Here is a 99,231-nt window from a genome sequence, read left to right as displayed (position 1 = left end):
GCCTTGCGATGCTCCCCCACAGCCTGAACGGCGTGGGAGGTACCCCCAGCACCGGACGCCGCGAGCTTCCCGGCAAACCTTTCCGGCCACAGCACCAGCGTGAGGGCGTGGACCTCAAACTGCGCCAGTGCTTCATCGCCGTCGACGACCACGACAAGGCGCTCACCTTGTACCGCGACGTGCTGGGGCTGGAAGTCCGCAACGACGTCGGTTTCGAGGGGATGCGGTGGGTCACCGTGGGGTCGCCGCTGCAACCGGACGTGGAGATCGTCCTGGAGCCGCCCGCGGCGAACCCGGACGCCTCCCCCGCCGACCGGGAGGCCATGGCCCGGCTGCTGGCCAAGGGCATGCTGCGCGGGGTCATCTTCACCACCGCCGACTGCGACGCCCTCTTCGCCCGCGTCCAGGAGTACGGCGCCGATGTCGTCCAGGAGCCGACGGACCAGCCGTACGGGGTGCGCGACTGCGCCTTCCGCGATCCGGCCCGGAACATGCTGCGCTTCCTGGAGCGGTCGCAGGACGAGCGGTCCTGAGCCCGGCGGGTCCGCGGGGTCAGGACCTGTCCCGGCCGGTGTCGGGTTCGCGCCACATCGGCCACATCCGGGGGCCGTCCGGGATGTCCAGGGTGCGGTCGGCGTAGGTGAAGCCCAGACGTTCGTAGAGCTTCGTGCTGCGCTCGCTGCTGGCCTCCAGATAGGCGGGCAGGCCCTCGCGGTCGCAGCGGTCGAGGACGTGCTGGACGAGTGCGCTGCCCAGGCCCTCCCCCTGGCGGGCCGGTGCGACGCCGATCATCCACAGGTACTCGTGGGCGCGGTCCGCCGGGTGCGACTCGGCCATCAGCCGGGCGATCTCCTCGACCCGCGCGTTCGCCGGGTCGACGCTCTCGCGCAGCCGCACGGCGTCGTCGGCCTCGTCCCCGCCGTCCCCGCCGTCCCCGCCGTCCGGACCGTCGCCGTCGGCCGCCGGCATCGACAGCCACAGCGCGCACGCCGTGCCGTCCTCGGTCACGTCGATCCGGCCCTCGGCGAGCACGATGTCGGTGAAGGCAGCCATCAGCCGGTGGTGGGTCGTCCGGCGGTACTCCCGCTCCGGGAAGACCCAGCCGCTGACCGGGTCGTCCTGGAAGGCCTCGTCCAGCAGCCGCACGACCAGTTCCCGGTCGTCTTCCCCCGCTGCCCGGATCCCCACGCCCATCTTCCGCCCTCTCATGTCAAGTGCCGCTCGGAATACGGGAGTTGAGCCTAAGCGAAAGAGGCGGTCCCCGCACGCCGTGGGGCAGTGCGGGGCCCGCCGCACCGGAGCGCCGGCGGCCGTACAGGGTCAGGAGCCGTACGGAGCCGGCGGCTCCGGGGTCTTCCCCGGGCCGGGTCAGCTGGTGCGTCTGGTCACGAACTCGGCCAGGGCCAGCAGGCCGCCCGCGTTCGCCGGATCCGGTACGGCGCGGGCCAGGTCGTCCACGGCCCGCGCCATCCGGTCGGCCGCCTGGGCCTGCGCCCAGTCCCGGCCGCCGGCCCGCTCCACCACCAGCGTCATACGCTCCTCCTCCCCCTGCTGGTGAGGCCGGGCGTACAGCTCGGCCAGTTCGGCCGCGGCCGGGGTGCCGGAGGTCAGCGCGGCGACCACCGGCAGGGACTTCTTGCGGGCGGCGAGGTCGGCTCCGGCCGGTTTCCCGGTGCGGGCCGGATCGCCCCATATGCCGATCACGTCGTCGATCAGCTGGAAGGCGAGCCCCGCCTGCCGGCCGAACGCGTCCAGCGCCCCGACCTCCTCCTCACGCGCTCCCGCGTACAGGGCCCCCACGGCGCAGGCGCAGCCGAGCAGCGCGCCCGTCTTGGCCTCGGCCATGGCGAGCACCTCGGCGAGCGTGACCTCGCCGGGGGCGCGCCGTTCCAGGGCGGTGTCCTCCCGCTGGCCCTCGCACAGTTCGACGACGCAGGCCGCGAGCCGGGCGGCGGCGGCCGGTGACGCCGGATGCGGGTTCTCGGCGAGCAGCCCCAGGGCCAGCGCCTGGAGCGCGTCTCCGGCGAGGATCGCGTCGTTCTCGCCGAACACCGTCCACGCCGTGGGCCGGTGCCGTCGGGTGGCGTCCCGGTCCATCACGTCGTCGTGCAGCAACGTGAAGTTGTGGACCAGCTCCACCGCCGCCGCGGCCCGCGCCGCCACCGCCCGCGCGGGCGGCCCGCCGAGCGCGGTGGCCGCCGTGAGGACCAGTGCCGGACGGATGGCCTTGCCCCCGTTGCCCGCGGCCGGGCTGCCGTCCGCGTGCTCCCAGCCGAAGTGGTAGCGCGCGATGCGGCGCATCGCGGCGGGCAGGGAGGCGACGGCCGCCCGCAGTTCGGGATCGACCGACGCCCGGGACCGTTCGAGGATCACTGCCGCGTCGTGCCCGTCATGCCCGTCGAAAGCCGCCGGTCCGCCCGTGCCGCCGCCGGCGGCGGGCCGGGGAAGGGTCTCGGCGGAGCCGGGTCCCGTCGGCCACTTGGCCCCGGCGGGGCGGGGCACGCCGGTCGGGCGCCGCGTCGTCTCCGTCATGAACTCAACCATCCGATCCACATCCGATCCCCCGCGAAGAGACCGCGGACGGCGGCGCTTCCGCAGCCGGAACTGGGCGCGTACCCCCCGGGTGTACCCGGCCCGGTGGGCCGGGACACCGGGAGCCGGCGCGCGTGCTCAGCGCCAACGGCCGACCTCGATGTTCTCCAGGACGCCCAGCGCGTCCGGCACCAGCACCGCCGCCGAGTAGTAGGCCGTCACCAGGTACTTGATGACCGCCTGCTCGTTGATGCCCATGAACCGCACGGACAGGCTCGGCTCGATCTCGTCGGGGATGCCCTTCGCGCGCAGCCCGATGACACCCTGGTCGTCCTCGCCGGTCCGCAGGGCGATGATCGAGCTGGTCCGCGCCTCGGTGACCGGGATCTTGTTGCACGGGAAGATCGGCACACCGCGCCAGGTGGGGATGCGGTTGCCGCCCATGTCGATGGTCTCCGGGACCAGGCCCCGCTTGTTCAGCTCGCGGCCGAACGCGGCGATCGCGCGCGGATGGGCGAGGAACAGCTTGGTACCGCGCCGCCGGCTGAGCAGCTCGTCCATGTCGTCGGGGCTCGGCACGCCGTCGTGCGGGTGGATCCGCTGGTCGTACTCGCAGTTGTGGAGCAGGCCGAAGTCGCGGTTGTTGATCAGCTCGTGCTCCTGGCGCTCCTTCAACGCCTCGACGGTCAGCCGGAGTTGCTGCTCCGTCTGGTTCATCGGCTGGTTGTAGAGGTCGGCCACGCGCGAGTGCATGCGCAGAACGGTCTGCGCGATGCTCAGTTCGTACTCGCGGGGGCTGGCCTCGTAGTCGACGAAGGTGTGCGGGATGTCCGGCTCACCGCTGTGTCCGGCGGCGAGTTCGACCGCCTTCTCCCCGTACTTGTTGGCGCCCTGCTCGGGGATCGAGACCTGCTGCCGGAGGTGGGTGCGCAGCGATTCGGCGCGGTCGGCGACCTGTTCGAAGTCGTGGCGGGACAGCACGAGGACGGTGCACGCGGTGTCCGCGCGGGCCGTGTACTCCCAGATGGCGTCCGGGTCGAGGAGCGACTGCTCACCGAAGTACGCGCCGTTGGCGAGGACGCCGAGGACCTGGTCGTCGCCGTAGGGGCCGGTGCCGACCTTCTGGACCCTGCCGTGCGCCAGCAGGTACACCTCCTCGGTCTGGTTGCCGAAGGAGGCGATCACCTGGCCCGCCTCGATCTCGCGCTGGCGGCAGCGCCGGGCGAGCTCCGAGAGCACGTCGTCGTCCTCGTAGCCCCGCAGCGCCGGCAGTTCGCCGAGTTCGGCCGGGATGACCTCGACGCGGTCGCCGGTCTTCACGAAGGTGATGCGGCCGTCGCCGACGGCGTAGGTGAGCCGCCGGTTCACCCGGTACGTGCCGCCCTGCACGTCGACCCAGGGCAGCATGCGCAGCAGCCAGCGCGAGCTGATCTCCTGCATCTGGGGAACGGACTTGGTGGTGGTGGCCAGGTTCCGCGCGGCCGCGGTGCCGAGACTCTGCTGCGGCCGGTCCTGCTCCGTGCGGACCTCTTCGCCTACCGACATAGAGAATTGCCTTCCCGCTCATGCCCGGCGCGCTCGGCGCCGTGCATCGATTTGCGTGCGCCAGCCTTCCATCACGGAGCGTGGTCGTGCTATTACCCGAAAGAGCGGGAATGGATCACCGTCGCCCCGGGCAGAAATGGCGGATCCCCCTTCCGTGACCAGCGGATTCGCGGCAGCTCGGCGGCCGTGCCACCGTCCGGGCCGGGCGGGGACAATGGCCGGGTGACCAGCTCCGCCGCCCCCGGCCTCGCCGCGCTGTCCCCCCGGCTGCCCTCGCCCCTCCAGGAGGTCGCCGACGACCGCTTCTCCCGTCACGGCCTGCGGCTGCTCCTCAAGCGCGACGACCTGATCCACCCGGAGCTGACCGGCAACAAGTGGCGCAAACTCGCCCCGAACCTGCGGGCCGCGGCCGGCCGGACGGTCGTGACCTTCGGCGGCGCCTACTCCAACCACCTGCGTGCGACGGCCGCCGCGGGCCGTCTGCTGGGCCTGCCGACGGTCGGCGTGGTCCGCGGCCAGGAGCTGGCCGGGCGCCCGCTGAACCCCTCCCTGGCGCGTTGCGTGGCCGACGGGATGCGGCTGCACTTCGCCGACCGGTCGACGTACCGCCGCAAGGCCGAGCCCGAGACGCTGGCGGCCCTGCTGCGCGCCGCGGGTGCCGAGGAGGCCCATGTGGTCCCCGAAGGCGGCAGCAACGCCCTGGCGGTACGCGGCTGCCGGGCCCTGGGCGAGGAACTGGGCGAGCAGGCGGACGTCGTCGCCCTGGCCTGCGGCACCGGCGGCACACTGGCCGGCCTTGCCGCCGGGCTCGCGCCCGGCCGGCGCGCCCTGGGCATACCGGTCCTCAGGGGCGGCTTCCTGGCGGCGGACATCGAGGCCCTCCAGGAGCGGGCCTTCGGCGCCCGGCGCGGCACGTGGTCGCTCGACGAGCGCTTCCACTGCGGCGGCTACGCCCGTGTCCCGGCCGAACTCGACGCCTTCGCCGAGGACTTCACCGCCCGGCACGGCGTCCCCGTCGAGCGCCTCTACGTCGCCAAGCTGCTGTACGGCTTGGTCACCCTGGCCGGCGAGGGCGCCTTCCCGCACGGGACGACGATCGCCGCGGTCGTCACGGGCAGGCCTTTCCCGGCGCCCGCCTGAGCCGCCCGTCGACCGGACGCCGCTACCCGGCCGTCACACTCGCACCCGTCCGAACCACCCCGCCATCACGCCGCACCCGGCACCCGCCTGAGCCGCCCGGGACCCTCACGCCCCGACCCGGCACCCGGACGCCACGACGCGGCCCCCGGGAGGCCCCGCCCGGCCCCTCGCCACACCACCCGGCCCGGCATCCGGACGCCCCCACGCGGCCCCCTCGGAGGCCCCGCCCGCCTCCTCACGCCGCTTCCCGGTAGGCGGCCGCCTCCTCCAGGTCCAGCCTGCGCAGCAGGGTGCGCAGCATCTCGTCGTCGATGTAGCGGCCGTCCCGCAGGCGTACGAAGACCGCGCGTTCGGCGCTGATCACGTCCCTGGACAGCCGGCGGTAGGTGTCGTCGACCGACTCGCCGGTGACCGGGTTGACCTGGCCGAGCCGCTCCCAGACGGAGTTGCGGCGGCGCTCCAGGACCGCGCGGAGCCGGTCGGCGAGCGGCGGGGGCAGGGCGTTGCGCTCGTCGGCCAGGAGTTCGTCCAGGCGCCGCTCGGCGGCCAGGGACGCCTGCGCCTGCGCGTTCGCCTCGGCCAGGGTCTCCGCCCGTACGTCGCGGCCGGGGAACTTCAGCACGCGGATCAGCGGCGGCAGCGTCAGTCCCTGCACCACCAGGGTCCCGATGACCGTCGTGAAGGTCAGGAAGAGCAGCAGGTTGCGCTTCGGGAAGGGTGCGCCGTCGTGCAGCGTGACCGGGATCGAGAAGGCGATGGCCAGGGACACCACGCCCCGCATCCCGGCCCACGCGGTGACCATCGCGCCCCTCCAGGTGGGGTTCTCCTCGCGCTCCCGTACGCGCCGGGACAGCAGCCGGGGAAGGAACGCCGCCGGGTACACCCACACGAACCGGGTGGCGACGACCACCAGGAAGACGGCGACCGCGTACCAGGCGGCCTCGGGCCCGGAGTACGCCCCGAGGCCCTTGAGGACGACCGGCAGCTGAAGTCCGATGAGGGCGAACACCGACGACTCCAGGACGAAGGCCACCATCCGCCACACCGCGTCCTCCTGGAGCCGGGTGGCGAAGTCGACCTCCCACGCGCGGTGGCCGAGGTAGAGGGCGACGGTGACGACGGCCAGGACGCCGGAGGCGTGCACCTGCTCGGCGACGCCGTACGCGACGAACGGGATCAGCAGGGAGAGCGTGTTCTGCAGCAGCGCCTCCTTCAGGTGGGTGCGCAGCCAGTGCAGCGGCGCCATCAGCACCAGCCCGATCCCGACGCCGCCGATCGCGGCGACCAGGAACTCGCTCACGCCGCCCGCCCAGGTCGCGCCCTCGCCGACCGCCGCGGCCAGCGCCACCCGGTAGGCGGTGATCGCGGTGGCGTCGTTGAGCAGGGACTCGCCCTGGAGGATCGTGGTGATCCGCGAGGGCAGCCCGACCCTGCGGGCCACCGCCGTCGCCGCGACCGCGTCCGGCGGCGCCACCACCGCGCCCAGCACCAGCGCCGCGGTCAGCGGCAGTCCCGGCACCAGCAGGTACACGGCCCAGCCGACCACGAAGGTCGCGAACAGCACGTACCCGACGGAGAGCAGCGCCACGGGCCGCAGTTGCGCACGCAGGTCGAGGTAGGAGCTGTCGATGGCGGAGGTGTACAACAGCGGCGGCAGCAGCAGGGGCAGGACCACGCCGGGGTCGAGGGCGTAGGCGGGGACGCCGGGGACGTAGGCGACCGCCAGTCCGACCGCGACCAGCAGCAGGGGCGCCGGCACGGGGGTGCGCCGGGCGGCCCCGGCCACCGCGGCGCTGCCCGCCACCAGGAACAGCAGCGGCACTACGTCCATGCTCCTCGCCCACCCATCGTTCGTCGCCCGTCCGCTTTCCGCGCGGTCACCCGCACGCCCGTCGTAATCTGGCAATCATGAAACAGTGCACGCACGCCGGCACGCTGCCGCATCCGGAGCCCGAGCCCGAGAGCGACACGTGTCCGGAGTGCCTGGCGGACGGCACGCATCCGGTGCAGTTGCGGCTGTGCCTGTCCTGTGGCCACGTCGGATGCTGCGACTCCTCGCCGGGACAGCATGCGACCAAGCATCACAAGGACACCGGACACCCGGTGATGCGGACCTTCGAGCCCGGCGAGGACTGGCGCTGGTGCTTCGTGGACCACGTGCTGGTGTGACCGAAATCGGGGACGGTTCGACCGTCTGACGTGTGGGTACGTCAACCCGGCGCCCGCCGTTCCCATTTGGGCCCGCAGAACCCCTAGCCACGGAGCGTATCCGTAGCTTTACTATGAGTGACAGCATGGGGTTGGGGCTCCGGGACAGAAAGGCCGGGCGCGCGGTAGCGTCACCGCTGAACCATGTATCGCGTTGTCCCGGGGGATGCCCCCGGCCCTGAGAGAGCTTGTACCACCTTGGAGGTGAGGGTGTCCCAGATCGCAGGCGAGCCCGTGGCGAACCAGGACTTCGTGGAGGTCCGGCTGCCGGCTGCGGGTGCCTACCTGTCGGTGCTGCGGACGGCCACGGCCGGTCTCGCGGCCCGTTTGGACTTCACCCTCGACGAGATCGAGGACCTGCGCATCGCGGTGGACGAGGCCTGCGCGATCCTGCTCCAGCAGGCCGTGCCCGGCTCGGTGCTCAGTTGTGTCTTCCGGCTGGTCGACGACTCGCTCGAGGTCACCGTCTCGGCCCCGACGACGGACGGTCACGCGCCTTCGCGGGACACGTTCGCCTGGACCGTCCTGTCCGCTCTCGCGGGCAAGGTCTCCTCCGCCGTGGACGACGACAAGACCGTGTCGATCAGCCTCTACAAACAGCGCGGCGCGGGACCCGGGCCGGCGTGAGGAACGGGGACGGGCCGGTGCGGGACGAAGAGCGCGGCACACGGGAGATGCGGGCCGAGGGCGGGACTCCCGCACGCGCGGACGGGGCCGGAGCCCCGGGCGGGGCCGCCCGGGGCGGTCCGGCCGCGGCCCGGCGCGCGGCGGACGGTATCGACGGCATCCCCGAGCAGGCCAGGCCGCACCCGGAGGACGAGCCGCTGGTCGCCGGCCACGACGGTCCTCCCCCTCACGGGGACTCCCCCCGTTCGAGCGAAGGCGAGAACAGCGAGAACGGCGAGGGCTCGGGGAAGGAGGCCAGGGCTCGGGGAAGGGCAGCGGGCGGGACGATGAGCGAGCACGAGCGAGACTCCGAGGCCGGGTCGCGGGCCGCACCGATCGTGCACAACGCGCGACACGACCCTCAGGACCGCAGTGGCGCGCGTGCCATGTTCGTCGAACTGCGCTCCCTGAAGGAGGGCAGCGCGCAGTACGCCGAGCTGCGCAACCAGCTGGTCCGCATGCACCTGCCGCTCGTCGAGCACCTCGCGCGCCGCTTCCGCAACCGCGGCGAGCCGCTGGACGACCTCACGCAGGTCGCCACCATCGGCCTGATCAAGTCGGTCGACCGCTTCGACCCGGACCGCGGCGTGGAGTTCTCCACGTACGCGACCCCGACGGTCGTCGGCGAGATCAAGCGGCACTTCCGGGACAAGGGCTGGGCGGTGCGTGTGCCGCGCCGGCTCCAGGAGCTGCGCCTGGCTCTGACCACCGCGACGGCCGAGCTGTCCCAGCTGCACGGCCGCTCCCCGACGGTGCACGAACTCGCCGAGAAGCTCGCCATCTCCGAGGAGGAGGTCCTGGAGGGCCTGGAGTCGGCCAACGCCTACTCCACGCTGTCCCTGGACGTGCCCGACACGGACGACGAGTCCCCGGCGGTCGCGGACACCCTGGGCGCCGAGGACGAGGCGCTGGAGGGCGTGGAGTACCGCGAGTCGCTCAAGCCGCTGCTGGAGGATCTCCCGCCGCGCGAGAAGCGGATCCTGCTGCTGCGCTTCTTCGGCAACATGACCCAGTCGCAGATCGCGCAGGAGGTCGGCATCTCGCAGATGCACGTCTCCCGGCTGCTGGCCCGCACACTGGCCCAGCTGCGGGAGAAGCTCCTGGTGGAGGAGTAGCGGAAGGGCCGCGAGGACCGCGGGGACCGGAACGGCCGGGGCGGGGGCCGGCCGCGGGGCTATCGCTGCCCGGTCTCCCCGGCCCGGCCCGGGCCCTTGATGCCGAGGGCCTGCGTCGTCTCCGGGTTCACGAGCAGCACCAGCGACGCCACGGCCACCACGGCGAGCGCGATGCCGGCCGGGATGGCCACGCCGTCGGCCCGCAGCAGGGTGTAGGCGACGGGCAGCGCCATGATCTGGGTGATGACCGCCGGTCCCCGGCTCCAGCTGCGGCGCAGCAGCAGTCCGCGGGCGGCGAGCAGCGGCAGCAGCGCGAGCACGATCACCGTGATGCCGCCGGTGACGCCGGTCTGCCGGTCGCCCTCGTGGCCGCTGATGCCCGCGACGAGCATCCAGATCCCGCCGGCCACCAGTACGAGCCCTTCCAGGGCGGCCAGCGCCGCCGCGTACGTCAGCCGCCGCGGGCGCGGACCCGCTGTGTCCGGGGCGTCCGTGCCGTCCGTGGTCCTGGGGGTGGGGTTGCGGTCACTGCTCACCCCAGCAGCGTAGCCCTCGCGGCACGGACCACCGTGTGCCGGCTCACGCCCCGATCTCTTACCCAGTCCCTACCTCGGGGTGGGACGGGTACTGTCCGGTAGGTACGCTGCACCTCATGCGTGCACTACTCGTGGTCAATCCGGCGGCAACCACCACAAGCGCACGTACGCGCGACGTCCTGATCCACGCGCTCGCCAGCGAGATGAAGCTGGACGCGGTCACCACCCAGTACCGCGGCCACGCCCGCGACCTCGGCCGGCAGGCCGCGGACAGCGACGACATCGACCTGGTGGTGGCCCTCGGCGGCGACGGCACGGTCAACGAGGTCGTCAACGGCCTGCTGCACCGCGGCCCGGACCCCGAGCGCCTGCCGCGCCTGGCGGTGGTGCCCGGCGGTTCCACCAACGTCTTCGCCCGCGCCCTGGGCCTGCCCAACGACGCCGTGGAGGCCACCGGCGCGATCCTGGACGCCCTGCGCCGGGGCGGCGAGCGCACGGTCGGCCTGGGGCTGGCCTCGGGCACGCCCGGTACCCACGACGCGGCGGTGCCGGAGCGCTGGTTCACCTTCAACGCCGGGCTCGGCTTCGACGCCGGCGTGGTCGGCCGCGTGGAGCAGCAGCGCGAGCGCGGCAAGAAGTCCACGCACGCCCTGTACGTACGGCAGGTGGTCCGCCAGTTCCTCGGGGAGCAGAGCCGCCGGCACGGGACGATCACCCTGGAGCGGCCCGGGGAGGACCCGCTCACCGAGCTGGTGGTGACGATAGTGTCGAACACCTCGCCGTGGACGTATCTCGGCAATCGCCCGATGTACACGTCGCCTAAGGCCTCGTTCGATACCGGGCTCGACGTGCTCGGTCTCAGCCGTCTGTCCACCGCCGCGGTTGCCCGGTATGCCACCCAGTTGCTCACTTCGTCCCCCGACCGCGGCCCCCATGGCAGGCATGCGGCCTCCCTGCACGATCTGAGCCGCTTCACCTTGCATTCGAAGGTGCCGCTCCCCCTCCAGATGGACGGTGACCACCTGGGGCTGCGTAGAAGCGTGACGTTCACAGGCGTACGCCGTGCACTGCGTGTGATTGTGTGAGTAGAAGGGCCCAAAGTCCTTTCACTCGAACGTTTAGGCCAGGATCCACCCCATGGAAGTACGGCTGTGACCTAGTCGACACCGAGGAATCAAAAAAAACTTTCCGGAAGGGGTTGTATCCGCCGCTGAGGTTTGCGAGTCTCTACGTGGCGATCGGGACGGCCCACCACACGGGCCCCAGAGATCACCGGAACCCCTCTCCAAATCACAGGACCACGCCAGGGAACCTGGCAGTCGGCCCTTCCCTTGTTGAGGGATTCGTGAAAGCGTTCACATTCACAAGCAACAGCACGTCACACCAAGAGAGGTAGCAGCCATGGACTGGCGTCACAACGCCGTTTGCCGCGAGGAAGACCCCGAGCTGTTCTTCCCCATCGGCAACACCGGTCCTGCGCTGCTGCAGATCGAGGAAGCCAAGGCCGTCTGCCGTCGCTGCCCGGTTATGGAGCAGTGCCTGCAGTGGGCGCTCGAGTCCGGTCAGGACTCCGGCGTCTGGGGTGGTCTCAGCGAGGACGAGCGCCGCGCGATGAAGCGCCGCGCCGCCCGCAACCGGGCTCGTCAGGCCTCCGCCTGACCACAGCCACCCCGCTGACAGCCTGAGCTTGGCGGCGCGTACAGCGAGTACGCATCTCCCGCCCCCGAGCCGCAGCGCGCAGTACCCCCGATGCGCACACAAGCCGCAACGAGCGACTGGCCTCGGACCGATTTCGGTCCGAGGCTCTTTGCTGTGCGGGGTCCGATGCTGTTGCCGTGCGGGCTACTTGTGCGCTTGCACGGGAATGTCGAGGACCACCCGGGTGCCGCGCTCCGGGGCCGGCACCATGTCGAAGGTGCCGCCCAACTCTCCCTCGACCAGGGTCCGTACGATCTGGAGGCCGAGGTTGCCGGAGCTGTGCGGGTCGAAGCCGTCGGGCAGACCCACGCCGTCGTCCTGGACGGTGACGAGCAGTCGGGCCTCGCGCGAGGTGCCGCCGCGGACCGCGGAGACCTCCACCGTCCCCGTATCGCCCTCGCCGAAGCCGTGTTCCAGGGCGTTCTGCAGAACCTCGGTCAGCACCATCGACAGCGGGGTGGCGACCTCGGCGTCCAGGATCCCGAAGCGGCCGCTGCGCCGCCCGGTCACCTTGCCCGGCGAGATCTCGGCGACCATCGCCAGCACCCGGTCGGCGATCTCGTCGAACTCCACGCGCTCGTCCAGGTTCTGGGACAGCGTCTCGTGCACGATGGCGATCGACCCGACCCGGCGGACCGCCTCCTCCAGGGCCTCCCGGCCGCGTGCGGACTCGATACGCCGAGCCTGGAGCCTGAGCAGGGCCGCCACCGTCTGGAGGTTGTTCTTGACCCGGTGGTGGATCTCCCGGATCGTCGCGTCCTTGGTGATCAACTCCCGCTCGCGTCGGCGCAGTTCGGTCACGTCCCGGAGCAGCACCAGCGAACCTATGCGGGTGCCCTTGGGCTTGAGCGGGATCGCCCGGAACTGGATCACCCCGTCGTGGGCCTCGATCTCGAACTCCCGGGGCGCCCAGCCGCTGGCCAGCTTCACCAGCGCCTCGTCCACCGGGGCCCGGGAGGGGGCGAGTTCGGCGGTGGTTTCACCCAGGTGGTGGCCGACGAGGTCGGCGGCGAGGCCGAGGCGGTGATAGGCGGAGAGCGCGTTGGGCGAGGCGTACTGGACGATGCCGTCCGCGTCCAGCCGGATCAGGCCGTCGCCGACGCGCGGCGAGGCGTCCATGTCGATCTGCTGGTCCGGGAACGGGAACGAACCCGCCGCGATCATCTGCGCCAGGTCCGAGGCGCTCTGCAGATACGTCAGCTCCAGCCGGCTCGGGGTGCGCACGGTCAGCAGGTTGGTGTTGCGCGCGATGACGCCGAGGACGCGCCCCTCCCGCCGCACCGGGATGGACTCGACGCGGACCGGGACCTCCTCGCGCCACTCGGGGTCGCCCTCCCGCACGATCCGGCCCTCGTCGAGCGCGGCGTCCAGCATCGGGCGGCGGCCGCGCGGGACGAGGTGGCCGACCATGTCGTTCTGGTAGGAGGTGGGTCCGGTGTTGGGCCGCATCTGGGCGACCGAGACGTACCGGGTGCCATCCAGGGTGGGGACCCACAGGACCAGGTCGGCGAAGGAGAGGTCGGAGAGCAGCTGCCACTCCGAGACCAGCATGTGCAGCCACTCGAGATCGGAGTCGTCGAGCGCGGTGTGCTGGCGTACGAGTTCGTTCATGGAGGGCACGTCTGCGAGCGTACCCGGGCGTTTGTACGGTCCTGAAATAAGCGCAGGCGCCGGGCCCCGGAGACACCCGCGGGCCGCGGCGCCTGAGAGGGACCCTCAACCCTCCCGGCACCGCAGCCCGGAGCAGTATCGGCCGCGGGCGTGCGGTCCCGGTCGGCCGAAGGATGAGGAACCGGGGCAGTCAGGGCAGAGAGCTCCGGATCCTCGGTCCGCCTTCCTGTGCGGGGAAGACGGAGGCTCGTGCGTTCACCTGTCGTACGCGGGCGGTGCCGCGCGCGCTCTTCTAGACGTCTCCCAGCATTCTGGACTAGACCACTTGCCCTGTCCATGTGCGGGACGGCGGTTGTTGTGTTTTCTTCACCGAACGACCGGTCGGGACGGAGCCGGGCCGACCTGCCGACCGGATCTCCCAGCACGCTCCCCGCAGCCTAGCCCGCCCGGCTCGGCGGCGGGGCCGGATGGCGCGGTGGATTTCCGTGACCGCCTCGACTTCCCCGGCTCACGCCGTCGCACGCCGGTCGCGATCCGCCCCGGGCGGCCGTCCCCGCCGCCTCGGGCACGCGGGCGGAGGAGCACGGCACGGACGGGCTCGACTCTGTTAGATTGGGCTTGGATTGGTCTAAACCACACGACCCCCGTTGTCGGGTCCGTCCCCTTCAGATCCTCCTCAGATCGGCAGGCCCAGCGTGGAAGTTGTCATCGTTCCGGATGCCAGAGCGGGCGGCGAACTCATCGCCGAGGCGATGGCGGGGCTGCTCCGGCGCAAGCCCGACGCCCTGCTCGGCGTGGCCACGGGCTCCACTCCCCTGCCCGTGTACGAGGCGCTGGCGGCCAAGGTGCGCTCCGGCGCCGCGGACATCTCGCGGGCGCGGATCGCCCAGCTCGACGAGTACGTGGGGCTGCCCGCCGACCACCCCGAGTCCTACCGCTCGGTGCTGCGCCGGGAGGTGCTGGAGCCCCTCGGCATCGGGATGGACGCCTTCCTCGGGCCCGACGGCACCGCCGAGGACGTCCTGTCGGCCTGCGCGGCCTACGACCGGGCCCTGGCCGAGGCCGGCGGTGTCGACCTGCAGCTGCTCGGGATCGGGACCGACGGGCACATCGGGTTCAACGAGCCGTGCTCGTCGCTCGCCTCGCGCACCCGGATCAAGACCCTGACCGAGCAGACCCGCGCCGACAACGCGCGCTTCTTCGACGGCGACGTCGACCAGGTGCCGCACCACGTCATCACGCAGGGCATCGGGACGATCCTGGAGGCGCGGCACCTGGTGCTGCTGGCCACGGGCGAGGGCAAGGCGGACGCGGTCGCGGCGACCGTCGAGGGCCCGCTGGCCGCCGTCTGCCCCGCCTCGGCCCTTCAGCTCCACCCGCACGCGACGGTCGTCGTCGACGAGGCCGCCGCGTCCAAGCTGAAGCTCGCCGACTACTTCCGCCACACGTACACCAACAAGCCTGACTGGCAGGGCATTTAGCCACTCGTATGGTTCTGGGCACGCAGACGCCGACCACCCCGCAGGGGGCGGCCGGCGTCGCCGCGTCGACAGCCGTAAGGCGTGGCCGGGGCGGCCTCACACGCATGGTGCCACCACGGCGGCGGGCATGGCGGGGTCACAACCGCGGCGGCGGGCAGTCCCAAGGCACGGGTGCGCCGGGCGACCGTCCCGCCGGCTCCGCCCAGAGGGGAGTGGCATCTGCCCCCGATCGACCGGGTGGCTGATGCCTGGGACCGGGCCCGCGAGGCCTTTCGCAGGGCCCGGAGCGGGGCAGTACTTCTCCCTGGCGACGCGGACGGTCGCGGCCCGGGATCAGGTCGGTGCGGTGGCCCGCAGGGCCGGGAGCGGGGAGGTGTTCTCTTCCGGCTGACCTGAGCAGTGGCAGCCTGGCACCCGTTCCGCGAGGCCTTTCGCAGGGCCGGGAGCCCGGCGTGCTGGCCGACCCGCGTCGGGATTCCTCCCCGGCCGACCCGGGCGTGCCGGCTCAGACTTCCGTGGCGAGATGGGGGCGGGGCGGCGCCAGCCCCGCTCGGCGCCCGGGCCCAGTCCCAGGCAGTAGCCGCCCGGTCGGCCGGGGCGAACGTCCCGCCCGGGCCCCGGGGGGCCACCATGCGGCGCCCACCCGGGCTCGCCGGGGCCAAAACCACCCCGCTCCCCACTCCGCGTAACGCCTCCCGGGCCGGGCCCAGGCAGCGTCCGCTCGGGTCCGCCCGGAGGAACACCTCCCGGCTCCCGGTCCTGCGGAAGGCCTCGCGGACCGGGTCCGCAGGGGCCAGTACCGCCCCCGCTCCTGGCCCACTGGGGCGCCGCTGTCTGCTGTGTGTCACCGGTGGTGCGCCGGGAGGTCACGGACCCGGGCGGTCGAGTGGCCGACAGCGGTGGTGCGGGCGCCGGCAGGCGGTTCACTCGCCCGTGATGGCCTCCGCCGCTGCTCGGCCGCAGACGCGGGCCGCGCCGTGGGTGGCGATGTGGAGGGCGCCTCGTGGGGGCGCCTGGGGGACACCCATCTCGACGATCACCGTGTCGGGGCGGGCCGCGAGCAGGGTGTCCAGGGCGGCCGCCATCCAGGGGTGGCGGTGCTCGTCGCGGACGACGGCCACCACCCGCCGGGTGCCGGCCTCCTGAAGGGCCGCGCGGCCCGCGTCCTCGCCGGCGAAGCTGCCCGTCCGGGTGCCCGGCAGGAGGCGGCAGAGCTCGGCGGCCACGCCCCACGGGGTCTCGTCGCCGACGGCGATGTTGGCGACGGGGGTGAGGGCGGCGACGTAGGGCGGATCCGTGAGCGGGGTGAAGTCCTCCGCGGCGGTGACGCGCAGCGCGCGCCGGGCCGCCCGCAGCCCGACCACCGGGTCGGCGTCGCCGCGCGTCCCGGCAGAGCCCGCGGCCGCGACGGTCCAGCGGGCGAGGGCGCGGACCCGGTCGGCCGCGTCCGCCAGCCGCTCCTCGGGCAGTTCGCCGGAGCGGACCGCGGCGACCAGGGCGTCGCGCAGACCGGTCACGGTCTCCTCGTCGGCCAGTCCGCCGCCCACGCAGATCGCGTCGGCCCCGGCGGCGATGGCCAGGACGCTGCCGCGCCGGAGGCCGTAGTTGTCCGCGATGGCCCGCATCTCCATGCCGTCGGTGACGATCAGGCCCTCGTAGCCGAGTTCGCCGCGCAGGAGGTCGGTCAGCACCCGGCGGGACAACGTTGCCGGAAGGTCGGGGTCCATGGCCGGCACCAGGATGTGGGCGCTCATCACGGCCTTGCTGCCGGCGGCGATCGCCGCGCGGAACGGGGCCAGTTCGCGTTCCTGGAGCACCTCGGCACCCACGTCGATGCGGGGCATCGCGTGGTGGGAGTCCACGGCGGTGTCGCCGTGCCCGGGGAAGTGCTTGGTGCAGGCGGCGACCCCCGCGGACTGGAGGCCGGTGACGTAGGCGGCGGTGTGCCGGGCGACCAGGTCGGTGGCGGCCCCGAAGGACCGTACGCCGATGACCGGGTTGCCGGGGTTGGAGTTGACGTCCGCGGAGGGCGCCCAGTTGAAGTTCACTCCGCAGTCGGCCAGCCGCCTGCCGAGTTCGCGCGCGACGGCCTGGGTCAGTTCCACGTCGTCCACCGCGCCCAGCGCGTGGTTGCCGGGGAAGCTGGAGCCGGTGCGGACCTCCAGACGGGTGACGTCGCCGCCCTCCTCGTCGATGGCGACCAGAACGTCCTCGCGTTCGGCGCGCAACTGGGCGGTCAGGGCGGCCAGCTGTTCGGGCGAGGCGATGTTCCGGCCGAACAGGCCGACCGAGGACAGGCCCTCGCCGAGGCGCCGGAGCAGCCAGTCGGGGGCCGTGGTCCCGGTGAAGCCGGGCTGGAGGACGGTCAGCGCGTCGCGGGTGAGTGTGTCGGTGCCGCTGGCGATTGTCGTCATCGGGTGGCGTTATCCCTTCACGGCGCCCGCGGTCAGGCCGCTGACAGCCTTGCGCTGGAGGTAGACGAAGAGGATCAGGATCGGGACGGCGAAGAGGGAGGAGGCCGCCATTGTCGCGCCCCAGTCGTCGCCGAACTGGGTCTGGAAGCTGGACAACCACAGCGGCAGCGTCTTGGCCTCGATGTCCTTGTTCAGCACCAGGACGAGGGCGAACTCGTTCCAGGCGGTGATGAAGCCGAACAGCGAGGTGGCCATCAGGCCCGGGGCGAGCAGCGGCAGGATGACCCGGCGGAAGGCCGTCATACGGGAGCAGCCGTCCACCATGGCCGCCTCCTCCAGTTCCTTCGGCACGGCGGCGACGAAGCCGCGCAGCGTCAGGATGGTGAAGGGCAGGATCATCATCGTGTAGAAGAGCGTCAGGGGCACGAGGCTGTTCAGCATCGACGCGTCCCGCACGATCATGTAGATGGCGATGATCATGACTTCCCAGGGCGCCATCTGGGCCAGCATGAAGCCGATGACGAAGCCGCGCCGCCCCTTGAACCGCATCCGCGCCAGGGCGAAGGAGCCGGCCAACGCGATGATCAGCGAGAAGACGACGGCGAGGACCGTGACGGTCACCGAGTTGGTGACGTACGTCCAGAAGTGGTCGACCTGTGTCGCCGTCCTGAAGTGTTCGAAGGTGAAGTCGACGGGGAACCAGACCGGGTCCTCGGAGATGATGTCGCCGGTCGGCTTGAACGCCGTGGAGAACATCCAGTACACGGGGAAGACGAAGCCGATGAACAGGACGACGGCCATGGCGTTGGGCCACAGGCGGCCGAAGAGCGAGCGCTTCACAGCTCGTCCTCCTCTTGCTTGAGCACGATCCTGAGGTAGTAGGCGGTCAGCCCGAGCAGCATCAGGATGGTCAGGACGGCGATCGCCGCACCCATGCCGTAGTGCTGGTTGCCGATGCCCTCGATGTAGGCGTAGACGGGAAAGATCTCGGTGAGCCGGTCCGGGCCGCCGTTGTTGATGAGAAGGACCTGTGCGAACGCCTTGAAGACCCAGATGATCTCCAGGAAGGTCGTCGCGTAGAGGAAGGGCCGCAGGTACGGCAGGGTGACCGTGGTGAAGCTCCGCCAGGCACCGGCGCCGTCGAGGGACGCCGCCTCGTACAGCTCGGCGGGGATGGTGGTGGTCGCCGCGTACAGGTTGATCGCGACGAACGGGATGGACCCCCACACGATCAGCGCGGTGATGACGAAGAACGTCGACATCTGGCTGCTGGTCCAGCTGTAGTCGGCCATCGAGTGCCAGCCGAGCTTGTCCAGCACCCAGTTGACGACGCCGAAGCGCTGGGCGAACAGCCACTGGTAGACGGTGCTGGCCGCCACGATGGGCATGGCCCAGGCCAGCACCAGGCCGATCAGCAACGTGAACCGCATGCGCTTGCCGAGGCGGGCGAGCAGCAGGCCGATCAACGTGCCCAGGACCATGATCAGGGCGACGTTGACCGCCGTGAACAGGACCGAGCGGAGGGTGACTCGCCAGAAGTCCTCGCTGGTGAGGGTCTCCTTGTAGTTGTCGACGCCGTTCCACTCGGTGACGTGCTGGATCAGCTGCGTCATGTTGAGGTTCTGGAACGACAGCAGGAAGTCCTTCAGCAGCGGCCAGCCGAGCAGCAGCACGGTGGCCGCGCAGGCGGGCAGCAGCAACAGATAGGGGGCCGCCCCGCCCCTGCGCGAGGCGGCTCGCGGTCTCGGACCGCCGGATGCCCGGCCGTCCGCCCTGCGGGCGTCCACCGGGCCTGAGGGCGGCCGTTCGGTCTGCACGGTCATGCTCGCGATCTCTCTTCTCGGCCGAGGGGCCCTAGGTACGTCGACCCGCGTACAGGTGCCGGGGCGGGACGGCCGTCCGTGGTACGGCCGCTCCGCCCCGGCTCACCCGGTGCTACTGCTTCTGCGCCAGGCGCTTGTTGAACTCGCCCTCGACCTGCTTGGCGGCCTCGGCCGGGGACTTCCCGTTCAGCACGGCGGTCATGTATGCCTTGACCGGGTTCGGATCGTTCTCCACCGCGGCCCACTCCGGGATCAGCGGCGTGGTGCCGCCGCCCGCGGCGGCCGGGGCGGCGGCCTCGGCGACGGCGTTGCCCTGGAGGTTGCTCTGCAGCGCCTCCTTGTTCGGGATGACGCCGTTCTCCTTGGCCAGCTGGCCCTCGAACTGGTCGGACAGGGCGACCTTCAGGAACTCCCTGGCGAGCTCCTGCTTCTTGCTGCCCGCGGCGACGGCGAGGTTGGAACCGCCGAGGAAGACGCCCTCGGGCTTGTCGGCCGTGGCGCCCGGGATGGTGAAGTAGCCGATCTCCTTCTCGATCTTCGGGTTGGCCTTGATCGCGATACCGGCCTCCCAGCCCATGCCGATGAACGCGCCGACCTTGCCCTTGGCGAAGACCTCGCCCTGCTGCGGGTGGGCCTCGTCCTTGTCCTTGGACGCCTTGGACAGGGCCTGGAACTTCTTGTAGGTCTCCATGGCGGCGGCGACCTTCGGGTCGGCCAGGTTGGAGACGTACTTGTCGCCCTCCTTCTTCACCAGCTCGCCGCCCTCGCCGACCACCAGGCCGACGAAGTGGTACCAGTTCTGGCCGGGCAGGTAGATCGGCTCGGCACCGGTCTTGTCACCGACCTTCTTGAGGTCGGCGTAGAACTCGTCGCGGGTCTTGGGGGTGTCCTTGATGCCGGCGTCGGCCCAGAGCTTCTTGTTGTAGAGGACGACGCGGTTGGCGAAGTACCACGGTGCCGCGTACTGCTTGCCGTCGAAGACGGACGAGTTGTTGAGGGACTCGGTCCAGTCGCCGCCGATCGAGGATTTCAGGTCCGCGAGGTCGGCGAGGCCGCCGGTCTTGGCGTAGGCGGGGGTCTGGGTGTTGCCGATCTCGAAGACGTCCGGCGGGTTCTCCTCGGACAGAGCGGTGGTCAGCTTCTGCTGGATGCCGTCCCACTGCTGGATCTCGAACTTGACCTTCGCCTTGGTCTTGGCCTCGAAGGCCGCGGCGACATCCTTCTGCCACTGGTCCGGAGAGGAACCGTCCATCACCCACACGGTGAGCGTCTGGCCGGCGTAGCCGTCCTTGCCGGTCTTGGCCTTGCCCCCGTCGTCGTCCTTGCCGCCCCCACACGCCGCGATGGAGACCATCATGCCCGCGATACCGATCGCGGCTACCAGCTTGCGCTTCACGCCACCCTCCTCAGGGATGCCACAAACCCCCCTGCCTCCCCGCGGTTGAGCGACATCCGAGCGTCGGCGCGTAACCGCCCGTGGGGCCGGGACCTGGACCAATGGTGTAGACCAGTACGGGGAGCTTGGCCCAGACCAATAGGGCTGTCAAGAGTGCGCCGACCCGCTCACGTGGTCCGTTATGCGACCGCGATATGCAGGGACCTTTCATTGTTCGTCCGGCAAAATGGACGCCCGCGTTCCACTGGACCAGCGGCGGCCGCACGCGGCCCGCCGGCCGCCCTGGCCAGGTGGACCACCCGCCCTGGCCGGGGCGATGGACTAGACCAGCCGGAGTCGCAACGGTATACAGAGGAGATCACGGAGCGTACGGGTGACCACCCGGCACGCGAAGCCGTGCCACGATGTGAGCCGGGGCCGACGGGACGTCGGCCGCATCGGCACTGGAGCCGGGAAGGCGGAGCATGAGCACCGACGTCAGCAGTGCGGAGAACGAGGGTGGGGCGACCGTCCGTACCGCGCGCGTGCCCAAGTACTACCGCCTGAAGAAGCACCTGCTCGACATCACGCAGACGCTGCCGCCGGGCACTCCGGTCCCGCCGGAGCGGACCCTGGCGGCCGAGTTCGACACCTCGCGCACCACGGTGCGGCAGGCGCTCCAGGAACTCGTCGTCGAGGGCCGGCTGGAGCGCATCCAGGGCAAGGGCACCTTCGTCGCCAAGCCGAAGGTCTCCCAGGCGCTGCAACTGACCTCCTACACCGAGGACATGCGCGCCCAGGGCCTGGAGCCGACCTCGCAGCTGCTGGACATCGGCTACGTGACCGCCGACGACCGCCTGGCCGAGCTGCTCGACATCACCGCCGGCGGGCGCGTGCTGCGTATCGAGCGGCTGCGCATGGCCAACGGCGAGCCGATGGCCATCGAGACCACCCACCTGTCGGCCAAGCGCTTCCCGGCGCTGCGGCGCAGCCTGGTGAAGTACACCTCCCTCTACACCGCCCTCGCCGAGGTCTACGACGTCCATCTCGCCGAGGCCGAGGAGACCATCGAGACCTCGCTGGCCACTCCGCGCGAGGCGGGCCTGCTCGGCACCGACGTGGGCCTGCCGATGCTGCTGCTCTCCCGGCACTCCCTGGACCGCGAGGGCCGGCCGGTGGAGTGGGTGCGGTCGGTGTACCGCGGGGACCGCTACAAGTTCGTGGCACGTCTCAAGCGGCCGCAGGAGTAAGGGTCTTGTGATGGCGTAAGAATCTCGTGGCGGTCCGCGGCGTCATGCGCACGAGGGATTCCGCACGTGTGACACCGTGACCTAGATTGCCTGCGCACTGCACGGACGCTCGCCGGTGATCAGCTAGGGGACGGAGTCGCCACATGTCGAATGCCCCGGAAGCCACCAGAGCGGTGGTGACACCCTTAAGGGTCGTCATCGCCCTCTGCCTCGTCGCCCCCTTCGTGGCGCTGCTGTGGGTGGGGTCGTACGCGAAGACGGATCCGGTGTTCATAGGGATCCCGTTCTTCTACTGGTACCAGATGCTGTGGGTGGTCCTCTCCGCGGCCCTGACCATGACCGCGTACCGGCTGTGGCTGCGTGATCAGCGTGCCGCCCGGGCCTCGCGGGCCGCCCGGACCGCCCCTGCCGCCACGGCCGAGGACGGGGGTGCGGTCAAGTGAAGGACGGTGTCAACGGCGTCGCGCTCGGCGTCTGCATCTTCTTCTTCCTGCTCGTCACCGTCATGGGCTTCCTGGCCGCGCGCTGGCGCCGTGCCGAGAACGAGCACAGCCTGGACGAATGGGGCCTGGGCGGCCGGTCGTTCGGCACCTGGGTGACCTGGTTCCTGCTCGGCGGCGACCTGTACACCGCCTACACCTTCGTGGCCGTGCCGGCCGCCGTCTACGCCACGGGCGCGGCCGGCTTCTTCGCGGTGCCGTACACGATCCTGGTCTACCCGCTGATCTTCACGTTCCTGCCGCGGCTGTGGTCGGTGTCCCACCGGCACGGATACGTGACCACCTCGGACTTCGTCCGCGGCCGGTTCGGCTCCAAGAGCCTGTCGCTGGCGGTGGCGCTCACCGGCATCCTCGCGACCATGCCGTACATCGCGCTCCAACTGGTCGGCATCCAGGCCGTCCTTGACGTGATGGGCGTCGGTGGCGGCGACAGCACCCACTGGTTCGTGAAGGACCTGCCGCTGCTGATCGCCTTCGGTGTGCTGGCGGCGTACACCTACTCGTCGGGACTGCGCGCGCCCGCGCTGATCGCGTTCGTGAAGGACACCCTGATCTACATCGTGATCGCGGTGGCCATCATCTACATCCCGATCAAGCTGGGCGGCTTCGGCGAGGTGTTCGCCAAGGCGGACCAGAAGTTCAGCGAGTCGGGGACGGGCGGCCTGGTGCCTGCGGCGGCCGGCCAGTGGACGTACGCCACGCTGGCCCTGGGCTCCGCGCTCGCGCTGTTCATGTACCCGCACTCGATCACCGCGACCCTGTCCTCGCGCAGCCGCGAGGTGATCCGCCGCAACACCACGATCCTGCCGCTGTACTCGCTGATGCTGGGCCTGCTCGCCCTGCTGGGCTTCATGGCGATCGCGGCGGGCGTGCAGGTGAAGAACGGCCAGCTCGCCATTCCGCAGTTGTTCGAGAACATGTTCCCGGACTGGTTCGCGGGGGTGGCGTTCGCGGCGATCGCCATCGGCGCGCTGGTGCCGGCGGCCATCATGTCGATCGCCGCCGCGAACCTGTTCACCCGCAACATCTACAAGGACTTCCTCCGCCCGCACGCGACGCCGAAGGAGGAGACCCGGGTCTCCAAGATCGTGTCGCTGCTGGTCAAGGTGGGCGCGCTGGTCTTCGTCCTGACCATGGACAAGACGGTCGCCATCAACTTCCAGCTGCTCGGCGGCATCTGGATCCTGCAGACCTTCCCGGCCCTGGTCGGCGGCCTGTTCACCCGCTGGTTCCACCGCTGGGCGCTGCTGGCGGGCTGGGCGGTCGGCATGGTCTACGGCACGGTCGCCGCCTACGGGGTCGCCTCGCCGACGCAGAAGCACTTCGGCGGCTCGGCGAAGGAGATCCCGGGCATCGGCGAGATCGGCTACATCGGTCTGACGGCGTTCGTGCTCAACGCGGTCGTCACGGTGGTCCTGACGTTCGTACTGAGGGCGGTCAAGGCGCCTCAGGGCGTGGACGAGACCCGGCCCGAGGACTACACGGCGGACGCCGGCGACCCGGGCGTCGAGGTGGAGCTCCCGCCGACCACGGCGGCGGCGCCCCACTGACACCCGGGAGGGGCATCCCACGGGCCGCCGGAGAAATCCGGCGGCCCGCTGCCGTGCCCGTGCGGCACACTCGGGCCATGGACATCGTGATCCGGCCGGTGGAACCCGGCGAGTACGGCACCCTCGGTGAGATCACCGCCCAGGCCTATCTCCGGGACGGGCTCCTCGACTTCGGTGAGAGCGACGGGTATCTCGGCGAGCTGCGGGACGTGGCCAAGCGGGCGGCCGCGGCCGAGGTGCTGGTGGCGGTGGCGGACGGGACGGTGCTCGGCGGCGTGACCTTCGTCCCCGGCACGGGCCCCATGGCCGACCTCGCCGGTCCCGGGGAGACCGAGATACGGATGCTCGCGGTCGCGCACACGGCGCGCGGCCGAGGCGTCGGCGAGGCCCTCGTACGGGCCTGCCTGGACCGGGCACGGGCCGTGGAGGGCTGTGTCCGCGTGGTGCTGTCCACCCAGGGCACCATGCACACCGCCCACCGCATCTACGAGCGTCTGGGCTTCGTCCGCACGCCGGGCCGGGACTGGAACCCCCTCCCGCACCTGGACGACATCATGCTGCTCACCTACGAGTTGACATTCTGACACGTTCCGGAGTCGACGCGGCACAACATATGGGGGTGCCCGACTCACTCAGCACAAGATGTATGCTCGTGCTCACTGTCGCCGCAGGGGAATCCGGTGCGAATCCGGAACTGTCCCGCAACGGTGTACTCGTGCGCGTATGCCCCCATGGGCCGCCACGAGCGTCAGTCCGAGGACCTGCCGACAGTGCGCCCGGCCGTCCGGTCCGGGTGCCCTGACGTCCGGGCCTCGTGGAATGGGCCGGTGGACGCGGCGCCGCGTGCGCTCGTGTGCCGCCCCCTGCCCTCGGCGAGGCCCCGTGCCGAGCGAGGGAGAGCTCCACGTGACCATCGCGCCAGCAGACCCGGTTTCAGTCACAGCTCCGGAAACCGACGGTCCAGGTGCCGTACTGCTGCGGACCCTGACCGAGCTGACCGCCGACCTCCCCGACGCCGACCCCGGCCGGGTCGCCGCCGCCGCGCTGCGCGGCCGGTCGGCGCGGGCCGACGAGGCCGAGTTGCGCGAGCTGGCCACGGAGGCGGCCGCCGGGCTCATCTCCGAGGACCCCGCCTACTCCCGGCTCGCGGCCAGGCTGCTGACCCTCGCCGTCCGCGCCGAGGCCGCCTCCCAGGGCGTCGCCTCCTTCACCGACTCGGTCGCCGTGGGCCACCGCGAGGGCCTCGTCGCCGACCGGACCGCCGAGTTCGTACGCGCCCATGCCGACCGCCTGGACGCGCTGATCGACCGGGCCGCCGACGACCGCTTCGGCTACTTCGGCCTGCGCACCCTGCACAGCCGGTACCTGCTGCGGCACCCGATCACCCGCAAGGTGATCGAGACGCCGCAGCACTTCATGCTGCGGGTCGCGGCGGGTCTCGCGCAGGACGACACCGCGCGGTCGGTCGACGAGGTCGAGGCGCTCTACGGGCTGATGAGCCGCCTCGACTACCTGCCCTCCTCCCCCACGCTCTTCAACTCCGGTACGCGTCACCCCCAGATGTCGTCCTGCTACCTGCTCGACTCCCCCAGGGACGAGCTGGACTCGATCTACGAGCGCTACCTCCAGGTCGCCCGTCTGTCCAAGCACGCCGGCGGCATCGGCATCGCCTACTCCCGCATCCGCTCCCGCGGTTCGCTGATCCGCGGCACCAACGGGCACTCCAACGGCATCGTGCCGTTCCTGAAGACCCTGGACGCCTCGGTGGCCGCCGTGAACCAGGGCGGCCGGCGCAAGGGCGCCGCCGCGGTCTACCTGGAGACCTGGCACTCGGACATCGAGGAGTTCCTGGAGCTGCGCGACAACACCGGCGAGGACGCCCGCCGGACGCACAACCTCAACCTCGCGCACTGGATCCCGGACGAGTTCATGCGCCGGGTGAACGCCGACGGGCAGTGGTCGCTGTTCTCCCCCGCGGACGTGCCGGAGCTGACCGACCTGTGGGGCGAGGAGTTCGACGCCGCGTACCGCGCCGCGGAGGCGCGGGGCCTGGCGAGGAAGACCATGCCGGCCCGCGACCTGTACGGCCGCATGATGCGCACCCTCGCGCAGACCGGCAACGGCTGGATGACCTTCAAGGACGCCGCCAACCGCACCGCCAACCAGACGGCACAGCCCGGCCACGTCGTCCACTCCTCCAACCTCTGCACGGAGATCCTGGAGGTCACCGACGACGGTGAGACGGCGGTGTGCAACCTGGGTTCGGTCAACCTCGGCGCGTTCGTGGCCGGCGGGGACATCGATTGGGAGCGGCTGGACGAGACCGTCCGCACCGCCGTCACCTTCCTCGACCGCGTGGTGGACATCAACTTCTACCCGACCGAGCAGGCGGGCCGCTCCAACGCCCGCTGGCGGCCGGTGGGCCTGGGCGCCATGGGCCTTCAGGACGTCTTCTTCAAGCTGCGGCTGCCCTTCGACTCCCCGGAGGCGAAGGCCCTGTCCACCCGTATCGCCGAGCGGATCATGCTCGCCGCGTACGAGGCGTCGGCCGACCTCGCCGAGCGCGAGGGCCCGCTGCCCGCGTGGGAGAAGACCCGTACGGCCCGGGGCGTGCTGCACCCCGACCACTACGACGTCGAGCTGACCTGGCCGGAGCGCTGGGCGGCCCTGCGCGAGCGGATCGCCGCCGTCGGCATGCGCAACTCGCTGCTGCTCGCCATCGCCCCGACCGCCACCATCGCCTCGATCGCGGGCGTGTACGAGTGCATCGAGCCGCAGGTCTCCAACCTCTTCAAGCGCGAGACGCTCTCCGGGGAGTTCCTTCAGGTCAACTCGTACCTGGTGAACGATCTGAAGGCGCTCGGCGTCTGGGACGCCCGGACCCGCGAGGCGCTGCGCGAGGCGAACGGCTCGGTGCAGGACTTCGCCTGGATCCCCGAGGACGTGCGGACGCTGTACCGCACGGCGTGGGAGATCCCGCAGCGCGGCCTGATCGACATGGCCGCGGCCCGCACCGCGTTCCTGGACCAGTCCCAGTCCCTGAACCTGTTCATGGAGACGCCGACCATCGGCAAGCTCTCCTCGATGTACGCCTACGCCTGGAAGCAGGGCCTGAAGACGACGTACTACCTGCGCTCCCGCCCCGCGACCCGGATCGCGCGGGCCGCTCGCGCCACCGTCCCCGTCCAGACGACGCCGGACCCCGAGGCGGTCGCCTGCTCCCTGGAAAACCCCGAGTCCTGCGAGGCCTGCCAGTAATGACCAGCGAGACCAAGAACCTGCTCGACCCCGGCTTCGAGCTGACGCTCCGTCCGATGCGCTACCCGGACTTCTACGAGCGCTACCGGGACGCCATCAAGAACACCTGGACCGTGGAGGAGGTCGACCTCCACTCGGACGTCGCCGATCTCGCCAAGCTGAGCCCGGCCGAGCAGCACCTGATCGGACGGCTGGTGGCCTTCTTCGCCACCGGTGACTCGATCGTGGCGAACAACCTGGTGCTCACGCTCTACAAGCACATCAACTCTCCCGAGGCGCGCCTGTACCTGAGCAGGCAGCTGTTCGAGGAGGCCGTGCACGTCCAGTTCTATCTGACGCTGCTGGACACCTACCTCCCCGACCCGGAGGACCGCGCCGCGGCCTTCGCCGCGGTGGAGAACATCCCCTCCATCCGGGAGAAGGCCGAGTTCTGCTTCAAGTGGATGGACTCGGTGGAGAAGCTGGACCAGTTGGAGACGAAGGCGGACCGCCGGCGCTTCCTGCTCAACCTCGTCTGCTTCGCCGCGTGCATCGAGGGCCTGTTCTTCTACGGTGCCTTCGCCTACGTCTACTGGTTCCGCAGCCGCGGCCTGCTGCACGGTCTGGCCACCGGCACCAACTGGGTGTTCCGCGACGAGACGATGCACATGTCCTTCGCCTTCGACGTGGTCGACACCGTGCGCAAGGAGGAGCCGGACCTCTTCGACGACGACCTCCAGCGGCAGGTCACCGACATGCTGCGGGAGGCCGTCGAGGCCGAGCTCCAGTTCGCGCGCGACCTGTGCGGTGACGGCCTCCCGGGGATGAACACCGACTCGATGCGGCAGTACCTGGAGTGCGTCGCCGACCAGCGCCTGACGCGCCTCGGCTTCGCTCCGGTGTACGGCTCCGAGAACCCCTTCTCCTTCATGGAGCTCCAGGGCGTTCAGGAGCTGACCAACTTCTTCGAGCGGCGCCCGTCGGCGTACCAGGTGGCGGTGGAGGGCACCGTCGACCTGGACGAGGACTTCTGAGCCTCGTCGCGGCTCTCGCGGGCCTCCCGGTCCTCGTGGGCCTGACGGATCCGGCGGTCGGCACGTCGGTCGTGGACGATGCCGACCACCGACGGCAGGACCATGAGGACCAGGAGTCCGAGGACGACGAGCATCGAGATCAGGCCTTGCGTCTGTGTCGTAGTCATGGACACCACTGTCGCGCCGGACGCTCCTTACCGTGAGTGGCAGGACTGCCGTACACCTTCAAAATCCTGCCACCGCGGGGGCACACTGGAGCCATGCTGAAGAACGTGGCCACCGTGCTGCTGGACGGAGTGCACCCCTTCGAACTCGGCGTGGTCTGCGAGGTGTTCGGACTCGACCGCAGTGACGAGGGGCTGCCGGTCTACGACTTCGCGGTGGTCTCCGCGGAGGGCCCGGCGCTGAGCACCCACGTCCCCGGCCTCACGGTCTCGACACCGCACGGCCTGGACCGGCTGGAGGAGGCCGACCTGATCACGGTGCCGGCCACGGACGCCATCACCTCGCGCGGCTACCCGCCCGAGTTGCTGGACGCGCTGCGCCGGGCGGTGGACCGGGGCGCGCGGGTGCTCAGCGTCTGCTCGGGCGTCTTCGTGCTGGGAGCCGCCGGCCTGCTGGACGGGCGGCGCTGCGCGGCGCACTGGAGGCACGCGGACGCACTGGCCCGGCGCTTCCCGCGAGCGATGGTCGAGCCGGACGTGCTGTACGTGGACGCGGACCCGGTGATCACCTCGGCCGGCACCGCCTCCGGCATCGACGCCTGTCTGCACATCGTGCGCAAGGAGCAGGGCCCGGAGGTCGCCAACAAGATCGCCCGGCGGATGGTGGTGCCCCCGCACCGCGACGGCGGGCAGGCCCAGTACATCGAGCGGCCACTGCCGAAGTCCTCCTGCGACACGGTCGGCCAGGTGCTGGTCTGGATGGAGGAGAACCTGGACCAGGAGGTCACCGTCGAACAGCTCGCCGCCCGCGCCCATATGTCGCCGCGGACCTTCGCCCGCCGCTTCCAGCAGGAGACGGGCACCACTCCGTACCGCTGGCTGCTGCGCCAACGCGTGCTGCTGGCACAGCGGTTGCTGGAGGCGACGGACGAGACCATGGACACGATCGCGGACCGTACGGGGTTCGGCACCGCGGCGGCGCTGCGGCACCAGTTCGTCCGCGCGCTGGGCACCACCCCGAACTCCTACCGGCGCGCGTTCCGGGGCCCGCAGGCCGCCTGAACGCGCGCCGCGCCGCTCACGTCATCTGAGCACCGGCCGCACCAGCATCTTCTGCGGCCGCAGGGTGATACCGACCCGGGGCGTGCCGTCCGACCCGGGAACCTCCTCGAAACGGAACCTCGTCGCCACCGCGGCGGTGAACAGACTCAGAAGCGCCATCGAAAAGTGGTCGCTGGGGCACTTGCGGTTACCCACACCGAACGGGCTCATGGCATATTTCGGTACGTCCTTGGCTCGTTCGGGAAGCCAGCGGTCCGGGTCGAACTCCAGGTTGTCCGGATACGAGCGCCGATCGCGCTGGACGGCGTAAGGGCTGTAGATGATGTCCGCTCCGGCCGGAATGCGATAGCCACCGAGTTCGGTCTCGGTCACCGCCCGACGCGTCAATACCCATACGGCGGGCCGCAAACGCATCGTCTCCACGACGACATTGTTGGTGTGCGTGAGCCTGCGGACGTCGTCGAATCCGACGGGACGGCCGCCGGTCACGGATTCGACCTCCGCGCGGATCCGGTCGCCGTGTTCCGGGTGTATCGCGAGCACCCGGAGCAGCCACATGATCGTGGCGCCCACCGTTTCGCTGCCCGGAGTGAGTATCGCGACCACCTGGTCGTGGATCTCCTGCTCCCCGATGGGCTCGCCATTGTCGTCCTTCGCCGTCAGCAATGCCGTCAGCAAATCGTCCGGATTCCGGCCGGATGCCCGGCGCTCCGCGATGATCTCGTCGACAAGGAGATGCAGATCGGCCAGCGCGCGGTTGAATTCGCGGTTGGCCGGCAGCGGCAGCCGGTACAGCGGCCCGAGCGGCACCACCATCCGCTGGTACATCCCGCGGAAGACGGTGGCCAGCGCGTCGCACAACCGGTCGGCGCACTCGTCCATGTACTGGCCGCGCAGCAGGCAGCGGGCGGCGATGCGCACGGCGATCCGGAAGGCCTCCGAGGCGCAGTCGATCGTCTCCCCGGGCCGCCAGCGCTCGGTCAGCGCGTGCGCCTCCTCCTCCATGACCGGCCCGTAGGCGGGGATGGCGTCGAGCCGGAAGGCGGGCTGGATGGTGCGGCGCTGGCGGCGGTGCAGCGCGCCGTTGGAGGTGGCCACCCCCTCCTTGCCGACCAGACCCTCCAGGGACTCCCACAGCGGGCCGGAGATGATGAAGTCGGGGCTGAGGGCCACCTCGCCGGTGAGAGCGGGCGTGGTGACCGCGTACACCGTCTTCGGGCCGAGCCGGAGCCGGACGACGTCGCCGTGGTCGCGCAGTTGGGACATGAATGCCAGCGGATCGCGGACCAGTTTCAGACCGTGGCCGAGAAGCGGCACCCCGCCCCCGGCCACCGGTGGCTCGTGCGGTCCCGGGGCGTCGTGCCGGGTTTCCGACCGCACTGATTCGGCGGTCATTTCCCACCTGCCCCTTCGTCGTCGACGTACGGGGGTGTGGCCGGGTCCTCCCAGCTGTCGACCATGTACCGGCCGGACTCGTGGTGGAACCAGTAGACGGAACTGAACCAGTTCCGCATATTGCCGAGGCAGGCCCTTACGGCGGCGCTCAGCTCCTTGCCCCGTACCGTGCCGTCCGCGAGGCCGTCGGCGAAACGCAATCCCTCCTGTTCCGCGAGCAGGAATTCGGATACGCATCCCTCGATGCGCCCGCGCATTTCCGCGATCGCCTCCTCCAGGCTCAGCCCGTCGTGTTTGACGAGACTGATCCCAAGATTGTGCACCTCGTCGCCCGCTATTTCCTTGGGCAGTGAGCACAGATCGTTGTACCAGGCGGCGAATTCCTGACTGACCAGCGCCGGACGCCGGTACGCCGGATTCTTCCGGACGGCGTCCGGGAGTTCACAGCCGGCGCTCGACTCCAGCAGGTCGGTCCAGATCCAGTGGGCGAAGGTGAACCGGCGCAGTGCGAGGTATTCCTCGACCGTGGGCACGATATCCCCGGTACGGTTCTGGAATTCCCGTTCGTAGGCGTCGATCACCGCGTGGAAGTGCCGCGCGAAGCGGGCGTTCCACCGCGGCGACAGGAACGAGTAGAACCGCAGCACGGTGTCCGCGAACCCCGCGACCAGGGGGTCCTGATGGTGCAGGTGGTCCTGGGGGGAGTCCAGGGCCGTGTGCAGCGCGCGGCACAGCCGTTCCCAGGCGGCGGGCCGGTCGTGGACGACGTCGCGGTCCTGGCGGTCGTCCCAGAGGAAGAACCACGCACTGAAGTCCGCTATCGCCTGGAGCACCTCGTCGGGGGCGCCGATGAAGTACCCCGCCATGAGGTCGGTGTAGCAGAGGCTGTCAACGTGTTCCTCCACCTTGTCCGCCGGCATGAGCCGCTTTTCCAGCAGCCAGCTGCGTGTCTTCTCCTGGGGTTGGGGCCAATACCCGTGCACCTGCCTGGGAAACTCGGCCTCGATCACCGGAAGTGCGAGCGATGGTGGGACTGCGACCGCTGTCGTCGTCGGTGTGGTGCTGTATGGGAAAGCTGGCACGAACAAACCCCTCTCAGCCGCCGGTGGCGCACGCCCTTCCGCCGTGCCGGGCGCACGCCGTCGCGTATCCCCGCACCCCCCATTCAGCACCACAACTGACCGGTCTGGGAACGGATTTGCTCCATTCATCACCCCGGGATGCCGAGAATCTCCCCTTGTGTGACTGATTACGAATCACCAGAAGCGCACAGAGGATCGAATGCGTGAGGACACAAGTACGGCGCCCGACCGGACGTTCCGGTCGGGCGCCGTGTGCACGGACCATGCGCACCCCAACGGGCGGCAGGTGCTCAGTCGTTGGCGACCACGGGGTAGCGCGGCTCGTTCTCGGCCATCTGCCGCAGCGCGTCCTTGCGCTCACGCTTGGAGAGCCGGTCGATGTAGAGGTAGCCGTAGAGGTGGTCCGTCTCGTGCTGGAGGCACCGCGCGAAGTAGCCGGTGCCCCGCACCTTGATCGGGTTGCCCTGCTCGTCCTGCCCGGTCACCTCGGCGTAGTCGGGGCGGGCGAGCGGAGCGTAGGCGGTGGGCACGGACAGGCAGCCCTCGTTGCTGTCGTCCAGCCGGCGCCGCTCGGCGGGCAGCTCGACCAGCCGGGGGTTGCAGACGACCCCGGCGTGCCGGGCACCCTCGTCGTCCGGGCAGTCGTAGACGAAGACCTTCAGGTCCACGCCGATCTGGTTGGCGGCCAGGCCCACGCCCTCGGCGGTGTGCTGGCTGGCGAACATGTCGGCGACCAGCTGCTGGAGCTCCTCGCCGAAATCGGTGACGTCCCTGCACTCCTTGTGCAGCACGGGGTTCCCGACGACCGTGATGGGCCGGGAGGTGCCGCGCTCACGCCAGGCCGTCTCGCGCGCCTCGCAGTCCTCCGTGTCGACGACGTACCCCTCGTCGTCGACGGGGAGCACGCCCGCGTGCTGCTGATCGGTGTCCTGCTGCGCCATGACCGACGTACGCCTTCCTGACAAGAACGGGGAGTGAATTCTGATACAGGGTACGGGGCCCGCGCCCGCGACCTGGCCCAGGAGTGTCCGATATGCGACTGTGCCGGGAGGTCTCGGCCGGCCACGGCGGACCCGCCCGGGGCCCTGAGCGGACCGGCGTCCTCAACAGACCTCTTCCAGGTCCCGCCAGTCCCGCGAGTCCGGGCTGTCGGCCACCCACCCGTCCAGCAGCCCGCGGACCAGGGACGCCGGAGCGGCCACTCCGCACTCCCGCTCCGGCACCCACAGCTGCCCGTCGGTGCGGTGCCCGAGCGGTCCCGGGTGCCCCGGCTCGCTGTGGTCGTGCGGGTCGAGGTGCACGCCGTCGCCCTCGTCGGACGGCATCCGCGACTCCGAGCACATCCGGCACAGCAGCCGTACGGACGACGACCAGTCCTCGGCGGCGAAGCCGGCGTCGGCGGCGAGCTGCTCCAGCGCGTCCCGGTCGGCCTCGGTGGCGGCCTCGAGCAGCACCACCCAGGTGGGCACCGGCGAGGGCGCCCACAGCTCGATCTCGTCGAACACGGGGTAGGTGTGGCCGGCCGCGGTGGTCCGCTCCCCGTGGGGCACGCCGTCGTGCAGCACGACCTCGCCCCAGCGCCGCCCCGAGGAGGGCAGCGGGATGGACAGCACCTCGATCCGGGCCGGGTCCAGGCGCCGGCCCCAGACCACCTCGGCCTCGCCCTCCGGCGACAGCCGCACGGCCGCGCTGCCCAGCTCCATGCCCATCGGCTCCCCGGCGGCGGCCGCGCTTCCGGGCACCTTCAGTCCGTACGCCTGCCAGGCCCGCCGGGCCAGCGGCCAGTCCTGGAGGGCGGTGGCGGCGATGCCCACGTTCCACCAGTCGGGCGCCCCGGTCTCCTTCTCCAGCAGGGCCACGGCCCGCAGGCCAGCCGCCCTCGCCTGCTCCCAGTCGTGCCGGAACTTGTGCAGCAGGGCGAGGTTGAACCAGGACTCGGCCAGCCAGGGCTCCAGATCGGCGGCGCGTGTCAGCAGCGCGCCCGCGTCCTCGTACCGGCCGTCGCCGATCAGCGTGAACGCCCGGTCGGTGGCCTGCCGCCAGGAGGCGGAGGGCCGGTGCCGTCCCTTGCCGAAGATCCTCACGATTCCCGCCTGCCAGTTCCGTCGAGTGGGTCGGCTTCTGCCCCCGGACACCCTCTCATTCGCATCCAACCACGTACGACTGGAGGGAGGCTCATTACCCATGGGTTACCCCTCGGCGGGAAGGATCAGGCGGCCCCGCGACAGCACCCGGCCCAGTGACTCCACCACCTCGGGGGCGTACGCGCCGGCCCCCGCCAGCCGCAGTTCCTCCAGGGCCGTGAGCGGTCCGCCGGGCCCGGCGTCGCGCGCCTTCTCCTCGTAGGCGTTGACCGCCCGCACGATCCGCGCGGGCAGCGGCTGCTCCCGGCAGGGGTCGGCCTGCCGCTCCACCACCACCGCGACCCGGGCGTCGACCCCGGTCTGCCGCACCACGGCCCCGCCGAGCAGCGCGATCCGCCGCTGCTCCTCGGCGGGCAGCCCCGCGGTGGCCCCGGCGGGCACCGGGTCGACCAGGCTGAGCTGCCCGATGTCGTGCATCAGGGCCGCGTGCTCCAGGACGGTCAGCTCCGGTTCGGTCAGGCCCAGGTCCCGGCCCACGGCCCGGCTGAGCGCGGCCACCCGCCGGGCGTGCCCGGCCGGGGTGTACCCGGCGACCTCGGTGGCCCGGGCCAGGGAGGCGATGGTCTGCCGATAGGTCCTCCGCACGGCCGCGTACCGTCTGAGGGACAGCTGGGTGAGCAGCAGCGGCAGCGAGAACACGGGCAGTGCCCACAGTCCGGCCACGGCGACGGCGAGGGCCATGACCGCGCCGGTCGCGCACACCGCCGAGCCGATCCCGAGCAGGCTTCGCAGTTCCTCCCGCAGCAGCGGGCCGAACGGCCACCGGGTGCGGCAGTGCGCCTGTACGGCGGCGAGCACGGCGCCGCACAGCGCGGTGAGCACCAGGAGAGCGAGCAGCAGCAGGGCGTACGCCGGACCGACCCACCCCCGGAACACCCCTTTGCCATAAAGGGGTTGGAAGCAGACGGCGGCGAAGGCGACGGTGAGGATCCGCCGCACCAGGTGGTCGAGCGTCCGCCCGCACCCACGCGCGATGTGCGGCACACCGCCCAGAAGACAGGCGGCGAGCACCACGGCGACGACCTGGAAGGCGCCGTGGTGGCTGGGCAGGCCGGCGTCCTCGCCCAGCAGGGCGTACGACAGCGCCCCGGCGGCGCCGAGCGGCGCGGCCTCCCGGGCCTCGGACCCGGTCCACCGGGTCAGCTCGCCGACGAGGACCAGCAGCCCGAAGGCGAGGGCGGCCCCGCGCTCCTCGAGGCCGGTCCACAGGGTGACGGCGAGGGACAGCAGGGCGACCAGGACCGCCGAGCCGCGGATGAGGAGCAGCAGGAGGGACCGGCTCATCGACGGGCTTCCGGCCGGCCGCCCGCGGACCGCCCCGGGGCGCCGCCGGGGCCGCCGTCCTCGGGGGCGTCCCGCGCCGCCGGTACGACGGGCGCGTCCTCCGCGCCGCCGAGAGCCGCCGCCGTCGGGCCCGTGGTGCCGGGGACGGCACGGAACGGTGCCGGCGGGGCGACGGGCGTACCGTCCTGCGCGGTGACCGCCGGGTGCCAGCCGTACCGGTCCAGGGCCCGGACCAGCGCCGTGACCATCCGCGGGTCGAACTGGCTGCCCGCGCAGCGCTCCAGCTCCGCCAGCGCGGCGGGCACCGGCCGGGCCCGCCGGTAGGACCGGGTGGACGTCATCGCGTCGAAGGCGTCCGCGACGGCCACCACGCGTGCGCTCTCCGGGATCTGACCACCCGTCAGTCCGTACGGGTAGCCGCCCCCGTCGAGCCGTTCGTGGTGGTGCAGGATCGCCGAGCGCGCCTCGCCCAGGAAGGAGATCCCGCGCACCATCTCGTGCCCGTACTCGGGGTGCAGCTCGATCACGCGCCGCTCCTCGGGGGTCAGCGGCCCGTCCTTGCGCAGCAGCCGGGTGGGGACGCCCAGCTTGCCCACGTCGTGCAGGATGCCCGCGAACCGCAGCACCTCGACCCGCTCGTCGTCCATGCCGAGCTCGCGCGCGATCAGCATGGAGGCCTGCCCCACCCGCTCGCTGTGCCCGCGCGTGTAGCCGTCCTTGATGTCGACGGCCTGCACCAGCGCGCGGATGGTGGCCCGGTGCGCGGACCGCTCCCGGTGGTACTGGGCGTACACCCAGCCGGACACGCACATCGGCAGCAGCACGAGCAGCGCGGCGACCGGACCGTAGGGGCTGAGCCACAGCACGGCCATCATCAGCCCCGCGAGCCCGTGCACCGCGATGGGCGCCGGCGACCGGGCGAACAGCTCCTGCCAGGCCCGCCGTACCGGCACGTGCTCGGCGAGCGCGAGGACCCCGCCGTCCAGCGCCGTCAGCACCAGGCAGAAGGCGAGCACGGCGGCACCCGCGGGAAGGAGGACATAGGGGAAGTCGCACCCGCCGACGGCGTCCCGGCCGCCCAGCGCCCCGTGCACCCGGGCGGCCGCCCACACCGCGAGGGCGAGCTGCGCGGCCCGCCAGATCCGGCGCAGCCCCTCGGGCCGCCGTCCGGCGCGGGCGAGCAGGACACCGGGCAGCGGGACGAGCGCGGCGGCGGGCGGCGGCAGCAGGAACACCGCCGCGAGCAGTACGGGGTAGAAGGGTCCGGCGAAGCCGAGCCGGGCGAACTGCCGGCACCCGGCGTACACCGTGGTGAGCAGGGCGACCGCCCACCAGGGGGTGGGCGTCACCGGCAGCGGCAGCAGACAGGCCAGAGCGCCGAGGACGGTACAGGCGACGTACGCACGGGCCCGCGGTGGAACCGCCTCCATGCCGCCCCTCCCCCGTCATGCCTGTCCAGGGTGGGAGCGTAGGGCGCACAGCCGGGAGTCCACGGGCCGAAGACCCGGGGATTAGCACGTTCGGGTGAAGAGCGTCCGGGTGGGTGCCCGAAGCGGGTCCGCACGCATGTCCGAGGCGCGTCCGGCGTCTGTGCGAGCGCCGGGGCCGGCGGGGCGCCGCGCGGGCGTCCGCGCGCGGCGGGTCAGGACTCCTGCGGAGTCACCGGTGCCGCGGTCACGTCGTGCTCGGGGACGGCCTGGCCGGAGCGGATCAGATCGAGCCGCCCCATGACCTTGGCGCGCAGGTCGGCGGGGACGTCGTCATGCCCGCAGCACCGCTTGACCAGCTTCTTCACGGCCTGCTCCAGGCCGTACTTCTCGAGGCACGGCGAGCACTCCTCGAAGTGGTGCTCGAACTTGGTGCGATCGACGTCCGGCATCTCACTGTCGAGGAACTCGTAGAGGTGGTCGAGTACCTCACTGCAGTCCGTCTCGTGCGGGTCTCCGCAGCTCATGAGCCCGAGCCTTTCGCTTCGTTCGACTCTCCGGCGCCGGCCGGGACCAGTCCGCGCTCGCGGGCGTAGTCCTCGAGCATGCCGCGGAGTTGACGGCGACCCCGGTGCAGCCGGGACATCACCGTCCCGATGGGTGTCCCCATGATGTCCGCGATCTCCTTGTACGCAAAGCCTTCTACGTCCGCGAGGTAGACGGCGATGCGGAATTCCTCGGGGATCGCCTGGAGCGCTTCCTTCACGTCCGAGTCGGGCAGGTGGTCGAGCGCCTGCGACTCTGCGGAGCGCAGACCGGTCGACATGTGCGACTCGGCACGGGCGAGCTGCCAGTCCTCGATCTCCTCGGCGGCACTGCGCTGCGGCTCGCGCTGCTTCTTGCGGTAGGAGTTGATGAAGGTGTTGGTGAGGATCCGGTACAGCCACGCCTTGAGGTTGGTGCCCTCGCGGAACTGGTGGAAGGACGCGTACGCCTTGGCATACGTCTCCTGCACCAGGTCCTCGGCGTCGGCCGGGTTGCGCGTCATGCGCAGGGCGGCCGAGTACATCTGGTCGAGGAATTCCAGCGCGTCCCGCTCGAAGCGCGCGCTGCGTGCGGCCGTCGACTCCGCGGATGCGCCCACGCCCGTGCCCCGGCCCTCGGGCTGCTCCGCCTGGCCGTTGTCGGTCCCTGCGTCGGTACCGGGAACCGGACCCACCTCCTCAAGCGACGTCGTGGCACCGAATGCGGTTCCACTCGAATCGGAGGATAGACGACGAGCCGTGCCTGCCGCCGCTCGAACAGGAGCGGTCCTCGCCGCGTGCAGCACCGTCCAGTCCAGGTCAGTACGGCTGCTGCGGCTCGGGCAAACGGTCGAACCCATGCGGCGGACTTCCTCTCGTGTGGCCTCGGCGCCGCAGAGCGGCACTACTGACCGGCTCAACAGCGGCGGTCCGCCAGGCATTCCCGGGAGTCACGGGAGTGACGCGATCCACTGGGTGACGCCCTCGGTGATGATCTCCAGGACCTGGTCCTGCGTGATCCCCGCCCGCTTCGGCACGACGAAGCCGTGATCGCCGTACGGCACCTCGACGAGCCGGTAGGGACCCTCCGGGAACTCCCCGGGCCTGCCGAACGGGTCGTTGCCGCCCTGGACGACGAGCGTGGGCACCCCCGCGCCGAGCAGCTCGTCGGCACGGGACTTCTCGGGCCTGCCCGGCGGGTGCAGCGGGAAGCTGAGGGCGAGCACGGCGTGCGCGCCCAGCTCGGCCGCCGTACGGCAGGCGACGCGTGCCCCGGCGCTCCGGCCGCCGGCGACCACCGGCAGCCCCGGCCCGGTGACGGCGGGCCACAGGCCGCGCCAGCCCGCGTCCAGCGTCCGCGGCGCGGGCGCCACCTTCTTGCCGGCCACCCGCCAGGGCTGCTCGACCAGTGCGACGGTGACCCCGTGCCCGGGGAGTGTGCGCGCCAGGGCCTGGAGGTCGCGGGACTCGACGCCGCCGCCGGCTCCGTGGCTCACGGCGAGCACCAGACGTGCCCCGTGGGCCCGGTGCCAGGTGATCCGGGCCGCGCCCGCTTCCGTCTCGACGATCTCGCTCACGTCGCTCATGTCGTTCCCGTCGGCCGCGTCACCCGCGTCGCTCACGTCACTCAGGTCACTCACGTCGCTCACGTCGCTCACCTCAGAAGAGTGTGCCTTCTTCCGGTGCCGCGAGCTCCTCGAGCAGCTCCGGTCCGTTGTTGCGGACGTTGCTGACGGCCGTGGACACCGCGTAGGCGCGCATCAGGCCGGGCGGCGGCGGGGTGAGCAGCGCGCGCAGGTCGTCCGGGTCGGTGCGGGCCGGGTCCAGCCAGGCGTCCCAGCGGTCCGGGGTCAGCATCAGCGGCATCCGGGGGTGGATGTCGGCCAGCGAGCCCGGCCCCTCGGCCGGGGCCACTGCCAGCGGGGTCCGCTCGGCGTCCGTGGTGATCACCGAGCAGGTCGCCCACCAGGCCCGCGGGTGGTCGTCGGGCAGTGTCCGGTCCCGCCAGAACTCGTAGAGCCCGGCCATCGCGAAGACCGATCCGTCCGCCGGGGTCACGAAGTAGGGCTGCTTGCGCGGCCGCTTGCGCCTGCCCTCGACCTCCAGATCCCGCTCCTGAGTGCCGGTGACCCACTCGTAGTAGCCGTCGGCGGGCACGACACAGCGCCGGGCGGCGAAGGCGCGGCGGTACGACGGCTTCTCGTGCACGGTCTCCGCGCGCGCGTTGATCATCCGGGCGGCGCCCTCGGGGGACTTCGACCAGGACGGGACGAGCCCCCACCTCAGCTTCCGCAGCTGGCGAACCGGGCGGCGGTCGTCGGCGTCCTTCAAGGGACGGTCCAGGACGACGTGGACCTCCTTGGTCGGAGCCACGTTGTAGTCGGGCTCCAGGGTCTCCTCCGGGTCCCACTTCTGGACCTCGAAGACTCCGGCGAGATCCTCGGGGCCGCGACTCGCTGCATACCGTCCGCACATACGTGCAACACTGCCAGACCGCGCACACGTACAGGGAGCCACTCGGAAACATGGACAGCCTCGCCGCCACCGCGCTGCCCGATCTCTGGGACCGGCTCGTCGGCACCCAGCCCGACCCCGACCTGTGGGTGGTGCTCATCACCGCGGCCGCCGCGCTCGCGGTGGTCGTCCCGCACGGCCTGTGGCGCGTCTCGCGCAACGCGATCACCATCGCGCACGAGGGCGGGCACGGGCTGGTGGCGCTGCTCACCGGACGGACGCTGACCGGCATACGCCTGCACTCCGACACCAGCGGCCTGACCGTCAGCCGGGGCAAGCCGCACGGCATCGGCATGATCCTCACGGCGGCGGCCGGCTACACCGCTCCCCCGCTGCTGGGCCTGGGCGGCGCGGCCCTGCTCGCCACCGGTCGCATCACGCTGCTGCTGTGGGTGGCCACGGCGCTGCTGGTGGCGATGCTGGTGATGATCCGCAACGCCTACGGGGCGCTCACCGTGCTCCTCACCGGCGGCACGTTCCTGCTGGTGTCCTGGCTGACCGGGCCCCAGGTGCAGGCCGCGTTCGCGTACGCGGTGGTGTGGTTCCTGCTGCTCGGCGGGGTGCGCCCGGCCTTCGAGCTCCAGGCCAAGCGGGCGCGCGGCGGCGCCGGGGACTCGGACGCGGACCAGTTGTCGCGGTTGACGCACGTCCCGGCGGCGCTGTGGCTGTTCCTGTTCCACGCGGTGTCGCTGTGCTCGCTGATCGGCGGCGGGCGGTGGCTGCTGGCGGGGTGAGGCGGTCCCTCCGGCCTCCCTCGTCGCCGGGCGGGCGGGAAGGCGGCGACGGGCTCCGAGGGGCGTGCGAGCATGCCGGTGTGCGGCTCCGCAGTGGGGCGCGACCAGCGACTACGCGGCCGTACCCGAACCACGGCCGCCCATTAAGGTGGGGACCATGGCCCCGAACCCCGCGCACACCGCCCTCTGGCCCGCCCCGCACGCGAGCGGAGCCGTCGACGCGACGGTCCACGTGCCGGGGTCGAAGTCCGTCACCAACCGTGCCCTGGTGCTCGCCGCCCTCGCCTCCGAGCCGGGCTGGCTGCGGCGCCCGCTGCGCTCCCGCGACACGCTGCTGATGGCCGGCGCGCTGCGGGCCATGGGCGTCGGCATCGACGAGGGCGTGGGGCCGGACGGCACCGGGGAGGCCTGGCGGGTGATCCCCGCGGGGCTGCACGGCCCGGCCACGGTCGACGTCGGCAACGCGGGCACGGTGATGCGCTTCCTGCCGCCGGTCGCCGCGCTGGCCGACGGCCCCATCCGCTTCGACGGCGACCCGCGGTCGTACGAGCGCCCGCTGGACGGCGTCATCGACGCGCTGCGCGTCCTCGGCGCCCGGATCGACGACGACGGCCGCGGCGCGCTGCCGATGACCGTGCACGGCAGCGGCGCGCTGGACGGCGGGCCGGTCGAGATCGACGCCTCCTCCTCGTCCCAGTTCGTCAGTGCCCTGCTGCTGTCCGGACCACGCTTCAACCAGGGCGTGGAGGTCCGGCACACCGGGTCGTCGCTGCCGTCGCTGCCGCACATCCGGATGACGGTCGACATGCTGCGGGCGGTCGGCGCCCAGGTGGACACCCCCGAGTCGGGCGGCGAGCCGAACGTCTGGCGGGTCACCCCGGGCGCCCTGCTCGGCCGGGACCTGGTCGTGGAACCCGACCTGTCCAACGCCCAGCCCTTCCTCGCGGCGGCGCTGGTGACCGGCGGCAAGGTCGTCGTCCCCGACTGGCCGGCCCGGACGACCCAGCCGGGTGACCGGCTGCGGCAGATCTTCACCGAGATGGGTGGTTCCTGCGAACTCACCGACTACGGCCTCGTGTTCACCGGTTCGGGTGCCGTGCACGGCATCGACGTGGACCTCGGCGAGGTCGGCGAGCTGACCCCGGGCATCGCGGCCGTCGCCGCGCTCGCGGACTCGCCGTCGACCCTGCGGGGCGTGGCCCATCTGCGGCTGCACGAGACCGACCGCCTGGCCGCGCTGACCAAGGAGATCAACGAGCTCGGCGGTGACGTGACCGAGACGGCCGACGGCCTGCGCATCCGCCCGCGCCCCCTGCACGGTGGGGTCTTCCACACCTACGACGACCACCGCATGGCGACGGCCGGCGCGATCATCGGCCTGGCGGTCGAGGGCGTGCAGATCGAGAACGTGGCGACGACGGCGAAGACACTGCCGGACTTCCCCGATCTGTGGACCGGGATGCTCGGGGCGTAGGGACGCGGGGATCACGCCATGCGCCGCTACGGCAAGCACACCGACGAGGACGACATCCGCAGCCGCCCCAACCGCAGGGGCAACCGGCCGCGCACGAACATCCGCCCCAAGCACGAGGACGCCGCCGAGGGCATGGTCCTCACCGTCGACCGGGGACGGCTGACGTGCCTCGTCGACGACCGCCCGATCGTCGCGATGAAGGCCCGAGAACTCGGCCGCAAGGCCGCCGTCGTGGGCGACCGGGTGGCCCTGGTCGGTGACCTCTCCGGAACGAAGGACACCCTCGCGCGCATCGTCCGCATCGAGGAGCGCGCCTCGGTCCTGCGCCGCACCGCGGACGACGACGACCCCTATGAGCGCGTGGTCGTCGCGAACGCCGACCAACTGGCCATCGTCACCGCGCTGGCCGACCCCGAGCCGCGTCCCCGGCTGATCGACCGCTGCCTGGTGGCGGCGTACGACGGCGGTCTGGAGCCGCTGCTGGTCCTGACGAAGTCGGACCTGGCGCCGCCGGACAAACTCCTGGAGCTGTACGGGGATCTGGACATCCCCTACGTCGTCACCAGCCGCGCGGAGCTGGACGCCGGCGCCGCCGCGGACCGGGTGCGCGAGCATCTCGACGGGAAGGTCACGGCGTTCGTCGGCCACTCCGGCGTGGGCAAGACGACACTCGTCAACGCGCTGGTGCCGACGGAGCGGCGGCGGGTGACGGGACTTGTGAACGCGGTGACCGGCCGGGGCCGGCACACCACCACCTCCGCGCTCGCGCTGCCGCTGGCGGGCGCGGCCGGCTGGGTCGTGGACACCCCCGGGGTACGGTCGTTCGGGCTCGCGCACGTCGATCCGTCCCGGGTCATCCACGCCTTCCCCGACCTGGAACCGGGCACCGAGGGCTGCCCGCGCGCGTGCAGCCACGACGAGCCGGACTGCGCGCTGGACACGTGGGTCGCCGAGGGGCACGCGGACCCGGCCCGGCTGTACTCGCTGCGCCGGCTACTGGCCACGCGGGAGCGCAAGGAAGGCGACTGACCTCCGCGTTGTTTGGGTGCGGTGCGGTCCGGCAAGTGCATAATCGCACGGAGCCGGATCATGACCTGCCCCAAGCACGACCAAGCGGTCACGGCATGCGGACCCACGGGAGGACAGCACATGGCGTGGCTGCTGGTCATCGTTGCCGGGTTGCTCGAGACCGGCTTCGCCGTGTGCCTGAAGCTGTCGCACGGCTTCACGCGGCTCTGGCCGACCATCGCCTTCTGCTGCTTCGCCCTGGGCAGTTTCGGTCTGCTCACCCTGTCCCTGAAGAAGCTCGACGTGGGCCCCGCGTACGCGGTGTGGACCGGCATCGGCGCGGCGGGGACGGCGATCTACGGCATGGTCTTCCTCGGCGACCTGGTCTCCACGCTGAAGATCGTCTCGATCAGCCTGGTCATCATCGGGGTGATCGGGCTCCAGTTGTCCGGCTCCACGCACTGACGCGACGGCGCGGAGAGCGGGCGGGTCAGGCCGGTTGGCGCGGGAGCGCGCCGCGTACCAGTTCGGCGACCCCGCCCTGGCCCGGCGGCGCCGCCACGCACGACAGGGCGAGGCGGATCACCAGCTCGCAGGCGCGGGCCAGTTCGGCGGTGTCCGCCCTGGGCGTGCCGGGGGCGGAGAGCAGGGTCACGGCCCGGTCGCGGACGATCGCCACGAAGTCGCCGGGCGACGGCAGCGGGCCGTCGGCCCGGCGCTGGGCCGGAACCGCGCTGGAGGACGGCACCGCCGACAGCGTCGGCGAGGGCAGCCGTCCGCTCCAGCAGCCGGTGAGCATCGCCTTCACCAGCGCGTTGTCCCGGGCGGCGGACACGGTCCACTCGGCGGCGGCGATGAGCCGCTCGCGCGGGTCGGCGGGGACGGTCAGGGCCCGTTCGACCCCGGCGAGATAGCCGTCCGCCTCTCGCCTGACCAGGGCCCGCGCGAACCCCTCCTTGCTGCCGAACTCGTTGTACAGCGTCTGCCGGGAGACCCCGGCCGCCGCGGCCACGTCGACCATCCGTACCGCGGACCACGGCCGCCGTGTCAGCGCCGTGTAGGCGGCGTCCAGCAGGGATTCCCGCGCTGCAGGCATCATCGCCTCCCTGGGGCGAGCGGCTCTGCGCCCAGATTTGACGCCCCCGAACGCACTGTCAAGGGTCCGTGACAGCATGTGCGCACCACCGCGGGCGCCGCACCCGCGCCGCGCGGCACTTCCGCACACCGGGCCACCCGGCCCCCCGTAGCCCCGTGTCGCCCCGGACGGATACGGTTCTCGCATGCCGGACTACCTCGACGACCTGCGCCTGGCCCACGTCCTCGCGGACGCCGCCGACGCCGCGACCATGGACCGTTTCAAGGCCCTCGACCTCAAGGTCGAGACAAAGCCGGACATGACCCCGGTCAGCGAAGCGGACAAGGCGGCGGAAGAGCTCATCCGCGGCCAGTTGCAACGCGCCCGCCCCCGCGACGCGGTCCTCGGCGAGGAGTACGGCATCGAGGGCACCGGCCCCCGCCGCTGGGTCGTCGACCCGATCGACGGCACCAAGAACTACGTGCGCGGCGTCCCGGTCTGGGCCACTCTCATCTCCCTGATGGAGGCCGGCGCGGGTGGCTACCAGCCCGTCGTGGGCGTCGTCTCCGCCCCCGCCCTGGGCCGCCGCTGGTGGGCCGCCAAGGGCCACGGCGCCTTCACGGGCCGCAGCCTGGCGCAGGCGAGCAGGCTCCAGGTGTCCCGCGTGGCGGAACTAGCCGACGCCTCCTTCTCGTACTCCTCGCTCGGCGGCTGGGAGGAGCGGGGCCGGCTGGACGGCTTCCTGGACCTGACCCGCGCGGTCTGGCGCACCCGCGCCTACGGCGACTTCTGGCCGTACATGATGGTCGCCGAGGGCTCGATCGACTTCTGCGCCGAGCCGGAGCTGTCCCTGTGGGACATGGCCGCGAACGCGATCATCGTGACCGAGGCCGGCGGCACCTTCACCGGCCTCGACGGCCGCCCCGGTCCGCACAGCGGCAACGCCGCCGCGTCCAACGGGCTGCTGCACGACGAGATGCTGGGGTATCTCAACCAGCGCTGACGCTCGACAGGCAACGCGTGCGCACGCCCTCGGCCGGCCGCGCACGCCCCCTTGTTGGCCCCCGCTTTGCCTGAGACTCTGGGAGTTCCCTCACTTGTGAACTTGTGCAGTGATCCACAGGCGCCTTCGGCGCCGGGCACGCATCAGCCGGATTCCCCGAGGAGGTGGCTCCATCCCATGCTCGTCCGCGACGCCATGAGCACGGTGGTCCTCACCATCGGTCCCGCACACACCCTCCGACAGGCGGCGGCGCTGATGTCCGCGCGCCACGTCGGCGCCGCCGTCGTCCACGACCCGGACGCAGGCGGCATCGGCATCCTCACCGAACGCGACGTCCTCAACTCCGTGGGCCTGGGCCAGAACCCGGACACGGAGCGCGTACACGCGCACACCACCACGGACGTCGTGTTCGCCGCGCCGTCCTGGACCCTGGAGGAGGCGGCCCGGGCCATGACCCGCGGCGGCTTCCGGCACCTCATCGTCCTGGACCACGACGAGCCGGCGGGCATCGTCTCGGTCCGCGACATCATCCGCTGCTGGGCGCCGGACCGGCAGCACGTGGCGGCCGCGGGTGCGGGCACGGCCTGAACGCCCGCCGGCGGGCCGGGCCCCCGAAGGGATCCGGCCCGCCGTCCACGACAAGCGGTCCAGCGCTGGAGATCAGCCGCGCAGGGCCTGGACCGCGGCCTCCAGCCGCTTGCCGAAGTCGCCGTCCGCCTGACGGAAGTTGCCGATCGCGCGCTCGGCGATGTCCTCGCGCGAGACCTGCGAGATGGCGCCCGCCAGGTTGCCGATCAGGCGCTCCTTCTCCTCGTCCGACATCAGGCGGTAGAGGTTGCCGGCCTGGACGAAGTCGTTGTCCTCGGCGTGGACCGCCGCCTCGTGGTCACCGGTGACGCCGGAGACCGGCACGGGCTGCCACAGCGGCCGGTCCGTCTGGAACGGCCCGCCGAAGCTGTTCGGCTCGTAGTTCTTCGCACCCTTGTGGCGCCCGTCGTACAGGTAGCCGTCACGTGAGTTGGTGCGCGCCTCGGTGGCGTGCGGACGGTTCACCGGCAGGTGGTCGGCGTTGATGCCGACGCGGTAGCGGTGCGCGTCGCCGTACGCGAAGAGGCGGCCCTGGAGCATCTTGTCCGGGGAGGGACCGATGCCCGGCACGAAGTGGGCAGGGCTGAAGATCGACTGCTCGACCTCGGCGAAGATGTTCTCCGGGTTGCGGTTGAGTTCCAGCTTGCCGATCTCGATCGGCGGGTAGTCCTCGTGCGGCCACACCTTGGTGAGGTCGAACGGGTTGAAGCGGTAGGCCGCCGCGTCGGCCGCCGGCATGATCTGCACCTGCACGGTCCAGGTCGGGTACTCGCCGCGCTCGATGGCCTCGCGCAGGTCGCGCTGGTGGGAGTCGGGGTCCTCACCGGCGAGCCTTGCGGCCTCCTCGGCGGTGAGGTTCTTGATCCCCTGGTCGGTCTTGAAGTGGTACTTGACCCAGAAGACCTCGCCGGCCTCGTTGCTCCACTGGTAGGTGTGGGAGCCGTAGCCGTTCATGTGCCGGTACGACGCCGGGATGCCGCGGTCGCCGAACAGCCAGGTCACCTGGTGCGTCGACTCAGGAGACAGGCCCCAGAAGTCCCAGACGTTGTCCGCCTCCTGGCTGCCCGTGTAGGGGTCGCGCTTCTGGGTGTGGATGAAGTCGGGGAACTTGATGGCGTCCTTGATGAAGAACACCGGGGTGTTGTTGCCGACGAGGTCGTAGTTGCCCTCTTCGGTGTAGAACTTCAGCGCGAAGCCGCGCGGGTCGCGGACCGCGTCGGCGGCGCCGAGGTTGCCCGCCACGGTCGAGAAGCGGAGGAAGGTCTCCGTCTGCTTGCCGACCTCGGAGAGGAACTTGGCGCGCGTGTACCGGGTGACGTCGGCCGTGACCGTGAAGGTGCCGTAGGCGCCGGCGCCACGGGCGTGCACCACGCGCTCCGGGATGCGCTCGCGGTTGAAGTGGGCGAGCTTCTCCAGCAGGAGCTGGTCCTGGACGAGCACCGGGCCGCCGACGCCCGCCGTCTCGCTGTTCTGGTTGTCGGCAACCGGAGCACCGGCCTCCGTCGTGAGCGGCCCCTGGGTCACGTCGCCTCCTGGGTCATTTCCATCGTGCCTGTCTCTTGGCCAAAGCCAGTCTCGATCCTACAATGGACTTAGTCCAAGTCAAGTGGAGCTCCAAAGTCACACTGGTTCGGGAACTATTCCCCCTTGCTGTTAGGCTGGTCGGTATGAGTGACCTTCTGGAACGGCTGCGCGGACGCGGATGGCGGATGACCGCGCAGCGGCGCGTGGTGGCCGAGGTCCTCGACGGCGAACACGTCCATCTGACGGCCGACGAGGTCCACGCCAGGGCTGTCGCCAAGCTGCCCGAGATCTCCCGGGCGACCGTCTACAACACGCTGGGCGAGCTGGTCTCCCTCGGCGAGGTCCTGGAAGTCGCCACGGACAAGCGCGCCAAGCGGTACGACCCCAACGCGCACCAGCCGCACCACCACCTGGTCTGCGCCGGCTGCGGCGCGATCCGCGACGTCCATCCGAGCGGCAACCCGCTGGCCGACCTGCCCGACTCGGAGCGCTTCGGCTTCACGGTCTCGGACGTGGAGGTCACGTACCGCGGCCTCTGCCCGAACTGCGCGGCGGCCTGACCCGCCACACTCGCGAAAGAAGGACCCCCGGCACCTCGACGGTGCCGGGGGTCCTTCTTTCGCGATCCGTCCTCGGAAGCGCCTCCGGAAACACCGAGGGCCGGAATCCTTGATCGGATTCCGGCCCTCGGCCTTCAGTAGCGGGGACAGGATTTGAACCTGCGACCTCTGGGTTATGAGCCCAGCGAGCTACCGAGCTGCTCCACCCCGCGTCGATGAATGGAACATTACGTGACCGGCGGACCAAGAAGCAAATCGCTTATGGCGACGCCGGGTGATCCACGTCAGGCCGACAGCTCCTCGCGCAGCGCGTCCCGCAGGCGCGCGGCCCGCTGGGCGACCTCCGCCGGCCCCAGCGCCACGGCCCGGTCGGCCCACCCCTGCCCCTCGGCCAGCTCGCCGCGCCGCGCGTGCACCAGGGCGAGCCGCAGCGCCGCCCGCCCGTGCCCGGCGTCGGCCGCCCGCGCCCACCACGTGGCCGCCTCGGGCTCACTGCCCTCCCGGGCGAGCAGCAGCCCCAGGTTGAACGCGCCGTTGCGGGACCCGGACTCCGCCGCCCTGCGGTACCACCGCGCCGCCTCGACCACGTCCCCGCGAGCCGCGGCCAGCATCCCGACCCGCACCTGCGCGCGCCGGTGCCCCTGGCCGGCCGCCCGCTCGTACCACTCCTCGCACTCGGTCTTCTCCTGGATCGCCGGCTCCCCGAGCCCGTGCGCGGGCGCCGACGGGCACCGGGCGTCGAGCACGGTGGCCAGCCGGTACGCGGCCTCCGCGCTCCCGCCGCCGGCCGCGCACCGCAGGTGCCGCTCGGCCGCCCGCTCGTCGCCCGCCCGCAGCCGGGCGATCCCCACCTGCAACGCGGCCTCCGTGTGCCCGGCCGCCGCCGCCCGCTCGTACCACCTCAGGGCCTGGGCATCCAGGTTCCGTCCGGCGTAGAGGATCCCCAGGTTGAACGCGGCGTCGACGCTCCCGGCCTCCGCCGCCTTGGAGAACCACGGCTCGGCACCGCCGGTGTCGCCGCCCTGGAGCAGCAGGACGGCCAGCGCGTTCGACGCCTCCCGGTGCCCCGCGTAGGCCGCGCGCCGGTACCACTGCTCGGCCTGCGCGGTACGGCCCTGCTCGGCGCAGAGCAGCCCGAGGTTGTAGGCGCCGTTGATGTCGCCCGCGTCCATCGCCGCCCGGTACCACCGCTCGGCGGTCTGCGTCTCGCCGCGCTCGGCGTGCAGCGCGCCCAGCGCGTTCGCCGCGTTGCCGTCGCCGTCCTGCGCGGCCCTCAGCCACCACAGGGCGGCGTTCTCGGCGTCACCGGCGTCCCGCAGCAGGAACCCGAGCGCGCAGGCGGCCCTGGCCTCGCCGTCCTTGGCGGAGGTCAGGTACCAGCGGCCGGCCTCCTTGAGGTCGCCGCGCCGCTCCAGGATGGCGCCCAGGTGCAGGGCGGCCCGCCGGTGCCCGCGCGCCGCGGCCTGGCGGTACCACTGCTCGGCCTCCGCCATCAGCCCGGCCCCGTCGCCGCCGGGCTTTCCCCCGGCCCGCCGGTCCAGCGCCCGCGCCAGCCGGTACTCCGCCTCCCGGTGCCCCCGCTCCGCGGCGACCCGCATCCAGCGCTCGGCCCCGGTGTCGCCGCGGTGCTCCAGCAGGTCGGCGAGGACGTAGGCACCGAGGACGTGCCCCTGCTCGGCGGACTGGCGCAGCCAGTATTCGGCGGCGGGCTCGTCGCCGCGCTCGCGGTGGTGCCGCCCGAGCGCGTGCGCGGCCGCCGCGGAGCCGGCGACGGCGGCGATACGCCACCACCCGGCGGCCTCGTCGGCGTATCCACGCTGGTGGAGCAGTACTCCCAGGTTGTTGGCCGCGGCGCGGTCACCGCCCGCGGTGGCGGAGCGCAGATGGGGTTCGGCTCCGTCGAGATCACCGCGGCGCAGCAGCATGGCCCCGAGGACGCTCATGGCCTCGACGTCGCCCGCCTCGGCGGCGAGGCGACGGCGCGCCAGCTCGGCGGCCTCGTCGGCGGCCGCCACGGACTCGTCCCGGGTCTCGCCTCCGGTCTCCTCGGAGTCGGAAGCCTGCACAAATCGCCCCGTCTCGAACAGAGTTGCCTTGTCCCCCATAACGTCCATCGTCGCACCACCTGCAACCCGGGTACATCTGCAATACCCCAGCCAGTGAGGTCACTTCAGCGTTTTGTCGACATGCCCACAGAGAGACAAGTCAAACACAGATCGCCCAACTCCCCACGGCGGCACGGCCGCCGGGCCTGTCGGCACATGCGTTCGCCCACGGCGAAGGGCCCGGATCCGCAGTACGGATCCGGGCCCTTGGGCTCGACGGGGAGCGATCAGCCCCCGCTCGGGCTACCGCTCGGACTGCTGTCCGGTGTCGGACCGGCGCTCGCACCCGGGCTCGCGCCGCCCTTGCCGGCAGTGGTCTTGCCGTCGGCGGGCTTGCCGCTGCCGCCGGCCTTCTCCGCCTGCGCCTGCGCGTCCTCGGCCCGCTTCAGCGCGTCCTGAAGGTCCTTCTGCGCCTGGCCGTACGCCTGCCAGTCGCCGTTCTTCAGGGCGGTCTGACCGTCGTCGAAGGCCTTCTGGGCGTCCTTCAGCGCCTCCTGGACCGTCGGGTTGTTCGACTGCGGCGGGTTGGTCTTGCCGCTGCCGGTGCCACCGCCGCCGGTCTCGGAACCGGGTGGCTCAGTGGTCGAACCCTCCGTGCCGAAGACCTTGTTGAGCGCCTTGTCGAGCGTGTCCTCGAACGCGGTGTTCCCGCCGTACGTCACCAGGACCTTGCGCAGCAACGGGTACTTGAGACCGCCGCCGCGCAGGTAGACCGGCTCCACGTAGAGCAGTCCGCCGTCGAGCGGCACCGTCAGCAGGTTGCCGTACTCGACCTCCGAGTCGCCGCCCTTCAGCAGCCGGATGGACTCGGCGATGGAGGGTTCGGAGTTGAACTGGCTCTGCACCCGCTTCGGGCCGTCGATCGTCTTGCCCGTGGGCAGCTTCAGGATGCTGATCTTGCCGTAGTCGCTCGTGTTCGCGTCGGCGTTGACCGTCATGAACGCGCTCAGGTTGTCACGGCCGTTCGGCGTCATCGTCGTCGTCAGCGAGAACGTCTGGGACGACTCACCGGGCATCTTGAGGCTCAGGTAGTACGGCGGCACCGCGTCGCCCGACTTGTTGGTCGGGTCGTTGGGGATCTGCCACACCTCGCTGCCGCTGAGGAAGGTCTGCGCGTCCGTGACGTGGTAGCGCGTGAGCAGCTCGCGCTGCACCTTGAACAGGTCCTGCGGATACCGGATGTGGGACATCAGCTCCGGAGAGATGTCCTTCTTCGGCTCGACCGTGCCCGGGAACGCCTTCATCCAGGTCTTCAGGACCGGGTCCTTGGTGTCCCACTGGTACAGCTTGACCTCGCCCGTGTAGGCGTCGACGGTCGCCTTGACCGAGTTGCGGATGTAGTTGACCTGGTTCTGCTGGGCCACCACCCGCTGGTTGTTGGCGGCGGTCAGCGAGTCCAGCGTCGTGTCCCCGAGGGTGGTGCGCGAGGAGTACGGATAGCCGTTGGTGGTCGTGTAGGCGTCGACGATCCACTGGACGCGCCCGTCGACCACCGCCGGGTACGAGACGCCGTCGATCGTCAGCCACGGGGCGACCGCCTCGACGCGCTGCTTGGGCGTGCGGTTGTACAGGATCCGCGAACCGTCGCCGATCGCGCCGGAGTAGAGGATCTGCGGCTCGCTGAACGCCATCGCGTACGCGGCCCGGTTCAGCGGGTTGGAGAGGCTGACACCGCTGTTCCCCTTGTAACTGGTGGTCTTCTCACCGGTGTCGTCGGAGTAGTCGATCTCCTTCTGGGGACCGCCGACGATGGAGTAGGTGCTGGTCTTCTCGCCGTAGTAGATCCGCTGCTCGTACCGCGGGAGGTCGCCCGTGGACGGCAGGTTGTACTCGGTGAACACCGGGCGGCCCTCGGAGTCGGCCTCGGTGCCCTTGGCCGCGACCACGCCGTAGCCGTGGGTGTAGCGGAAGTGGTCGTTGATCCAGTTGTTCTTCGGGATCCCGGCGAGGTTCAGCTCGCGCAGGCCGATGACGGTGTCCTGGACCTTGCCGTCCTTGGTCTTGTACCGGTCGACGGCCAGGTTGGACGGGAACCCGTAGTAGTTGCGCACCTGCTGGAGCTGCTCGAACGTCGGCGAGACGATGTTCGGGTCCATCAGCCGGTAACTGGCCGTGTCGGCGGCGGCGTCCCGCAGCTTCGCCTTGTCCTGGGTGCTGCTCGTGCCCGCGTAGTCGGCGACCTTGGAGTCGTCGATGCCGTACGCCTCACGGGTCGCCTTGAGGTTCTTCTGGACGTACGGGGCTTCCTTGGCCTGCTCGTTCGGCTCGACCTGGAACTTCTGCACGATCGCCGGGTACAGGCCGCCGATGAGTATGGCCGAGAGCACCATCAGGCCGAAGCCGATGACCGGCAGCTGCCACGTGCGCCGCCACAGGGTGGCGAAGAACAGCACCGCGCAGATGACGGCGATGCAGAACAGGATCGTCTTGGCCGGCAGATAGGCGTTGGCGTCGACGTACCTCAGGCCCGTCCAGTTGCCGGTCGCCTTGAAGTCGCTGGACTTCACCGCCAGTCCGTACCGGTCGAGCCAGTAGGCCACCGCCTTCAGCGTCACGAAGACGCCGAGGAGCACCGACAGGTGCCCGGTCGCCGCTGCCGTGGCACGCGCGCCGGGGCTGGTGACGCGCAGCCCGCCGTACAGGTAGTGGGTGAGCACCGCGGCGATCAGGGACAGGATCGTGGCGGCGAAGCCGAAGCCCAGCAGGAAGCGGTACCAGGGCAGGTCGAAGGCGTAGAAGGAGACGTCCAGGTGGAACTGCGGGTCCTGCTTGCCGAACGGCACGCCGTTGACCCACATCAGCCAGGTCCGCCACTCGCTCGCGGCGGAGGCACCGGCGATCAGCCCGACCAGCGCCGTGACGCCGCACAGCAGCCACTTCTTGTACGGCGCGATGCTCATCCGGTAGCGGTCGAGGTTCTGCTGCTCCATCGACATGGCGCTCAGCGGCGGCCGCAGCCGGTGCGCCAGCCAGACGTTCAGTCCGACCGCGGCCGCCATCAGCAGGCCGAAGACGAAGAACAGTCCGATCTTGGTCCACAGTGTGGTCGTGAACACGGACGAGTAATGCACCGACCGGTACCACAGCCAGTCCGTCCAGAAGCCCGCGAACATGGCGAAGACCATGCCGAGGACGGCGAGGACGCCCAGTGTCATGAGCAGGGTCCTGGCACGCCGGGACGGACGGCCCACTCTCATCCGCGGCCCTGTCGGGCCTCCGCCGCGGTCCGGCATCTGGAAAGCCAAGGTGTGCACCTCGAAAGTCGCTGTTGGTTCGGTTTCGTTGCGTCAGGCCCCCGAGTCCGTGGACCGTACGGTGGGCCCCCGGAATCGTGGGCCCACACCTATGCAACTTACTCACCGTTTACTCGGTTCCCGATTCCGCCCAGGAACGAGGCAGGATTGTGACCATGTCCAACACTCCCATGGCAGCGAACCCGCTCACCCGGGCGGTACTCGAAATCGACGAGTACGCCTCCGGCCTCGGCTGGGACCAGCCCGCTCGCCTCTTCGCCCTCGTAGACACCGCGCGGCTGCGGACCCAGGAACCCGCCCTCGCGGCCCAGCTCGGCCTGGAGGACGAGCAGGAGACCTCCGGTCTCACCCCGGTCGAGCAGGACGAGGTCCCGGCCGACCGGCCCCTCGACGAGTTCCTCGCCACCATCGCCTGGCCCGATGCGGTGGCCGGCTGCGCGCTGACCGTGGAGCGCCTGATGCTGCCCCCGTCCGCCGAGGCGCAGGTCCCGCAGGGACTGGACGGGCCGAAGCTGGCGAAGTGGGTGGCCTGCCACCCCGAGCGACAGGAGGTTCGCATGACGGTCGCGGTCCTGCGCGACGGCGCCCGCGAGTCGGCCCTGCGCCTGCGTGAGAAGGACTCCGCCACCGAGGTTCTCACCGGCGCCGACCTGGTGCCGGGGCTGGCCGAGGCCCTGGCCGCGACCTTCGAGGACTGAGCTCCGCCCGCCGCCCTTCGGTATCCGTCCGGTACACGGCCGGGGCGCTGCCCGTCAGCCCTTGGCCGTGCACTTCGGCAGATCGGCGGTCTTGCCGCCGCGGATGTCCTTCAGTGCGGTGAGCGCGTCGCCCATCGTGTGCACCTTGACGAGAGTGAGCCCCGAGGGGGTGTCCTTGGCGGCGGCCGCGCAGTTCTCGGCGGGGGTGAGGAAGAACCGGGCACCCTTGCTGCGCGCGCCGACGGTCTTCATCTCGATCCCGCCGATCGGGCCGACCTTGCCGTCATCGTCTATCGTCCCGGTGCCGGCCACGAACTTCCCGCCGGTCAGGCTGCCCGGCGTGAGCTTGTCGTAGATGCCGAGCGCGAACATCAGCCCCGCGCTCGGGCCACCGACGTCGGCGAGCTTGATGTCGATCGTGAACGGGAACGTGTGATCGGTCCCGGCGGAGATCCCGACGATGGCCCGCTTGGCCCCGGTGTCGGCGGACTGCGCGGTCGTGATGGTGACGTCCTTGGTGACGGTCGCCGTCCTGTGCTGCTTCGCGGCGTCGGCCTGCTCCTTGGCCGGCACGATCGTGAAGACCACGTTCTGCCCGGGCTCGTGCTTGGTGACCAGCTTGGAGACGTCGGAGGGCTGCTTGACCGGCGTGCCGTCGACAGCCTTGATGACATCGCCCGCGTGCAGCCTGCCCTGCGCCGGGGTGTCCTTGACGACCGTGGAGACGATCACCCAGGACTGCACCGGGATACGGAGTGCCTTCAGTGCGGCGACCTTGGCGCTCTCCTGGGAGAGGGTGAACTCCTCGGCGTTCTCCTGGGTCGACTGCTCCTCCGTCTTGCCGTCGGGGTAGAGCGTGTCGTGCGGGACGATCTTGCTGTCGTGCGCCAGCCAGCCGTAGACGGCCTCGACGAGGTTCATACGGTAGTCGGCGCTGGTGACCCGGACGGTGGTCATGTTGAGATGGCCGTCCGCCGGGTAGGTCTTGCGACCGGAGATCTGCAGCACCGGCTCGCCGCCGTGCTCGCCCAAGGTGTTGACCGTCGGCCCCGGCGACATCTCCGAATACGGCACGGGGAACAGGACTCCCGCACACAGGAGCGCGATCAGCATCAGGGTGGAGGCGAGCATCGTCGCGGTGCGGCGTGGCATGACTCGACAGTACGGGACGGTTCTGTCAGCGCACCGTCAGGGCGGAACGCTCATGTACCGGAGTGGGACCTCTCCATGGCCTCACGGAAACGGGCGTAACCGTCCAGCTCGGGACCGTCGCTGCGCGCCCTGCGGGTCCGGTTCGCCCAGCTCCCCCACAGTCCGGCGCCTATCGCAGCCATAAACGGAATCAGCAACCAGGCGAGCGCCGCCATGCCGACCTCCCAACCCCAGATGAGCGACAGCAACTGACTGATCAGCAGATTAACCATCCGCACTGACAACGCTCACGGCAGGGGTTCGGTTACGCAACCGGAACTGCGGCGACGGGGCTCCGAGCGCCGGGCGCCGGCGAGCTGGGCGTCGGCGAGCTAGGCGCGAACCCCTTCCCGAGCTAGGCGCCGACCCATTCCTCGGTACCGTCCGAGAACCTCTGGTGCTTCCAGATCGGCACCTCGTGCTTGAGGTCGTCGATCAGCTTCCGGCAGGCCTCGAAGGCCTCGCCCCGGTGCGGACACGACACCCCGACGACGACGGCGAGGTCCCCCACCTTCAGGTCCCCCACACGGTGCACGGCCGCCAGCGCCCGGACGGGGTACCCGGCGGCGACCTTCTCGGCGACCCGGCGCATCTCCGCCTCCGCGCTGGGATGGCAGGAGTACCCGAGCGCGTCGACACCCGCGCCCCCGTCGTGGTTCCGCACGGTCCCCACGAACAGCGCGGTCCCGCCGGCGGCGTCGTCCCCGAGCGCCTTGAACACCTCGTCCAGGGAAAGCGGGGTCTCCCTGACGCCGATCAGCTTGATGGGGTCCTCGGCGGCGTACTCGCCGGGATGATCGTTGGTGGCTGCCATGCGTCCATCGTGCCGCACACGCGGAAGGCCGGGGAATAGCGCGATCACCCGCACGCGCGCGTGCGGGTTCGGAGTGTCCTACAGGGGGTGCCTCGTACAGGGGCTCGTACAAGGACTGCTCATGCGGGGACGGGCCGCGTCCGAAAGGCCCCGCGGTCCGTCTCTCAGCGCCGGCGTGCCTTGCGGGCCCGCCGCACCACCGCCGCCGCGCCCAGCAGGGCCACCGTCGCCCCGGCCGCCCCCGCCGCCGTCGCGTCCTTGCGGCCCAGGCGCCGCCCGGCGACCGTGTGCCGCCCGGACACCTCCTCCAGCAGTGCCTCGAGGACCTCCTCGTTGGTCCACCGCGGCCGCCACCCGGCGTCGTGCAGCCGGCTGCCGCTCACCACCCACGGGTACATCGTGTACGCCAGGTCCCCCGCCGGAGACGGCGTGAGCCCGATCCGGTGCAGGCGGGCCGCCGCCCCCAGCGCGACCGCCGACGGCAGCTCCATCCGGCGGATCCCGCTGAGCTCCTCGACCTCCTCCTGCTCCAGCCATCCGTCGCACCCGACGACCAGTTCCCCGTCGACCTTCTCCAGCACGGCGTACTCCAGCGCGCTGCACAGGTCCTCCACGTGGCAGAACTGCCACGCGGGCCGCGACCCGGCCACGACCAGCAGGCGCGGCGACTCGAAGTACCTGGTCAGAGCGGTGTCCGTGCCGCCGACCAGCACCGCGGGCCGGACCACGGAGACGTTCAGCCCGGGGTGCGCCCGCGGCGCGCGCCGCGCCAGCCGCTCGATCTCCAGCAGGTCGCCGACCCCGGTCGCCTCGGCGGTCGCCCGCAGCTCCGCGTCCTCCGACAGCGGCAGCTCGTTGTCGGGCAGCGCCCCGTAGACCATCGCGGAGGTGCACAGCACCACGCGGTGCACCCCGGCCGCCGCCGCCGCGGTCAGCACGGTCTGCGTCCCCCGGACGTTGTACGCCGTCCGGGCGGCCGAATCGGTCTCCAGGTCGAGGTCGAGCGCCAGATGCACCACGACGTCCGCGCCGCGCAGCTTCTCCGCGATCACCGGATCCCGCACGTCGAGGATGTGCCACTGCGCCGCCGCGCACTCCCCGCGCCGCTCGTCGATGGCGATGACCTGCCTGACCTCGGCGGACTCGGCCAGCCGCTCGGTGAGCAGCGCGCCGATCCCGCGGGCGGCTCCGGTGACCGCGACGACGGGCCCGCGCGCGGCGGGAGTGCTCTCGTGGTTTCGCGCTGCGCGAACCTGTGGATCTGGGGAACTCACCGGGCGTCTCCAGCGGTTGTCTTCACATACGGGCGCGAATGACGCGTACGTACCAGGTGGCATCCATCCTGCCGCAGGCGTTCCGTCGGCGAAGCACCGAGGCCCGAACCGCTCGCGGTGTCTACGCTGGGTGGTGTTGTCGGGCAGCCGCGCCGCCGGAGAGAACCGGTGGCCTTACCAGCCGAGGAACCCCGTGAGTGACACCCCATTCGGATTCGGCCTTCCGCCGGAGGAGCCGGACGACGGCGACGAGGGCAAGAAGAAGGACCAGCAGAGCGGCGGTGAGCAGGGACCGGCCAACCCGTTCGGTTTCGGACTGCCCGGAGCCGGAGGCTTTGGCGGGCCCGGCGCCGACAATCCGCTCGCAGCCATGTTCGGTTCGCTGAACCCCACCGACCTGGGCGCGGCGTTCCAGCAGCTCGGCCAGATGCTCTCCTACGAGGGCGGGCCGGTGAACTGGGACATGGCCAAGCAGATCGCCCGCCAGACGGTCTCCCAGGGCACCTCCGACGGCACCAAGGACGCCAGCGTCGGCCCCGTCGAGCGCACCGCGGTCCAGGACGCCGTCCGGCTCGCCGACCTGTGGCTGGACGACGTGACGTCCCTGCCGTCCGGCGCCGGCTCCGCGGTGGCGTGGTCCCGCGCGGAGTGGGTCGAGGCCACCCTGCCGGCGTGGCAGGAGCTCGTCGACCCGGTCGCCGAGCGGGTCGGCACCGCCATGGGCGACGTGCTGCCGGAGGAGATGCAGGCCATGGCCGGCCCGCTGATCGGCATGATGCGCTCCATGGGCGGCGCCATGTTCGGCACGCAGATCGGCCAGGCCGTCGGCGTGCTGGCCGGCGAGGTCGTCGGCTCGACCGACATCGGTCTGCCGCTCGGCCCGGCCGGCAGGGCCGCGCTGCTGCCGTTGAACATCGAGGCGTTCGGCAAGGACCTGGGCGTGCCCAAGGAGGAGGTGCGGCTGTACCTCGCCCTGCGCGAGGCCGCCCACCAGCGACTGTTCTCGCATGTGCCGTGGCTGCGCTCGCACCTGTTCGGCGCGGTCGACGGGTACGCGCGCGGGATCAAGGTCGACACCGCCAAGCTGGAGGACGTGGTCGGCCAGTTCGACCCGCAGAACCCCGAGCAGTTGCAGGACGCCCTCCAGCAGGGCATGTTCCAGCCGGAGGACACCCCGGAGCAGAAGGCCGCCCTGGCCCGCCTGGAGACCGCTCTGGCCCTCGTCGAGGGCTGGGTGGACGCCGTGGTGCACGCGGCGGCCAAGCCGCGCCTGTCGTCCGCCGACGCGCTGCGCGAGACGCTGCGCCGCCGCCGGGCCTCGGGCGGCCCGGCCGAGCAGACGTTCGCCACGCTGATCGGTCTGGAGCTGCGCCCGCGCCGGCTGCGGGACGCCTCCCGTCTGTGGGCCTCGCTCACCGACGAGCGCGGGGTGGAGGGCCGCGACGGCCTGTGGGCGCACCCGGACATGCTGCCCACCGCCGCCGACCTGGACGACCCGGACGGCTTCGTGCACCGCGAGCAGATGGACTTCTCCGAGCTGGACAGGATGCTCGGCGAGGCGGCGGGCGGTTCGGCTCCGAAGCCGGACCTGCACAAGAAGACCGAGAACACCGAGAGCACCGAAGCCGACAAGGACGCCGAGAACGACAAGGGCGACAACACCGAGTGAGCCTCCACGACGACGCGGTCCTCGTCCTGCGCGAGTACGGGGACCAGGAGGATCTGCGCCCGCTCTACCTGGAGCACCTGCGGACGCGTCCGGACGGCCTGTGGAAGGCCTGCGCGGACGGGCACATCACGGCGAGCGCCCTGGTGATCGACCCGGAGCGCGGCCGGGTGCTGCTGACCCTCCACCGGAAGATGCACATGTGGCTCCAGATGGGCGGCCACTGCGAGCCGGAGGACGCCACGCTGGCGGACGCCGCCCTGCGCGAGGCGACCGAGGAGTCGGGCATCGAGGGGCTGGTCCTGCTGCCCGGCGGTCCCGTCCGCCTCGACCGCCACCACACGCCGTGCGCCTGGCATCTCGACGTCCAGTACGCCGCGCTCGCGCCGAGCGGGGCGGTCGCGGCCATCAGCGACGAGTCCCTGGACCTGCGCTGGTTCGCCTACGACGACGTGCCGGACGTGGCGGACAAGTCGGTCGTCCGCCTGCTGGAGGCGACGCGCGCCCGGCTCTGACCGTGCTCCGACCGTGCGAGGGGCGACCACCGTGGTGGTCGCCCCTGCCCGTGGCCTCGGCTCAGCCCCAGACGTTCCCCTGGTTCTGTCCCCGCGCCCCCTGCTGCCCCATGCCGAACTGCGCGGCGAGGCCCTGCCCGATCACCGCGTTCTGCGGCGGCAGCAGCTCGCTGGGCTGGACGAGCGCGTAGCCGCTGCCCATGAAGCTGAGCTCCCAGCCCTCGCCGGTGTTGCCGCGGCGCCGCCACACGCCGGTGGAGTGCGTCTGGGCCTGCATCTGTACGCGCAGGCCGGTGGACCAGGCGACGATCGCGTCGGCGTCGCAGTTGACGTACTTGTCCGGCGTCACCTGCATCAGCAGCGGCGCGCCGGAGGTCATCAGGGCGACCCTGCCATGGCCGGTGATGTTCAGCTGGTACTTCCCCGAGCCGGAGATGCCGTACATGCTGTCGACGGCGACGGCCTCGTGGTACAGCGAGGAGTCCATCGCCAGCACATAGCTGCTGTCGACGGTCAGGCCGTCCTGTTCGACGTCCATGATGTGCACGTACTGGGCGAGGTTGGCGAGGTAGACCGTGCCCTGTCCGTGGCAGCGCATCAGGTCAAGGCCCTCGCCGGTGTACGCGCGCGTGCGTGCCTGGCTGCGGGTCTGGTACTCGGCGTCGAACTCGATCATGCCCTGGTAGGCGACCATCGTGCCCTTGCGGGCGAGGATGTCGTCGTGGCCCTCCAGGGTGACGCGCAGCATCTGCTTGTTCTGCAGGCTCCAGCGCTCCTGCGTCTGGGCTTCGTTGAAGGCGAAAAGCGGGCTCTGCATGGTCTCCTGTCTCCCCCTCAGCCGCGCGTCCGCAGGCGGTCGGTGCTGTCCTCGCTGGGCTGTACGACGACGATGCCCTGACCGGAGAAGGCCATCTGGTAGGCCTCTCCGCTGCCCCGGCCGATCAGGGACTGCGCCCTGAAGCTGCGCTTGCCCTTCACCTTCAGGTTCGGCGACCAGGCGACGAGGGCGTCCGGATCGACGTAGGTCTCGTTCTCGCCCTCGCCGCAGTCGACGACGATCGGCTCGCCCCGGGAGGTCAGCGCCACCCAGCCCTGTCCGGAGATCCTGGTGTTCCACAGGCCCTGCCCGGCGAACTTCGCCAGCCCCTTGACCCGCTCGACGCCCCAGGTCAGGCCGGCGTCGAAGGCCAGCAGGTTGGTGGCGTTGACGGAGATCGCGTCACCGCCGAGGTTGATGACGACGACGTTGGCTCCGTAGTCGGCGAGGTAGAGCAGTCCGTCGCCGGTGCACTTCATCAGCGGGGCGCCCTCGCCGGTGACCCAGTCGCGCGCGATCTGGCGCACGGCCGAGGGGCTGGGCTCGTACTGGATGAAGCCTTCGTAGGCGACCATCGAGCCCACGCGCGCGAAGAGGTCGTTCCCGGTCTGCATGGCGACCTTCAGCATGTGGCTGCCGTGGTTCTCCATGCGGGCGGTGACGGGCGCGGGGGCGTAACCCGCGAGCGGCTGGTTCATGACGGGCTCCCTCAGACCTCGTAGGGCTGGACGACGACGAAATTGCCGGGGGCTGCGCGGAACTGGAGGTTGACGCCCTCTCCGGTGTCGCCCGGGTAGGCGTTGCGGCGCATCCGCACCTGGCTGGAGACGATCACCTGGGCGGCGGCCGACCAGGCGACCACGGCGTTGGAGTCGACGAACGTCGTCGGCGTCACGGGCAGGACGACCGGTGTGCCGTGCGTCTTGACGACGATCGTGCCGGTGCCCTGGAACTGCATGGTGAACAGGGCACCGCCGGGGATGCCGTGTCCCTCGACGCGACGGACCTCGTACTCCAGGCTCTCGTCGAAGGCGAGCACGTTCTCGGCGGAGACGCAGATCGCGTCGCCCTGGAGCTCGACCGGGTGCAGATGGGTGGAGTTCTCGGCGAAGAACACCTGGCCCTGGCCGGTGCAGCGCATCAGCTGCATCTCCTGACCCGTGACGTTGCCCGTGATCCGGCCCGCGAAGCCGGCGCCCTTGTAGGTGAAGTCGACCTTGCCCTGATAGAGCACCATGCTGCCCTGACGGGCCAGCACGGGCCGGCCTCCTTCCGTGCCGAGGTCGGCGCGTACCAGCTTGCTGTTCTGCAGGGTCCAGCGCCGGCCGGTGGGCGCCTCCTTGTACAGGTTCAGCGCGGCGGACACCCCGGCGGCCTGGGGAGCGGCCTGCGGCGCTCCGTACGGCGCGGGCCGGCCGGGGACCTGTCCGAACGGCGGCTGGTGACCGTAGCCGGGAGGCGGGGGCGGGGCCTGCGGTGCCTGGTACTGGGCGGGCGGCGGGGGCGGGGCCTGGCCGTGTGCCTGGCCGTACGGCGGCTGCCCGTAGGGCGCGGGTGCCGGGGCGGGCGGCGGGACCGGGCCAGCGGGCGGGGTCAGGGGGGCGATGATCGTCGGCGCCGCGTGCACCGAGGGCGCGGGACCCGGCGCCGGGGGCGGGGGCGGCGGGGTGGCTCCCGGGGGCGGCGTGAAGCCGTGCGCGGCGGGTGGCGGCGCGGGGGCGGCCGGGGGTGGAGCAGGGGCTACCGGAGCGGGAGCGGCAGGGGCCGGTGCGGCCGGCCCGGAGGGGACGGCGAACTCCGGGGGCGCGGTGGCCTGGGCGGGCGGGGCGAAGCCCGAAGCGGCACCGGGCTGCGGGTCCTGGCCCGCGGCGGGGCCCTCCTCCTCTTCCAGGACCTCGCCGCCGAAGTTCTTCAGCAGCGCCTCGAGGCCTCCGTCGAAGCCCTGGCCGACGGCCGCGAACCGCCACACGTCCTTGACGTAGAAGTCGCCCAGCATCACGGCCCGTTCGGTGGAGAACTCCGAGCCGTCGAACGCGTACCGGGCCACCTCCTCACCGCCCGCCACGATGCGCAGATACCCGGACTCGATCTGCGACATCTGCCCGGCACCGTCGACGGCGGCCGTGAACGACAGCTTCCGGATGTGCGGCGGGATCTTCTCCAGCGTGACCCGGAAGGACTCCGTGTCGCCTGCCTGAGCGCCCAGCAGCTGGATGGCCTCCTCGGGGGACTTCGGCTGGTTGAAGAAGACGAAGTAACGGTCGTCCGAGAGGCGTTCGTCGGCGTCCAGCCCGAAGCAGCTGATGTCGACGGTCAGTCCGGGTGCCGAGATCTGCACGCCTACGTACAGATCCGTCCCCGCGGTCAGGTCACTGATCCTGGCCTTGTGGCCGCGCTGGAATTCCCTGGTCATGCGTAACGACCGTCCCCCGTCCCGAGTGCGAGTGCGTCGCGTCAGGCTAACGGCAAACTCCGACACCGGACGAAGTCGGTACAGACCCGGTACACAAACACAGTCAGGCGGTACCGGACGCCCCCGGCGGTCCGGTCACTCGCCGCGCGTTCCCGGCGGAGGATGCGGCAGCCGCGCGGCCGCGGCCACCCCCTCCAGGTAGCCCCGGGCCCGCTCGGTGCGCGGGTACGCCTCCAGCAGCCCCCAGAAGTCGGGGCCGTGTCCGGGGACGAGCAGATGGGCCAGCTCATGCAGCAGTACGTAGTCGACGACGTACTCGGGCATCCCCTGCAGACGGTGGGAGAGACGGATGCTGCCCTCCGCCGGGGTGCACGAGCCCCAGCGCGTGTTCTGGTTGGTGACCCAGCGGACCGAGGCGGGCCGGGCACGGCCGTCGAAGTACTGGGCGGACAGCCACTCGGCGCGTTCGGCCAGCTCCGTGTCGCCGAGCGCCCGCCGGCTCTCCTGAGCGGCCAGCTTGTCGAGCATGACACTCACCCAGCGCCGCTCCTCCGCCTCGGACATCCGGGCGGGGATGAGCACGACGGTGCGACCGCCCTCGCGGTACGCGGAGACCGTCCGGCGACGCCGGGCGCTCCTGCGGACCTCGATCTCGCTCGCCGCCTCGCCCTCCGGCGGCCGGCTGGTCTTGCCGCGCTGTGGCGTTCCGGCACGGTTCAGTGGGTCGGCGGACACGCCCCGACGTTACCGGGTGCGGGGACGAGAAGTCCCGGGCCCGGAACGGTTCCGTGTAGATCCCCCGCCGAGGGTCCGATTCGTACGATGAGTACCCACCGCCTGTGGACAACTTCCGGCACCCGCTGTCCGGGCCGGGCATGCTGGCAGTCGTGGCAGTCGTCGGTGGCGGCTCGGACCGGCTCCACCGGCGCACGAGGACGTCTCGATGCCTTTCTTCGTTTCCTTCGTTCGCTTCGCTCTGTTCGTTTCATCCGCTTTGTTCGTTTCCTTCGTTTCCTTCTTTTTCGATGCTTCTCCTTCTTCGGGCTACGGGGGCTCGCATGCATCCGATGGTGAAACCCGCGCTCAGGCGCGGCTGGCGTGATCTCGGCACCGTGCAGTTCGGGATGACTCCCGCGCACGCGATGACACTGGGCCCGTTGGACACCGCGACGGGCAGTTTCCTGGACCTGCTCAACGGCACGCGCGGACTGCCCCTGCTGCGGGAGGAGGCGCGCCGCATGGATCTGCCCGACGGCCATGTCGACCGTCTGGTGGAGCGGCTGGCCCAGGCCGGGCTCCTGGACGACGCCCGGGGCGGCGGCGCGGCGGCCGGCGCGCTGCGGGAGCGGAAGGAGGCCATGGACCGGCTGGGGCCCGATCTCGCCTCCATCTCCCTGATCACGCGCGAACCGGGCGAGGCGATGGAACGCCTCGCCGCCAGACGTGAGGCGCGCGTGCAGGTCAAGGGCGCGGGCCGGGTGGGCGCCGCCCTGGCCGCGCTGCTGTCCGGGGCGGGGGTCGGCGAGGTCGACGTGCGCGACGGCGGCTGTGTGGAGCCGTGGGACGTCGCCCCGGGCGGGCTGTCCGCCGAGGCCGTCGGCGAGCGCCGGGACACCGCGGCGCGGCGGGCCGTGCGGGCGGCGGCCCCGGACCGTCCGGCCCGCCGCACCCCCCGGACGCAGCCGGAGCGGGAGGAGCGGGGATTCGCCCTGGTGGTCCTCGCCCCGCGGGACGACATCGCCGTGCACGCGCCCGACCCGTCCGCGGCCGCCGCCCTGATCGAGTCCGGCACCCCTCATCTGTACGCCGGGGTGGTGGAGGGCACGGGCGTCGTGGGCCCGCTCGTCCTGCCCGGTGAGACCGGCTGCGCCGGCTGCCTGCACCGGGAGCGCACGGACCGGGACGGGACGTGGCCGCGTCTGGTGGCGCAGTGGCGCTCGGGCAGGCCACGTCACGTACGTCCGTGTGATCTGGCTCTCGCCGCGACCGTGGCCGCCCTGTCGGCCGCGCACGCGCTCGCCTTCCTGGACGGGGAGTCGCCCTCCAGCGCGGGCGCCCGCTGGGAGGTGTCGCTGCCCGGCCTGAACTGGCGCGCGCGACCGGTGTGGCCGCATCCGTCCTGTTCGTGCGGCGCGGCCGGGAGAGCCGAGAGGGAGCGCGCCTCAAAGAACGGGGAGGCACGCGCGACAATGGCTGGGCAACGGCCGTCATCGACGCCCTGCCGTCGGGCAGACGCGGCGCGGCTTGCTGGGACTTGGAGGGCGCATGTCTGATCTTCCCCGGAAGGCGGTCACCCGGACCGCCAAGCTCGCCGCGCTCCCGCTCGGTTTCGCCGGGAGAGCGACCTGGGGACTCGGCAAACGGATCGTCGGCGAGTCCGCCGATCTCGTCGGCCGTGAGCTGCAGCAACGCACGGCCGAGCAGTTGTTCAAGGTGCTCGGCGAGCTCAAGGGCGGGGCGATGAAGTTCGGGCAGGCGCTGTCCGTCTTCGAGTCGGCGCTCCCCGAGGAGGTCGCCGGCCCCTACCGGGTGGCGCTGACCAAGCTCCAGGAGGCGGCGCCGCCGATGCCGACGCGCACGATGCACTCCGTACTGAGGGAGCGGCTCGGGGCGCACTGGCGCGAGCTGTTCGAGGAGTTCGAGGACAAGCCGTCCGCGGCGGCCTCGATCGGGCAGGTGCACCGGGCGGTATGGCACGACGGCCGCGAGGTCGCGGTCAAGGTGCAGTACCCCGGCGCCGGTGAGGCCCTCGTATCCGACCTGACCCAGTTGAGCCGTTTCGCCCGTCTGCTGGGGCCGCTGGTTCCCGGCGTGGACATCAAGCCGCTGATCGCCGAGCTCAAGGACCGCGTCTCCGAGGAGCTGGACTACGGACTGGAGGCGCAGGCCCAGCAGGCTCATGCCGAGGAGTTCGCCGACGACCCGGACGTCGTCGTCCCGGCGGTCGTCCACCAGCGTGACCAGGTCCTGGTCACCGAGTGGATGGACGGTGTTCCGCTGTCCGAGGTGATCGCGGACGGCACCCAGGCCCAGCGCGACCGCGCGGGCCAGCTGCTGGCCCGCTTCCTGTTCTCCGGCCCGGCCCGCACCGGCCTGCTGCACGCCGACCCGCACCCCGGCAACTTCCGTCTTCTGCCCGGCGGACCGGAGGGCGAGGACGACTGGCGCCTGGGCGTCCTCGACTTCGGTACCGTCGACCGCCTTCCCGGCGGCCTGCCGACACCCATCGGCTCAGCCCTGCGCATGGCGCTCGACGGAGAGGCGGAAGCGGTCTACGAGATGCTCTCCACGGAGGGCTTCGTGAAGGAGTCCATCGAGCTGGACCCGGACGCCGTCCTCGACTACCTCCTGCCGATCATCGAACCGGCCCAGGTGGAGGAGTTCACCTTCACCCGCGGCTGGATGCGCAGTCAGGCGGCCCGGATCGCCGATCCCCGCTCCCCCGCCTACCAACTGGGCAAGCAGCTCAATCTGCCCCCGTCGTACCTGCTCATCCACCGGGTCACACTCAGCACCATCGGTGTGCTGTGCCAGCTGGGGGCCACGGTGCGGCTGCGCGAGGAGCTGGAGGAGTGGCTGCCGGGTTTCGCCGCCCGGCCGGAAGGCGAGGAGCCGGACGACGAGCAGTCGGCCGCCGAGGCGTGAGCACGCGGGGGGACTACCACCAGGCGGAGTCCAGGCGCCCCTCGATCGAGCGGAGGTTCTCGCGGGAGCAGGCGTCGCAGAAGTAGCGCCGGGCGCCGTTCTCCACGGAGCAGGTCCAGGTGGGCGGCCGGCCCTCGGCCGAGGTGCCGCAGCGTGCGCACACCAGGGCGGGACGCTCCGCGCTCTCGCCGTCACGGTCCGTGCCGTCGCGGTCCGTGCCATGGTGCGCCGTGCCCGCGTGGGCCGCGCTCGCGTGGTTCGTGCCTCCGGGAAGACTCGTCACTCCGCGACCATACCGCCGGGCCGCTGATCGGCGGGAACAACGCACCGCGGGGGCCGGTCCGTCCGAACGGACCGGCCCCCGCGGGGAGAGTTCCGGCCTCCCTGGCCGGGAGGCCACCGCCAGGCGGTGGGGAACAGCGTTGTGGGTCAGTGCATCACTGCCATGGCGAGCGCGCGGCGGGCGCGCAGCGAGGCGCGCTCGGCGCGGCGCTGCATCCGGCGGGCGGCCGCCAGGCGTACGGCCTGGCGTTCCCTCTCCGCCTCGTGCAGCCGCTCGTGCATATGCGCACGAGCCAGCGCTTCTGGGATGAGTTGCATCTCTCGGTTCCTGTTCTGACGCGAGTCGTTCGCGCCGGTGGTGGTGACGTCTTCGGTCGCGGAGCCCGCGGGCTCGCTGGCGGACGGCTTCATCGGGGCCTGCTTCTGGGGGTCGTGCGTGAGGGGGCGGTCGATCGTTCCTGCGGTGTTCATGCCGTGACCGGGTTCTTACGCGGGCGGCCACGCGGCCGCTTCCGGGCGACGACGACACCTTGGACGAACAGCTCGCCGCCCCAGACGCCCCAGGGCTCACGCCGCTCCTTGGCGCCGGCGAGGCAGGCCTCGATCAGCGGGCAGGTGCGGCAGAGGGACTTGGCGTACTCCACGTCCGCCGGCGACTCGGCGAAGAAGACCTCCGGGTCGTAGGAGCGGCACGGGACGGGCACGCCGAGGTTCTCGATGGCGTCGTCGAGCGCGGTGAGCGCGGTGAGCGGGGTCAAGGCGGGGTCCTCCGTGAGACCAGGCTTGGGGATCGTGTCGGAAGGCGGTACGGACGGGACGTGCGCTTCGAGTTGCACGGTTCGTCTTCCTCGTCTGTTCGGGTCGGCCGGTCGGCCGGGTGTCGGCTGGCTACCGGGTTCTTGTCTTGTCCCGAGGCCCCTTCGCTTCGCTGTCCCCGTTCGGGGAAAACAGAAGGGCCGCGGATCCCGGATGGGGTTCCGCGGCCCTGAAGGCGCCGGCCTGATCGGCGATCAGGCTGGATCACTCCAGGGTTCTGGCCCACGGAAGGCCCACGTCAGGTGGTGCTGCTTCGTCTGCTCCCGGTTACCGGCACCGGCCGCCTGAACGGCATAGGCCTGTGCCTGTGCCGCTACTGCTTCCAGTGCCTTGGTCGGTCGCTCGTCACGCTCACGGACGGGAAGACCCGCGAAGGACACAAAGGACTCCGGACGCACGGCAGCGATGCCGGACAGACCGGTGCCCTGGCTGAAGGCGCCGAGCATGCACAGGGAGACGACCGAGCGATCGGTCATTTTGGCGGTGCTGATGGAGCTGGTCTTAATAGTGATCACTGGGCTCGCCTCCTCTCGGCGTCTGAGGGACTGGGGTGAGCCAGTCCGTACGGATATGCAAGTAGAACACGGAATCAGGGCCTCAGGAAGGCCACCGTTCCCGTGACCAAGAACCTATGGGGACGGACGGCGGGTACGCAAACTATTTTTCCGACGAGTTCCCCTCAGTCCTCGGTCAGTCCTCGATCGCTTCTCCTGCGGGCTCCCGGCCTGCGCAGATGGCGAGAACATCCGAGCCGTACCGGCGGAGCTTGCGCATCCCCACTCCGGGGATGCGCGCCAGTTCGCGCTCGTCGTCCGGGACGCCCTCGGCGATCGCCATCAAGGTCTTGTCGGTGAAGACGCAGAAGGCGGGCTGCCCGCTGCGCCCCGCCTGGCTCGCCCGCCACTCGCGCAGCCGCTCGTACAGGCCCTCGTCCATGTCGGAGGGGCAGCCCTCGCAGCGCATCAGCTTCATCTCGCCGGCCTCGGTGAGCGTGCGGCCGCAGACCCGGCACCGGGCCGGGGTGCGCTGCGTGCGCCGCGGGACGGGTGCTTCCCGCGTCCCCGCGACCGCGGTGAAGCCGCGTTCGATGCCGCCTGAGCCGCCGGGCGCGGTACGGCCCGCGGCGCCGGCCGAGCCGGGGCGCAGCCCGTCGAGGAAGCGGCTGGGGCGGCGGCTGGGACGGCCGCCGGGCGAGCGGGACAGCGACCAGGAGACGTGCAGCCGCTCGCGGGCGCGGGTGACACCCACGTAGAGGAGGCGGCGCTCCTCCTCGATCTGTTCGTCGGTTCTGGCGTAGGTGATGGGGATCATGCCCTCGGCGACGCCGACCAGGAAGACGACGTCCCACTCCAGGCCCTTGGCCGAGTGCAGGGAGGCGAGGGTGACGCCCTGGACCGTCGGGGCGTGCTGGGCGTTCGCCCGCTCGTCGAGTTCCGTCACGAGGTCGCCGAGCGTCGCACCCTGCCGGGCGGCGGCGAAGTCCTGTGCGAGGTTCACCAGGGCGGCCAGCGACTCCCAGCGTTCCCTGACCGCGCCGGAGCCGGCCGGCGGCTGCGGGGTCCAGCCCTCCCCCGACAGCACGGCACGCACCTGTGAGGGCAGGTCGACGGCGTCGTCGAGGAGGGAGTCGTTGCCGCCGAAGCGCGCGGCGGCCCGCAGGGCGACGCCGGCCTTGCGCACCTCGGGCCGGTCGAAGAAGCGCTCGGCGCCGCGCAGCTGATAGGGCACGCCGACGTCGGCGAGGGCCTGCTCATAGGTCTCGGACTGGGCGTTCGTCCGGAACAGGACGGCGATCTCGCTCGCCGGGACGCCGGAGGCGATGAGGTCGTGGATGCGGTGGGCGGCCCCCTCGGCCTCGGCGGGCTCGTCGGTGTACTCGGTGTAGGCGGGCTCGGGGCCGGGGGCACGCTGGGAGACCAGTTCCAGCCGGTGGTCGGCGGCCCGGCCCCGGGCCTGGGCGAGCAGTCCGTTGGCGAGGTGGACGACCTGTGGGGTGGAGCGGTAGTCGCGGACCAGCTTGACGACGGTGGCGCCGGGATGGCGGGTGCGGAAGTCGAGCAGGTGGTCGGGGGTCGCTCCGGTGAAGGAGTAGATCGTCTGGCTGGCGTCGCCGACGACGCACAGGCTGTCACGGTCTCCCAGCCACAGCTCCAGCAGGCGCTGCTGGAGCGGGGAGACGTCCTGGTACTCGTCCACCACGAAGTGCTGGTACTGGGCGCGGACCTGTTCGGCGACGTCGACCCGGTCCTGGAGGACGGCGACGGTCAGCAGCAGGACGTCCTCGAAGTCGATGACCGAGCGGTCCCGCTTGAGGTCCTCGTACACCGAGTACAGCTGGGCGATCTCGGCCGGGTCGCGGGGGGCGGTGCGGCCGTCCTTCGCGGCCGCGAGGGCGTAGTCGGCCGGGACGGTCTGGGTGACCTTGGACCACTCGATCTCGGCGGTGACGTCCCGCAGCTCGCCCCGGTCCAGGCGGATGCGGCAGGCGGCGGCCGCGTCCGCGACGAGCTGGATCTTGCGGTCGACGAGCCGGGGCATGGCGCCACCGATCGCTTTCGGCCAGAAGTACTGCAACTGCCGCAGGGCGGCGGAGTGGAAGGTGCGGGCCTGCACGCCGTGCGCGCCGAGCTGGCGCAGCCGGCCCCGCATCTCCCCCGCAGCACGGTTGGTGAAGGTGACGGCCAGCACGCTGGAGGGCTGGAGGACACCCGCGCGGACTCCGTAGGCGATGCGGTGGGTGATCGCCCGGGTCTTGCCCGTGCCGGCGCCCGCCAGGACGCACACCGGGCCCTGCAGAGAGGTGGCCACCTCGCGCTGCTCGGGGTCCAGCCCGTCGAGCACCGCGTCGGCGGAGTCCGGGACCCGAGGGAAGAGCGGGGAGTGCGTTGCTGCTGTCACACAGCCATGCTGCCAGGTCGCCGTGGGACGCATGAGCCGGTTGTCCACAGGCAGCCCCCGCGGTCGTACTAATGCCGCGGGTCCTCGTGGCACGTCCTCGTGCCACGCGTCACGCGTCACGCCCTGCCGGATACCCCCCGTGGGAATGCCGGAGCGATGGCGTACGTTCCTTCCCTGCGACGAATACGTCCCCGAGCCGCCGAAGGAGCGCGAGAGACATGCCGGGCACTGTGACGATGTACAGCACCACGTGGTGCGGCTACTGCCGCCGGCTGAAGAGCCAGATGGACCGCGAGGGCATCGCGTACACCGAGATCAACATCGAGCAGGACCCGGAGTCCGCGGACTTCGTCGAGAAGGCCAATGGCGGAAACCAGACGGTTCCCACCGTGCTCTTCCCGGACGGTTCGACTCTCACGAACCCGTCGCTGGCCCAGGTCAAGGAGAAGGTCGGCGCCTGATCGCGGCGCACCGCACGGCAGACGCCGAAGGCGGCCTCCCCGGCATCCCCGGGAAGGCCGCCTTCTCGTCGTCCGAGGGCCTCAGACAGCGCTCCTCGTCGGCAGCGGCTTGCCGTACCAGAGCTCGATGAGCCGGGCCGCGATGGAGATGCCGTAGGGCGGCAGGACCTCGCCGGACTCGAAGGCCGCGCGCAGTTCCTCGCGGGAGAACCAGCGGGCCTCGTGGATCTCGTCGCCGTCGACGGCGATCTCGGTCGAGGTGGCGTGTGCCATGAAGCCCAGCATGAGGCTGGAGGGGAACGGCCAGGGCTGGCTGGCGACGTACTCGACCTCGCCGACGATGACGCCCACCTCCTCGTGGACCTCGCGGCGCACCGACTGCTCGATGGACTCCCCGGGCTCGACGAAGCCGGCGAGCGTGGAGAAGCGGCCCTCGGGCCAGTGCACCTGGCGGCCGAGCAGGATGCGGTCCTCGTCGTCGGTGACGGCCATGATCACGGCGGGGTCGGTGCGCGGGTAGTGCTCGGCGCCGCAGGCCGGGCAGCGGCGGATGTGTCCGGCCGCGGCGATCACGGTCCGCTCACCGCAGCGGGAGCAGAAGCGGTGCAGCCGCTGCCAGTTCTCCAGGGCCACCGCGTGCGCCAGCAGGCCGGCGTCCCGGGGTGACAGCAGCAGGCCGGCCTCGCGCAGGCCGGCCGGACGGGCGGACTGGTCCATGCGGCCGGGCAGGGAGTCCTTCTGGAGGGCGAAGTAGCTGACGCCCTCCACGTCCGTGCCGAGGAAGTAGCGGTGCGCCTCGGTGAGGGGCGCCTCGAAGGAGGGCGTCGTGACCAGTTCGGTCCGGCCGTCGGGTGTCTCGTCGATCAGGGCCTGACCGCCGGATACCACGAAGCAGCGCGTCGAGGGGTGGCTCCATGCCGCGGCGAGCCATGCCTCGTCGAGCCGGTGGTGGGCGGCCCGGTCGATGCCGCTGGGCGCGGTGAGCGAGATGGGTCGATCGGCGGTGTGGTCGGTCCAGGTGGTCACGGGTGCTTCCAACTCCCCCGGTGCAACGGTTGTTTCGGCGGCGGTTCAGCGGGACGTGCGACAGGAGGCGTCCGCGTCCGGCGGGGCCTGGGGGCACGGGACGGCCTTACCAGTGTGCGCCCGGCACGACACCGCCCGGGCCGGTGGGCGCCCGTCAGGGCGCATCGTGCCAGTGCTCCGCGAGGTCGCCCCACAGGTACGCGCTGGTCTCGACGCCCTTGAGCAGGAGGTCGAGCTCGACCTTCTCGTTCGGCGCGTGCCAGCCGTCGGAGGGGACGGAGATGCCCAGGAAGAGGACGGGCGCGCCGAGCACCTCCTGGAGGTCGGCGGCCGGGCCCGAGCCGCCCTCTCGGGTGAAGCGTACGGGGGCTTCGAAGGCGCGGCCCATGGCGCGGACCACGGACTGCAGGGCCGGGTGGTCCAGCGGCGTCAGGCACGGGCGCGTGGCCGCGCCGAACACGATCTCGTGCCGTATCCCCGCGGGCACCTGCTCGGCGGCCCAGGCGCGGACGGCCTTCTCGATGTGGTCGGGGTCCTGGCCGGCGACCATGCGGAACGACAGCTTGACCATCGCCGTGGAGGGGATGATCGTCTTGCTGCCGGGGCCCTGGTAGCCACCGCCGATGCCGTTGACCTCGGCTGTGGGGCGGGCCCAGATGCGCTCCAGGGTGGTGTACCCGGCCTCGCCGTGGGCGGCGTACGACTTGGCGGTGCGCAGCCACTGCTCCTCGGCGAACGGCAGCTCGGCGAAGAGCCGGCGCTCCCGGTCGGTGAGTTCCACGATGCCGTCGTAGAAGCCGGGGACGGCCACGCGCGCGTGCTCGTCGTGCAAGGCGGCGACGAGGTGGGCCGCGGCGGTCGCCGGGTTGGGCACCGCGCCGCCGAAGGAGCCGGAGTGGATGTCCTGGTCGGGTCCGTACAGCCGGATCTCGCACTCGGCGAGGCCGCGCATTCCGGTGCACACCGTGGGGGTGTCCGCGGACCACATGCCGGTGTCGGAGACGATCACCGCGTCGGCGGCCAGGCGCTCCGCGTGCTCCTCGACGAGCGCCCGGAAGTGCGGGGAGCCGGACTCCTCCTCGCCCTCGATCAGCAGCTTCAGGTTCACCGCCGGGGCGGTGCGGCCGGTGGCGGCGAGGTGGGCGCGGACGCCGAGTGTGTGGAAGAACACCTGGCCCTTGTCGTCGGCCGCCCCTCGCGCGTAGAGGCGTCCTTCGCGGACGACGGGCTCGAAGGGCTCGCTGTCCCAGCCGTCCTCGCGGGCGGCGGGCTGGACGTCGTGGTGGCCGTAGACGAGGACAGTGGGGGCCTCGGGGTCGTCGGAGCGCCACTCGGCGAAGACGGCGGGGGCGCCCGGGGTCTGCCAGACCTCGGTGGTGGTGAAACCGGTCTGCTGGAGTTTGCCGGCGAGCCAGTCGGCGCTGCGCCGTACATCGGGCGCGTGGTCGGGCTGGGCCGACACGGACGGGATGCGCAGCCAATCGGCGAGGTCGTCGAGGAAGGCGGTGCGGTGCTGCTCGATGTACGTACGGACGGCGCTGTCCGGGGTCTGGCTCATGGCTCCGAGCCTATCGGCCCGCGGTGGCTTCCCGTTCGGGCGGTTCGTCACACCACCGCTGCTCGGGCCGCGGCTCCTCCGTCAGCAGCCGTTCCAGCTCGGCACGGCCCGGGAGGTCGTCGTGCCGTACCACCTCGCCGGTGCGTACGTAGACGAACGCGGCCGTGACACGGTCCAGGGGGATGCCCCGCTGCTCGGCCCAGCCCAGCCGGTACACGGCGAGCTGGAGCGGGTTCGCCGTGCGGGAGCGGAGCGTCTTCCAGTCCACGATCTCGTACGTCGCCCGCTCGCCGTCGCCCTCCTTGTAGACGGCGTCGATCCGGCCCCGGACGACACGGCCGGCGAGGGCGAACTGGAAGGGCGCTTCGACGCGGTGGGGCGTGCGGTGGGCGTACGGGGTGCGTTCGAAGGCCTCCTTGAGGGCTTCGAGGTCGCGTTCGTCGGCGATCTCGGCATCGCCACCAGGCAGTTCCCCGGGCTCCAGCATGGGCAGCGTCAGCTCTTCGAAGCGGGATTCCACCCAGGCGTGGAAGCGGGTGCCACGGCGTGCGGCCGGTTGCGGGGGGCGCGGCATGGGGCGGGCGAGTTCCCGCGCGAACCCGTCGGGGTCGGCGGCCAGGTGCAGCAGCTGCGACGCGGTCAGGGTCGTCGGCAGGGGTACGTCGGTGACGGTCTGCCGGGCGCGCCGGAGTTCTCCCGTCAGCGCTTCGAGATCGCGGTCCCAGGAGGCGACCATGCGGGCCTCCTCCGGGGTGAGGGGGCTGGATCCGGGTGCATGGTCCGGGGCGCGGTCCGGGTTGAGGCGCTCCGAGTGCTCGCGTGCGGGCGGGGGCGCGGGGTGGTGGTCGGGCGGGGGCGCCTGGCGCGGGACGGTCGGGCGGTCGCCGCTCCAGGAGTCCCAGTCGTCGGTGTCTCCCTCGTTGGGGTTGTCGTCTTCGAAGGGGTCGTCCTCCCCGAAGGGGTCCTCCTCGCCGAAGGGCGGCTCGCGGTCGTACGGAGGTGCGTCGTCGTACGGGGGCGCGTCGTCGTGCGGAGGTCCGTCGTCGCGCGGAAGTGCCCCGTCGTGTGGAAGTGCGTCGTCCTGCGGTGCCGCGGGCCAGTCGGGGTCGTCGTGGGACGCGGGCTCGTGCGTGGCCTCCGGGCGGCCGTTCGCGCCGATGGCGAGGTCCTCCAGGTGGGCGAGGACGATCGCGGCGGCCTCACGGCGGCGGGCCAGGGCGGCCTCGTCCAGCGGCAGGGGCCACACCTGGTCGGCGGTGGCCCGGTGCAGGGCCGGGTTCTCCTCGTCCTCACCGGGCTCGTCCGCCCAGGCCTCGATTTCGCCGTGGCCGGCGGCGCAGTGGTCGTAGAGGGCCTGAAGGAACGCGGACGGGCCGCGGGGCCGCTTCTGGCTCGGGCCCCACCAGTGGCCGGAGCCGAGGAGCAGGGAGCGGGGGCGGGTGAAGGTGACGTAGCCGAGGCGGAGCTCCTCGGTGTGCTGGTGGTCCTTCATGGCCTCGTGGAAGGCCTTCATGCCGCGCGCGTCCCAGCCGTCGATGTCGGGGAGGGTGTCGGCGTCGCCGCGCAGGGCGTGCGGCAGCACCTTGCCCTGGCTGGTCCACTTCTCCCGGCCCTGCCCGCTGGGGAAGGTGCCGGTGACCAGGCCGGGGACGGCGACGACGTCCCACTCCAGACCCTTGGACCTGTGCGCGGTGAGCACCTTGACGGTGTTCTCGCCGCCGGGCAGCGCGTTGTCGAGGCCCTTCTCGTACTGGGCGGCGGTGCGCAGGAAGCCGAGGAAGGCCAGCAGGCTCGCCTCGCTCTCGTTCGCGGCGAAGGAGGCGGCGATGTCCAGGAAGTTCGCCAGGGTCTCGCGGCGGCGGGCGGCCAGGGCGTGCGGGGAGGCCGACAGCTCCACCTCCAGACCGGTGACGGCCAGGACGCGGTGCAGGACGTCCATCAGCGGGTCGGACAGCGAACGCCTGAGGTCGCGCAGTTCGGCGGCGAGCCGGGCGAACCGCACGCGCGCGTCCGGGGAGAACGGCAGCCGGTCGTCGTCCCGGGCACCGTCCAGGGGCGTTTCGAGGAAGGTGTCGAGGGCGTCCGCGAGCGAGATCACCTCGGCCGGGTCGACGCCCTCGACGGCCTCGGCGAGCCGGCTGTCGGGGTCGTCGGCGGCGTCCACGCGCGCGTGGGCGACGAGCAGCCTCGCCCGCCGGCCCAGGAGCGCGAGGTCGCGCGGGCCGATGCGCCAGCGCGGGCCGGTCAGCAGCCGTACCAGCGCGGCGTTGGCGCCGGGGTCCTGAAGGACCTCGCAGACGGCGACGAGGTCGGCGACCTCGGGCAGGTGCAGCAGCCCGGACAGGCCGACCACCTCGACCGGGACGTCACGGGCGACCAGGGCACCCTGGATCTCGGCGAAGTCGCCCGCCGTACGGCACAGGACGGCGATCTCGCCGGGAGCCGTCCCGGTCCCCACGAGGTGGGCGATCGAGTCGGCGACCCAGTCGATCTCCTCGGCGTGGGTGGGCAGCAGGGCGCAGCGCACCAGGCCGTCACGTTCCGCGCCGGGGGCCGGGCGCAGGGCCTCCACGCCCGCGTGCATGGCGCGCAAGGGTTCGGCGAGGTCGTTGGCGAGGTCGAGGAGGCGGCCGCCGCTGCGGCGGTTCTCGCTGAGGGCCTGACGGGTGGCGGGGCGGCCGTCGGCCTGCGCGAAGTGCTCGGGGAAGTCGTCGAGGTTGGCGACGGAGGCGCCGCGCCAGCCGTAGATCGCCTGGCAGGGGTCGCCGACGGCGGTCACGGGGTGGCCGGTGCCGTCGCCGAAGAGGCCGGCCAGCAGGATGCGCTGCGCTACGGAGGTGTCCTGGTACTCGTCGAGCAGGACCACCCGGAACTCCTCGCGCAGGACGCGACCGACCTCCGGCAGGCGGGCGAGCCGTGCGGCCAGGGCGATCTGGTCGCCGAAGTCGAGCAGGTCCCGCTCGCGTTTGGCGGCCCGGTAGCGGAGCACCAGCTCGGCCAGTTCCCGCCGGGCGGCGGCCGTCTCCGGGACCTTGCGCAGGTCGGCGTTGGTGAGCTTGGCGCCTTCCAGGGTGCGCAGCAGCCCGGTGTCCCAGGCGCTCAGGTCCTCCGGGCGTACGAGGTGTTCGGCGAGCTCGGCGTCGAGGGCCAGGAGGTCGCTCACCAGGTCCGGGAAGGAGCGGGCCAGCGCCGGGTAGGGGCCGGGTGCCTCGCGCAGCACGCGCGCGGCGAGCTGGTAGCGGGTGGCGTCGGCGAGCAGGCGGGCGGTGGGTTCCAGCCCGATGCGCAGTCCGTGATCCTTCAGGAGACGGCCGGCGAAGGCGTGGTAGGTGGAGATCAGCGGCTCACCCGGCGGGTTGTCGGGGTCGATGGCCTCGGGGTCGGTGACGCCGGCCCTGATCAGGGCCTTGCGGACGCGTTCGGCGAGCTCGCCGGCGGCCTTGTTGGTGAAGGTCAGTCCGAGGACCTGCTCGGGGGCGACCTGCCCGGTGCCGACCAGCCACACCACGCGGGCCGCCATCACGGTCGTCTTGCCGGAGCCGGCGCCGGCCACGATCACCTGGGGGGCGGGCGGCGCGATGATGCAGGCCGTCTGCTCGGGGGTGAACGGAATCCCGAGGAGCTCCTTGAGCTGCTCGGGATCGGTGATAGGGGCGGGCACCTCACAGAGGCTAGCGGCGGGCACTGACAATCCGTGCCAGATGACCACCGGGGTCGAAAGACGCGCAGGTCAGCACGGGTGGTGCCGTTCGTCACGCGGGTCACTCGACGATGTGGCGCCCCTCCGGCCGCGCGCTGCACGACGCCCGGAAGGCGCAGTGCGCGCAGTGCTGCCCGGCCGTCGGCGTGAACCGCTCGTCGAGAACCTTCCCGGCGGCGGTGGCCAGCAGCTCGCCGGCCCACTCCCCCTCCAGCGGCTCCTGGGTCTGCACCTTGGGCAAGCCGTCGCCGCCGTCCCGTTTGGCCGCGCCCTGGCGCAACTGGACCAGCTCGGCGCCGCCCGGTTCGGGGCGTTCCCCGTCGAAGACCTCGTCGACGGCGCCCTCGCGGACGGCGAGCTGGTAGACGGCCAGCTGCGGATGACGGGCCACCTCGGCCCCGGTGGGTGCCTGCTTGCCGGTCTTGAAGTCGACGACGTAGGCACGTCCCTCGCTATCAGCCTCCACACGGTCCATGGAGCCGCGGATGCGCACCTGGTAGCCGCCCGCTTCCAGGGTCACGTCGAAGTCGTGCTCGCCGGCCACCGGGGTGCGGCCGGCGCGCTCCAGGACGTGCCAGTTCAGGAAGCGTTCCAGCGCCACGCGCGCGTGCTCCTTCTCCTGCGCCGACTTCCACGGCGCGTCGAAGGCGAGCGCGTTCCACACCGTCTCCAGGCGTTCCATGAGAACCGCGAGATCGGCGGGACTGCGCCCGGAGGCGACCTCGTCGGCGAGGACGTGCACCACATTGCCGAAGCCCTGGGCGGCGGTCGCGGGGGCATCGGCCTTGACCTCGCGGCTGAGGAACCACTGGAGGGCGCAGGTGTTGGCGAGCTGGTCGAGGGCGCTGCCGGACAGCGCCACGGGCTGGTCGCGGTCGCGCAGCGGCACCTTGCTCTCGGTCGGGTCGGCCATGCCCCACCAGCGGTAGGGATGGGCTGCGGGCACCAGCGGACGGCCCTCGTCGTCGGCGAGCGCGGCCAGCCGGGCCAGCCGGTGCGCGGCGGCCTGCCGGAGGGTGGCGGAGGCGCGCGGGTCGACGGTCGTGGCACGCAGCTCGGCGACGAGTGCCGCCACCGACAGCGGGCGGCGCGGGCGGGAGGTGACGTCCCTGGGTTCGACACCGAGTTCGGCGAGGAAGCGGGAGGGCTGGTCGCCGTCGTCGGCGGGGGCCTTCACCGCGGTCACCACGAGGCGTTCACGCGCGCGCGTGGCGGCCACGTAGAACAGCCGCCGCTCCTCCGCGAGCAGCGCGCCGGGGGTGAGCGGGGCGGCGAGTCCGTCGCGGCCTATGCGGTCGGCCTCCAGCAGGGAGCCGCGGCGCCGCAGGTCCGGCCACAGGCCTTCCTGGACGCCCGCGACGACGACCAGGCGCCACTGCAGGCCCTTGGAGCGGTGCGCCGTCATCAGCCGCACGGCGTCGGGGCGCACCGCGCGCCGGGTGAGCGTGTCGGCGGCGATGTCCTCGGCCTCGACCTCGGCCAGGAAGTTCAGGGCACCCAGGCCGCCGGTGCGCTCCTCCGCGCGGGCGGCGGTCGCGAACAGCGCGCACACGGCGTCGAGGTCGCGGTCCGCGTTGCGGCCCGCCGCGCCGCCGCGCCGGGCCGCGCGTTCCAGGCGGGAGGGCCACGGTGTGCCGTCCCACAGGTCCCACAGCGCCTCCTCGGCGGTCCCTCCGCCCGCCAGACGCTCCCGTGCCTTCCTGAGCAGCGCGCCGAGGCGCTGGGCACCACGCGCGTACGTGGGGTCGTGTGCGACCAGGCGCTCGGGTTCCGCAAGCGCCCTCGCGAGCAGCTCGTTCGAGGGCGGGGGCAGCGGGTTGCCTGCGGCTCGTTCCTCCTCGCGCAGGGCGCGGCCCAGGCGGCGCAGGTCGGCGGCGTCCATGCCGGCCAGCGGCGAGGCGAGGAGGGTGAGCGCGGTCTCGGTGTCCAGCCAGCAGGTGTCCGCCTCCGGATCCGCTCCGGGCCGCTCCGGGGCCTGCGCTGGGGCGGCCTGCTCCCCGGTGACGGCGGCCTGTTCTCCACTGCCGGCGGCCTGCTCCCCAGTGACGGCGGCCTGTTCCCCGGTGCGTGCGGCCGGCCCGTCGGCGTCGGCCACCTGCTCCTCGGGAACCCCTTCCTCCGATTCCCCCGCTTCCCCTGCTCTCTCCGTTTTCTCCGTTTTCTCCGAGCGCCGCACCGTCTCCGCGTTCGCCACCGCCCGCAGCGCCGTCAGCAGCGGCGCCACCGCCGGCTCGTGGCGCAGCGGCAGGTCGTCTCCGTCGACGTCCAGGGGCACTCCCGCTGCCGTCAGGGCGCGGCGGAGGCCCGGGATGGAGCGGGCGCCGGCGCGCACCAGGACGGCCATCTCGCCCCACGGGACGCCGTCCTCCAGGTGCGCCCGGCGCAGGATGTCGGCGATGTTGTCCACCTCGGTGCCCGCAGTCGGGTACGTGTGGGCCTCGACGCGGCCGCCGTCGCGCACCGGGGTGAGCTCGCGGTGGGCGCGGACCTTGTCGGCGGGCAGGCGAGTGAGCGGCATCCGGCGGGTCAGCAGCCGGGTCGCGGCCAGCAGGGCGGCGCCCGAGCGCCGTGAGGTGCGCAGGACCCGCACGGGCGCCGCAGTGCCGTCCGCGCGCGGGAACGTCTGCGGGAACTGGAGGATGCCGTTCACGTCCGCGCCCCGGAACGCGTAGATCGACTGGTCGGGGTCGCCGAAGGCGAGCAGGGTGCGGCCGTCTCCGGCCAGCGCGCGCAGCAGCCGTACCTGGGCGGGATCGGTGTCCTGGTACTCGTCGACGTAGACCGTGTCGTACCGCGCGGCGAGCTGTTCGGCGACCTCGGGGCGGCGGGCGAGGAGTACCGCGCGGTGGACCAGTTCGGCGTAGTCGAGGACGCCTCGCAGGTCGAGGACGTCGAGGTACTCGGCGAGGAAGGCGGCCGCGGCCTGCCAGTCGGGGCGGCCGATACGGCGGGCGAAGTCGGCCAGGGCGTCGGGGCCGAGGCCCAACTCGCGGCTGCGGGCGAGGACCGCGCGGACCTCGTCGGCGAAGCCGCGGGTGGTCAGGCAGGCGCGCAGCTCGTCCGGCCAGCGCACGTGCGCCAGGCCCAGCCGCTCCAGGTCGGCCTGGCCGGCCAGCAGCGAGCGGACGGCCACGTCCTGCTCGGGTCCGGACAGCAGCCGCAGAGGATCGACGAACAGTTCGCCGGCCTGGTGGGCGCGGACCAGGGCGTAGCAGAACGAGTGGAAGGTGGTCGCCTGCGGGACGTGGGCCGCGCCGGTGCGCAGCGCCAGGCGGTCGCGCAGGTCGACGGCGGCCCTGCGGCTGAACGTGAGTACCAGGATCCGCTCGGGGTCCTGGCCGCGGGCGATCCGGGCGGCCACGGACTCGACCAGCGTGGTGGTCTTGCCGGTGCCCGGACCTGCGAGGACGAGCAGCGGACCGGTCCGGTGGTCAACCACGGAGCGCTGTGCGGCGTCCAGACGAGGGGGATCCGGTCTGGTCGGCGGGGTACGCACCAGTCGGTAGGCGCCACGGTCCCCCTGCCGCACCCGGGGGTGCGGCAGGCGCCTGGTGGAGGAAGAGGAGCTCACGTGGTTCGCCGGTCCTGGTGGGTGTGCTGGGGTCTGTCACGGCCGGCGCGCAGCGCCGTCGTCGCGGGGACGGACGGCCCGAGGGGTGGGGCGGTGGCCGCTGGAGTGAGGGGGGCACGCGGAGCCGACGCTACGCCGCGGCCGGGCGCGGAAGGAGGGCTTCGCCTTCTTCCCCTGCTTCTCCCGGTCCTCCTTCGGCACCGCCGTCACGCGTGTCCCTCGAACCACGAACGTACGGCATGCTACGGACGTGCCTCGATTCCCCCGTACGGGCCATGGGCTCCCCACGGGCCCCTCGAATGGCGGAAGCTGTCAGGTGTGACCCTGCGCACGTTCGCCGCCGTCCCACCGGGCCCGTCTCATGTCGAGGCGGGGCAGGTGGCCCTCGGCCGCCCTGCTCGCCTCCTTCAGGGGTGTGCCCTCCGTGCGGTAGTGGGCGAGAGCGCGCAGTTCGTGGCCCGGGAGCAGGACCCCGTCGGCACGTACGACCCGCCACCACGGGACGGCTCCGCCGTACAGGGCCATCACGCGGCCCACCTGGCGGGGGCCTCCCCGCTCCAGCCACTCGGCGACGTCGCCGTACGTCATGACGCACCCGGGCGGGATCATCTCGGCGACCTCCAGGACCCGCTCGGCGTACTCGGGCAGCGCGTCGGGGTGCTCGGGGCGGCCGTCGTCCGAAGTGCTCACTTCGCTCATCCGTCCCATCCTGCCCCACCCCACCGACAGCGGACCGTGCCGCGTTCGGGGCGTGGCCCTCGCTCCCGGGCGGCGCCTCGGGCAGACTGTGCGGCCCCGCATATGCACCCTGATGCCCCTGTGTGCCGGTGGGACATGCCACCATCGTGCGGGCGGTGACCGGTGATACGAGACCAAGAAGAGACCATGAAGCAGCAGGGCGTGCACCCCGATGACGCGGAGGGCACCTCTGGAGTTTCGTCGCGCCCCGGCACCGGCGGCACGGACGCTCGGAGGGCGGGGGGCACGGGCTCTCCGAAGGCCGGTGACACGGACGCTCCGAAGGCGGGCAGGAAGCCCACGGAGGAGGACGTCGTGACGCACGCCGACGAACTCGAGGGCGACGAGCCGCTGCTTCCCGCGCGCGTGCACCGTCCCTCCGACCTGATGCGGCTGCTGGTGGGCGTACTCGCCATCGTCGTACTGCTGGCGATCGCCGGGTTCGCGCACGGCACCACCTCGGGCCTCGAACAGGACATCAACAAGGGCACCGGCCAGGCCCCCGACCTGCTCATCAAGATCGCCGGGCTGGCGTCCAGCATCGCGATCCTGCTGGTCCCGGTCGCCTTCGCGATCGAGCGGCTGATCAAACGGGACGGGCTGCGGATCGCCGACGGCGTGCTCGCGGCCGTCCTCGCGCACGGGGTGACGCTCGCCACCGACCTGTGGGTCGCCAAGGGCGCCCCGCACTCGATCCAGGACGCGCTCACCCAGCCCTCCCCCGGCAACGTCCACGCGCTCACCGATCCGGTGCACGGCTACCTCGCTCCCGTCATCGCGTACATGACGGCGGTCGGCATGTCCCGCCGGCCGCGCTGGCGCGCGGTGCTGTGGATCGTGCTGCTGCTCGACGCCTTCTCGATGCTGGTCACCGGGTACACCACGCCGTTCTCGATCATCCTGACGGTACTGATCGGCTGGACCATCGCCTACGGAACCCTGTACGCGGTCGGCTCACCGAACGTCCGCCCCACGGGACGGACCCTGGTGGCGGGCCTGCGGACCGTCGGCTTCCACCCGGTCAGCGCGGCCCGCGAGGAGGCGGCCGAGACCGCGGACAGCGGCGACCGCGGCCGACGCTACTTCGTCACCCTGGAGGATGGACCACCGCTTGACGTCACGGTCGTCGACCGCGAGCAGCAGGCACAGGGCTTCTTCTACCGCGTGTGGCGCAACCTCACGCTGCGCGGTTTCGCCACCCGCCGCAGCCTGCAGTCGCTGCGCCAGGCCCTGGAGCAGGAGGCCCTCCTCGCCTACGCGGCCATCGCGGCCGGCGCCAACGCGCCCAAGCTGATCGCGACCTCCGAGCTCGGCCCCGACGCCGTGATGCTCGTCTACGAGCACACCGGCGGGCGCACACTCGACTCACTGGCGGACGAGGAGATCACCGACGAACTGCTGCACCACACCTGGCAGCAGGTGCGGGCCTTGCAGTCACGGCGCATCGCACACCGCAGGCTGGCCGGTGACGCGATCCTGGTGGATCGTTCCCGCAAGGTGATCCTCACCGACCTGCGCGGCGGCGAGATCGCGGCCGGTGATCTGCTGCTGCGCATGGACATCGCCCAACTGCTGACGACGCTCGGCCTGCGGGTGGGCGCGGAGCGCTCCGTGGCCTCCGCGGTCGGCGTCCTGGGACCCGACGCGGTCGCCGACTGTCTGCCCATGCTCCAGCCCATCGCGCTGACGCGCTCCACGCGCGCGACACTGCGCAGGCTGGCCCGGGAGCGGGCGCAACGGGAACGCGAGGCAGTGCTCGAGTCGTCCCGGCAGGCCAAGCAGGCCCGCCTGGAGCAGGCCGCCCAGGACAGTGGAGGCACCGGCGACACCGCCACGGTCGACCTGGAAAAAACAGAGAAGACGGAGAAGACAGAGAAACCGGAAAAAACAGGAAAGCTGGAAAAGCCGGAGAGGCCCGACAAGAAGGACAAGAAGGCCGAGCGTGCCGAGGCACGGGCGGAGAAGCGGGCCATCGGCGAGGCACTGGAGGAGGCCCGCGAAGAGGATCTGCTCACCCAGATCCGCCACCAGGTGCTGCGGATCAGGCCGCAGGCGCCGGTCGAGCCGGCCCGGCTGGAGCGGGTCCGGCCCCGCACGCTGATCAGTTTCATCGCGGGTGCCATCGGCGCCTACTACCTGCTGACCCAGCTCACGCACATCGAGTTCGGCACGCTCTTCGCCCACGCCCAGTGGGGCTGGGTGATCGCGGCGGTGCTCTTCTCGGCGCTCAGCTATGTCGCCGCCGCCATGGCACTGCTGGGCTTCGTACCGGAGCGCGTCCCGTTCGTACGGACGGTGGCGGCGCAGGTCGCCGGCTCGTTCGTGAAGATCGTGGCACCGGCCGCGGTCGGCGGCGTGGCCCTGAACACGCGCTTCCTGCAACGCGCGGGCGTGCGCCCGGGGCTCGCGGTGGCCAGTGTCGGCGCCTCGCAGCTGTTCGGGCTCGGCTGCCACATCCTGATGCTGCTGTCCTTCGGTTATCTGACCGGCACCGAGAAGACGCCGTCCCTGTCGCCGTCCCGGACGGTCATCGCGGGCCTGCTGACGGTCGCGGTGCTCGTGCTGGTGGTCACCTCGGTGCCGTTCCTGCGGAAGTTCGTCGTCACGCGCGTGCGTTCGCTCTTCGCGGGTGTCGTGCCGCGCATGCTGGACGTGCTCCAGCGGCCGCAGAAGCTGGTCACCGGCATCGGCGGCATGCTGCTGCTGACGTTCTGCTTCGTGATGTGCCTGGACGCCTCGATCCGGGCCTTCGGCGACCAGTCGACCTCGCTCAGCATCGCCAGCGTCGCCGTCGTCTTCCTCGCCGGCAACGCGCTCGGCTCGGCCGCGCCGACCCCGGGCGGCGTGGGCGCGGTCGAGGCCACCCTCACGGTCGGCCTGATCGCGGTGGGCCTGCCGAAGGAAGTGGCCGCGCCCGCGGTGCTGATGTTCCGGCTGCTGACGTTGTGGCTGCCGGTCCTGCCCGGCTGGCTGGCCTTCAACCACCTGTCCCGCAAGGGCGCCCTGTAGGGACGGCGGCCGCGCGTACTCCGAACGGCCCGCGTCCCGCGCGGGTGGCCGCCGGCGGTATGAGGATGGGGGCATGCACAAGCGCCACGGGCTGCGCGCCGCCGCCCTGACCACGACCACCGTCCTGCTGAGCGCCCTGACGGCAGGCTGCGGCGGGCTCTCCGTCGGCGGGGGGCCGACGGACCCGGGGCTGGACTGGAAGGACTGCTCGGCGCCGTCCGCGTCGGAGGGCGGCGGGGCCGCACCCTCGCCGCTGCCCAACGGCGGCAAGTGGCAGTGCGCCACCATGAAGGCGCCGCTGGACTGGAGCAAGCCAAAGGGCAACACGATCGACATCGCGCTGATCCGGACGCAGGCGATCGGGCCCGGCAAGCGCATCGGCTCGCTGCTCTTCAATTTCGGCGGCCCGGGCGGCTCCGGCATCGCCACGCTGCCCGCGATCGCCCAGGACTACACCAGGCTGCGCTCCCGCTACGACCTGGTGAGCTTCGACCCGCGCGGGGTGGGGCGCAGCGCCGGCGTGAAATGCAAGACCGACGCACAGCTCGACCAGCACTTCCAGCAGGACGCGGTACCGCAAACCGCCGCCGAACGTGCCACGTTCGTGAACAACACCAAGCAGTTCAACGCCGCCTGCGAGAAGAAATCCGGGAAGATCCTGCCGCATGTGCGCACCACCGACGCCGCCCGCGACATTGACCTGATCCGCCAGGTCCTCGGCGACGCCAAGCTGCACTACTTCGGCATCTCCTACGGCACCGAACTCGGCGGCGTGTACGCGCATCTGTTCCCCAAGCACGTGGGCCGCGCAGTCTTCGACGGGGTCGTCGACCCCACCCAGACCCCCGAGCAGGCCTCGCTCGGCCAGGCCAGGGGCTTCCAGCTCGCCCTCGACAACTTCGCGAAGGACTGCGCCTCGAAGGGCACCAAATGCCCGATCGGCAGCAGCGTCCGGGACGTCGAGGACCGCATCGCCGCTCTGCTCAAGAAGCTCGACACCAATCCGCTCTCCGGCATCTTCCCGCGCCGGCTGACGCGGACCGCCGCGACCAACGGCATCGCCCAGGCCCTGTACTCCAAGGAGCTCTGGGCCCCGCTCACCGAGGGGCTCCAGCTGGCCTACGCCGGCAACGGCCAGATCCTGATGCTGCTGTCCGACGCGATGAACGGCCGCAACGCCAACGGCGAGTACAACAACCTCGCCGCCGCGAACACCGCCATCAACTGCGCGGACCAGAAGCAGCGTTACACCCCCGCCTTCGTGGAGCAGAAGCTGCCCGAGTTCCGGGCCGCCTCGCCGGTGTTCGGGGACTTCCTCGCCTGGGGCATGCTCAGCTGCACCCAATGGGCGGTGCCGGGTGCGGCTGCCCACGCCGACGTGAGCGCGCCGGGTTCTGCGCCGATCCTCGTGGTGGGCAACACCGGCGACCCGGCGACTCCGTACGGCGGCGCCAAGAGGATGGCGGACGCGCTGGGCAAGGGCGTCGGCATCGAACTCACCTGGCAGGGCCAGGGGCACGGCGCGTACAACAGCAAGAATCCTTGTGTGCAGAACGCGGTGAACAGCTATCTGCTCGATGGAAAGGTGCCACCGGCCGGGACGGTCTGCGCGTAGCCCGGCGAAGGGCCGCTACCTCCCCACCTCACACAAAAGAGCAGGTCAGATGGCTATCCACAGGCTCCCACGAGGGTGGTGGGATCTGCCTACCATGGCCTGAACGCTTCCCGCGGCCGATCCGCGGAGAGCCTGTGAGGGGGGAAGCACATGGCGCGTCTGACGCAGTGGGCGGCCGCGGTCGCCGCCGCGGTGCTGCTGGCCGGGTGCGGCAGCGGGCCGGCGGGCCGAAGCGCGGACGACGGAAAGGACCGGTCCGCTCCGGTGCCGGCCGCACCGGCCGGCACGCCCTCCGCGCGGCAGCCCCCCTCGCTCACCTCGCAGCGGCTCGACTGGGGCCGCTGCGCGGCCACGGCCGACTCGCCCGCGCCGGGCGACGAATGGCGGTGCGCGACGCTCAAGGCACCGCTGGACTGGTCCCGGCCGGACGGCGAGACCATCGGCCTCTCCCTCATCCGCGCCAGGGCCACCGCGGAGCGCACCGGTTCCCTGCTGTTCAACTTCGGCGGCCCCGGTGGCTCGGGCGTGGCCGCGCTGCCGTCGTACGCGTCCGAGGTCACCGCCCTGCGGCAGCGATACGACCTGGTGAGCTGGGATCCGCGCGGGGTCGGCGGCAGTTCGGGCGTGCGCTGCCGCAGCGACCGGCGGATCCAGGCCGCCGAGGCGATCGACGTGACACCGGACACCGCAGCCGAGGAGCGGGCCTACTTCCAGGACGCGGCCGACTTCGGCCAGGGCTGCCGGAAGGCGGCCGGAAAGCTGCTCGCCCACGTCTCGACGACCGACACCGCCCGGGACATGGACCTGATCCGCCACGTGCTCGGCGACGCCAGGATGCACTACTTCGGCATGTCCTACGGCACCGAACTCGGCGGTGTGTACGCCCACTTGTTCCCGCAGCGCGTCGGGCGGGTGGTGCTGGACGCGGTGGTGGACCCGACCGCGGACTCCGTGGGCCACGCGCTGAACCAGACCAGGGGATTCCAGCGGGCGCTGGACGCCTACCTGAAGTCCACCGGCGAGGATCCGGAGCGCGGTTCGCGGAAGATCGCGGACCTGCTGCGGCGAATCGACTCCGAGCCGCTGCCCACGACCCCCTCGGGGCGGAAGCTGACGCAGACGTCGGCGCTCACCGGCATCGCGCTGCCGCTCTACAGCAAGAGCGGCTGGCCGGCCCTGACAAGCGCCCTCGCCGCGGCGGAACAGGGCGACGGATCAAGGCTGTTGTCCCTCGCCGACGCCTACAACGACCGTGACGACTCGGGCCACTACGGCACGACGACCCACGCCCAACGGGTCATATCGTGCCTGGACGCCAAGCAGCGGCCGACGCCGGAGGAGGCGAGGAAGCTGCTGCCCGAGTTCGAGCGGATCTCGCCGCTGTTCGGCGCCTTCATGGCCTGGGACACGGCCGGCTGGTGCCACGACTGGCCGGTGCCCGGTCAGCACGACACCCCTCAGGTCAGCGCGCCGGGTGCGGCGCCGATCCTGCTGATCGGCAACACCGGGGACCCGGCGACGCCCTACGAAGGCGCCCGGAAAATGGCGGACGCGCTCGGCAAGGGCGTCGGTGTGGAACTCACCTGGAAGGGAGAGGGCCACGGTGCGTACGGCAGCGGAAGCGACTGCGTGGACTCGACGGTGAACGCGTATCTGCTGCACGGCACGGTGCCGAGGGACGGCAAGGTCTGTTCCTGACGACGGCGGGGGCTTCGGATACCCCGAAACCCGCTGTGGCTGGGGGCGGTCGGCGTGAGCGCGTGCCGACAACGACAGAAGCCCACGGCATCCGACCTGGTCAGAGCCGTGGGCTTCGTCAGTGTCGCTGGTCGACGGAACCGGCGATCAGTAGACCGGCTTCTCCGGCTCGATCTGGTTGACCCAGCCGATCACGCCGCCGCCGACGTGCACGGCATCCGCGAAGCCCGCGGACTTCAGCACGGCGAGGACTTCCGCACTGCGGACACCCGTCTTGCAGTTCAGGACGATCTTCTTGTCCTGCGGGAGGCTCTCCAGGGCGGAGCCCATGAGGAACTCGTTCTTCGGGATCAGCCGGGCGCCCGGGATGGAGACGATCTCGAACTCGTTCGGCTCGCGGACGTCGATGATCTCGATGTTCTCACCGTCGTCGATCCACTCCTTGAGCTGCTTGGGAGTGATCGTCGAGTCGGCGGCCGCCGCCTGGGCCTCCTCGGAGACGACGCCGCAGAAGGCCTCGTAGTCGATGAGTTCGGTGACGGTCGGGTTCTTGCCGCAGACCGCGCAGTCGGGGTCCTTGCGGACCTTGACCTGGCGGTACTGCATCTCCAGGGCGTCGTAGATCATCAGACGCCCGACCAGCGGCTCGCCGATGCCCGTCAGCAGCTTGATGGCCTCGTTGGCCTGGATGGAGCCGATGGACGCGCACAGCACGCCCAGGACGCCGCCCTCGGCGCAGGAGGGGACCATGCCGGGCGGCGGCGGCTCCGGGTAGAGGCAGCGGTAGCAGGGGCCGTGCTCGGACCAGAAGACGGAGGCCTGGCCGTCGAAGCGGTAGATCGAGCCCCACACGTACGGCTTGTTCAGCAGCACGCAGGCGTCGTTGACCAGGTACCGGGTCGCGAAGTTGTCCGTGCCGTCGACGATCAGGTCGTACTGGCTGAAGATCCCCTTCACGTTGTCGGCCTCGAGCCGCTTCTGGTGAAGGACCACGTCCACGTACGGGTTGATGCCCTTGATGGTGTCGCGCGCGGACTCGGCCTTGGGGCGGCCGATGTCGGACTGGCTGTGGATGACCTGGCGCTGCAGGTTCGACTCGTCCACCTCGTCGAACTCCACGATGCCGAGCGTGCCGACGCCCGCCGCGGCCATGTACATCAGACCCGGCGAACCCAGCCCGCCGGCACCCACAAAGAGCACCTTGGCGTTCTTCAGCCGCTTCTGCCCGTCCATCCCCACGTCGGGAATGATCAGGTGGCGGGAGTACCTGCGGACCTCGTCTACGGTGAGCTCGGGAGCGGGCTCGACCAGGGGTGGCAGCGACACGGGGACTCCGTTGGTCGGTCAAACACTACGGTTGTTCTTCTGGTAACACTGCCACGGCCTTCTTCATTCCGAGACACCTCGTCCGATCCGCGAGACGATTTCGTCCCAGTAACCGGGCATGTCCTCCCAGGGGGCGGCCGTGCCGTCGCGGTCGGAGCGGTCGGTGAACCAGATGGTCGCCGCCCCCTGCCAGCGGGCGATCCGCAGCGCCTCGTCGAGGTGGCCGCGCGGAACGCCGTGCACGAAGTGGCAAAAGCGCTCGGGCGGATAGTCGGCGGTCCACTCCGCGGCCTGCGACCAGCGGTAGTCGCTCCACGGGCCGCGGAAGGTCACCAGTTGGTCGGCGTTCTCGGCGTAGCCGGGGTGCGGGTGGGTGCCGTGGCCGAGGACGATATGGGCATCGTCACGCACGGCCCTCAGAGCGCCGATCGTACGGCGGACCTCGGGCAGCCCGGCGCGGTCGGCGGGGCAGCGGTCCAGCAGGAAACCGTCGGCCCGGTACCACTCGAGGTACCGGCGCGCTTCGGAGATCAGCTCGGTGGAGGACCGGGCGCCGTGCCCGCCGTCGAGGTGGCCGAGGACGCGGACGCCCGCGTTGCGCAGCCGTCCCGCCGCCTCCAGGCAGTGCGGGTCGGGCTGGACGCCGGGACCGTCGGCGACGTTGAGGACGACCCAGTGCAGGGGCGTTCCGGGCCGGGTGAGTTCGCTCCACTCGGCCGGGGCGAGAAGGGGGTGGGCCCAGCCGGGGACGCCGAGTCCGGTGCGCAGTCCGGTGCTCGAGATGCCCACGGAGGTGCTGGTCAGATACGGCATGCCGCCTCCATCCAGATGTCGGCCAGGGACTCTTCGAGGTTGATCCGGGGCCGCCAGCCGAGCCGGTCGCGGGCCGTGCGCACATCGGCCTGCTGCCAGCTGCCGCAGCCGTCGGGGTACGGGTACGCGACCGGGGCGGGGTGGTCCGACTCGGTCCGGGGGTGCCCGATGGCGGCCCTGAGGTGGCCGCCGGGCGGGCCGTCGAGCTCGTGCAGGGCGCCCCCGTATCCGGCGACGCGGGCGAGGATCGCCGCGGCGTCGCGCAGCCGGACGGCGCGGCCCGAGCCGATGTTGATGACACCCTGGGCGGCCGAGAGGGAGGCGGCGTGCACGGCGCGGGCCACGTCACGGACGTCGACGAAGTCACGCTGGACGCCGAGACCGCCGAGTTTGAGGTCGCTGTCGCCGGACTGCATGGCGCGGCGCATGGCCTCGGCGAGCCGGCCGAGCGGCGAACCGGCCGGGGTGCCGGGTCCGGCGGGCGAGAAGACACGGAGCACGACGGCGTCCAGGCCGGAGCCGAGAACCAGTTCGGTGGCGGCGAGCTTGCTGACGCCGTACGGGCCGCCGGGGCGGGGCACGGCGTCCTCGGCCGTGGAGGAGCCGGGCTGGCTGGGGCCGTACTCGGAGCTGCAGCCGACCTGCACCAGGCGGGCGCCGCAGCCGCTGCGGCGCAGGGCCTCGCAGACGGTGGCGACGGCGACGGTGTTGTGCCGGGTGAGGTCGCGGGCGCCGCCGCGGGTGGCGCCCGCGCAGTTCACGACGACGCCGGGGTGGACCGCGTCCAGGAAGCGGGTGAGCGCTCCGGGGCTGCCGGCCGCCAGGTCGAAGCGGACGTCGGCGTCGTCGCCGCGGCCCAGCGCGGTGAGCTGGACGGCCGGGTCGGCGAGCAGGCGGTCGGCGACGAAGCGGCCGAGGTATCCGCTGGCTCCGATCAGCAGAACCCTCATCGGGCGGCTCCCGGGGTGTGCGCTCCGGTGGCTCCGGATGCTCCGGACGCTCCGGATCGGGCGGTGATCATTTGGTGTTCTCCTTCTGGGCGGTGGTGCGACGGGCTCCGGCGGTGAGACGGGGGCCTGCGTCGGCTCAAGTGCCTGCGGTCGGCGGGGAAACGCAGGCGGGACCCGTGGCTTCGGCCGTACGGGGGCGCGCAGGGATGACCGGGACCGGCCCCGTGTCCCTCACGGTTGCCGCTCCGCCAGGGCATGGGCGGAGGCCCGGGTCAGCGTGCGGGTCGCGTGCAGGAGGAGGGCCAGGGCGGCGGCTCCGCAGGCGAGGGCGGGTACGCCACCGGGGCCCCAGGCGGCCATGAGGGTGTCGACCGGGGCTGCGAGGGCACCGCAGCCGGGGAGGCGGGCGGTGAAGACGATGGCCTGGGCCGCCACTTCGGCCGCGGCCGCGGCGCCGAGGGCGACGGCCGGGGCGTGTGTGAAGCCGTGCGTGGTGAGAAGGCGTGCGAGCAGCAGCAGCGCGCCCAGTGTGAGGGCCGGGGCGTAGCCGGCGGGCTCGTCCAGGATCGCGCCGCACACCGCGAGCAGGGCGGCCAGGGCGCACAGGAACAGGCCGAACGCGCCGAGCAGCAGGGGCCGTACGGACGCGGCGAACTCCTCGAGGCCCCGGCTTGCGGTCACCTTGCGCCGGGCGCCCACGGTGAAGAGGTGCGCGGTCCAGGCCGCCGGTGCGCAGGCCAGGGCGAGGGCCAGCACGGGGGCGGTGGCCAGAGGCCAGGCCCCGGCAGCGGTGCCGTCGGGCAGTCCGTCGGGCCCGCCGCCGACGGCCGCGCCGAGCAGGCCGTCGCCGAGGAGGGCGTAGCCGAGGAGCCAGCACGTCCACGTGCGGGTGCCGGGCGTGTGCGGGCCTGGACGCGTACGCTCCTCGGCGCTCAGCGGGCCGCGGCGGAGTACGGCGCGCAGGCCCAGGCCCACGGCCACGACACCGAGCGCGGCGACGCCCAGCCGCGTCCGGCCCTCGGTCAGGCGCAGTCCGGCCACGGCGGCCGCGCACAGGGCGCCGGGCAGCAGGCCGAACGCGGCCCGGCCGAGGCCCAGCCGGGGTACGGCGGCAGTCTCGTGCCGCGGGGGTGTCTCGGCGTCTCGGCTGATCCGGGCGTACATCTCCTCGGCGAGGGAGAAGACGTCACGGTGGCGGAAGCGGGCGGCGGTGCGGTCGGTGACGCCGTGCGCCTCCAGGCCCGCGGCGATCTCCAGGGGGTCGACGGCCTGTTCGCACAGCTCGCGGTGACGGTGCATCAGCACCTTGACCGGGTCGGCCGCACCGCGCCGGGAGGGCACGGAGGGGCTCGGGTCGAGGGCGGGCCCGCCGAAACCGCCGACCGGACCGCCCCAGTCGGCCGGGGTGCCGAGGTCGTCTCCTGTTCTCGGACCGCTCATCGGGAAGCCTCCGTGGTGGTCGTGGGGGCCGCGCACCCCGTCGGTGAGCCGGTGGCCCAGCTGGGGCGCGAGCGTGCCGCGACGTGATCCACGGCCCGGGTCCAGCGGCCGGGCACATGGGCCTCGGCGGGCGCGGCGAACGGAAGGGGCTCACCCGCCTCGTCGAGAACGACGCGCTGGACCGGACAGTGCGAGACGACCTCCAGGTAGATGCCGTGGAAGGCCGCGATGTTCTGCTCGATGGTGAACAGTTCGAGTGCGCGGGCGCGGGCGGCGGCGCCGAGGCGCGCACGGCGCTCGGGGTCGCGCAGCAGGTTCACGCACACCTCGGCGAGCGCCCGTGGATTGCGCGGGGGCACGACCACCCCGGTGCCGCCGACGACCTCGACGACCGCGCCGACGTCCGTGGAGACCGTCGCACGGCCGCAGAGCATGGCCTCGACCAGGCCGAGGGGGAAGCCCTCGACCACGCTCGACAGGACGACCACGGCGCCCGAGGCGTAGGCGTCGGCGAGGGTCGGCACCTCCGGGCCGCCGATCTCCTCGAAGGACACCGGGTTGTGCCCGACCGTGTGCGGGCCCTCGGCCTCGTCGGGGAAGAGCTGGGCGGCGAGCGCCCTGCAGTGGCCCAGGTAGGCGGCGCCGTCGGAGCTGGTTCCCGCGCTCACGATGCGCAGCCGTGCCTTAGGTTCCCGCTTGCGCACCTCGGCGAAGGCGTGCAGCAGGGACACCAGGTCCTTGGCCGGCCCGACGCGGCCGACCCACACGAGCGTGTCCGGGTCGGCGGCCTCCGGCGACTCCCCTGCCTCGGCGAAGGGAGCGGCGTCCATGCCCGGGTGGACGGTGCGCAGCTTGGCGCGGTCGGCGCCGCAGCGCTCCTGCCAGCGGCGGGCGTGCGCGTTGCCGTGGGTGACGACGGCGGCCCGCTGGTAGACCTCGGCGGCGAGACTGCCATGGAAGGCGGCGAGCAGGGCCCGCACAGCCGGGGCGGTCCCGTCGGCGCCGGTGGCGAGGTAGTGCGCGCGCAGTTGTACGCCGTACTCGGTGACCAGCAGGGGCACGCCGGTGAAGTGGCGGGCGAGCAGACCGGACAGGGCCGCCGTGCCGCCGGCCGCCGCGTGGCAGAGGTCGGTGGCGCCGAGGCCGTCGTCCTCGTACCAGTCGAGCGACAGCGGGCTCAGCACCTGCCGCAGGTGCGCGGCGACCGTGAGCAGATCGGGGACGCGGGCCTCGCGCGCCGCCCGCGGTGCGCCGGGCGCGCGGCAGGCGCGTTCCAGCGCGCGGACGGCGGCTTCCGAGCGCAGGGCGTCCGCCAGGCCGCCCTCGTCGCGGGCGAGTTCGGCGAGGCCGTACAGCCCGCTGCTGAAACGGTCCGCCTCAATTCCGGCACCGTCGGTGGCCGCCGCCGTGCCGGGCTCGCCGAACTCGCGCAGATCGCCGCCGCTCGCCGCGACCAGCGCCGACGCCAACTCCCCGTAGCACTCGGCGAAGCGCCGGCGCGCACGCCGTCCGTACACGGCCCCGTCGTCCTCGGCCGCCCACGGGGACGCGGTGCGGACCCGGCTGACCTGTGGCGGGAGCGGCACCCAGCCCTCGTCCTCCTGCTGCCGGCTGCGGCTGAGCGCGTAGAGGTCGAACTCGTGCCGTTCGAGCCCGCGCACGAGCCGTTCGCACCAGAGTCCGGCGTCACCGCCCACATGCGGATAGCCACCCTCCGTCACCAGTCCGATGCGCACGCGTGCACCCCCGATCTCCCGTCTGTCCCGTGTGGGGAGCCGCCGTCGCACCGGCGGCTCGCAGCGGGACGAACGTATGCGGACATGACGGTGGCGTGATGGACGGTTGTCCATCACGCCACCAAAAGGGGTGAACAGTCGTAACTTTCCCGTACGGACGGCGTTCCGTCGCGCTAGGAGATCAGCCGGACACGAAACGTCACGTCGTGAACCAGTCCGGCCGGCGTCCGGTCAATTCCCCGGGTAGGGCCACGCGTTGGGCAGGCAGTGGATTCCGTCGTGGTCGAGGAACTTCGTCTGCTGCTGCATGACGGGCGCCGGCGCGCCGTCCTTGTCGCAGGTGACGTGGCCGTAACCGAGCCGGTGGCCGACCTCGTGGTTGATCAGCATCTGCCGGTAGGCGTACATCTCGTCGCCGTAGGTCTTGGAGCCCTGCGCCCACCGGTAGGCGTTGATCATCACACGTTCGGTGGCGGCCGAGTCGCAGGAGACGTTGTCCACGGTGGTGTCCAGGCCGGACTTGGCGCACCAGGTGGCGGTGGTGCCCGGGCTGGCGAGCGTGATGACGAAGTCGGGGCGGCCGGAGGAGATGCGCTCGAAGGTGCGGGCGCCGCCGTGGGCCCAGCTGCGGCGGTCGTTGAGCGTCTTCTGCACGGCCGCGGCGAAGTGCTCGCCGTCCAGGCCGAGGCCCTGCTCCACGTCGACGCGGTAGGTGTACTTGCGTCCCGTGCCGGGCGCCTTGGCGAAGCCCGGGACCGCGTCGAACCGGCCGGAGCCCTTGAGTGCGGGGCTGAGCGGGTACTTCGTGCTCATCTTCTGGTCGTACGTCAGTGCCGACACGTTCGGCGGCGCGGGCGGGGCCGCCTTGCCGTCCGCGCCCGCGATGTCGGCGGTGTCCGGCCCCGCCTGGTCGGTGGCGGACTGGGAGAGCGCCCCGGCGCCGGACTGGTCCTCGGCGACCTGTCCGGCGACGACGACGGCGAGCACGGTGGTGACGGCGGCGGCCGCTATGCCGGTGAACGTCTTCCCCTTGGCCGCGGTGCCCCGCGCGGGCTCGCCGGTCGGATGTGCGGCGTCGTCGTCCCCGTCGTCCACCGCGTCCTGCCGGGCCGGAGCGGAGGGCGGCGCCACGGACGGGCTCGCGGTGCTCACGTCACGGCGGGGCCGGGGGGTGAAGACGTCGTCGTCCTCGTCGAAGGCGTCCAGGTAGTCCTGCCTCGGCCCGGCGGACGACGCCCGCCGCTGCCGGGGAATCGGAGCGCGGGTGCGCACGGAGGCGGCGGTGGGAGCGGCGGAACCGCCGAAGCCCGTCGAGCTGCCGAGACCGGAGGCCGTCGGCCCCTGAGCACCGCTCCCGTTCATGGCTTGCGCTCCCAACTGCCCCCAGCCGCCACCGGCTTCCCGCGGCTCCGGGTGCCCACCACGAACCGGCGGAATCCCGCCGGTCGGCGTCCCGTCAGGCAACCGCGGAACCCCGCGAGCCGGTGTGTCATCGGGAAGTCGGGGAACACCCCGCGCCGGAGTGCCGGTGCCGTCGGCGACACGCGGGGTTCCGTCCTGGAAGCGGGGCCCGCCGTCGGCCGGGCCCGCGGAGGCGGTCCGCGGTCCGAGTGTCGGGCCGGCGTGCGGCCTCGAACCCGGCCCCGGCCGGCCGCTCGGGCCGTGCCACGGCTCGGCGCCGCCCCGGTTCTCGCGTGCGCCCCAGCCCTCCGGGCCACCGTGCGGCCCGTGGCCGTCCCGTGGCCCGTACCCCTCCTGGGGTGCGCGGTCGTCCCGGCTGATGCTCGTGTTCTCGGTCCTGCCCTTGGGCGCGGGCCCGCGGCGGCTGTGGCGTCCCACGTCGGCCCTCAGCCCCCCGCACCCGCGCCGGAGGAGGCTCCACCGCCGGCCTCCGAGCCGGAAGCACCACCGACCGCGCCGGCGCCGGAAGCGCCACCGCCGGTCTGCGCGCCGGAAGTCCGGCCGGCCGTCTCGGCTCTGGAAGCCCCGCGGCCGGCTTCGACGCCGGTCCGTACACCGCCGTCACCCTCAACCCCGGCGGCCGCTCCCGGTTCGGTCATCGATCCGGTCTCCAACTCTCCCGTGTCCAGCAGCAGTTCGCGGAACGCGGTGGCCACGGTCTCCGGGTACTCCATCATCGCCACATGGCCGGCGTCCGGCAGGGTGAGGAGGCGGGAGCCGCGGAAGGCACGGGCCGCCCGCTGCGCCATGCGGAAGCCGACGAGCTGGTCGCGGCCGCCGTAGATCAGCAGCGTGGGCGCGAGGACTCGCTCGGCCTGCCGCCACAGGCCGTGCTGGCCACCCAGCGTGTACGCGTCCACGATCCCGCGCGCGGAGCGCGACATCGCGTCCCAGAAGTATGGCAGTTGAAGCCGCCGCTCCATCTCCCCCACCGCGTTGCGGAACCCCTCGGGCGTCACCCGCCCCGGGTCGCCGTAGCACAGGGCCATGACCCCGCGGACCCGCTGCTCCGCCGTCCACTCCCGGGTGAGCCGGGTGAACAGGGCGGTCACGCCGGGCACCGCGAGCAGGCCGGTCGGCACGGCGGTGCGCTGCACCCGGAGTTCGGGCAGCGCGGGCGAGACGAGCGTGAGCGTCCGCACGAGATCGGGCCGCAGCGCCGCGACGCGCGTGGACACGGCGCCACCCAGCGAGTTGCCCATCAGGTGCACCGGTCCGCGGCCGGAGGCGTCGAGGAAGCGGATCACCGCGCGCGCGTGCCCGGTGACGGAGTAGTCGCCATCGTCCGGTGGCGGGGAGTCGCCGAAGCCCGGCAGGTCGACCGCCTCGCCGTCGACGACATCGCCGAGCAGCGGCATCAGGGCGGACCAGTTCCGGGAGGAGCCGCCGAGGCCGTGCACGTACAGCGCGGGCGGCAGCCCCTCCCGCGCGGGCGGCCGCGCGCGTACCGACAGCGTCATCCCCGGCAGTTCGACCGAGCGCAGCCGTTCACCCTCCTCGACCCCGACGGGCGTCACCCGCGGAAATACGTTGGCGGGCGGCACAAAGGGCAGCTCGGTCGAAGACATGCGGGCAATGTTACGAGACGATCACGTAGTGACTCGTGTGTTCGCCTGTGTTCGCGGTCACAGATTGTGCGCGGACAGGACCGCCGATCGGGCCGCGGATCGCATAGCGTCGCGATCGGGTGTCTCCTACGCTCATACAGAGGGCACCCGCCCATGGCCCCTGCTTCTTCCAGGGACATTGCGCAGGGACATTCCGCAGGAAGGGAGCCCAGCATGGCATTCGACCCCACCGATCCCGAGACGTTCGAGGACGACGACGCCACGGAGATCGCCGTCGAGGCCCCGGAGGGCGACGCCGCCGAGCAGCACGCGGACGTCGCGCCGGACCGCGACGAACCCCTCACCGGGGACCCGGACAGGGCCAACGAGGCCGATCTCATCGAACAGGCGCGGGTCGTCTCCATCGACGAGGACGACTACCGGTGAGGGACGGGGCGGACGAGGTGGCGCGTGAGGCGACGCTCGGGACACGCGACGGCAAAGACCGCCGCTGAGCAGGAGCGGAGCCTTATGCCCACCTTGAGCCCGTTTGAAACGCTCTATGCCGCTTTTGTCGCCGTCCGGTCCGTGAAATCCTGCGCTCGCACCGCGCACACCACGGTTACCGAAAAGTACGATGGCGGCGCGGCGCACACCGCATGTGGACGACTTTGGGAGGCGGCGTGACAGCCATCGAGCAGACAGAGGCGGCACGCCCGCGAGGCACGCGCCTGCCGCGCCGTGCCCGACGGAACCAGCTGCTGGGTGCCGCCCAGGAAGTCTTCGTGGCACAGGGGTACCACGCGGCCGCCATGGACGACATCGCCGAGCGCGCCGGCGTCAGCAAGCCGGTGCTCTACCAGCACTTCCCGGGCAAGCTCGACCTCTACCTCGCCCTGCTGGACCAGCACTGCGAGGCGCTCATCCAGTCGGTGCGGGGCGCGCTCGCCTCGACCACCGACAACAAGCAGCGCGTGCGCGCCACGATGGACGCGTACTTCGCCTACGTCGAGGACGATGGCGGTGCCTTCCGGCTGGTCTTCGAATCGGACCTGACGAACGAGCCGGCGGTGCGCGAGCGCGTCGACAAGGTCGCCAACGAGTGCGCCGAGGCGATCTGCGACGTCATCGCGGAGGACACCGGCCTCTCGCGCGCGGAGTCGATGCTGCTGGCCTCGGGCCTCGGCGGGCTCGCCCAGGTGGTGGCCCGCTCCTGGCTGCACAGCGACCGCAGCGTCCCCCGCGACCAGGCGGTCCAGTTGCTGGCGTCCCTGGCGTGGCGCGGCATCGCCGGGTTCCCGCTGCACGGCGCCGAGCAGCACCACTGAGCGCCGGCGGCACCACCGCACGCCGCCGGGACACCGCCGTACGGGGGTTCTGTTCCCGTGGGCTGTTCGCTCCTGGCGTTCCCGGGCGGAGCGTGCTCGTCCCCTCACCGGGCTAATGTGTGCTGGTACGGCGCGGAAGGTCGCGCACTTCACTGACCGTCGGAGGGACATAGCCGTGGAGGTCAAGATCGGCGTGCAGCACGCGCCCCGCGAGATCGTTCTGGAGAGCGGTCAGACTGCCGAGGAGGTCGAGCGGGCGGTGTCCGAGGCGCTGGCCGGGAAGTCGCAGCTGCTGACCCTCGTCGACGAACACGGCCGCAAGGTGCTGGTACCGGCCGACCGCCTCGCGTACGTCGAGCTCGGTGAGCCGGCCCCGCGCAAGGTGGGCTTCGGCGCGCTGTAGTCGCCGCGTCACGGACGACAGGAGGGGCCCGGCGGTGGAGAACCGCCGGGCCCCTCCCGTGCCTCCCTTTCACGGGTGGCGCTTTCACGGGTGGCGCACAATCCGCTCACAGGGAGGGTTGCATTCCGCAGGTCAGGGGTATGACCGGCTACGACCGCCAGGCACCGGCCGATCGTGTGGGAGGGAACCAACATGTTCTTGGAAACGCTCGGCTCCGCGCTGATCGGTCTGCTGTTCGGCTGGACCGCGTTCCACCGCCTGTCCCACCGCCTGCCGTCCCGTCTCCTGGTGCAGTCGACCGGTGTCGCGGGGGGCCTCTTCGGTGGCTTCGTCACACACAGCGCGCTGGGCTCCGGCAGCCTGCTGCCGACGCTGCTCGGCGCGGTGGTCGTCTCGGCCGCCTCGCTGTCCCTGCTGGTGCGCCCCGCGGGAAGACTGCGCCGGCGGTCGGCGCCGGCCTGATCCGGCACCGACGGCGGCGCACCCCCTGACCGCGCCTCCCGGCAGTCCTACGCGGCGAGCCCCAGCGCGGCCATCCGCTTGGTGTGCGCCTCGGTGATCCGGGAGAACATCCTGCCGACCTCGGCGAGGTCGAAGCCGTCCGCGACGCCGCCGACGAGCATCGTGGACAGCGCGTCCCGGTCGGCCACGACCCGCTGGGACTGCGACAGGGCCTCGCCCATCAGCCGCCGCGCCCACAGCGCGAGCCGGCCGCCCACGCGCGGATCCGCGTCGATCGCCGCGCGCACCTTCTCCACCGCGAAGCCGGCGTGCCCGGTGTCGTCCAGGACGGCCAGGACCAGCTCGCGCGTGTCGGAGTCCAGACGGACGGCGACCTCCCGGTAGAAGTCGCTGGCGATCGAGTCGCCGACGTAGGCCTTGACGAGCCCTTCCAGCCAGTCCGAGGGCGCCGTCTGCCGGTGGAAGCCGTCGAGCGCGGCCACGAACGGCTCCATCGCGAGCGTCGGCTCCTCGCCGATCTCCGCGAGCCGGTCGCGCAGCCGCTCGAAGTGGTGGAACTCGGCCGACGCCATCTTCGCCAGCTCGGCCTTGTCCGCGAGGGTGGGCGCCAGCTTGGCGTCCTCCGCGAGCCGTTCGAACGCCGCGAGCTCCCCGTACGCGAGGGCGCCGAGCAGGTCCACGACCGCGGCGCGGTACTGCGGGTCGGCGGCGGCCGTCGCCCAGC

General features: G+C 71.9%; 86 protein-coding genes, 1 tRNA gene and 1 riboswitch (1 of these 88 cut by a window edge). Of the genes, 36 read left to right on the top strand and 51 right to left on the bottom strand.

Annotated elements, in window-relative coordinates:
* The first annotated feature begins 107 nt into the window (after positions 1 to 107).
* Positions 108 to 533, top strand: coding sequence for a VOC family protein (locus ACWEK3_RS20500; RefSeq protein WP_453250265.1), 426 nt, complete (start codon positions 108 to 110; stop codon positions 531 to 533).
* A gap of 19 nt (positions 534 to 552) precedes the next feature.
* Here ACWEK3_RS20500 and ACWEK3_RS20495 read toward each other — a convergent pair whose 3' ends face one another.
* The 3 genes from ACWEK3_RS20495 to ACWEK3_RS20485 form a co-directional block, all read right to left on the bottom strand.
* Positions 553 to 1,194 carry a GNAT family N-acetyltransferase gene (locus ACWEK3_RS20495; RefSeq protein ID WP_453250263.1) on the bottom strand — a complete coding sequence of 214 codons (642 nt, stop codon included), beginning with the start codon at positions 1,192 to 1,194 and terminating at the stop codon, positions 553 to 555.
* 174 nt (positions 1,195 to 1,368) lie between these two features.
* Complete coding sequence (locus ACWEK3_RS20490; RefSeq protein ID WP_450543801.1) at positions 1,369 to 2,544, bottom strand: family 2 encapsulin nanocompartment cargo protein polyprenyl transferase; 1,176 nt, start codon at positions 2,542 to 2,544, stop codon at positions 1,369 to 1,371.
* A gap of 126 nt (positions 2,545 to 2,670) precedes the next feature.
* Entirely contained in the window at positions 2,671 to 4,077 is a 1,407-nt protein-coding gene (locus ACWEK3_RS20485) for a family 2B encapsulin nanocompartment shell protein (protein WP_361414525.1), read from the bottom strand.
* 222 nt (positions 4,078 to 4,299) lie between these two features.
* Between ACWEK3_RS20485 and ACWEK3_RS20480 the strand changes: the two genes are divergently transcribed.
* On the top strand, positions 4,300 to 5,217 hold the full coding sequence (locus tag ACWEK3_RS20480) for a 1-aminocyclopropane-1-carboxylate deaminase/D-cysteine desulfhydrase (protein ID WP_453250262.1): 918 nt from the start codon (positions 4,300 to 4,302) through the stop codon (positions 5,215 to 5,217).
* 235 nt (positions 5,218 to 5,452) lie between these two features.
* Here ACWEK3_RS20480 and ACWEK3_RS20475 read toward each other — a convergent pair whose 3' ends face one another.
* Positions 5,453 to 7,048, bottom strand: a complete 1,596-nt coding sequence (locus ACWEK3_RS20475; RefSeq protein ID WP_453250261.1) for a Na+/H+ antiporter — start codon at positions 7,046 to 7,048, stop codon at positions 5,453 to 5,455.
* Positions 7,049 to 7,125: 77 nt separating this feature from the next.
* Between ACWEK3_RS20475 and ACWEK3_RS20470 the strand changes: the two genes are divergently transcribed.
* The 3 genes from ACWEK3_RS20470 (at position 7,126) to ACWEK3_RS20460 (ending at position 9,206) form a co-directional block, all read left to right on the top strand.
* A complete protein-coding gene (locus ACWEK3_RS20470; RefSeq protein WP_365434137.1) occupies positions 7,126 to 7,386 on the top strand; it encodes a UBP-type zinc finger domain-containing protein in 261 nt (86 codons plus the stop codon).
* A gap of 249 nt (positions 7,387 to 7,635) precedes the next feature.
* A complete protein-coding gene (locus ACWEK3_RS20465; RefSeq protein WP_361414517.1) occupies positions 7,636 to 8,052 on the top strand; it encodes an ATP-binding protein in 417 nt (138 codons plus the stop codon).
* Positions 8,049 to 9,206 carry an RNA polymerase sigma factor SigF gene (locus tag ACWEK3_RS20460; protein WP_453250260.1) on the top strand — a complete coding sequence of 386 codons (1,158 nt, stop codon included), beginning with the start codon at positions 8,049 to 8,051 and terminating at the stop codon, positions 9,204 to 9,206. Before ACWEK3_RS20465 ends, ACWEK3_RS20460 begins: the two co-directional genes overlap by 4 nt.
* A gap of 59 nt (positions 9,207 to 9,265) precedes the next feature.
* Here ACWEK3_RS20460 and ACWEK3_RS20455 read toward each other — a convergent pair whose 3' ends face one another.
* A complete protein-coding gene (locus tag ACWEK3_RS20455; RefSeq protein ID WP_384426229.1) occupies positions 9,266 to 9,742 on the bottom strand; it encodes a hypothetical protein in 477 nt (158 codons plus the stop codon).
* A gap of 116 nt (positions 9,743 to 9,858) precedes the next feature.
* Between ACWEK3_RS20455 and ACWEK3_RS20450 the strand changes: the two genes are divergently transcribed.
* Both ACWEK3_RS20450 and ACWEK3_RS20445 read left to right on the top strand, forming a co-directional pair.
* The gene (locus ACWEK3_RS20450; protein ID WP_450543790.1) at positions 9,859 to 10,827 is read left to right on the top strand and encodes a diacylglycerol/lipid kinase family protein; all 969 of its coding nucleotides are present in this window, start codon (positions 9,859 to 9,861) and stop codon (positions 10,825 to 10,827) included.
* A 316-nt stretch (positions 10,828 to 11,143) separates the two neighbouring features.
* Positions 11,144 to 11,401: a WhiB family transcriptional regulator gene (locus ACWEK3_RS20445; protein ID WP_016639615.1), complete on the top strand. Its 258-nt coding sequence runs from the start codon at positions 11,144 to 11,146 to the stop codon at positions 11,399 to 11,401.
* Positions 11,402 to 11,584: 183 nt separating this feature from the next.
* Here the strand turns inward: ACWEK3_RS20445 and ACWEK3_RS20440 are convergent, their stop codons facing one another.
* A complete protein-coding gene (locus ACWEK3_RS20440) occupies positions 11,585 to 13,051 on the bottom strand; it encodes a sensor histidine kinase (RefSeq protein WP_450543807.1) in 1,467 nt (488 codons plus the stop codon).
* Positions 13,052 to 13,746: 695 nt separating this feature from the next.
* Here ACWEK3_RS20440 and nagB point away from each other — a divergent pair.
* Positions 13,747 to 14,532 (top strand): glucosamine-6-phosphate deaminase, encoded by a 786-nt coding sequence (nagB, locus tag ACWEK3_RS20435; protein WP_450543788.1) that lies wholly within the window; start codon positions 13,747 to 13,749, stop codon positions 14,530 to 14,532.
* A 923-nt stretch (positions 14,533 to 15,455) separates the two neighbouring features.
* On the opposite strand, the gene ACWEK3_RS20430 is transcribed toward nagB, so the two are convergent.
* The 4 genes from ACWEK3_RS20430 to ACWEK3_RS20415 all read right to left on the bottom strand — a co-directional run bounded on the left by ACWEK3_RS20430 (position 15,456) and on the right by ACWEK3_RS20415 (position 20,165).
* Entirely contained in the window at positions 15,456 to 16,946 is a 1,491-nt protein-coding gene (locus ACWEK3_RS20430) for a glycoside hydrolase family 3 protein (RefSeq protein ID WP_450543786.1), read from the bottom strand.
* Between the two features lie 9 nt (positions 16,947 to 16,955).
* Positions 16,956 to 17,786 carry a carbohydrate ABC transporter permease gene (locus ACWEK3_RS20425; RefSeq protein WP_361414505.1) on the bottom strand — a complete coding sequence of 277 codons (831 nt, stop codon included), beginning with the start codon at positions 17,784 to 17,786 and terminating at the stop codon, positions 16,956 to 16,958.
* A complete protein-coding gene (locus tag ACWEK3_RS20420; RefSeq protein WP_450543784.1) occupies positions 17,783 to 18,769 on the bottom strand; it encodes a carbohydrate ABC transporter permease in 987 nt (328 codons plus the stop codon). The genes ACWEK3_RS20425 and ACWEK3_RS20420 overlap by 4 nt, the downstream gene beginning before the upstream one ends.
* A 112-nt stretch (positions 18,770 to 18,881) precedes the next feature.
* On the bottom strand, positions 18,882 to 20,165 hold the full coding sequence (locus tag ACWEK3_RS20415) for an extracellular solute-binding protein (RefSeq protein ID WP_453250259.1): 1,284 nt from the start codon (positions 20,163 to 20,165) through the stop codon (positions 18,882 to 18,884).
* A gap of 464 nt (positions 20,166 to 20,629) precedes the next feature.
* Here ACWEK3_RS20415 and ACWEK3_RS20410 point away from each other — a divergent pair, with 464 nt between their 5' ends.
* The 6 genes from ACWEK3_RS20410 to ACWEK3_RS20385 all read left to right on the top strand — a co-directional run bounded on the left by ACWEK3_RS20410 (position 20,630) and on the right by ACWEK3_RS20385 (position 27,715).
* Positions 20,630 to 21,394 carry a GntR family transcriptional regulator gene (locus ACWEK3_RS20410; RefSeq protein WP_141358515.1) on the top strand — a complete coding sequence of 255 codons (765 nt, stop codon included), beginning with the start codon at positions 20,630 to 20,632 and terminating at the stop codon, positions 21,392 to 21,394.
* A 143-nt stretch (positions 21,395 to 21,537) separates the two neighbouring features.
* The gene (locus ACWEK3_RS20405; protein ID WP_384426248.1) at positions 21,538 to 21,837 is read left to right on the top strand and encodes a DUF3311 domain-containing protein; all 300 of its coding nucleotides are present in this window, start codon (positions 21,538 to 21,540) and stop codon (positions 21,835 to 21,837) included.
* Complete coding sequence (gene mctP / locus ACWEK3_RS20400; protein ID WP_450543779.1) at positions 21,834 to 23,444, top strand: monocarboxylate uptake permease MctP; 1,611 nt, start codon at positions 21,834 to 21,836, stop codon at positions 23,442 to 23,444. The genes ACWEK3_RS20405 and mctP overlap by 4 nt, the downstream gene beginning before the upstream one ends.
* Before the next feature lie 77 nt (positions 23,445 to 23,521).
* Positions 23,522 to 24,028 (top strand): GNAT family N-acetyltransferase, encoded by a 507-nt coding sequence (locus ACWEK3_RS20395; protein ID WP_450543777.1) that lies wholly within the window; start codon positions 23,522 to 23,524, stop codon positions 24,026 to 24,028.
* Positions 24,029 to 24,090: 62 nt separating this feature from the next.
* Positions 24,091 to 24,227, top strand: a riboswitch (cobalamin riboswitch).
* 123 nt (positions 24,228 to 24,350) lie between these two features.
* Positions 24,351 to 26,702: a ribonucleoside-diphosphate reductase subunit alpha gene (locus ACWEK3_RS20390; RefSeq protein ID WP_450543776.1), complete on the top strand. Its 2,352-nt coding sequence runs from the start codon at positions 24,351 to 24,353 to the stop codon at positions 26,700 to 26,702.
* Entirely contained in the window at positions 26,702 to 27,715 is a 1,014-nt protein-coding gene (locus ACWEK3_RS20385) for a ribonucleotide-diphosphate reductase subunit beta (protein WP_361414491.1), read from the top strand. Before ACWEK3_RS20390 ends, ACWEK3_RS20385 begins: the two co-directional genes overlap by 1 nt.
* Here ACWEK3_RS20385 and ACWEK3_RS20380 read toward each other — a convergent pair.
* The gene (locus tag ACWEK3_RS20380; RefSeq protein WP_365416685.1) at positions 27,628 to 27,882 is read right to left on the bottom strand and encodes a hypothetical protein; all 255 of its coding nucleotides are present in this window, start codon (positions 27,880 to 27,882) and stop codon (positions 27,628 to 27,630) included. The two genes, ACWEK3_RS20385 and ACWEK3_RS20380, sit on opposite strands and share 88 nt — an antisense overlap.
* A gap of 93 nt (positions 27,883 to 27,975) precedes the next feature.
* Between ACWEK3_RS20380 and ACWEK3_RS20375 the strand changes: the two genes are divergently transcribed.
* Positions 27,976 to 28,941 (top strand): helix-turn-helix domain-containing protein, encoded by a 966-nt coding sequence (locus ACWEK3_RS20375; protein WP_453250258.1) that lies wholly within the window; start codon positions 27,976 to 27,978, stop codon positions 28,939 to 28,941.
* 21 nt (positions 28,942 to 28,962) lie between these two features.
* Here ACWEK3_RS20375 and ACWEK3_RS20370 read toward each other — a convergent pair whose 3' ends face one another.
* From ACWEK3_RS20370 to ACWEK3_RS20325, 10 genes are all read right to left on the bottom strand, one after another.
* On the bottom strand, positions 28,963 to 30,336 hold the full coding sequence (locus ACWEK3_RS20370; RefSeq protein ID WP_450543772.1) for a bifunctional albaflavenone monooxygenase/terpene synthase: 1,374 nt from the start codon (positions 30,334 to 30,336) through the stop codon (positions 28,963 to 28,965).
* Positions 30,333 to 31,418 carry an epi-isozizaene synthase gene (gene cyc1 / locus ACWEK3_RS20365; RefSeq protein ID WP_453250257.1) on the bottom strand — a complete coding sequence of 362 codons (1,086 nt, stop codon included), beginning with the start codon at positions 31,416 to 31,418 and terminating at the stop codon, positions 30,333 to 30,335. Before cyc1 ends, ACWEK3_RS20370 begins: the two co-directional genes overlap by 4 nt.
* A 290-nt stretch (positions 31,419 to 31,708) precedes the next feature.
* Entirely contained in the window at positions 31,709 to 32,359 is a 651-nt protein-coding gene (gene def / locus ACWEK3_RS20360) for a peptide deformylase (RefSeq protein ID WP_450543768.1), read from the bottom strand.
* Between the two features lie 162 nt (positions 32,360 to 32,521).
* On the bottom strand, positions 32,522 to 33,502 hold the full coding sequence (locus ACWEK3_RS20355) for a tetratricopeptide repeat protein (protein WP_384426272.1): 981 nt from the start codon (positions 33,500 to 33,502) through the stop codon (positions 32,522 to 32,524).
* A gap of 105 nt (positions 33,503 to 33,607) precedes the next feature.
* Complete coding sequence (locus ACWEK3_RS20350; RefSeq protein WP_453250256.1) at positions 33,608 to 34,846, bottom strand: HD-GYP domain-containing protein; 1,239 nt, start codon at positions 34,844 to 34,846, stop codon at positions 33,608 to 33,610.
* A complete protein-coding gene (locus tag ACWEK3_RS20345) occupies positions 34,843 to 36,276 on the bottom strand; it encodes an HD-GYP domain-containing protein (protein WP_453250255.1) in 1,434 nt (477 codons plus the stop codon). Before ACWEK3_RS20345 ends, ACWEK3_RS20350 begins: the two co-directional genes overlap by 4 nt.
* A 212-nt stretch (positions 36,277 to 36,488) precedes the next feature.
* Complete coding sequence (gene rsrA, locus ACWEK3_RS20340) at positions 36,489 to 36,800, bottom strand: mycothiol system anti-sigma-R factor (RefSeq protein WP_361414473.1); 312 nt, start codon at positions 36,798 to 36,800, stop codon at positions 36,489 to 36,491.
* Positions 36,797 to 37,492, bottom strand: coding sequence for an RNA polymerase sigma factor SigR (gene sigR, locus ACWEK3_RS20335; RefSeq protein ID WP_361414471.1), 696 nt, complete (start codon positions 37,490 to 37,492; stop codon positions 36,797 to 36,799). The genes rsrA and sigR overlap by 4 nt, the downstream gene beginning before the upstream one ends.
* 255 nt (positions 37,493 to 37,747) lie before the next feature.
* Entirely contained in the window at positions 37,748 to 38,383 is a 636-nt protein-coding gene (locus ACWEK3_RS20330; RefSeq protein WP_450543805.1) for an alpha/beta hydrolase family protein, read from the bottom strand.
* 73 nt (positions 38,384 to 38,456) lie between these two features.
* Positions 38,457 to 39,272 carry an SOS response-associated peptidase gene (locus ACWEK3_RS20325; protein WP_450543761.1) on the bottom strand — a complete coding sequence of 272 codons (816 nt, stop codon included), beginning with the start codon at positions 39,270 to 39,272 and terminating at the stop codon, positions 38,457 to 38,459.
* A 50-nt stretch (positions 39,273 to 39,322) separates the two neighbouring features.
* Between ACWEK3_RS20325 and ACWEK3_RS20320 the strand changes: the two genes are divergently transcribed.
* From ACWEK3_RS20320 to ACWEK3_RS20305, 4 genes are all read left to right on the top strand, one after another.
* Positions 39,323 to 40,045: a M50 family metallopeptidase gene (locus ACWEK3_RS20320; protein ID WP_450543759.1), complete on the top strand. Its 723-nt coding sequence runs from the start codon at positions 39,323 to 39,325 to the stop codon at positions 40,043 to 40,045.
* A 157-nt stretch (positions 40,046 to 40,202) separates the two neighbouring features.
* The gene (gene aroA, locus ACWEK3_RS20315) at positions 40,203 to 41,519 is read left to right on the top strand and encodes a 3-phosphoshikimate 1-carboxyvinyltransferase (RefSeq protein ID WP_450543757.1); all 1,317 of its coding nucleotides are present in this window, start codon (positions 40,203 to 40,205) and stop codon (positions 41,517 to 41,519) included.
* 18 nt (positions 41,520 to 41,537) lie between these two features.
* The gene (rsgA, locus tag ACWEK3_RS20310) at positions 41,538 to 42,548 is read left to right on the top strand and encodes a ribosome small subunit-dependent GTPase A (protein WP_450543755.1); all 1,011 of its coding nucleotides are present in this window, start codon (positions 41,538 to 41,540) and stop codon (positions 42,546 to 42,548) included.
* 120 nt (positions 42,549 to 42,668) lie between these two features.
* Entirely contained in the window at positions 42,669 to 42,992 is a 324-nt protein-coding gene (locus ACWEK3_RS20305; protein WP_361414461.1) for a DMT family transporter, read from the top strand.
* 25 nt (positions 42,993 to 43,017) lie between these two features.
* On the opposite strand, the gene ACWEK3_RS20300 is transcribed toward ACWEK3_RS20305, so the two are convergent.
* The gene (locus ACWEK3_RS20300) at positions 43,018 to 43,626 is read right to left on the bottom strand and encodes a TetR/AcrR family transcriptional regulator (RefSeq protein ID WP_450543753.1); all 609 of its coding nucleotides are present in this window, start codon (positions 43,624 to 43,626) and stop codon (positions 43,018 to 43,020) included.
* A 181-nt stretch (positions 43,627 to 43,807) separates the two neighbouring features.
* Here ACWEK3_RS20300 and hisN point away from each other — a divergent pair, with 181 nt between their 5' ends.
* Both hisN and ACWEK3_RS20290 read left to right on the top strand, forming a co-directional pair.
* Entirely contained in the window at positions 43,808 to 44,605 is a 798-nt protein-coding gene (gene hisN / locus ACWEK3_RS20295; protein WP_361414457.1) for a histidinol-phosphatase, read from the top strand.
* 177 nt (positions 44,606 to 44,782) lie between these two features.
* Positions 44,783 to 45,193 (top strand): CBS domain-containing protein, encoded by a 411-nt coding sequence (locus tag ACWEK3_RS20290; protein ID WP_450543751.1) that lies wholly within the window; start codon positions 44,783 to 44,785, stop codon positions 45,191 to 45,193.
* A 72-nt stretch (positions 45,194 to 45,265) separates the two neighbouring features.
* Here the strand turns inward: ACWEK3_RS20290 and ACWEK3_RS20285 are convergent, their stop codons facing one another.
* Complete coding sequence (locus ACWEK3_RS20285; protein ID WP_453250254.1) at positions 45,266 to 46,717, bottom strand: catalase; 1,452 nt, start codon at positions 46,715 to 46,717, stop codon at positions 45,266 to 45,268.
* A 143-nt stretch (positions 46,718 to 46,860) separates the two neighbouring features.
* On the opposite strand from ACWEK3_RS20285, the gene ACWEK3_RS20280 reads away from it, so the two are divergent.
* Positions 46,861 to 47,277 carry a Fur family transcriptional regulator gene (locus ACWEK3_RS20280; protein WP_141358564.1) on the top strand — a complete coding sequence of 139 codons (417 nt, stop codon included), beginning with the start codon at positions 46,861 to 46,863 and terminating at the stop codon, positions 47,275 to 47,277.
* A gap of 138 nt (positions 47,278 to 47,415) precedes the next feature.
* Here the strand turns inward: ACWEK3_RS20280 and ACWEK3_RS20275 are convergent.
* The 3 genes from ACWEK3_RS20275 to ACWEK3_RS20265 all read right to left on the bottom strand — a co-directional run bounded on the left by ACWEK3_RS20275 (position 47,416) and on the right by ACWEK3_RS20265 (position 52,615).
* Positions 47,416 to 47,489 (bottom strand) — tRNA-Met (locus ACWEK3_RS20275).
* Between the two features lie 72 nt (positions 47,490 to 47,561).
* Entirely contained in the window at positions 47,562 to 49,391 is a 1,830-nt protein-coding gene (locus ACWEK3_RS20270; RefSeq protein WP_453250253.1) for a tetratricopeptide repeat protein, read from the bottom strand.
* Between the two features lie 218 nt (positions 49,392 to 49,609).
* Positions 49,610 to 52,615: a UPF0182 family membrane protein gene (locus ACWEK3_RS20265; protein ID WP_450543075.1), complete on the bottom strand. Its 3,006-nt coding sequence runs from the start codon at positions 52,613 to 52,615 to the stop codon at positions 49,610 to 49,612.
* A 176-nt stretch (positions 52,616 to 52,791) separates the two neighbouring features.
* Between ACWEK3_RS20265 and ACWEK3_RS20260 the strand changes: the two genes are divergently transcribed.
* Positions 52,792 to 53,334 carry a PPA1309 family protein gene (locus tag ACWEK3_RS20260; protein ID WP_453250252.1) on the top strand — a complete coding sequence of 181 codons (543 nt, stop codon included), beginning with the start codon at positions 52,792 to 52,794 and terminating at the stop codon, positions 53,332 to 53,334.
* A 54-nt stretch (positions 53,335 to 53,388) separates the two neighbouring features.
* Here ACWEK3_RS20260 and ACWEK3_RS20255 read toward each other — a convergent pair whose 3' ends face one another.
* The 3 genes from ACWEK3_RS20255 to ACWEK3_RS20245 all read right to left on the bottom strand — a co-directional run bounded on the left by ACWEK3_RS20255 (position 53,389) and on the right by ACWEK3_RS20245 (position 56,613).
* Positions 53,389 to 54,486 (bottom strand): YlbL family protein, encoded by a 1,098-nt coding sequence (locus tag ACWEK3_RS20255; protein WP_450543071.1) that lies wholly within the window; start codon positions 54,484 to 54,486, stop codon positions 53,389 to 53,391.
* 394 nt (positions 54,487 to 54,880) lie between these two features.
* A complete protein-coding gene (locus ACWEK3_RS20250; RefSeq protein WP_384092214.1) occupies positions 54,881 to 55,339 on the bottom strand; it encodes a molybdenum cofactor biosynthesis protein MoaE in 459 nt (152 codons plus the stop codon).
* Positions 55,340 to 55,503: 164 nt separating this feature from the next.
* Positions 55,504 to 56,613 (bottom strand): SDR family oxidoreductase, encoded by a 1,110-nt coding sequence (locus tag ACWEK3_RS20245; protein ID WP_365424865.1) that lies wholly within the window; start codon positions 56,611 to 56,613, stop codon positions 55,504 to 55,506.
* Positions 56,614 to 56,806: 193 nt separating this feature from the next.
* Here ACWEK3_RS20245 and ACWEK3_RS20240 point away from each other — a divergent pair, with 193 nt between their 5' ends.
* On the top strand, positions 56,807 to 58,282 hold the full coding sequence (locus tag ACWEK3_RS20240) for a zinc-dependent metalloprotease (protein WP_453250251.1): 1,476 nt from the start codon (positions 56,807 to 56,809) through the stop codon (positions 58,280 to 58,282).
* Entirely contained in the window at positions 58,279 to 58,794 is a 516-nt protein-coding gene (locus ACWEK3_RS20235; RefSeq protein WP_453250250.1) for an NUDIX hydrolase, read from the top strand. The genes ACWEK3_RS20240 and ACWEK3_RS20235 overlap by 4 nt, the downstream gene beginning before the upstream one ends.
* A gap of 61 nt (positions 58,795 to 58,855) precedes the next feature.
* On the opposite strand, the gene ACWEK3_RS20230 is transcribed toward ACWEK3_RS20235, so the two are convergent.
* The 4 genes from ACWEK3_RS20230 to ACWEK3_RS20215 form a co-directional block, all read right to left on the bottom strand.
* Positions 58,856 to 59,611 (bottom strand): AIM24 family protein, encoded by a 756-nt coding sequence (locus ACWEK3_RS20230; RefSeq protein ID WP_390725018.1) that lies wholly within the window; start codon positions 59,609 to 59,611, stop codon positions 58,856 to 58,858.
* A 17-nt stretch (positions 59,612 to 59,628) separates the two neighbouring features.
* Positions 59,629 to 60,309, bottom strand: coding sequence for an AIM24 family protein (locus ACWEK3_RS20225; RefSeq protein ID WP_361414431.1), 681 nt, complete (start codon positions 60,307 to 60,309; stop codon positions 59,629 to 59,631).
* An 11-nt stretch (positions 60,310 to 60,320) separates the two neighbouring features.
* On the bottom strand, positions 60,321 to 62,024 hold the full coding sequence (locus ACWEK3_RS20220) for a TerD family protein (RefSeq protein ID WP_450543065.1): 1,704 nt from the start codon (positions 62,022 to 62,024) through the stop codon (positions 60,321 to 60,323).
* Between the two features lie 135 nt (positions 62,025 to 62,159).
* Entirely contained in the window at positions 62,160 to 62,759 is a 600-nt protein-coding gene (locus tag ACWEK3_RS20215) for a M48 metallopeptidase family protein (protein ID WP_450543063.1), read from the bottom strand.
* Between the two features lie 208 nt (positions 62,760 to 62,967).
* On the opposite strand from ACWEK3_RS20215, the gene ACWEK3_RS20210 reads away from it, so the two are divergent.
* Genes ACWEK3_RS20210 through ACWEK3_RS20200 form a run of 3 tightly spaced genes read left to right on the top strand, consistent with a single transcriptional unit; the run spans position 62,968 to position 65,669 of the window.
* Positions 62,968 to 63,126 (top strand): hypothetical protein, encoded by a 159-nt coding sequence (locus ACWEK3_RS20210; protein WP_450543077.1) that lies wholly within the window; start codon positions 62,968 to 62,970, stop codon positions 63,124 to 63,126.
* Complete coding sequence (locus tag ACWEK3_RS20205) at positions 63,083 to 64,297, top strand: TOMM precursor leader peptide-binding protein (protein ID WP_453250249.1); 1,215 nt, start codon at positions 63,083 to 63,085, stop codon at positions 64,295 to 64,297. Before ACWEK3_RS20210 ends, ACWEK3_RS20205 begins: the two co-directional genes overlap by 44 nt.
* Positions 64,290 to 65,669: an ABC1 kinase family protein gene (locus ACWEK3_RS20200; protein WP_450543059.1), complete on the top strand. Its 1,380-nt coding sequence runs from the start codon at positions 64,290 to 64,292 to the stop codon at positions 65,667 to 65,669. Before ACWEK3_RS20205 ends, ACWEK3_RS20200 begins: the two co-directional genes overlap by 8 nt.
* Positions 65,670 to 65,682: 13 nt before the next feature.
* Here the strand turns inward: ACWEK3_RS20200 and ACWEK3_RS20195 are convergent, their stop codons facing one another.
* The 5 genes from ACWEK3_RS20195 to ACWEK3_RS20175 all read right to left on the bottom strand — a co-directional run bounded on the left by ACWEK3_RS20195 (position 65,683) and on the right by ACWEK3_RS20175 (position 69,665).
* Positions 65,683 to 65,952, bottom strand: a complete 270-nt coding sequence (locus tag ACWEK3_RS20195; RefSeq protein ID WP_390875870.1) for a hypothetical protein — start codon at positions 65,950 to 65,952, stop codon at positions 65,683 to 65,685.
* 146 nt (positions 65,953 to 66,098) lie between these two features.
* Positions 66,099 to 66,422, bottom strand: a complete 324-nt coding sequence (locus ACWEK3_RS20190; protein WP_361414421.1) for a hypothetical protein — start codon at positions 66,420 to 66,422, stop codon at positions 66,099 to 66,101.
* Positions 66,419 to 66,787 (bottom strand): WhiB family transcriptional regulator, encoded by a 369-nt coding sequence (locus ACWEK3_RS20185; protein WP_141358597.1) that lies wholly within the window; start codon positions 66,785 to 66,787, stop codon positions 66,419 to 66,421. The genes ACWEK3_RS20190 and ACWEK3_RS20185 overlap by 4 nt, the downstream gene beginning before the upstream one ends.
* A gap of 174 nt (positions 66,788 to 66,961) precedes the next feature.
* Positions 66,962 to 67,282: a hypothetical protein gene (locus ACWEK3_RS20180; RefSeq protein ID WP_450543057.1), complete on the bottom strand. Its 321-nt coding sequence runs from the start codon at positions 67,280 to 67,282 to the stop codon at positions 66,962 to 66,964.
* 175 nt (positions 67,283 to 67,457) lie between these two features.
* Positions 67,458 to 69,665, bottom strand: coding sequence for an ATP-dependent DNA helicase UvrD2 (locus ACWEK3_RS20175; protein ID WP_453250248.1), 2,208 nt, complete (start codon positions 69,663 to 69,665; stop codon positions 67,458 to 67,460).
* A 218-nt stretch (positions 69,666 to 69,883) separates the two neighbouring features.
* Between ACWEK3_RS20175 and ACWEK3_RS20170 the strand changes: the two genes are divergently transcribed.
* Positions 69,884 to 70,126 (top strand): mycoredoxin, encoded by a 243-nt coding sequence (locus tag ACWEK3_RS20170; protein ID WP_141358602.1) that lies wholly within the window; start codon positions 69,884 to 69,886, stop codon positions 70,124 to 70,126.
* Positions 70,127 to 70,207: 81 nt separating this feature from the next.
* Here the strand turns inward: ACWEK3_RS20170 and nudC are convergent, their stop codons facing one another.
* From nudC to ACWEK3_RS20145, 5 genes are all read right to left on the bottom strand, one after another.
* A complete protein-coding gene (gene nudC / locus ACWEK3_RS20165; RefSeq protein ID WP_450543053.1) occupies positions 70,208 to 71,152 on the bottom strand; it encodes an NAD(+) diphosphatase in 945 nt (314 codons plus the stop codon).
* 154 nt (positions 71,153 to 71,306) lie between these two features.
* Positions 71,307 to 72,710 carry a dipeptidase gene (locus ACWEK3_RS20160; protein WP_453250247.1) on the bottom strand — a complete coding sequence of 468 codons (1,404 nt, stop codon included), beginning with the start codon at positions 72,708 to 72,710 and terminating at the stop codon, positions 71,307 to 71,309.
* 10 nt (positions 72,711 to 72,720) lie between these two features.
* The gene (locus ACWEK3_RS20155; RefSeq protein ID WP_453250246.1) at positions 72,721 to 76,371 is read right to left on the bottom strand and encodes a UvrD-helicase domain-containing protein; all 3,651 of its coding nucleotides are present in this window, start codon (positions 76,369 to 76,371) and stop codon (positions 72,721 to 72,723) included.
* Positions 76,372 to 76,471: 100 nt separating this feature from the next.
* The gene (locus ACWEK3_RS20150) at positions 76,472 to 79,981 is read right to left on the bottom strand and encodes an ATP-dependent helicase (RefSeq protein WP_453250245.1); all 3,510 of its coding nucleotides are present in this window, start codon (positions 79,979 to 79,981) and stop codon (positions 76,472 to 76,474) included.
* Positions 79,982 to 80,293: 312 nt separating this feature from the next.
* Positions 80,294 to 80,680 (bottom strand): MGMT family protein, encoded by a 387-nt coding sequence (locus ACWEK3_RS20145; protein ID WP_365424881.1) that lies wholly within the window; start codon positions 80,678 to 80,680, stop codon positions 80,294 to 80,296.
* Positions 80,681 to 80,866: 186 nt separating this feature from the next.
* Here ACWEK3_RS20145 and ACWEK3_RS20140 point away from each other — a divergent pair, with 186 nt between their 5' ends.
* The 3 genes from ACWEK3_RS20140 to ACWEK3_RS20130 all read left to right on the top strand — a co-directional run bounded on the left by ACWEK3_RS20140 (position 80,867) and on the right by ACWEK3_RS20130 (position 87,041).
* A complete protein-coding gene (locus tag ACWEK3_RS20140; RefSeq protein ID WP_450543044.1) occupies positions 80,867 to 83,728 on the top strand; it encodes a lysylphosphatidylglycerol synthase domain-containing protein in 2,862 nt (953 codons plus the stop codon).
* 73 nt (positions 83,729 to 83,801) lie between these two features.
* Positions 83,802 to 85,343 (top strand): alpha/beta hydrolase, encoded by a 1,542-nt coding sequence (locus ACWEK3_RS20135; RefSeq protein WP_453250244.1) that lies wholly within the window; start codon positions 83,802 to 83,804, stop codon positions 85,341 to 85,343.
* A gap of 150 nt (positions 85,344 to 85,493) precedes the next feature.
* Positions 85,494 to 87,041, top strand: a complete 1,548-nt coding sequence (locus tag ACWEK3_RS20130; RefSeq protein WP_453250243.1) for an alpha/beta hydrolase — start codon at positions 85,494 to 85,496, stop codon at positions 87,039 to 87,041.
* A gap of 147 nt (positions 87,042 to 87,188) precedes the next feature.
* Here the strand turns inward: ACWEK3_RS20130 and moeZ are convergent, their stop codons facing one another.
* From moeZ to ACWEK3_RS20095, 7 genes are all read right to left on the bottom strand, one after another.
* Positions 87,189 to 88,367, bottom strand: coding sequence for an adenylyltransferase/sulfurtransferase MoeZ (gene moeZ, locus ACWEK3_RS20125; RefSeq protein WP_453250242.1), 1,179 nt, complete (start codon positions 88,365 to 88,367; stop codon positions 87,189 to 87,191).
* A gap of 63 nt (positions 88,368 to 88,430) precedes the next feature.
* Positions 88,431 to 89,180 carry a spherulation-specific family 4 protein gene (locus ACWEK3_RS20120; protein ID WP_450543036.1) on the bottom strand — a complete coding sequence of 250 codons (750 nt, stop codon included), beginning with the start codon at positions 89,178 to 89,180 and terminating at the stop codon, positions 88,431 to 88,433.
* Complete coding sequence (locus ACWEK3_RS20115) at positions 89,168 to 90,130, bottom strand: NAD-dependent epimerase/dehydratase family protein (protein ID WP_376546790.1); 963 nt, start codon at positions 90,128 to 90,130, stop codon at positions 89,168 to 89,170. Before ACWEK3_RS20115 ends, ACWEK3_RS20120 begins: the two co-directional genes overlap by 13 nt.
* Positions 90,131 to 90,361: 231 nt before the next feature.
* Positions 90,362 to 91,570, bottom strand: a complete 1,209-nt coding sequence (locus tag ACWEK3_RS20110) for a hypothetical protein (RefSeq protein WP_450543034.1) — start codon at positions 91,568 to 91,570, stop codon at positions 90,362 to 90,364.
* Entirely contained in the window at positions 91,567 to 93,306 is a 1,740-nt protein-coding gene (locus ACWEK3_RS20105) for a DUF3492 domain-containing protein (RefSeq protein ID WP_453250241.1), read from the bottom strand. The genes ACWEK3_RS20110 and ACWEK3_RS20105 overlap by 4 nt, the downstream gene beginning before the upstream one ends.
* 231 nt (positions 93,307 to 93,537) lie before the next feature.
* Positions 93,538 to 95,145, bottom strand: a complete 1,608-nt coding sequence (locus ACWEK3_RS20100) for a DUF3152 domain-containing protein (protein WP_453250240.1) — start codon at positions 95,143 to 95,145, stop codon at positions 93,538 to 93,540.
* A gap of 8 nt (positions 95,146 to 95,153) precedes the next feature.
* On the bottom strand, positions 95,154 to 96,335 hold the full coding sequence (locus ACWEK3_RS20095) for an alpha/beta fold hydrolase (protein ID WP_450543028.1): 1,182 nt from the start codon (positions 96,333 to 96,335) through the stop codon (positions 95,154 to 95,156).
* A 213-nt stretch (positions 96,336 to 96,548) separates the two neighbouring features.
* Here ACWEK3_RS20095 and ACWEK3_RS20090 point away from each other — a divergent pair, with 213 nt between their 5' ends.
* From ACWEK3_RS20090 to ACWEK3_RS20075, 4 genes are all read left to right on the top strand, one after another.
* Positions 96,549 to 96,761 carry a hypothetical protein gene (locus tag ACWEK3_RS20090; RefSeq protein ID WP_361414386.1) on the top strand — a complete coding sequence of 71 codons (213 nt, stop codon included), beginning with the start codon at positions 96,549 to 96,551 and terminating at the stop codon, positions 96,759 to 96,761.
* 236 nt (positions 96,762 to 96,997) lie between these two features.
* Positions 96,998 to 97,642 carry a TetR/AcrR family transcriptional regulator gene (locus ACWEK3_RS20085; RefSeq protein ID WP_361414384.1) on the top strand — a complete coding sequence of 215 codons (645 nt, stop codon included), beginning with the start codon at positions 96,998 to 97,000 and terminating at the stop codon, positions 97,640 to 97,642.
* Between the two features lie 175 nt (positions 97,643 to 97,817).
* Entirely contained in the window at positions 97,818 to 98,045 is a 228-nt protein-coding gene (locus ACWEK3_RS20080) for a DUF3107 domain-containing protein (RefSeq protein ID WP_141358638.1), read from the top strand.
* A gap of 192 nt (positions 98,046 to 98,237) precedes the next feature.
* The gene (locus ACWEK3_RS20075) at positions 98,238 to 98,507 is read left to right on the top strand and encodes a hypothetical protein (protein WP_361414382.1); all 270 of its coding nucleotides are present in this window, start codon (positions 98,238 to 98,240) and stop codon (positions 98,505 to 98,507) included.
* A 47-nt stretch (positions 98,508 to 98,554) separates the two neighbouring features.
* On the opposite strand, the gene ACWEK3_RS20070 is transcribed toward ACWEK3_RS20075, so the two are convergent.
* A protein-coding gene (locus ACWEK3_RS20070) for a ferritin-like fold-containing protein (RefSeq protein ID WP_376396737.1) crosses the window boundary here: on the bottom strand, positions 98,555 to 99,231 show its 3' portion. It continues 70 nt past the right edge of the window; 677 of the gene's 747 nt are visible here — the last part of the coding sequence; the start codon falls outside the window, past its right edge; its stop codon occupies positions 98,555 to 98,557.

This window comes from Streptomyces sp. NPDC004721, assembly GCF_053601495.1.
Note: the sequence above shows the minus strand (reverse complement) of the source record. Positions and strands in the feature narration are given on the sequence as shown.

Bases quoted from the DNA above. Each gene is read 5' to 3' on its own strand.
- ACWEK3_RS20440 (WP_450543807.1), bottom strand. From the start codon at position 13,051: ATGAACGAACTCGTACGCCAGCACACCGCGCTCGACGACTCCGATCTC.
- ACWEK3_RS20115 (WP_376546790.1), bottom strand. From the start codon at position 90,130: ATGAGGGTTCTGCTGATCGGAGCCAGCGGATACCTCGGCCGCTTCGTC.
- ACWEK3_RS20120 (WP_450543036.1), bottom strand. From the start codon at position 89,180: ATGCCGTATCTGACCAGCACCTCCGTGGGCATCTCGAGCACCGGACTG.
- ACWEK3_RS20405 (WP_384426248.1), top strand. From the start codon at position 21,538: ATGTCGAATGCCCCGGAAGCCACCAGAGCGGTGGTGACACCCTTAAGG.
- ACWEK3_RS20200 (WP_450543059.1), top strand. From the start codon at position 64,290: ATGTCTGATCTTCCCCGGAAGGCGGTCACCCGGACCGCCAAGCTCGCC.
- ACWEK3_RS20485 (WP_361414525.1), bottom strand. From the start codon at position 4,077: ATGTCGGTAGGCGAAGAGGTCCGCACGGAGCAGGACCGGCCGCAGCAG.
- rsrA (WP_361414473.1), bottom strand. From the start codon at position 36,800: ATGAGCTGCGGAGACCCGCACGAGACGGACTGCAGTGAGGTACTCGAC.
- ACWEK3_RS20145 (WP_365424881.1), bottom strand. From the start codon at position 80,680: ATGAGCGAAGTGAGCACTTCGGACGACGGCCGCCCCGAGCACCCCGAC.
- ACWEK3_RS20135 (WP_453250244.1), top strand. From the start codon at position 83,802: ATGCACAAGCGCCACGGGCTGCGCGCCGCCGCCCTGACCACGACCACC.
- hisN (WP_361414457.1), top strand. From the start codon at position 43,808: ATGCCGGACTACCTCGACGACCTGCGCCTGGCCCACGTCCTCGCGGAC.
- rsgA (WP_450543755.1), top strand. From the start codon at position 41,538: ATGCGCCGCTACGGCAAGCACACCGACGAGGACGACATCCGCAGCCGC.
- ACWEK3_RS20370 (WP_450543772.1), bottom strand. From the start codon at position 30,336: ATGACCGCCGAATCAGTGCGGTCGGAAACCCGGCACGACGCCCCGGGA.
- ACWEK3_RS20090 (WP_361414386.1), top strand. From the start codon at position 96,549: ATGGCATTCGACCCCACCGATCCCGAGACGTTCGAGGACGACGACGCC.
- ACWEK3_RS20450 (WP_450543790.1), top strand. From the start codon at position 9,859: ATGCGTGCACTACTCGTGGTCAATCCGGCGGCAACCACCACAAGCGCA.
- ACWEK3_RS20445 (WP_016639615.1), top strand. From the start codon at position 11,144: ATGGACTGGCGTCACAACGCCGTTTGCCGCGAGGAAGACCCCGAGCTG.
- ACWEK3_RS20140 (WP_450543044.1), top strand. From the start codon at position 80,867: ATGAAGCAGCAGGGCGTGCACCCCGATGACGCGGAGGGCACCTCTGGA.
- ACWEK3_RS20210 (WP_450543077.1), top strand. From the start codon at position 62,968: ATGCCTTTCTTCGTTTCCTTCGTTCGCTTCGCTCTGTTCGTTTCATCC.
- ACWEK3_RS20395 (WP_450543777.1), top strand. From the start codon at position 23,522: ATGGACATCGTGATCCGGCCGGTGGAACCCGGCGAGTACGGCACCCTC.
- ACWEK3_RS20495 (WP_453250263.1), bottom strand. From the start codon at position 1,194: ATGGGCGTGGGGATCCGGGCAGCGGGGGAAGACGACCGGGAACTGGTC.
- ACWEK3_RS20380 (WP_365416685.1), bottom strand. From the start codon at position 27,882: ATGACTACGACACAGACGCAAGGCCTGATCTCGATGCTCGTCGTCCTC.
- ACWEK3_RS20345 (WP_453250255.1), bottom strand. From the start codon at position 36,276: ATGGAGGCGGTTCCACCGCGGGCCCGTGCGTACGTCGCCTGTACCGTC.
- ACWEK3_RS20205 (WP_453250249.1), top strand. From the start codon at position 63,083: ATGCATCCGATGGTGAAACCCGCGCTCAGGCGCGGCTGGCGTGATCTC.
- ACWEK3_RS20305 (WP_361414461.1), top strand. From the start codon at position 42,669: ATGGCGTGGCTGCTGGTCATCGTTGCCGGGTTGCTCGAGACCGGCTTC.
- ACWEK3_RS20230 (WP_390725018.1), bottom strand. From the start codon at position 59,611: ATGCAGAGCCCGCTTTTCGCCTTCAACGAAGCCCAGACGCAGGAGCGC.
- def (WP_450543768.1), bottom strand. From the start codon at position 32,359: ATGGCGCAGCAGGACACCGATCAGCAGCACGCGGGCGTGCTCCCCGTC.
- ACWEK3_RS20255 (WP_450543071.1), bottom strand. From the start codon at position 54,486: ATGCCACGCCGCACCGCGACGATGCTCGCCTCCACCCTGATGCTGATC.
- ACWEK3_RS20350 (WP_453250256.1), bottom strand. From the start codon at position 34,846: ATGAGCCGGTCCCTCCTGCTGCTCCTCATCCGCGGCTCGGCGGTCCTG.
- ACWEK3_RS20280 (WP_141358564.1), top strand. From the start codon at position 46,861: ATGAGTGACCTTCTGGAACGGCTGCGCGGACGCGGATGGCGGATGACC.
- ACWEK3_RS20325 (WP_450543761.1), bottom strand. From the start codon at position 39,272: ATGTGCGGACGGTATGCAGCGAGTCGCGGCCCCGAGGATCTCGCCGGA.
- ACWEK3_RS20250 (WP_384092214.1), bottom strand. From the start codon at position 55,339: ATGGCAGCCACCAACGATCATCCCGGCGAGTACGCCGCCGAGGACCCC.
- ACWEK3_RS20170 (WP_141358602.1), top strand. From the start codon at position 69,884: ATGCCGGGCACTGTGACGATGTACAGCACCACGTGGTGCGGCTACTGC.
- ACWEK3_RS20225 (WP_361414431.1), bottom strand. From the start codon at position 60,309: ATGAACCAGCCGCTCGCGGGTTACGCCCCCGCGCCCGTCACCGCCCGC.
- ACWEK3_RS20190 (WP_361414421.1), bottom strand. From the start codon at position 66,422: ATGAACACCGCAGGAACGATCGACCGCCCCCTCACGCACGACCCCCAG.
- ACWEK3_RS20490 (WP_450543801.1), bottom strand. From the start codon at position 2,544: ATGGTTGAGTTCATGACGGAGACGACGCGGCGCCCGACCGGCGTGCCC.
- ACWEK3_RS20110 (WP_450543034.1), bottom strand. From the start codon at position 91,570: ATGAGCGGTCCGAGAACAGGAGACGACCTCGGCACCCCGGCCGACTGG.
- ACWEK3_RS20410 (WP_141358515.1), top strand. From the start codon at position 20,630: ATGAGCACCGACGTCAGCAGTGCGGAGAACGAGGGTGGGGCGACCGTC.
- ACWEK3_RS20270 (WP_453250253.1), bottom strand. From the start codon at position 49,391: ATGGACGTTATGGGGGACAAGGCAACTCTGTTCGAGACGGGGCGATTT.
- ACWEK3_RS20290 (WP_450543751.1), top strand. From the start codon at position 44,783: ATGCTCGTCCGCGACGCCATGAGCACGGTGGTCCTCACCATCGGTCCC.
- ACWEK3_RS20095 (WP_450543028.1), bottom strand. From the start codon at position 96,335: ATGTCTTCGACCGAGCTGCCCTTTGTGCCGCCCGCCAACGTATTTCCG.
- ACWEK3_RS20385 (WP_361414491.1), top strand. From the start codon at position 26,702: ATGACCAGCGAGACCAAGAACCTGCTCGACCCCGGCTTCGAGCTGACG.
- ACWEK3_RS20330 (WP_450543805.1), bottom strand. From the start codon at position 38,383: ATGAGCGACGTGAGCGAGATCGTCGAGACGGAAGCGGGCGCGGCCCGG.
- ACWEK3_RS20075 (WP_361414382.1), top strand. From the start codon at position 98,238: ATGTTCTTGGAAACGCTCGGCTCCGCGCTGATCGGTCTGCTGTTCGGC.
- aroA (WP_450543757.1), top strand. From the start codon at position 40,203: ATGGCCCCGAACCCCGCGCACACCGCCCTCTGGCCCGCCCCGCACGCG.
- ACWEK3_RS20470 (WP_365434137.1), top strand. From the start codon at position 7,126: ATGAAACAGTGCACGCACGCCGGCACGCTGCCGCATCCGGAGCCCGAG.
- ACWEK3_RS20160 (WP_453250247.1), bottom strand. From the start codon at position 72,710: ATGAGCCAGACCCCGGACAGCGCCGTCCGTACGTACATCGAGCAGCAC.
- ACWEK3_RS20475 (WP_453250261.1), bottom strand. From the start codon at position 7,048: ATGGACGTAGTGCCGCTGCTGTTCCTGGTGGCGGGCAGCGCCGCGGTG.
- ACWEK3_RS20260 (WP_453250252.1), top strand. From the start codon at position 52,792: ATGTCCAACACTCCCATGGCAGCGAACCCGCTCACCCGGGCGGTACTC.
- ACWEK3_RS20430 (WP_450543786.1), bottom strand. From the start codon at position 16,946: ATGACGACAATCGCCAGCGGCACCGACACACTCACCCGCGACGCGCTG.
- ACWEK3_RS20265 (WP_450543075.1), bottom strand. From the start codon at position 52,615: ATGCCGGACCGCGGCGGAGGCCCGACAGGGCCGCGGATGAGAGTGGGC.
- ACWEK3_RS20320 (WP_450543759.1), top strand. From the start codon at position 39,323: ATGGACAGCCTCGCCGCCACCGCGCTGCCCGATCTCTGGGACCGGCTC.
- ACWEK3_RS20375 (WP_453250258.1), top strand. From the start codon at position 27,976: ATGCTGAAGAACGTGGCCACCGTGCTGCTGGACGGAGTGCACCCCTTC.
- ACWEK3_RS20220 (WP_450543065.1), bottom strand. From the start codon at position 62,024: ATGACCAGGGAATTCCAGCGCGGCCACAAGGCCAGGATCAGTGACCTG.
- ACWEK3_RS20130 (WP_453250243.1), top strand. From the start codon at position 85,494: ATGGCGCGTCTGACGCAGTGGGCGGCCGCGGTCGCCGCCGCGGTGCTG.
- ACWEK3_RS20420 (WP_450543784.1), bottom strand. From the start codon at position 18,769: ATGACCGTGCAGACCGAACGGCCGCCCTCAGGCCCGGTGGACGCCCGC.
- ACWEK3_RS20300 (WP_450543753.1), bottom strand. From the start codon at position 43,626: ATGATGCCTGCAGCGCGGGAATCCCTGCTGGACGCCGCCTACACGGCG.